At 61.4% G+C, this 112052-nt stretch carries 111 protein-coding genes and 1 pseudogene (1 of these 112 running past the window's edge); 54 read left to right on the forward strand and 58 right to left on the reverse strand.

Annotation, left to right across the window (positions count from 1 at the left end; translation table 11 throughout):
- Positions 1 to 71: 71 nt before the first annotated feature.
- The 5 genes from A3AY_RS0117130 to A3AY_RS0117150 all read right to left on the reverse strand — a co-directional run bounded on the left by A3AY_RS0117130 (position 72) and on the right by A3AY_RS0117150 (position 4287).
- The gene (locus tag A3AY_RS0117130) at positions 72 to 413 is read right to left on the reverse strand and encodes an ArsR/SmtB family transcription factor (protein WP_018326888.1); all 342 of its coding nucleotides are present in this window, start codon (positions 411 to 413) and stop codon (positions 72 to 74) included.
- A 119-nt stretch (positions 414 to 532) separates the two neighbouring features.
- On the reverse strand, positions 533 to 1276 hold the full coding sequence (locus tag A3AY_RS0117135) for a HugZ family pyridoxamine 5'-phosphate oxidase (RefSeq protein WP_018326889.1): 744 nt from the start codon (positions 1274 to 1276) through the stop codon (positions 533 to 535).
- An 86-nt stretch (positions 1277 to 1362) separates the two neighbouring features.
- Complete coding sequence (choV, locus tag A3AY_RS0117140; RefSeq protein WP_018326890.1) at positions 1363 to 2412, reverse strand: choline ABC transporter ATP-binding protein; 1050 nt, start codon at positions 2410 to 2412, stop codon at positions 1363 to 1365.
- A complete protein-coding gene (choW, locus tag A3AY_RS0117145; protein WP_018326891.1) occupies positions 2409 to 3263 on the reverse strand; it encodes a choline ABC transporter permease subunit in 855 nt (284 codons plus the stop codon). The genes choV and choW overlap by 4 nt, the downstream gene beginning before the upstream one ends.
- 73 nt (positions 3264 to 3336) lie before the next feature.
- Positions 3337 to 4287, reverse strand: a complete 951-nt coding sequence (locus A3AY_RS0117150; RefSeq protein ID WP_026203539.1) for a choline ABC transporter substrate-binding protein — start codon at positions 4285 to 4287, stop codon at positions 3337 to 3339.
- 243 nt (positions 4288 to 4530) lie between these two features.
- Between A3AY_RS0117150 and A3AY_RS0117155 the strand changes: the two genes are divergently transcribed.
- The 10 genes from A3AY_RS0117155 to A3AY_RS0117200 all read left to right on the forward strand — a co-directional run bounded on the left by A3AY_RS0117155 (position 4531) and on the right by A3AY_RS0117200 (position 15109).
- A complete protein-coding gene (locus tag A3AY_RS0117155; RefSeq protein ID WP_018326894.1) occupies positions 4531 to 5112 on the forward strand; it encodes a thymidine kinase in 582 nt (193 codons plus the stop codon).
- A 69-nt stretch (positions 5113 to 5181) separates the two neighbouring features.
- Complete coding sequence (locus tag A3AY_RS0117160; RefSeq protein ID WP_018326895.1) at positions 5182 to 5565, forward strand: c-type cytochrome; 384 nt, start codon at positions 5182 to 5184, stop codon at positions 5563 to 5565.
- Between the two features lie 161 nt (positions 5566 to 5726).
- The gene (locus A3AY_RS0117165; RefSeq protein WP_018326896.1) at positions 5727 to 6815 is read left to right on the forward strand and encodes a hypothetical protein; all 1089 of its coding nucleotides are present in this window, start codon (positions 5727 to 5729) and stop codon (positions 6813 to 6815) included.
- A 197-nt stretch (positions 6816 to 7012) separates the two neighbouring features.
- A complete protein-coding gene (locus A3AY_RS0117170; protein ID WP_018326897.1) occupies positions 7013 to 8161 on the forward strand; it encodes a hypothetical protein in 1149 nt (382 codons plus the stop codon).
- 4 nt (positions 8162 to 8165) lie between these two features.
- Entirely contained in the window at positions 8166 to 10076 is a 1911-nt protein-coding gene (locus A3AY_RS0117175) for an AAA family ATPase (protein WP_018326898.1), read from the forward strand.
- 61 nt (positions 10077 to 10137) lie between these two features.
- Positions 10138 to 10395: a type II toxin-antitoxin system RelE family toxin gene (locus A3AY_RS0117180; protein WP_018326899.1), complete on the forward strand. Its 258-nt coding sequence runs from the start codon at positions 10138 to 10140 to the stop codon at positions 10393 to 10395.
- Position 10396: 1 nt separating this feature from the next.
- Positions 10397 to 10813 carry a helix-turn-helix domain-containing protein gene (locus tag A3AY_RS0117185; RefSeq protein WP_026203540.1) on the forward strand — a complete coding sequence of 139 codons (417 nt, stop codon included), beginning with the start codon at positions 10397 to 10399 and terminating at the stop codon, positions 10811 to 10813.
- A 22-nt stretch (positions 10814 to 10835) separates the two neighbouring features.
- Complete coding sequence (locus A3AY_RS0117190) at positions 10836 to 12134, forward strand: DUF6638 family protein (protein ID WP_018326901.1); 1299 nt, start codon at positions 10836 to 10838, stop codon at positions 12132 to 12134.
- Complete coding sequence (locus A3AY_RS0117195; RefSeq protein ID WP_018326902.1) at positions 12127 to 13254, forward strand: DUF2333 family protein; 1128 nt, start codon at positions 12127 to 12129, stop codon at positions 13252 to 13254. The genes A3AY_RS0117190 and A3AY_RS0117195 overlap by 8 nt, the downstream gene beginning before the upstream one ends.
- 175 nt (positions 13255 to 13429) lie before the next feature.
- Positions 13430 to 15109 carry a formate--tetrahydrofolate ligase gene (locus A3AY_RS0117200; protein WP_018326903.1) on the forward strand — a complete coding sequence of 560 codons (1680 nt, stop codon included), beginning with the start codon at positions 13430 to 13432 and terminating at the stop codon, positions 15107 to 15109.
- Positions 15110 to 15165: 56 nt separating this feature from the next.
- On the opposite strand, the gene A3AY_RS0117205 is transcribed toward A3AY_RS0117200, so the two are convergent.
- Together A3AY_RS0117205 and A3AY_RS0117215 are read right to left on the reverse strand one after the other, a co-directional pair.
- Complete coding sequence (locus tag A3AY_RS0117205; RefSeq protein ID WP_026203541.1) at positions 15166 to 15675, reverse strand: DUF1993 domain-containing protein; 510 nt, start codon at positions 15673 to 15675, stop codon at positions 15166 to 15168.
- A 147-nt stretch (positions 15676 to 15822) separates the two neighbouring features.
- Positions 15823 to 16635 (reverse strand): extensin-like domain-containing protein, encoded by an 813-nt coding sequence (locus tag A3AY_RS0117215; protein ID WP_018326905.1) that lies wholly within the window; start codon positions 16633 to 16635, stop codon positions 15823 to 15825.
- Positions 16636 to 16930: 295 nt separating this feature from the next.
- Between A3AY_RS0117215 and A3AY_RS0117220 the strand changes: the two genes are divergently transcribed.
- From A3AY_RS0117220 to queF, 4 genes are all read left to right on the forward strand, one after another.
- Positions 16931 to 19147: a TonB-dependent hemoglobin/transferrin/lactoferrin family receptor gene (locus tag A3AY_RS0117220; protein ID WP_026203543.1), complete on the forward strand. Its 2217-nt coding sequence runs from the start codon at positions 16931 to 16933 to the stop codon at positions 19145 to 19147.
- A gap of 425 nt (positions 19148 to 19572) precedes the next feature.
- Positions 19573 to 21762 (forward strand): anthranilate synthase, encoded by a 2190-nt coding sequence (locus A3AY_RS0117230; RefSeq protein ID WP_018326908.1) that lies wholly within the window; start codon positions 19573 to 19575, stop codon positions 21760 to 21762.
- Between the two features lie 184 nt (positions 21763 to 21946).
- A complete protein-coding gene (locus tag A3AY_RS0117235) occupies positions 21947 to 22861 on the forward strand; it encodes a cation diffusion facilitator family transporter (RefSeq protein ID WP_018326909.1) in 915 nt (304 codons plus the stop codon).
- Positions 22858 to 23322 carry a preQ(1) synthase gene (gene queF, locus A3AY_RS0117240; RefSeq protein WP_018326910.1) on the forward strand — a complete coding sequence of 155 codons (465 nt, stop codon included), beginning with the start codon at positions 22858 to 22860 and terminating at the stop codon, positions 23320 to 23322. Before A3AY_RS0117235 ends, queF begins: the two co-directional genes overlap by 4 nt.
- A gap of 52 nt (positions 23323 to 23374) precedes the next feature.
- Here queF and A3AY_RS0117245 read toward each other — a convergent pair whose 3' ends face one another.
- Positions 23375 to 23953: a HupE/UreJ family protein gene (locus A3AY_RS0117245; protein ID WP_026203544.1), complete on the reverse strand. Its 579-nt coding sequence runs from the start codon at positions 23951 to 23953 to the stop codon at positions 23375 to 23377.
- Positions 23954 to 24201: 248 nt separating this feature from the next.
- On the opposite strand from A3AY_RS0117245, the gene A3AY_RS0117250 reads away from it, so the two are divergent.
- Positions 24202 to 24783 (forward strand): ATP-dependent Clp protease proteolytic subunit, encoded by a 582-nt coding sequence (locus A3AY_RS0117250; RefSeq protein ID WP_018326912.1) that lies wholly within the window; start codon positions 24202 to 24204, stop codon positions 24781 to 24783.
- Positions 24784 to 24834: 51 nt separating this feature from the next.
- On the opposite strand, the gene A3AY_RS0117255 is transcribed toward A3AY_RS0117250, so the two are convergent.
- Positions 24835 to 25227, reverse strand: a complete 393-nt coding sequence (locus A3AY_RS0117255; RefSeq protein ID WP_018326913.1) for a type II toxin-antitoxin system VapC family toxin — start codon at positions 25225 to 25227, stop codon at positions 24835 to 24837.
- Positions 25224 to 25502, reverse strand: coding sequence for a type II toxin-antitoxin system Phd/YefM family antitoxin (locus A3AY_RS0117260; RefSeq protein ID WP_018326914.1), 279 nt, complete (start codon positions 25500 to 25502; stop codon positions 25224 to 25226). Before A3AY_RS0117260 ends, A3AY_RS0117255 begins: the two co-directional genes overlap by 4 nt.
- Between A3AY_RS0117260 and A3AY_RS0117265 the strand changes: the two genes are divergently transcribed.
- Together A3AY_RS0117265 and leuA are read left to right on the forward strand one after the other, a co-directional pair.
- On the forward strand, positions 25501 to 25710 hold the full coding sequence (locus A3AY_RS0117265) for a hypothetical protein (protein WP_018326915.1): 210 nt from the start codon (positions 25501 to 25503) through the stop codon (positions 25708 to 25710). The genes A3AY_RS0117260 and A3AY_RS0117265 overlap by 2 nt on opposite strands.
- Before the next feature lie 159 nt (positions 25711 to 25869).
- Entirely contained in the window at positions 25870 to 27573 is a 1704-nt protein-coding gene (gene leuA / locus A3AY_RS0117270) for a 2-isopropylmalate synthase (RefSeq protein WP_018326916.1), read from the forward strand.
- Here leuA and A3AY_RS39205 read toward each other — a convergent pair.
- From A3AY_RS39205 to A3AY_RS0117305, 7 genes are all read right to left on the reverse strand, one after another.
- Entirely contained in the window at positions 27561 to 27731 is a 171-nt protein-coding gene (locus tag A3AY_RS39205) for a hypothetical protein (RefSeq protein WP_018326917.1), read from the reverse strand. The genes leuA and A3AY_RS39205 overlap by 13 nt on opposite strands.
- Positions 27732 to 27768: 37 nt before the next feature.
- On the reverse strand, positions 27769 to 28449 hold the full coding sequence (locus A3AY_RS0117280; RefSeq protein WP_018326918.1) for a redoxin domain-containing protein: 681 nt from the start codon (positions 28447 to 28449) through the stop codon (positions 27769 to 27771).
- A 15-nt stretch (positions 28450 to 28464) separates the two neighbouring features.
- Positions 28465 to 31743: an adenylate/guanylate cyclase domain-containing protein gene (locus A3AY_RS0117285; RefSeq protein ID WP_026203546.1), complete on the reverse strand. Its 3279-nt coding sequence runs from the start codon at positions 31741 to 31743 to the stop codon at positions 28465 to 28467.
- A gap of 170 nt (positions 31744 to 31913) precedes the next feature.
- The gene (locus A3AY_RS0117290; RefSeq protein ID WP_018326920.1) at positions 31914 to 32747 is read right to left on the reverse strand and encodes an anti-sigma factor family protein; all 834 of its coding nucleotides are present in this window, start codon (positions 32745 to 32747) and stop codon (positions 31914 to 31916) included.
- 3 nt (positions 32748 to 32750) lie between these two features.
- Entirely contained in the window at positions 32751 to 33269 is a 519-nt protein-coding gene (locus A3AY_RS0117295) for an RNA polymerase sigma factor (RefSeq protein WP_018326921.1), read from the reverse strand.
- Between the two features lie 194 nt (positions 33270 to 33463).
- Positions 33464 to 34015 carry a tetratricopeptide repeat protein gene (locus A3AY_RS0117300; RefSeq protein ID WP_112851718.1) on the reverse strand — a complete coding sequence of 184 codons (552 nt, stop codon included), beginning with the start codon at positions 34013 to 34015 and terminating at the stop codon, positions 33464 to 33466.
- A gap of 163 nt (positions 34016 to 34178) precedes the next feature.
- Entirely contained in the window at positions 34179 to 35081 is a 903-nt protein-coding gene (locus A3AY_RS0117305) for a metallophosphoesterase family protein (RefSeq protein ID WP_018326923.1), read from the reverse strand.
- An 89-nt stretch (positions 35082 to 35170) separates the two neighbouring features.
- Between A3AY_RS0117305 and A3AY_RS0117310 the strand changes: the two genes are divergently transcribed.
- On the forward strand, positions 35171 to 35659 hold the full coding sequence (locus A3AY_RS0117310) for an NUDIX domain-containing protein (protein ID WP_018326924.1): 489 nt from the start codon (positions 35171 to 35173) through the stop codon (positions 35657 to 35659).
- Positions 35660 to 35661: 2 nt separating this feature from the next.
- On the opposite strand, the gene A3AY_RS0117315 is transcribed toward A3AY_RS0117310, so the two are convergent.
- On the reverse strand, positions 35662 to 36645 hold the full coding sequence (locus A3AY_RS0117315) for a glutathione S-transferase family protein (RefSeq protein WP_018326925.1): 984 nt from the start codon (positions 36643 to 36645) through the stop codon (positions 35662 to 35664).
- 209 nt (positions 36646 to 36854) lie between these two features.
- Here A3AY_RS0117315 and A3AY_RS0117320 point away from each other — a divergent pair, with 209 nt between their 5' ends.
- Positions 36855 to 37424 carry a GNAT family N-acetyltransferase gene (locus tag A3AY_RS0117320; RefSeq protein ID WP_018326926.1) on the forward strand — a complete coding sequence of 190 codons (570 nt, stop codon included), beginning with the start codon at positions 36855 to 36857 and terminating at the stop codon, positions 37422 to 37424.
- A 101-nt stretch (positions 37425 to 37525) separates the two neighbouring features.
- Here the strand turns inward: A3AY_RS0117320 and A3AY_RS0117325 are convergent, their stop codons facing one another.
- The 4 genes from A3AY_RS0117325 to A3AY_RS0117340 are packed head-to-tail and all read right to left on the reverse strand — an operon-like array spanning position 37526 to position 44350.
- Positions 37526 to 39595, reverse strand: coding sequence for a membrane protein (locus tag A3AY_RS0117325; protein ID WP_018326927.1), 2070 nt, complete (start codon positions 39593 to 39595; stop codon positions 37526 to 37528).
- Positions 39596 to 39605: 10 nt separating this feature from the next.
- Positions 39606 to 42416: a DUF4159 domain-containing protein gene (locus A3AY_RS0117330; protein WP_018326928.1), complete on the reverse strand. Its 2811-nt coding sequence runs from the start codon at positions 42414 to 42416 to the stop codon at positions 39606 to 39608.
- Positions 42413 to 43333, reverse strand: coding sequence for a DUF58 domain-containing protein (locus tag A3AY_RS0117335; RefSeq protein ID WP_018326929.1), 921 nt, complete (start codon positions 43331 to 43333; stop codon positions 42413 to 42415). The genes A3AY_RS0117330 and A3AY_RS0117335 overlap by 4 nt, the downstream gene beginning before the upstream one ends.
- A gap of 3 nt (positions 43334 to 43336) precedes the next feature.
- A complete protein-coding gene (locus A3AY_RS0117340; protein WP_018326930.1) occupies positions 43337 to 44350 on the reverse strand; it encodes an AAA family ATPase in 1014 nt (337 codons plus the stop codon).
- 168 nt (positions 44351 to 44518) lie between these two features.
- Here A3AY_RS0117340 and A3AY_RS0117345 point away from each other — a divergent pair, with 168 nt between their 5' ends.
- From A3AY_RS0117345 to A3AY_RS0117355, 3 genes are read left to right on the forward strand one after another with little or no spacing between them, the layout of a single operon-like run.
- A complete protein-coding gene (locus tag A3AY_RS0117345; RefSeq protein ID WP_018326931.1) occupies positions 44519 to 45142 on the forward strand; it encodes a DUF1285 domain-containing protein in 624 nt (207 codons plus the stop codon).
- Positions 45139 to 45771, forward strand: a complete 633-nt coding sequence (locus tag A3AY_RS0117350) for a CoA pyrophosphatase (RefSeq protein ID WP_018326932.1) — start codon at positions 45139 to 45141, stop codon at positions 45769 to 45771. Before A3AY_RS0117345 ends, A3AY_RS0117350 begins: the two co-directional genes overlap by 4 nt.
- The gene (locus A3AY_RS0117355) at positions 45768 to 47018 is read left to right on the forward strand and encodes a CCA tRNA nucleotidyltransferase (protein WP_018326933.1); all 1251 of its coding nucleotides are present in this window, start codon (positions 45768 to 45770) and stop codon (positions 47016 to 47018) included. The genes A3AY_RS0117350 and A3AY_RS0117355 overlap by 4 nt, the downstream gene beginning before the upstream one ends.
- Before the next feature lie 2 nt (positions 47019 to 47020).
- On the opposite strand, the gene A3AY_RS0117360 is transcribed toward A3AY_RS0117355, so the two are convergent.
- Entirely contained in the window at positions 47021 to 47206 is a 186-nt protein-coding gene (locus A3AY_RS0117360; RefSeq protein WP_018326934.1) for a DUF1059 domain-containing protein, read from the reverse strand.
- 278 nt (positions 47207 to 47484) lie between these two features.
- Between A3AY_RS0117360 and A3AY_RS0117365 the strand changes: the two genes are divergently transcribed.
- Both A3AY_RS0117365 and A3AY_RS0117370 read left to right on the forward strand, forming a co-directional pair.
- Positions 47485 to 47895, forward strand: coding sequence for a DUF4168 domain-containing protein (locus tag A3AY_RS0117365; protein WP_018326935.1), 411 nt, complete (start codon positions 47485 to 47487; stop codon positions 47893 to 47895).
- A 166-nt stretch (positions 47896 to 48061) separates the two neighbouring features.
- Entirely contained in the window at positions 48062 to 48607 is a 546-nt protein-coding gene (locus A3AY_RS0117370) for an adenine phosphoribosyltransferase (RefSeq protein WP_026203549.1), read from the forward strand.
- A 9-nt stretch (positions 48608 to 48616) separates the two neighbouring features.
- Here A3AY_RS0117370 and A3AY_RS0117375 read toward each other — a convergent pair whose 3' ends face one another.
- From A3AY_RS0117375 to ychF, 4 genes are all read right to left on the reverse strand, one after another.
- Positions 48617 to 49084: a MaoC family dehydratase gene (locus A3AY_RS0117375; protein ID WP_018326937.1), complete on the reverse strand. Its 468-nt coding sequence runs from the start codon at positions 49082 to 49084 to the stop codon at positions 48617 to 48619.
- The gene (locus A3AY_RS0117380) at positions 49081 to 49536 is read right to left on the reverse strand and encodes a MaoC family dehydratase (protein WP_018326938.1); all 456 of its coding nucleotides are present in this window, start codon (positions 49534 to 49536) and stop codon (positions 49081 to 49083) included. Before A3AY_RS0117380 ends, A3AY_RS0117375 begins: the two co-directional genes overlap by 4 nt.
- A gap of 73 nt (positions 49537 to 49609) precedes the next feature.
- Positions 49610 to 51058, reverse strand: a complete 1449-nt coding sequence (locus A3AY_RS0117385; protein WP_018326939.1) for a hypothetical protein — start codon at positions 51056 to 51058, stop codon at positions 49610 to 49612.
- Between the two features lie 96 nt (positions 51059 to 51154).
- On the reverse strand, positions 51155 to 52258 hold the full coding sequence (gene ychF, locus A3AY_RS0117390; protein ID WP_018326940.1) for a redox-regulated ATPase YchF: 1104 nt from the start codon (positions 52256 to 52258) through the stop codon (positions 51155 to 51157).
- Positions 52259 to 52537: 279 nt separating this feature from the next.
- Here ychF and clpS point away from each other — a divergent pair, with 279 nt between their 5' ends.
- Positions 52538 to 52849 carry an ATP-dependent Clp protease adapter ClpS gene (gene clpS / locus A3AY_RS0117395; RefSeq protein ID WP_018326941.1) on the forward strand — a complete coding sequence of 104 codons (312 nt, stop codon included), beginning with the start codon at positions 52538 to 52540 and terminating at the stop codon, positions 52847 to 52849.
- Here the strand turns inward: clpS and A3AY_RS0117400 are convergent, their stop codons facing one another.
- The 6 genes from A3AY_RS0117400 to A3AY_RS0117425 form a co-directional block, all read right to left on the reverse strand.
- Positions 52850 to 53311 carry a GNAT family N-acetyltransferase gene (locus A3AY_RS0117400; protein WP_018326942.1) on the reverse strand — a complete coding sequence of 154 codons (462 nt, stop codon included), beginning with the start codon at positions 53309 to 53311 and terminating at the stop codon, positions 52850 to 52852. It abuts the gene before it with no gap.
- A gap of 3 nt (positions 53312 to 53314) precedes the next feature.
- The gene (gene pth, locus A3AY_RS0117405) at positions 53315 to 54028 is read right to left on the reverse strand and encodes an aminoacyl-tRNA hydrolase (protein ID WP_018326943.1); all 714 of its coding nucleotides are present in this window, start codon (positions 54026 to 54028) and stop codon (positions 53315 to 53317) included.
- 118 nt (positions 54029 to 54146) lie between these two features.
- Complete coding sequence (locus tag A3AY_RS0117410) at positions 54147 to 54863, reverse strand: substrate-binding periplasmic protein (RefSeq protein ID WP_018326944.1); 717 nt, start codon at positions 54861 to 54863, stop codon at positions 54147 to 54149.
- 22 nt (positions 54864 to 54885) lie between these two features.
- Complete coding sequence (locus tag A3AY_RS0117415) at positions 54886 to 57267, reverse strand: putative bifunctional diguanylate cyclase/phosphodiesterase (protein WP_026203550.1); 2382 nt, start codon at positions 57265 to 57267, stop codon at positions 54886 to 54888.
- A gap of 235 nt (positions 57268 to 57502) precedes the next feature.
- On the reverse strand, positions 57503 to 58114 hold the full coding sequence (locus tag A3AY_RS0117420; protein ID WP_018326946.1) for a 50S ribosomal protein L25/general stress protein Ctc: 612 nt from the start codon (positions 58112 to 58114) through the stop codon (positions 57503 to 57505).
- 209 nt (positions 58115 to 58323) lie between these two features.
- The gene (locus A3AY_RS0117425) at positions 58324 to 59511 is read right to left on the reverse strand and encodes a benzoate/H(+) symporter BenE family transporter (protein WP_018326947.1); all 1188 of its coding nucleotides are present in this window, start codon (positions 59509 to 59511) and stop codon (positions 58324 to 58326) included.
- Between the two features lie 197 nt (positions 59512 to 59708).
- Between A3AY_RS0117425 and A3AY_RS0117430 the strand changes: the two genes are divergently transcribed.
- The 5 genes from A3AY_RS0117430 (at position 59709) to A3AY_RS0117450 (ending at position 63840) form a co-directional block, all read left to right on the forward strand.
- A complete protein-coding gene (locus A3AY_RS0117430) occupies positions 59709 to 60656 on the forward strand; it encodes a helix-turn-helix domain-containing protein (protein WP_018326948.1) in 948 nt (315 codons plus the stop codon).
- A 179-nt stretch (positions 60657 to 60835) separates the two neighbouring features.
- Complete coding sequence (gene adh / locus A3AY_RS0117435; RefSeq protein WP_018326949.1) at positions 60836 to 62344, forward strand: aldehyde dehydrogenase; 1509 nt, start codon at positions 60836 to 60838, stop codon at positions 62342 to 62344.
- Between the two features lie 132 nt (positions 62345 to 62476).
- Positions 62477 to 62857, forward strand: coding sequence for a DUF779 domain-containing protein (locus A3AY_RS0117440; RefSeq protein WP_018326950.1), 381 nt, complete (start codon positions 62477 to 62479; stop codon positions 62855 to 62857).
- A 75-nt stretch (positions 62858 to 62932) separates the two neighbouring features.
- The gene (locus A3AY_RS0117445; RefSeq protein WP_026203551.1) at positions 62933 to 63280 is read left to right on the forward strand and encodes an ArsR/SmtB family transcription factor; all 348 of its coding nucleotides are present in this window, start codon (positions 62933 to 62935) and stop codon (positions 63278 to 63280) included.
- Positions 63277 to 63840 carry an SRPBCC family protein gene (locus A3AY_RS0117450; protein WP_018326952.1) on the forward strand — a complete coding sequence of 188 codons (564 nt, stop codon included), beginning with the start codon at positions 63277 to 63279 and terminating at the stop codon, positions 63838 to 63840. The genes A3AY_RS0117445 and A3AY_RS0117450 overlap by 4 nt, the downstream gene beginning before the upstream one ends.
- Here A3AY_RS0117450 and A3AY_RS0117455 read toward each other — a convergent pair whose 3' ends face one another.
- The 6 genes from A3AY_RS0117455 to lgt form a co-directional block, all read right to left on the reverse strand.
- Complete coding sequence (locus A3AY_RS0117455; protein WP_018326953.1) at positions 63841 to 64773, reverse strand: ribose-phosphate pyrophosphokinase; 933 nt, start codon at positions 64771 to 64773, stop codon at positions 63841 to 63843. It abuts the gene before it with no gap.
- 222 nt (positions 64774 to 64995) lie between these two features.
- Positions 64996 to 65868: a hypothetical protein gene (locus A3AY_RS0117460; RefSeq protein WP_018326954.1), complete on the reverse strand. Its 873-nt coding sequence runs from the start codon at positions 65866 to 65868 to the stop codon at positions 64996 to 64998.
- Positions 65869 to 65954: 86 nt separating this feature from the next.
- Positions 65955 to 67106, reverse strand: coding sequence for a M24 family metallopeptidase (locus tag A3AY_RS0117465; RefSeq protein ID WP_018326955.1), 1152 nt, complete (start codon positions 67104 to 67106; stop codon positions 65955 to 65957).
- Position 67107: 1 nt separating this feature from the next.
- Positions 67108 to 67902, reverse strand: a complete 795-nt coding sequence (pgeF, locus tag A3AY_RS0117470; protein WP_018326956.1) for a peptidoglycan editing factor PgeF — start codon at positions 67900 to 67902, stop codon at positions 67108 to 67110.
- 157 nt (positions 67903 to 68059) lie between these two features.
- Complete coding sequence (locus tag A3AY_RS0117475; RefSeq protein ID WP_018326957.1) at positions 68060 to 69154, reverse strand: class I SAM-dependent methyltransferase; 1095 nt, start codon at positions 69152 to 69154, stop codon at positions 68060 to 68062.
- 8 nt (positions 69155 to 69162) lie between these two features.
- Complete coding sequence (lgt, locus tag A3AY_RS0117480; protein ID WP_026203552.1) at positions 69163 to 70008, reverse strand: prolipoprotein diacylglyceryl transferase; 846 nt, start codon at positions 70006 to 70008, stop codon at positions 69163 to 69165.
- 189 nt (positions 70009 to 70197) lie between these two features.
- Between lgt and A3AY_RS0117485 the strand changes: the two genes are divergently transcribed.
- The 5 genes from A3AY_RS0117485 (at position 70198) to A3AY_RS0117505 (ending at position 73138) form a co-directional block, all read left to right on the forward strand.
- On the forward strand, positions 70198 to 70458 hold the full coding sequence (locus A3AY_RS0117485; RefSeq protein WP_018326959.1) for an accessory factor UbiK family protein: 261 nt from the start codon (positions 70198 to 70200) through the stop codon (positions 70456 to 70458).
- Between the two features lie 433 nt (positions 70459 to 70891).
- Positions 70892 to 71392 carry a type III secretion system chaperone family protein gene (locus A3AY_RS0117490; RefSeq protein ID WP_026203553.1) on the forward strand — a complete coding sequence of 167 codons (501 nt, stop codon included), beginning with the start codon at positions 70892 to 70894 and terminating at the stop codon, positions 71390 to 71392.
- A gap of 2 nt (positions 71393 to 71394) precedes the next feature.
- On the forward strand, positions 71395 to 72213 hold the full coding sequence (proC, locus tag A3AY_RS0117495) for a pyrroline-5-carboxylate reductase (protein ID WP_026203554.1): 819 nt from the start codon (positions 71395 to 71397) through the stop codon (positions 72211 to 72213).
- 14 nt (positions 72214 to 72227) lie between these two features.
- On the forward strand, positions 72228 to 72569 hold the full coding sequence (locus tag A3AY_RS0117500; protein WP_018326962.1) for a tRNA-binding protein: 342 nt from the start codon (positions 72228 to 72230) through the stop codon (positions 72567 to 72569).
- Positions 72570 to 72580: 11 nt separating this feature from the next.
- Complete coding sequence (locus tag A3AY_RS0117505; protein ID WP_018326963.1) at positions 72581 to 73138, forward strand: dual specificity protein phosphatase family protein; 558 nt, start codon at positions 72581 to 72583, stop codon at positions 73136 to 73138.
- On the opposite strand, the gene A3AY_RS0117510 is transcribed toward A3AY_RS0117505, so the two are convergent.
- From A3AY_RS0117510 to A3AY_RS0117520, 3 genes are read right to left on the reverse strand one after another with little or no spacing between them, the layout of a single operon-like run.
- The gene (locus A3AY_RS0117510) at positions 73139 to 74518 is read right to left on the reverse strand and encodes an ATP-binding protein (RefSeq protein WP_018326964.1); all 1380 of its coding nucleotides are present in this window, start codon (positions 74516 to 74518) and stop codon (positions 73139 to 73141) included.
- Positions 74519 to 74541: 23 nt separating this feature from the next.
- Positions 74542 to 75243: a response regulator gene (locus tag A3AY_RS0117515; RefSeq protein ID WP_018326965.1), complete on the reverse strand. Its 702-nt coding sequence runs from the start codon at positions 75241 to 75243 to the stop codon at positions 74542 to 74544.
- Positions 75244 to 75291: 48 nt separating this feature from the next.
- Positions 75292 to 75777, reverse strand: a complete 486-nt coding sequence (locus tag A3AY_RS0117520; RefSeq protein ID WP_018326966.1) for a MarR family winged helix-turn-helix transcriptional regulator — start codon at positions 75775 to 75777, stop codon at positions 75292 to 75294.
- Between the two features lie 272 nt (positions 75778 to 76049).
- Between A3AY_RS0117520 and A3AY_RS0117525 the strand changes: the two genes are divergently transcribed.
- The 4 genes from A3AY_RS0117525 (at position 76050) to A3AY_RS0117540 (ending at position 78994) form a co-directional block, all read left to right on the forward strand.
- Positions 76050 to 76940, forward strand: coding sequence for a branched-chain amino acid aminotransferase (locus A3AY_RS0117525; protein ID WP_018326967.1), 891 nt, complete (start codon positions 76050 to 76052; stop codon positions 76938 to 76940).
- A gap of 235 nt (positions 76941 to 77175) precedes the next feature.
- Positions 77176 to 77694 carry a GNAT family N-acetyltransferase gene (locus A3AY_RS0117530; RefSeq protein ID WP_276325117.1) on the forward strand — a complete coding sequence of 173 codons (519 nt, stop codon included), beginning with the start codon at positions 77176 to 77178 and terminating at the stop codon, positions 77692 to 77694.
- Between the two features lie 366 nt (positions 77695 to 78060).
- On the forward strand, positions 78061 to 78225 hold the full coding sequence (locus tag A3AY_RS39725) for a hypothetical protein (protein WP_018326969.1): 165 nt from the start codon (positions 78061 to 78063) through the stop codon (positions 78223 to 78225).
- Between the two features lie 127 nt (positions 78226 to 78352).
- On the forward strand, positions 78353 to 78994 hold the full coding sequence (locus tag A3AY_RS0117540; RefSeq protein ID WP_018326970.1) for an MBL fold metallo-hydrolase: 642 nt from the start codon (positions 78353 to 78355) through the stop codon (positions 78992 to 78994).
- Positions 78995 to 79132: 138 nt separating this feature from the next.
- On the opposite strand, the gene A3AY_RS0117545 is transcribed toward A3AY_RS0117540, so the two are convergent.
- The 5 genes from A3AY_RS0117545 to A3AY_RS0117565 all read right to left on the reverse strand — a co-directional run bounded on the left by A3AY_RS0117545 (position 79133) and on the right by A3AY_RS0117565 (position 84839).
- Entirely contained in the window at positions 79133 to 79543 is a 411-nt protein-coding gene (locus A3AY_RS0117545) for a BA14K family protein (protein ID WP_018326971.1), read from the reverse strand.
- A gap of 145 nt (positions 79544 to 79688) precedes the next feature.
- Positions 79689 to 79904 (reverse strand): cold-shock protein, encoded by a 216-nt coding sequence (locus A3AY_RS0117550; protein WP_018326972.1) that lies wholly within the window; start codon positions 79902 to 79904, stop codon positions 79689 to 79691.
- Between the two features lie 706 nt (positions 79905 to 80610).
- The gene (locus tag A3AY_RS0117555) at positions 80611 to 81723 is read right to left on the reverse strand and encodes a PQQ-dependent sugar dehydrogenase (protein WP_420830242.1); all 1113 of its coding nucleotides are present in this window, start codon (positions 81721 to 81723) and stop codon (positions 80611 to 80613) included.
- A gap of 103 nt (positions 81724 to 81826) precedes the next feature.
- Positions 81827 to 82453 (reverse strand): class GN sortase, encoded by a 627-nt coding sequence (locus tag A3AY_RS0117560; protein WP_083925990.1) that lies wholly within the window; start codon positions 82451 to 82453, stop codon positions 81827 to 81829.
- A gap of 43 nt (positions 82454 to 82496) precedes the next feature.
- The gene (locus A3AY_RS0117565; RefSeq protein WP_018326975.1) at positions 82497 to 84839 is read right to left on the reverse strand and encodes a marine proteobacterial sortase target protein; all 2343 of its coding nucleotides are present in this window, start codon (positions 84837 to 84839) and stop codon (positions 82497 to 82499) included.
- Positions 84840 to 85305: 466 nt separating this feature from the next.
- Between A3AY_RS0117565 and A3AY_RS0117570 the strand changes: the two genes are divergently transcribed.
- The 3 genes from A3AY_RS0117570 (at position 85306) to A3AY_RS0117580 (ending at position 88398) form a co-directional block, all read left to right on the forward strand.
- Entirely contained in the window at positions 85306 to 86508 is a 1203-nt protein-coding gene (locus A3AY_RS0117570; protein WP_018326977.1) for a pyridoxal phosphate-dependent aminotransferase, read from the forward strand.
- 211 nt (positions 86509 to 86719) lie between these two features.
- Positions 86720 to 87901, forward strand: coding sequence for an MFS transporter (locus tag A3AY_RS0117575; RefSeq protein WP_018326978.1), 1182 nt, complete (start codon positions 86720 to 86722; stop codon positions 87899 to 87901).
- Positions 87902 to 87990: 89 nt separating this feature from the next.
- On the forward strand, positions 87991 to 88398 hold the full coding sequence (locus A3AY_RS0117580; protein ID WP_018326979.1) for a GFA family protein: 408 nt from the start codon (positions 87991 to 87993) through the stop codon (positions 88396 to 88398).
- 100 nt (positions 88399 to 88498) lie between these two features.
- Here the strand turns inward: A3AY_RS0117580 and A3AY_RS0117585 are convergent, their stop codons facing one another.
- Positions 88499 to 89380 (reverse strand): lytic transglycosylase domain-containing protein, encoded by an 882-nt coding sequence (locus tag A3AY_RS0117585; protein WP_018326980.1) that lies wholly within the window; start codon positions 89378 to 89380, stop codon positions 88499 to 88501.
- A gap of 127 nt (positions 89381 to 89507) precedes the next feature.
- Here A3AY_RS0117585 and A3AY_RS41495 point away from each other — a divergent pair.
- Positions 89508 to 89579: pseudogene (locus A3AY_RS41495) on the forward strand (propionyl-coenzyme A carboxylase alpha polypeptide); the annotation flags it as partial.
- A 167-nt stretch (positions 89580 to 89746) separates the two neighbouring features.
- Here A3AY_RS41495 and A3AY_RS0117590 read toward each other — a convergent pair.
- The 5 genes from A3AY_RS0117590 to trxB form a co-directional block, all read right to left on the reverse strand.
- A complete protein-coding gene (locus tag A3AY_RS0117590; RefSeq protein WP_018326981.1) occupies positions 89747 to 90250 on the reverse strand; it encodes a GNAT family N-acetyltransferase in 504 nt (167 codons plus the stop codon).
- Between the two features lie 180 nt (positions 90251 to 90430).
- Positions 90431 to 91555 (reverse strand): alkene reductase, encoded by a 1125-nt coding sequence (locus A3AY_RS0117595; protein WP_018326982.1) that lies wholly within the window; start codon positions 91553 to 91555, stop codon positions 90431 to 90433.
- Between the two features lie 63 nt (positions 91556 to 91618).
- Positions 91619 to 91912: an ArsR/SmtB family transcription factor gene (locus A3AY_RS0117600; RefSeq protein ID WP_018326983.1), complete on the reverse strand. Its 294-nt coding sequence runs from the start codon at positions 91910 to 91912 to the stop codon at positions 91619 to 91621.
- Between the two features lie 633 nt (positions 91913 to 92545).
- Positions 92546 to 93442: a LysR family transcriptional regulator VtlR gene (locus A3AY_RS0117605; RefSeq protein WP_026203557.1), complete on the reverse strand. Its 897-nt coding sequence runs from the start codon at positions 93440 to 93442 to the stop codon at positions 92546 to 92548.
- A 113-nt stretch (positions 93443 to 93555) separates the two neighbouring features.
- Positions 93556 to 94530, reverse strand: coding sequence for a thioredoxin-disulfide reductase (gene trxB / locus A3AY_RS0117610; protein WP_018326985.1), 975 nt, complete (start codon positions 94528 to 94530; stop codon positions 93556 to 93558).
- A 395-nt stretch (positions 94531 to 94925) separates the two neighbouring features.
- On the opposite strand from trxB, the gene A3AY_RS35440 reads away from it, so the two are divergent.
- The 6 genes from A3AY_RS35440 to A3AY_RS0117640 are packed head-to-tail and all read left to right on the forward strand — an operon-like array spanning position 94926 to position 99524.
- Positions 94926 to 95849 carry a glycosyltransferase family 2 protein gene (locus tag A3AY_RS35440; protein WP_051108365.1) on the forward strand — a complete coding sequence of 308 codons (924 nt, stop codon included), beginning with the start codon at positions 94926 to 94928 and terminating at the stop codon, positions 95847 to 95849.
- A gap of 5 nt (positions 95850 to 95854) precedes the next feature.
- A complete protein-coding gene (locus A3AY_RS0117620; protein WP_338053444.1) occupies positions 95855 to 96388 on the forward strand; it encodes an acyltransferase in 534 nt (177 codons plus the stop codon).
- Between the two features lie 53 nt (positions 96389 to 96441).
- Positions 96442 to 96912, forward strand: coding sequence for an Lrp/AsnC family transcriptional regulator (locus tag A3AY_RS0117625; RefSeq protein ID WP_018326988.1), 471 nt, complete (start codon positions 96442 to 96444; stop codon positions 96910 to 96912).
- 42 nt (positions 96913 to 96954) lie between these two features.
- Complete coding sequence (locus A3AY_RS0117630; protein WP_018326989.1) at positions 96955 to 97656, forward strand: FkbM family methyltransferase; 702 nt, start codon at positions 96955 to 96957, stop codon at positions 97654 to 97656.
- A 13-nt stretch (positions 97657 to 97669) separates the two neighbouring features.
- The gene (locus tag A3AY_RS0117635; protein ID WP_018326990.1) at positions 97670 to 98494 is read left to right on the forward strand and encodes a glycosyltransferase family 2 protein; all 825 of its coding nucleotides are present in this window, start codon (positions 97670 to 97672) and stop codon (positions 98492 to 98494) included.
- A gap of 7 nt (positions 98495 to 98501) precedes the next feature.
- Positions 98502 to 99524, forward strand: a complete 1023-nt coding sequence (locus A3AY_RS0117640; RefSeq protein WP_018326991.1) for a glycosyltransferase — start codon at positions 98502 to 98504, stop codon at positions 99522 to 99524.
- 190 nt (positions 99525 to 99714) lie between these two features.
- On the opposite strand, the gene A3AY_RS0117645 is transcribed toward A3AY_RS0117640, so the two are convergent.
- The gene (locus A3AY_RS0117645; protein WP_018326992.1) at positions 99715 to 100785 is read right to left on the reverse strand and encodes a glycosyltransferase family 4 protein; all 1071 of its coding nucleotides are present in this window, start codon (positions 100783 to 100785) and stop codon (positions 99715 to 99717) included.
- Positions 100786 to 100868: 83 nt separating this feature from the next.
- Positions 100869 to 101345 carry a transcription elongation factor GreA gene (greA, locus tag A3AY_RS0117650; protein WP_018326993.1) on the reverse strand — a complete coding sequence of 159 codons (477 nt, stop codon included), beginning with the start codon at positions 101343 to 101345 and terminating at the stop codon, positions 100869 to 100871.
- A gap of 248 nt (positions 101346 to 101593) precedes the next feature.
- Between greA and A3AY_RS0117655 the strand changes: the two genes are divergently transcribed.
- From A3AY_RS0117655 to A3AY_RS0117670, 4 genes are all read left to right on the forward strand, one after another.
- Positions 101594 to 101890: a hypothetical protein gene (locus tag A3AY_RS0117655; protein WP_154663302.1), complete on the forward strand. Its 297-nt coding sequence runs from the start codon at positions 101594 to 101596 to the stop codon at positions 101888 to 101890.
- A 14-nt stretch (positions 101891 to 101904) separates the two neighbouring features.
- Positions 101905 to 102258 carry a hypothetical protein gene (locus A3AY_RS0117660; protein ID WP_018326995.1) on the forward strand — a complete coding sequence of 118 codons (354 nt, stop codon included), beginning with the start codon at positions 101905 to 101907 and terminating at the stop codon, positions 102256 to 102258.
- Positions 102259 to 102276: 18 nt separating this feature from the next.
- Positions 102277 to 103257 carry an SDR family oxidoreductase gene (locus A3AY_RS0117665; protein ID WP_018326996.1) on the forward strand — a complete coding sequence of 327 codons (981 nt, stop codon included), beginning with the start codon at positions 102277 to 102279 and terminating at the stop codon, positions 103255 to 103257.
- A gap of 105 nt (positions 103258 to 103362) precedes the next feature.
- The gene (locus A3AY_RS0117670) at positions 103363 to 104817 is read left to right on the forward strand and encodes an MFS transporter (RefSeq protein WP_018326997.1); all 1455 of its coding nucleotides are present in this window, start codon (positions 103363 to 103365) and stop codon (positions 104815 to 104817) included.
- Between the two features lie 43 nt (positions 104818 to 104860).
- Here the strand turns inward: A3AY_RS0117670 and carB are convergent, their stop codons facing one another.
- The 3 genes from carB to A3AY_RS0117690 all read right to left on the reverse strand — a co-directional run bounded on the left by carB (position 104861) and on the right by A3AY_RS0117690 (position 111231).
- Positions 104861 to 108355, reverse strand: a complete 3495-nt coding sequence (gene carB / locus A3AY_RS0117675) for a carbamoyl-phosphate synthase large subunit (protein ID WP_018326998.1) — start codon at positions 108353 to 108355, stop codon at positions 104861 to 104863.
- Between the two features lie 354 nt (positions 108356 to 108709).
- Positions 108710 to 110119: an adenylate/guanylate cyclase domain-containing protein gene (locus tag A3AY_RS0117680; RefSeq protein WP_018326999.1), complete on the reverse strand. Its 1410-nt coding sequence runs from the start codon at positions 110117 to 110119 to the stop codon at positions 108710 to 108712.
- An 89-nt stretch (positions 110120 to 110208) separates the two neighbouring features.
- Positions 110209 to 111231: a zinc-dependent alcohol dehydrogenase family protein gene (locus tag A3AY_RS0117690; RefSeq protein ID WP_018327000.1), complete on the reverse strand. Its 1023-nt coding sequence runs from the start codon at positions 111229 to 111231 to the stop codon at positions 110209 to 110211.
- A gap of 184 nt (positions 111232 to 111415) precedes the next feature.
- Between A3AY_RS0117690 and ypfJ the strand changes: the two genes are divergently transcribed.
- Positions 111416 to 112052 carry the 5' portion of a KPN_02809 family neutral zinc metallopeptidase gene (gene ypfJ / locus A3AY_RS0117695; protein WP_026203559.1) on the forward strand. Its footprint extends 293 nt past the window's final position, so the window shows 637 of its 930 coding nt (coding positions 1–637); its start codon is at positions 111416 to 111418; its stop codon lies off the right edge, out of view.

Genomic DNA, 112052 nt, shown 5'->3' on the forward strand with positions numbered 1-112052 from the left:
GGAGAAGAAATAGGCTTGGCGGACGCGGCTGGTGAAAACAGGGACCGGCGAGCGGCCGGCCCCCATTGGTGTCAGGCGGTACGGCGCTGCGCGACCTTTTCGGCCGGGGCGGCTTCTTCGCCATAGATTTCCGTCAGTGTTTTCAACACTTTCAGGACAGCGTCCGAGGAGCTTGAATAGTAGATAGTCTGCGCATCCCGCCGAGTAGTGACGAGATTTTGGGCACGCAGTTTCGAGAGATGTTGCGACAGGGCAGATTGGCTGAGGCCGACCTGGTTTGCCAACGCGCCGACTGCCATTTCCTGGTCCACCAGTGAACGCAGAATCAGCAGACGCTTCGGGTTTGCCATGGCCGACAGAAACTCCGCAGCTATTTCAGCCTTGCCGTGTTTCTGAGGAGAGATCGTTTGCATTCCGTACTCCGTGCGAGGTTCACATCACGCTTGGTTATGATTGTGAATAAGCGATAATTAGACGTGATGAATAAAAGCACAACCTCCTACTGTAAGAATTCGGGGTAGGTAGAGTAAATTTAACCGTAAAGTTTCACCAGCATCATGCGCAGTTCAGCCGCGGATTGCAATGGCGCATCGTATTCCAGTCTCTTTAATTGATCGCCAGAGGCGAGATCGACCCCGGCCGCATCGAGACCGCAGATTCGCCAGTCCGTTCCTTCTGCCTTGCAATAGAGCTGTGCATAACGGCTTGCCGCGTCGGAATGGTCGTTGTTCATGTGCTCGATCGCACGCTCTTCCGCCGCTGCCAAATCGTCGATTGCCGGCGAGCGAATGAGTAGGTCTTCGCCATCAAGCGCATAGGCCCGGCCAAAGCCGCCATTGAGGCTGGCCTTCAGCGGCCGCAGCCTGAAAAAGGCAAAGTCCGGAAAGTCGATATAAAGCTCCGATTTCGGATGGCGGCGGACGAAACGCGCGCGAATACGGGCATGGCCGTCGCCGTCGCGGTCGACTTTCTCTGCTTCGCACTGAACAGTCAGACGCGGGTGCGCGAGGGGGTCGCCCTTGCCGATCTCTCCGGCAAGCAGCGAGCAGCGACGATCAGCGGATAGCGCCTGGGTATGAGTCGACAGGGCAGAAACCAGAATGACCGGTGTTCCATCCGTATCGATGCCGAGAAGCACACGGCTGACGAAGGGAAAACCGTTGCTTTCCGGCTCGATGACGGCGAGAGCGGCACTCCGGGCGGAGCGCAGGAGGATGCGGGCAAGCTTGCGCGCTTCGTCGTCGGTTTCGCGCAGCACGGAGGGTTTCTCGGCCATCGGATTGCCTCATGTCTGGAATGCGAGACGCCCGGAAACTGTTGTCTCCCCGGGCGTCCTTTATACTGGCATTCGGGCTGATCCGGTCAACTTCTGTTGCGGTGCCGGGTCAAACCTTCCACGACGTTCTGGGCATTGATGGTGCCGACGACGGCGCCGTTGTCGACGACGCCGATGCTGCCCGGCTGGCGCGACATCGCGTCGAGGATGTCGATCAGCGGCGTTGTCGGCTTGGCGGTCGCCGTCACGCCAACTGCGCCGTCAGCGCGGTTGACGCCCTGTTGCATCACGTCCATCGCCGTCAGCATCGTAATCGGGTTCATGTGCTGGACGAAGTCGGCGACGTACTGGTTGGCCGGGCTCTTGACGATTTCCTGCGGCGTGCCGCACTGGATGATGCGACCGCCCTCCATGATGGCGATGCGGTTACCGATCCGGAAGGCTTCGTCGAGATCGTGGCTGACGAAGAGGATGGTCTTCTTCAACCGGCGCTGGAATTCCAGGAGTTCATCCTGCAGGCGGGTGCGGATCAGCGGATCGAGCGCCGAGAACGGTTCGTCCATCAGCAGGATGGGCGCGCCGGTGGCAAAGGCGCGGGCAAGACCGACGCGCTGCTGCATGCCGCCGGACAGTTCCTTGACCTGCCGACCGGCCCACTTCGTCAGGTTGACCAGTTCCAGCTGTTCACCAACACGCTTCTTGCGCTCGTTCTCCGGTACGCCGGCCAATTCCAGCCCGAAGCCGACATTGTCCTCCACAGTGCGCCATGGCAGCAAAGCGAACTGCTGGAACACCATCGAGACGTCGTGCATGCGGAAGTCACGCAGCGCTTTGGCGCTGGTTTTGTAGGGGTTGATCGTTCCGTGCCCGGTCTTCACCTGCACTTCGCCGCGCACCACCGGGGCAAGGCCGTTGACGGCGCGCAAAAGTGTCGACTTGCCCGATCCGGACAGCCCCATCAGCACCAGAATTTCGCCTTCGGTGATCGTCAGCGAGGCATTGGCAACACCGAGCACCAGACCGGTCGCGGCGCCGATCTCGTCGCGGGTCTTGCCCTGATCGACCATGGCGATGGCCGCTTCCGGCTTGTTGCCGAAGACGATATCGACATTCTTGAAAACGACGGCGTCGGTCATGCGCCTTCTCCTTCATCGGACGAGCGGAACAGGCGGTCGAGAACAATGGCGAGAATAACGATGCAAAGGCCTGCTTCAAAGCCCTTGGCGACATTGACCGTATTCAGGGCGCGCAGCACCGGTACGCCGAGGCCGTTGGCGCCAACCAGGGCCGCAATGACAACCATCGAGAGAGACAGCATGATCGTCTGGGTGAGGCCGGCCATGATCTGCGGCATGGCGAACGGGATTTCGATCTTGCGCAGCACCTGCGACGGCGTTGCGCCGAAGGAGACGGCTGCTTCCACCAGCGACGGCGGCGTCGAGATAATGCCGAGGCGGGTCAGACGGATGGGGGCGGGAATGGCGAAGATCACCGTTGCGATCAGGCCCGGTACCATACCGAGACCAAAGAGGATCAGCGCCGGGATGAGATAGACGAAGGTGGGGATGGTCTGCATCAGGTCGAGGATCGGGCGCAGAAAGGCATAGAACACCGGTCTGCGCGCTGCCACGATGCCGAGCGGAATGCCGACGGCCATGCTGACGAAGCTGGCGGCGAGCACCAGTGCCAGCGTCTCAGTGGTTTCTTTCCAATATCCCTGATTGATGATCAGCAGCAGCCCGAGGCAGGTAAACAGCGTAATGCCGATCGAGCGGCGCAGCCACCAGGATAGCGCCGTGACGATCGCGACGACGATCAGCGCATGCGGTGTCTGCAGAATGAACAGCAGAACTGCCACGACGCCGGACAGGAAATTTGCGAGCTGATCGAAGAACAATTCGAAATTGGTTGTGAGCCAATCGACGAAGGCCTTGGCCCCTGTCCCAATTGGAACACGATATTCGGTCAAAAAATCCACGGAAAACATCCCACGTCGGAAGAACGAAACGAAAAGCGGTTCAAAAAAGGCGGGGAAATCTTCCCCGCCTCATCGTCGCCGGTCAGAGACCGAGGGCTGTTTTCACGGCCGGCAATCCTTCGGCGCCGTCCTTGGTCGTGACGCCGGCAAGCCACGGTTCGATGGCGGCCGGATTGGCCTTGATCCATTCCTTTGCGGCTGCGTCCGGCTCCATGCCGTCGTTCAGGATCTTGCCCATGATCTCGTTTTCCATCGGAAGCGAGAACTTCAGATTGGTGATCAGCTTGCCGACATTCGGGCATTCTGTGGTGTAGCCTGCGCGCACGTTGGTGAACACGGTTGCGCCGCCGAAGTTCGGGCCAAAGATATCGTCGCCACCCGAAAGGTAGGTGAGCTTGAAATTGGCATTCATCGGATGCGGTTCCCAGCCGAGGAAGACGACCGGTGCGCCATCCTTTTCCGCACGGGCGACCTGCGCGAGCATGCCCTGTTCGGAGGATTCGACCACCTCGAAGCCCTTCAGGCCGAAAGTGTCCTTGTCGACCATGTCGATGATCAGGCGGTTGCCGTCATTGCCCGGCTCGATACCGTAGATCTTGCCGTCAAGCTCATCCTTGTGAGCTGCGATGTCCTTGAAATCCTTGATGCCGATTTCGGCGCCCTTGGCATTGGTCGCCAGCGTGTACTTGGCGCCCTCGAGATTCGGGCCGAAGGATTCGACCGATTTGTCGTCGAGGAACGGACGCACGTCGTTTTCCTGGGTCGGCATCCAGTTGCCGAGGAAGACGTCGATGTCCTTGTTCTTCAGCGACTGATAGGTAACCGGAACGGACAGAACCTTGATGTCGGTCTCGTAGCCGAGACCCTTCAGGACGGCGCTGACTGTTGCGGTCGTCGCGGTAATGTCGGTCCAGCCGACATCGGCGAAACGGACGGTCCCACAGCTTTCAGGCTCGGCGGCATGAGCCGACGTCAGCGCAGCTAGCGAAACGGCTGCAGTCAGCATGAATTTCAATGTCAGTCTGGTCATCATGGTCATTCCCCTGCGTCTTATGGTTGTAGCCAATCACCAAATGTTCGCCAATTCAAGCGCCCTCGGTGTTGCCCTTGAGTTTATTGGGACATTCGCCAGACAGCCCGCGTAAAACGACGTAAGATGTCGCATTGTTCGCGTTCTGCCGGGAAGTGTCGATTTTCTGTGGTTTCTGCGCTCGCGCTCTAGCCTTCCTCGCCCGGTCTGTTCATGAACGAGCGACAGCATACAGAAGAGGACGCCATGGCAAAACTGTATTTCAGCTACGCCACGATGAACGCCGGAAAATCGACCCTGCTGCTGCAGGCATCCTACAATTATCGCGAACGCGGCATGCGCACGGTCATCCTGATCGCAGCCTTTGATGATCGGGCAGGCACGGGGCGGGTGTCCTCCCGCATCGGTCTGAGCGATGAGGGCATTCCCTTCACCCATGAAGACGATCTCTATGCCTTGATCGAACGCCTGCATGGCGAAGAAACGGTTGCCTGCGTGTTCGTCGACGAGGCGCAGTTCCTCGGTGAGGATCAGGTCTGGCAACTGGCGCGCGTCGCCGATCGCATCGGCATTCCGGTGATGGCCTATGGGCTGCGCACGGACTTCCAAGGAAAGCTCTTTCCCGGCTCGATGGCGCTGCTCGCCATTGCCGACGAGCTGCGGGAAGTCCGCACGATCTGCCATTGCGGCCGCAAGGCGACCATGGTCGTTCGGATGGACGCCGATGGCAATGTTGTCCGCGAAGGAGCCCAGGTCGATGTCGGGGGCAACGAGAAATACGTCGTCTTTTGCCGGCGCCATTGGGAAGACGTCATGAAGGCAGACTGACGGGCTATCGCGCGACAGCCGCGCCGTGTCATGGTGGCGGCGTTCCGTTCGCTCTCCGGAGAACCGCCGATGCCGCTGCGTCTTTCTTTGATCAGTGCCTGTCTCTGTCTTTGGGCGGGCCTCGCCCATGCCGATGGCGACGCGGGAGCGGGCGCGCAGGTCTTCAGGAAATGCGGAGCCTGCCATGCCGCGTCCGAACCGGTCAACCGGGTCGGACCGAGCCTGTTGGGCGTCATAGGCCGCCCGGTTGCGACCTTTGCCGGTTACAGCTATTCCGCCGCCATGAAAGCCTTCGGCGAAGGCGGCAAGGTCTGGGACGAGACCCTGCTTGCCGAATATCTTCTCAGCCCGAAAGCCATGGTGCCGGGGACGAAAATGTCCTTTCCCGGATTGAAGAAGCCTCACGACATTGAAAACGTCATTGCCTATTTAAAGGCCACAGCTACGAAATAACGCGTTTTCGGCAGGCGAGTTGCCGACAACGGGATGCACAATCGAAAAACGGCCGCTGGGCACTTGTGCTTCAGATCGCTGCTCCCATTATATAAACGGATGTCACGACTGAATAATTGACCTGCGCGGCGCGTCTTGCACCGGAGCGAGAGGGGGAAACGATGGCGACACTTCAGAATTTTGAGAGCGAGATCGAGAAAACGCGCGGCATCGTCGAACAGATGCGCGGCAAGATGAACCAGTCCGCAGTGGTGCTCGACCAGTTCGCTAAAGCCGACACCAAACTGGGTGACGCAAATTTCGACATCGAGAACGCCCGTATCCAGGACGTCATCAACCAGCAGAAGGTGATGGAAGGCAACATCGCCGACCTCATCATCGGACTGGAAGATGCGACCAATGTTTTCGGCGCAGAATTCGAGAGCATGAAGAGCTACACGGGCTATGAGAAGTTCGTCAGCATCTTCTCCAAGCAGAGCGCCCAGCGCATGCGCACCGATCGCGTGCGCAACATGTCGCTTGCCGGCAATCTGCAGGAACTGCTCTCCAAATCCGACACCATCGTCGGCATTCTGAAAGAGCAGAAGAGCGTTCTCGAAGCCCGTTACAAGACATCCGAGGCCAGTCTCGTGCAGGTGATCGAGCGTCGCAAAGGCACGATGACGAACCTTCAGGCGACCCAGAAGCGGATCGAGGAACTGAACCCGCTGTTGATGGACATCGAAAACAAGATCGCCGCCTCGACCGATCAGATGACCCGCACCCAGCTCGAAGGCGAGCGCTCGGTTCTGGCCACCGAATACAACGAGAAGCAGGCCAAGGAGCAGGAACTGCTTGCCGAAAGCCAGACGCTCGAGCGCTACACCTCGATGTTCCAGACCTTCGTCGATTCGCTCAACAACCAGATTGCCGCACAGAACACGCTGATCAACAAGCTGACGATCGATACCGAACAGCGCATCGTGCTCTACAAGGCGCTGGAGGATTCGTTGAAGACGGCCGCGCAGCAGGATGTCGCCCACAAGATCAACACGCTTGGCAGCCAGGTCGATACCGCGGCCGAGGAAACCATGGCCGGCATCGGCTCGGCGGCGCAACGCCACATCGGCGATCTCCTGGAAATGCACGAGAAGAACATGCTCTCGACCCAGGACATCCAGCGCCGCAAGAAGCTCGCCGACGACGCGTTTGCGCGGCGGTTCCAGGCCGTGATGGACAAGCACAATTCGGCAAATTACGTGAAGCAGTGATTGTCATCCGCGATGATGCCGTTTGATCGAAAGTGGGATGGGTTGTTCCCTTTTAGCCGCATGGCGGCTTCCACCTCCCCCTTGAGGGGGGAGGTCGCGCGGAACGCGCGGGTGGGGGTGATCTTGGGGTGTCGCAAGAGGTCACCCCACCCCGGAGCTTCGCTCCGGCCCTCCCCCTCAAGGGGAGGGTGGACACCATGAACGCCGCAACCCAAGGTCCGGTCGGTCAGTATTTCGCCTCGATCCGGTCGGCGCTCGGCGGACTTGAAATCTTTCTCGGCGACCGCAACTCGCCGCTGTACCGTAATTCGGTGGTCGGCGAGGTGGTGGTGCCTTATCTTGCGCGGCTGAAGGCATCCTTCTCCTGCTGGGAGAACCGGATCGGGTTCATCGAGCAGTTCCGCATTTCCCGCGCCGAAAGCGGCTTTCCGGTGTTCCAGAACGTGCTGGAGCTGGAAAACGACCGGCAGTCGGCGGAAAAGCGGCTCTCGGGCATTCCGCAAGCCGATGCGTTGCGCCAGGAAATGGCCGACTTCATCCTGCGCCACAAGGCGTTTCCTGCCGAGCTGCAGTCGCGCATGGCCGAACGGCTCTATCTCGAGCAGATCGGCAAGGGCGACATCTTCTCGCCGTTCATCATGCCCGAGACGATCCGGGTCGCCGTCAACCCGAAGACGATGCGGCCCTACTATGTCGTCTGCTGGGGTGCCTTTGACGGATCAAGCACCCTGCCGATGGTCTACATGGCGACGATTGAGGATTCGTCGGAAAAGATCGTCGCGATGCTGGTGACGGACGACGGCAAGCTCAATCCGGAGGTGGATATTCCCCTGCCGATCGGCGGTCTTCTCAATCCGGAACTGGCCAGCCGCTTCGATGATTTCGCGTTGAAGAACAGCGCCTACTCGCTGACGCCCGTGACGATCGCCACCAATCTCGACAAGGATTTTCCCGAACTTCATCCGAAGCAACTGCGCCGCATCGTTCTCGGGCCGTTCTATTCGGCGGGGATCACCGAGAACAATGCCAAGATCAACCAGATACTCTCCAAGGTCCGCAAACAGGAAAATGCCTGGCTGCTGACCTGGACGGTGCAGGAGGTCTTTTCCAAGGCCGAGCGTCCGGCCCAGCGTGGCTTCTGGTCGTCGACGCCGGCTGCGGAAGAATTCCATATCGATACCGACAATCTCGAAGCGACGCGCATGGGGGTCAGTTCCTATGAGAAACATGCACTGGTGCCGCACGACGCCTATCAGGCGCTCTATGCCGCCGGCGATGCAGCGCAGATCTTCGGCGACTACAAGGTGCATGTGATTTCCGGAAACCAGGTCATCAGCGAGGTGTGAGACGATGTCACTGAACGCGGGCTTGACGACACTGCATGAGGACGACATCGCCCGGCATCAGGCGGTGGCCCAGGGCCTGGTGACCAAGGTCATCATCCTGGAAGCCGACGATCCGGCCTCGAAGACAGCACTTGCGGGAACCGGGCGCCGCTTCGTCTCCACCGTCTCGACCGGCGGCCAGCGCCGTACCCGGGAAGTGGAGCTGGCAAAGACGATCCAGGCGGTTCGCACAGGTGATCCGCTGATGTCTCCCGCCCAGCACGCGCTGCTCTATCGCTCGCGGCGCGGCCTGCAGGTGGCCTTGGCGGTTGCAGATGTCTTTGCCCGCCAGACCAATCTTGAAGGCCTGCAGTCGCGCAACGCCACGGCACCTCTCGCTGGCGACGATGCCGCCCAGTTCAAGGCGCTGTTGTCGGCATCGGCCTATGTCGCCGCGTTCACCTTCGCCGCCTATCTCGGCTCGACCTTGGCCGGGGAAGGGGAACCGGTGGAGGACGGCGCCGAGCCTGATTTCCTGTTCGATACGCCGCAGGATGCCTTGAAGAGCCTGGTCTCGGCTCTCGACAGGACGATCGCCGGAGCGCCGGACGATGTGGCCCTGACAAGCCGGGCTCGCGCGTTTGCCAGGGTGGCGATAGAGGGACTGATCAGCCGCAAGGCGCGGTTCATCGGGCTTTCAACCTTCGAAAACGTTCATATCCGGCTCGATCAGGACGATTTCACCCTGAACGGCTTCGACGTCGCGCCCGGCGCCAAGCGCAAGCCGCTGGTGATGACCTTCAAGAAGCCGGAAGAGATCATCGGCAACCACATTGCCAAGTATCAGGCGCTGAAGCTTGCCAAGATGCTGATGGCCTATGATTTCGACCGGCAGATGAACCCCTTCGTCGAACTCGGCGGCTTCCTCTTCACCTTCATCGGCGACGGCATGCCCGGCACGGGCAAGACGATCCTGATCCAGATGCTTGCCGGCATGCTCAGCGACTACTGCGAGATCGCCGGCTACGCCTTTCACTATGAGAATTTCGGCGTCGACCAGATCTCCTCCTATCAGGGCAAGTCCGGACAGAACTGCAAGGAATTCGTCAACAACGTCATCAATCCGCGCGCCATCGGCTTCGGCACCGTGGACGACGTCGATCAGGTCGCGGCAAAGCGCTCTGACGATCGCGCCTCGGCTGGCCAGCACGAGGTGACGGCGGTGCTGATGGAGAGTTTCGCCGGCGCCTCGACGGTGATCCGCGGCAATTGCACCTTCGGCATGTTTTCCAACTATCCCGAAAACGTCGACGACGCGTTGCGCCAGCGCGCCGGCGCCCGCTGGCTGGTCGACGGGCCGCAGTCGGAAGGTGACTACATCGACATTTTTGCGCTTTTGGTCGGCAAGAACCACCAGATACCGCTCGGAGAGCACCAGCTCTTCGCCGGGCAGGAAATTAAGAAGGCTGTTTCGCAATCCTACGAGGCCCATTCCCGGCCGAAGGAGGAGGACCTGCTTGCCGTCTGGGAACGGTTCGAGAGGGAAGAGGGCAAGATCGAGACGCTCGCGGATGTCGGTGCCTATCTGCACATGATCAAGGAGGCGGAACCGCGCTTCACCGGCCGGGCAATCAGGAACATTACAGATGCGATCAAGATGCGGGCGATGGATGTGGAATTGCCCGACGACTGGTTCGTTGCGCCGCAAGCCTTCATGCACAAGCCGTACGACGAGAAAAAAGCGATGATCGAGGAACTGCGCGGACCGATCACGCTTCCCATGGTCATCCAGGAGATCAACCGCTACGCGGACAGCGAATTCCGTTACACCGACAAATCCGACGATGCAGCCGTCGCCGACATCATCCGCCGTGAACGCCAGAGGGAAAAGGCGATCGCGCAGATCGAGGCAATGCGGAAGGACGGGCGGTGGTGAGGATAGGAATTTGCTGATAGCTAATTTTCCTTGCTGTCGGGTTTAAAAGGCCGTAGTTTTCATGAGGAAAATTGTTCTGAGCAAACAGGCGGCGACGGCATTGCATCGCATGCCCCAGGCCGACGCAAAGCGGATAACGAACAAACTGCAACAATACTCAGTCGATCCGGCATCAATGGCGAACAATGTGAAGAGACTGCAAGGCTCGGACTATCTGCGATTGAGAGTCGGCGATTGGCGCGTGATTTTCAGCGAGGCAGGTGTTGTTATCGATGTGGTGAAAATCGCCCCGCGCGGGGACGTTTATAGGGGTATGTAGCATGAACTCGGCTGTATCCTTCAAAACGCCAAATGGCGAAGAATTGGTATTGTTAAGCAAGCAGGACTATGAGGATCTTGTGAGGCAGGCCGAGTTGGCAGAAGACCTTGCAGACGCGGAAGCGGTTCGCGTTTTTCATGAGAAGCTTGCGCGCGGTGAGGAGGAATTGATCCCGTTGGAGATTGTCAGCCGGTTGATCGATGGTGAAAATCCCATCAGGGTCTGGCGCGAGCACCGAGGTCTGTCGGGGAAAAAGCTCGCGGAGATGGCCGGCATCAGCGCCGCGTATCTTTCAGAGTTGGAAACGGACAAGAAGGACGGAAGTTTGTCTGTTTTCAAAAGCATCGCGACAGCGCTTCGTCTCGACTTGGATGATCTTGTTCGCCACGAAACCAGCAACCCGACCGACCATCCATGATTTTGACTGAACGGCTGGCCACATGAAACGCCTCCTCGAAGCCGAACTCATCTATGGGCGTCTGCTCGAAATTTCCGAGCCGCATCTGATTGCGCGTTACAACAAGGCGCTGCAGGGCTTTGGCCTGCGCCCGACGGGGCTTTCCTCGTTCCGGATCGACATGACCGGCTTTTCGCCGGACATTGCCGATGAACTCGGCGACCGCGACTATCTCGATCCGAACCGGGTCAACCGCCGCTTCATCATCATGACGCCGGCGCAGGAGGAGCTTCCGGTCGTCCATACGAGCTTTTCCAATACGGCGGCGCTGATGCACGAGTTTTTCGCCGCCAATGCGCGCGCGATCAATGCGGTGACGATCAAGGATGCGCTCTACGGCGAGATCGAGGATTCGGTTTCGACCGTCAACGATATAGACGACCTGCTGTCGATCAACGAAGTGCATTTTCGCGTGCTGTCGGCCGAAGACATGCTCGGCAAGGCAGCCGAACTGAGGAGCCTGGTAGATCAACTGAAGACGGTACCGACCGCCTGGGCCGACGATGCGATGTTGAACCGGATGGTCGAGCTTGCGAAGGTCACCGGCGACATCCGTGAGAATGCACTGGTACCCGATCAACTGGTGTTTCGCCACGACGCCTTCTGGGCCAATCATTTCGGCGGCGTCTACGTCTTTCTCGATGAGAAGACGACGACGGTGATTTGTGATCCTTCCGTGCCCGGTTTCCGCCGCTCGCGGCCGTGGCAGGTCGGCTATATCAGCCTCTCGGATCACCAGCGCATCTACGAGTTCCTGGCATCTACCAACCGGCTGCAACTGCCGCAGGCCTCCTGGGTGGAAAGTTCCGGCCTCTACCAGCATCGTGCGGACATGATCCTGCGCGGGCTGGTCAACCAGGCAGATCCGACAGCCGACCTCGACACGGTCGACGCGATCTGGCTGCAGACCTGGATGCACCGCAATTCGGCGCTGGTATCGTCGGATGGAGGCTATCCGTTCCTGCAGGCTATGATCCGCACGGTATCCGCGTCAGGCACGATCAAGATGCAGGAGGTCGCACCTGAAAACCGTTTCCTGCTCGTGCGCGCCGCGCCCGAGCATCCGGACCAGTGGCTAACCAACCGGCTGATCGCACAGCTGAACCCGAGCGATTTCGTCTCCCGCTTCGTTTTTGACAAGCAGGGGTTTTATGCAGCCTATGAACATTACAGCGAAAAGTTCAGGGAATATGTTGTGGCGACGCTGACCGGAACATATCTCAGGGACAAAGTGGCATTCCGTAAACGTCTTTACGGGCTCAAGGAGGACAGTAATGCTTGATCCGATCGTCGCGTTTTTCCAGCGTGTGTTTTCCGCGATCGGCCGCGGCATTGGCCTGGTGATAGCCGGGATCCTTTTTCCCTTCATTGCCGCCGGCAATTGGTACCGGGGCCGCAGCTGGATCATCAAGGGGCCGATCGGCATCGGCCTTCTGGTGCTGATTGCGCTCTACGGATATTTCATCTGGCAGACGCAGGCCTGGACCAATTTTAATCCGGACTATGTCAACACATACAATTTTTCAGAACGCAAGAACGATGCCGGCCTTCCTGTAAAGGTTGCCGGCGGCCAGACGGCACCCGCCAATACCTGCGAGCGATCGGCCATCGTCGACGTAACGGCCGATCTGATCGACTACAATGTCAATCAGAATGCCTGGATTTCGTCGATGATCCTCTACAAGGCCGGCCTGTTCGGCATGGATTGGGACCACACCCCGTGGTTCGACAACAAGGCCTCCTTCCAGCGCGGTGTCAACGAGGCGGTGCGCCGCACGACGGTCGAACTTGTCGATTCCCTTGTCCGCATGCGTGGCACGTCCGGCATCAATCCGCTGCTGCAAAGCGTGCGCAGCAAGATGCAATACGAGGAAAGCAACTGGTATTTCGGCCTCTCGCCCTTCGGCCCGCTGACGCCGACGCCGTCGCAGTATCGCGCGGCGATGAAAGATCTTCGGACCTTCAACGACGAGCTCGTCAGATGCTCGGCGACGTTCGATGCTCGCGCCGACAATTTCCTGGAATTCATGGACAGGATCGCAAGCTCGATCGGCAGCACCTCGGCGATGCTGCGCGAGCGCTCGGAAAATTTCAACGGTGGCTGGTTCGATACACGGGCCGATGACCGCTTCTGGTTCGCCTATGGGCAGCTCTACGGCTATTACGGCGTCCTGACGGCGGCTGGCGCCGATTTCGACGGGATCATCACCCAGCGTGGCCTGGCGCCCATCTGGGCGGAGAGCATCAAGCAACTGCGGGCGTCCCTGCGCATCCAGCCCTTGATCATCTCGAACGGCAAGGAAGATGGCTGGATCATGCCGACCCATCTGGCAACGCTCGGCTTCTATGTCCTGCGCGTCCGCTCCAACCTCGTCGAAATGCGCGACATTCTGGCCCGATAAGCCGCGGCTGCCTGTGTTTCAGGCGGGTGAACTCCGGTTCGCCCGCCTTTTTGTTCGATTTGAACATTCCTTGTCGTTTTTGACCTATCCGGCGGCAAACCAGGGTGTGGCCAGAAGGCCCGCTTCGCGCTCTTATGCTTACAGACAAAAAAGGGTGGAAGGGGAGAGACACCATATGGCCGAGGTCAAGTCCGATATCGAAATAGCCCGCGCAGCCAACAAGAGGCCGATCCTGGAGATCGGCGCAAAGCTCGGAATTCCACCGGAAGATCTGCTTCCCTACGGCCATGACAAGGCAAAGATCGGCGCCGATTTCATATCCCGGCAAAAGGAGAGGAGAGACGGCCGGCTGATCCTCGTCACGGCAATCAACCCGACGCCTGCCGGTGAAGGCAAGACGACGACGACCGTGGGTCTCGGCGACGGGCTGAACCGGATCGGCAAGAAAGCCATCGTTTGCATTCGCGAGGCCTCCCTCGGCCCCTGTTTCGGCGTCAAGGGCGGAGCGGCCGGCGGCGGCTATGCGCAGGTCGTGCCGATGGAGGACATCAATCTCCATTTTACCGGAGATTTCCATGCCATCACTTCGGCCCATAACCTGTTGTCGGCTCTGATCGACAATCACATCTATTGGGGCAACGAGCAGAACATCGACATTCGCCGCATTGCCTGGCGCCGCGTCATGGATATGAACGACCGTGCCTTGCGCCATATCGTCGGCCCGCTCGGCGGCGTTGCCAATGGCTATCCGCGCGAGACCGGCTTCGACATCACCGTCGCATCGGAGGTCATGGCGATCCTGTGCCTTGCCACCGACCTCAAGGATCTCGAAGCGCGCCTCGGCAACATCATCATCGCTTACCGGCGTGACAAGACGCCGGTCTTTGCCCGCGATATCAAGGCGGACGGCGCCATGACCGTGCTGCTCAAAGATGCGATGCAGCCCAATCTCGTGCAGACGCTGGAAAACAATCCGGCCTTTGTTCATGGCGGCCCGTTTGCCAATATCGCCCATGGCTGCAATTCCGTGGTGGCGACGACGACGGCCCTGAAACTTGCCGATTACGTCGTCACCGAAGCCGGGTTCGGCGCCGATCTCGGGGCAGAGAAGTTCTTCGATATCAAGTGCCGCAAGGCCGGCCTCAAACCGGATGTCGCGGTGGTCGTCGCAACGGCCCGCGCCATGAAGATGAACGGCGGTGTGAAGAAAGAGGATCTCGGCCAGGAGAATGTCGACGCGGTCCGCAAAGGCTGCGCCAATCTCGGCCGCCACGTCCAGAACGTCAAGAAGTTCGGCGTTCCCGTGGTCGTCGCGATCAACCATTTCACGCTGGATACCGAAGCCGAAATAGAGGCGATCAAGAATTTCGTCGCCACGCTCGGCGCTGAGGCAATTCTGTGCAGGCACTGGGCGGAGGGCTCGGCCGGTATCGAGGATCTGGCCCGCAAAGTCGTACAACTGGCGGAAAATGGCCGCTCGCAGTTTTCGCCGCTCTATCCCGATGACATGTCGCTGTTCCACAAGATCGAGACCATCGCCAAGGATATCTACCACGCCGGCGAAGTGATCGCCGACAAGAGCGTGCGCGATCAACTGCATGCATGGGAAGCGCAGGGCTACCGCCATCTGCCGATCTGCATGGCGAAGACCCAATACTCTTTTTCGACCGATCCAAATCTGCGCGGCGCGCCGACGGGCCATACGGTGCCGATCCGAGAAGTCCGGCTATCGGCTGGCGCTGGCTTCATCGTCGTCATCACCGGCGAGATCATGACCATGCCGGGCCTTCCGAGGGCGCCGTCGTCGGAGAAGATCTTCCTCAATGAAGCGGGATACATCGAGGGACTGTTTTAGTCTCCGTCACTCGAGGATCCCGAACGAGGTGTGCGGGGCCCTTGATCGGCGACGCGCTAGTTATAGGTTCCGAGATAGTCAACCTTGCCGACGGCCACGCCCCGGTTGCGCAGGATGTCGTATGTCGTGGTGACGTGAAAGAAGAAGTTCGGCAGCGCGAATTTCAAAAGATAGTCGACACCGGTGAAGGTAAACTTCAGCTTGCCGAAGCTGATCGTCACCTCCCTGTCTTCGCTCTTCTCCAGGTCGGATGGCTTGACGGTCTCGAGATAGGCGATCGTCTTGGCGATGCGTTCGCGCAGCTCGGCAAAGTTCTTTTCTTCATCGGGAAAGCTTGGGGCGGGAACGCCGGTCAGACGGCCGATGGCGTTTTTCGACGTGTCGCTGACGCGCTGGATCTGGCCGGATAGGGGCAACATGTCCGGCGCAAGGCGTGCGTTGAACAGATCATCCAGCGGTACCTTCTTTTCGGCCGCATGGGCTTCGGCCTTGTCGAGCAGTCCGGCAAGGACGTTCAGCGCGCGGATGAAGACGGGAACCGAGATTTTGTACATGGAAACAGGCATGGGGCAATCCTTTGCAATGGGGAGCCAGCCCGGGTTCAAGGCCAGCGCTCTCAGCAGATGGTATCCGATCCTGCTGCTGGCAAGATGACGAGAGCACCCGTCACGCAACTATTCATGCCGGAGGCGCGCGAGACGGATCAATGGTCTTCAGCGGCAGTAGCGATAGCCGTTCTTGCGCTCGAGCACGTCGAAATGCAGATGGGTTTCATGAGCCGCGTCGCTGCCGGGATCAAGCACGGTCTTGAAATAGAGGCAGCCTGTCGCCGTCACCGCCCGCTGGAAGGCGCCGGCCAGGGTCGAGTCCTCGTCGCGCGGCCGGATTTCGATCGATTTGCCGCTTTTGAACGTGAAGGACGCGATGTCTATGGCGTTGCCGCGTGCATGTTCGGAGATTTTTCCGGTCGTGCCGTTGTTCCGCAACCGGCAGACATAGCTTGATGCCTGGTTGATTGTCGCCAGTGGTCCTTCGCTTGGCAGCGCCGCCTTGGCCGCCGGAATAACCGCTTCCTTCGTCCAGCGGGCGAGCTCCAGCGCCGTTTCGCAGCGCATCTTACCTTCGGGTTTCAGTGCGACGCCCGGAAGCACCATGTCGAGTGTCAGCGGCTTGTCGATGCCGCAGCCTTTGCCGTCATCGATCCGTTTCTCCTCCTTGAAGGTCGCACCAATCTGTTTCAGGGCGGCCAGGCAGGCGTCATACTCCTTGCTGTCCTCCGGCTCGATTGTCAGCACGGGTTCGGGCTCCGTTTCCGGTTTTTCCGTCAAGGGCTTGGCATGGTCCGGGATTGGAAGGGGTTTCTCGTCCCTGTCCGTCTTGGGAGCGTCCTTCTCGCTTTTTTCCTCCGCCGGCTTTGAAGTCTCCGCCTCTGTCGGCTTTTTCTCGGGGAGGGGACCTGTTTTCGGAAGGCTCGCGCCTGCGAGGAGGGTGACCGATAGAAGACAGGCGACGATTCGAAGGTGCATGAACGAGCTCCGGTCCTGCCAATGTGGCAGGGGCACGTCCACAACGCATTCGGGCGGGAATGGTTGCATTGCAGCCGCCGGACGCCGGATCGTTGCCAATTCGGCACGCGCCGGGATCGGGACGCCGGAGTTTACCAAAAGTATGATATTATTTGTTGACAGTTATACTCATGTTTTCTAACCGATGGCGAACGAGGGCAGTTCCAGCTGCCCATATTTCGTCGCCCGTACCTAGCCAGCCCTTTGAGCACAGCGTCTCAGCAGCCAGCCCGGTGAATTTGTCAAAGGACTGACTATGATTACCCGGCATCACTGCGCTGCCCTCTTGGCTTGTGCGGCGTTTTTCTCTGCCACTTTCCCTGCCTGTGTTTCCCTGGCGCAGGACGCCACGGCGACAGCGGCTGCCGACGATGAGAGCACGACAGTGCTGGAAAAGCTGTCGGTCAAGGCTAGTAAGAAGACCGGTGTTGCAGACACTCCGCTTGCGACGGAAACGACCGCCGAGGACATTCAGGACAATCAGGTTTCCTCGTTTAGCGATCTGGGCCGCACGCTGCAGCCCGGCGTTGGTTTCAATCGGGCCAATGGCAGCGTCAATATTCGCGGGTTGGATGGCGCGCGGGTCCAGACGACGATCGATGGCATCGTCATTCCTTATCTCGATGACGGCGCGCGTGATGCCGACGGAGGCATCGACAGCTTCGATTTCGACACACTTTCGGCAGCCGACATCGTCCGCGGCGCAGATTCGAGCCGCGCCGGCGATGGCGCTCTCGGTGGCGCCGTGGTGCTTCGCACGCTGCAGCCGGAGGACTTGATCGTCGACGGCAAGACCTGGGGTGGCATCTTCAAGTTCACCTATGACAGCACGGACGAAAGCTGGGGGACGTCAACGGCAGTGGCGGCCCAATACGGCAGCACCGCCGTCCTGTTTCAGGGTGGTTACAAGAGGGGCAACGAAACCGACAATGCCGGCACGTCCGACATCTATGGTGCGGGCCGCTCGGAGCCCAATCCCGCCGATTTCGACCAGAAGAACGTGCTGGTGAAGGTCAAGCAATATACCGATACCGGCCACACCTTCACGCTGACCGGCGAACGCTTCCACCGCGACGAGGACATCGACCTCAGAACCAAACAGAGCACCTTCGGCAACTATCGGCCGGGTGACCTGGACGGCAACGAGGATATCAAGCGCGATCGTGTTTCGCTGACTTACGAATTCGAAGCCGTAGACGACGATGCGCTGATAGATGCGGCCAACGCCGTCTTCTACTGGCAGGACCTGACCCGCGACAGCGGCGAGGCGGGATATCGCTCCAGGTCGGCCGTCGGCGATTATTGGCGCAACAGCGAGGTAAAAAACCGCTCTGTCGGCGCCGCCGGTTCGATGGAGAAGTCGTTCGACACCGGGCGGCTCAACCATACCGTTCGGCTTGGCGGTGATTTCTCGATCGGCCAGACGACGCAATATTCCTCCGGCGACGACAGCTGCGATACCACCCCCGCTCCGGCCTGCGATTTCCTGCACACCAACCAGGCGGACATGCCGGATGTCGACAGCCGGAAATTCGGCATCTATCTCGAAAACGAGGTTGCTATCGGCGACAGCGCTTTCTCGCTGACACCCGGCCTCCGTTACGACTGGTACGACCAGTCGCCCCAGGAAACGGCCGCCTACACTGCCAATCCAAATTATAACGGCCTGCCTGCCGGCCAAAGCGGCGACGCCGTTTCGCCGAAGCTGCTTGCCAAATACGAAGCAGTGCCTGATGTCGAATTCTTCGCCCAGTGGGCGATGGGGTTCCGCTCGCCGACGGCAAACGAGCTCTACCTCGATTACGGCGGTCCAGGCACTTATCTCAGGCTGGGAAATCCCAACCTGAAGCCGGAAACCAGCAATGGTTTCGAAATCGGCGCCAATCTCGGCGACGAGGATTTTGGCGGGCGCATCGCCGGTTTCTACAACCGCTACCGCAACTTCATCGATACCGATGCCGCACCCGTCCAGGATCCCGCCAACTACCCGAACGGGATCACCCAATACCTCAACCGCGATCGGGTGCGCATCTACGGCGTCGAGCTCTCTGCCCACAAGTCCTTCGCATCCGGCTTCCATATCAACGGTTCGCTCACCTATGCGAATGGTGAGGACCTCGAAACCGGCCTGAAACTCGGCTCCGTGGCACCGTTGAAGGGCGTCATCGGGGCAGGCTACGCAACGGAAACCTGGGGCGCCGATGTGACCTTCATCGCCGTGAAAGCAGTGTCCAGCAATTCGGACGCGACCTTCAAGGCGCCCGGATATGGCCTCGTCGACCTGACGGGCTGGTGGAAACCGGAAAAAGTCGAAGATCTGACGGTAAGGGCAGGCGTCTACAATATTTTCGACCAGGAATATTACGACGCCATCAGCGTGCGTGATGTGACCCTCTCCGCGGCATCACCGGATAGGGCCTATTATTCCGAGCCGGGGCGAACATTCAAGATCTCCCTGACCCAGCGCTTTTAAAGGCGGGCCCAGGATGAATAATAGGAAATGGAGCTGCTGCTGCTTTCCTTTCTCTCGCTCGTGACCCTGCCAACTATGGGCACCTACTCGGCCCCGAAGGCTGCCGGGCTTGCGGCCACGCGCTCGATCCGCTGAGTTGAAGGGGCGTCCAGGCACGGAAATAGACCACGCCGCCCGCTTGATGCGGGATCGGCGCGCGGCGGGAAATGCCCGATATTTTTCCGCCGTCGCCCGCTTGCGCAATCTTTCGTCTCACGCTAACACTTTCGCCATGACACAGGCACGCATCCTTTCGATCTGGTGGTGGGCTCGCTGAAGCGGCCTTGACCAGTCATGCGTGATTGAGACGATAAGCCGCCCGGAAGTTTCGAGGCGGCTTTTTTGTATTCGGGCCGCAGGAATGACGGGCCTGAACGGAGCGAAAAATGGCGACGACAATTCTTGAAGACGGTGCGGAAGCCTATACCACCAAGGGCGGCATTTCCGTCACCCGCCGGCGGCGCGAGGCGCCCTATGGCGAGGCGATCGCGAGCTATGTCGACCGGCTCGACGAACGCCGGGGTGCCGTGTTTTCCTCCAACTATGAATATCCGGGTCGCTATACCCGCTGGGACACGGCGGTCATCGATCCGCCGCTTGCCATATCCTCTTTCGGGCGTTCGCTCTGGATCGAAGCCTATAACGAGCGCGGCGAGGCGCTGCTGTCGATGATTTCGCAGCATCTCGCCGGGATCGGCGACATCACGCTTGGCACATCGACCGCCCGCCGTCTCGATCTGACGATCAACATGCCGGACCGGGTCTTTACCGAAGAAGAGCGCTCGAAGATCCCGACGGTGTTCACGGTTCTGCGTGCCGTCACCAATCTGTTCCATTCGCACGAAGATTCGAGCCTTGGGCTCTATGGCGCCTTCGGCTACGATCTCGCCTTCCAGTTCGACGCGATCGAACTGAAGCTGAAGCGCCCGGACGACCAGCGCGACATGGTGCTGTTCCTGCCGGACGAAATCCTCGTCGTCGACCACTATGCCGCCAAGGCCTGGATCGATCGCTATGATTTCGCCAAGGATGGCAAGACGACGGAGGGCAGGGCCGGCGATATCGCGCCCGAACCGTTCCGCGCGGTCGACAGCATCCCGCCGCATGGCGATCATCGCCCCGGTGAATATGCCGAGCTGGTTGTCAAGGCGAAGGAAAGCTTCCGCCGCGGCGACCTCTTTGAAGTCGTGCCGGGCCAGAAGTTCTTCGAGCGCTGTGAGAGCAAACCTTCGGAAATCTCCAATCGGCTGAAGGCGATCAACCCGTCGCCCTATTCCTTCTTCATCAACCTCGGAAACCAGGAATACCTCGTCGGCGCCTCTCCGGAAATGTTCGTGCGTGTCTCCGGCCGCCGCATCGAGACCTGCCCGATTTCCGGCACAATCAAGCGCGGCGATGACCCGATCGCCGACTCCGAACAGATCCTCAAGCTGCTCAATTCCAAGAAGGACGAGTCCGAACTGACCATGTGCTCGGACGTCGACCGCAACGACAAGTCCAGAGTTTGCGTGCCCGGTTCCGTCAAGGTCATCGGCCGCCGCCAGATCGAGATGTATTCGCGCCTGATCCACACGGTCGACCACATCGAAGGCCGGCTGCGCGACGACATGGATGCTTTCGACGGTTTCCTCAGCCACGCCTGGGCCGTTACCGTCACCGGTGCTCCGAAGCTGTGGGCGATGCGCTTCATCGAAGCCCATGAAAAGAGCCCGCGCGCCTGGTACGGCGGCGCCATCGGCATGGTCGGCTTCAACGGCGACATGAACACCGGCCTGACGCTGCGCACCATCCGCATCAAGGATGGCATTGCCGAGGTTCGTGCCGGCGCTACATTGCTCAACGACAGCAACCCGGAAGAAGAAGAAGTTGAAACCGAACTGAAGGCCTCCGCCATGATCGCAGCGATCCGCGACGCAAAATCCGCCAACACCCGCGGTGCGGGCCGCGACGTCGCCTCCGTCGGCACCGGTGTCAACATCCTGCTGGTCGATCACGAGGACAGTTTCGTCCACACGCTGGCAAACTATTTCCGCCAGACCGGCGCGACGGTCACGACCGTCCGCACCCCGGTCGCCGAGGAAATCTTCGACAGGGTGAAGCCGGATCTCGTCGTTCTGTCGCCCGGTCCCGGCATGCCGAAGGATTTCGACTGCAAGGCGACGATCAAGAAGGCGCGTGCGCGCGATCTGCCGATCTTCGGTGTCTGCCTCGGTCTGCAGGCGCTGGCGGAAGCCTATGGCGGCGATCTGCGCCAGCTTGCCATCCCGATGCACGGCAAGCCGTCGCGCATCCGCGTGCTCGAGCCCGGCATCGTCTTCTCTGGCCTCGGCAAGGAAGTAACGGTCGGCCGCTACCACTCGATCTTCGCCGATCCCTCGACGCTGCCGCGCGAGTTCATGATCACGGCCGAGAGCGACGACGGCACGATCATGGGCATCGAGCACATGAAGGAGCCGATCGCCGCCGTGCAGTTCCACCCGGAATCGATCATGACACTCGGCGGCGATGCCGGCATGCGGATGATCGAGAATGTGGTGGCGCATCTGGTCAAGCGGGCGAAGATCAAGGCTGCGTAACCCCGCGCACGCTCGCCCGGTTCGAGGCGACCATGCGCTTTTGCCAGCGGGGCTTTGACAAGTCGGTCGCTTTGAACCATATGCGCACTATCAGAAGCCGCTGAAGCGCTCGAACCGCTTCAGCGGTTTCGGCGTTCTAGAGAACTGGTTTTTGCAATTCGTTTGCATGTGCAAGGAGAAGACAATGCAGGAGGTGTCGGCCGCACAGCGCCTGGCGTTCTGGGGTATCCCGATCGCGGTTGCCGTGCTGGGGCTGAAGATGCTCGCCTGGTGGCTGACCGGCTCGGTGGCGTTGCTGTCCGACGGGCTGGAATCGATCGTCAACGTGGTGGCTGCGATCGTCGCTTACGTCGTGATCGGCTATGCCGCAAAGCCGGCAGACGCGAGCCATCCGTTCGGTCACCACAAGGCCGAATATTTCTCGGCGGTCATCGAGGGAGTGCTGATCGTTGTCGCCGCCCTGCTGATCGTTTCCGAAGCCATACCGGCAATTCTGTCGCCAAGGCTGCCGGAAACGCCCGCGCTCGGTCTGGCGATCAATTTGTTGGCCGCCATCATCAATGGGGTATGGGCCTATGCGCTGATGCGTGCCGGACGAGCCTGCCGCTCGCCCGCCTTGTCCGCGGACGGACATCATATCATGTCCGACGTCGTGACTTCGGCGGGTGTGCTGGTAGGTCTTGTGCTGGCTATCGTCAGCGGCTATGCGGTGCTCGATCCGCTGCTTGCCGTCCTCGTCGCCTGCAACATTCTCTATCAGGGCTGGAAGGTGATCGCGCGCTCGATCGACGGTCTGATGGACAGGGCGGTATCCGAGGAGGAAGAGGCCGCCATCAAGCACGTGATCGCGACCCATGCGGCCGGCTCGCTCGGGGTGCATGATCTGAAGACCCGGCAAGCCGGGCCGGCGATCTTCGTCGAATTTCACATGGTGGTTCCGGCCACGATGGCTGTCGGCGAGGCGCACGACATCTGCGATCGGCTGGAAGACACGATCCGCGAGGTCAATCGGGGCGCAAAGATCACCATTCATGTCGAGCCGGAAGGCGAAAAGGCCCATGGAATCAGGGTCAAGGTTGTTGAAGGAATGAAAAAATGACGAAAACCGATGTATCAGGCCTGTCGCAGCTTGGACAGAACGTTGCGGCGCCGCAAAGCCCGGAAGAGGCCGTGCTGGAGCGTGTGCCGAACGGCAATGCCGGCACGGGCTTCGTCGTGCGCTTCACCGCGCCGGAATTCACCTCGCTTTGCCCGATGACCGGGCAGCCGGATTTCGCTCACATCGTCATCGACTATCTGCCGGGCGATTGGCTGGTGGAATCGAAGTCGCTGAAACTTTTCCTGCACGCGTTCCGCAACCACGGCGCGTTCCACGAGGATTGCTCGATCTACATCGCCAAGCGGATCGTGGAACTGCTCGACCCGAAGTGGCTGAGAATTGGCGCCTACTGGTATCCGCGCGGCGGTATTCCGATCGATGTCTTCTGGCAGACGGGTGCGCCGCCGGAAGGCGTCTGGTTGCCGGATCAGGGCGTGCCGACCTATCGCGGTCGCGGCTGAAAATGAAAACGGCGGGCTTTGAGCCCGCCGTTTCTCTTTGAATGCGCGGCAATCAGTTGATGATCAGTGCCAGGCCGGCAAACGCGGTGAGGCCGCCAAGGAGCCGGGAAAAGATTCTGCCGGAAGGCAGGCGGCTGATGCCGAGACCAAGGCCGATGCCCGCCACGTGCAGAAGCGCCGTCGCCATGACGAAGCCGGTGCTGAAGGGCAGGGCGCCCGCCGCACCCAGCTCGCCGCCATGCGCGTAGCCATGGAAAAGCGCGAAGACGCCGACAATGGCAGCGCAGGTGGTCGCCTGCCAGCGGACGGCCATGGCGACCAGCAGGCCGAGCGCGACGACCGAAGCAAGGATTGCCGGCTCGACGAAGGGCAGGTGGATGCCCGTCACCGCCAGTCCGAAGCCAAGGGCCATGATGCCGACAAAGGCTGCCGGAACGCCCCAAAGAGCGCGGCCGCCGATCTGTGCTGACCAGAGGCCGACGGCGACCATCACCAGAATATGGTCGAGGCCCGATAGCGGATGGGTGAAGCCCGCCATCAGCGACCCGTGCTCGGTCGGATCGAGATGGGCGAAGGCGGGAGCGGTCGAAGCGGCGAAGGCCAATGCAGCAAGAAGAAGGTGTCTTTTCATTGTGGTCCCCACTGGAGGGCGGAGTGTGGGAGGCAGCCCCGCCGGATGCGAATTCGTGACATCGCATCTTATTTCGCAATGCTCTCCTGTCCATACGGCATTTGCCCTACCTCTCGTCTTTACCATAGCCGCAATGGGCTGCTGATTGCGCTTTCATACCCATCCGCTTTTGTTGCATTGTTTTCGCAGTCGAGTCGCCTTATCTGACTGCGGCAGGACAATTGATTTTATTTCGCGGGAGACAGCGGATGAACGAAGACGAAGACGACAAGAAGACGGAGCTGCCTTTGGGCAAAGAAACCGAGGCGAATCTGTTCAAGTCGCGCTCGATTTTCATCTATGGCCCGATCAATCAGGAACTGGCGCAGAAGGTCTGCTCGCAGCTCGTGGCGCTTGCCGCCGCAAGCGAAGAGGATATCCGCATCTACGTGAACTCGCCTGGCGGACACGTCGAATCCGGGGATTCGATCCACGACATGATCAAGTTCATCAAGCCGAAGGTCTGGATGATCGGTACGGGCTGGGTCGCTTCCGCCGGTGCGCTGATCTATGTCGCGGCTCCGAAGGAGCGTCGCATCTGCCTGCCGAACACGCGCTTCCTGCTGCACCAACCGTCCGGCGGCACCCGCGGCATGGCGTCCGACATCGAGATCCAGGCTCGTGAAATCCTCAAGATGAACGATCGCCTGAACCGAATCTTCTCGGAAGCCACCGGCCAGCCGATCGAAAAGATCGCCAAGGACACCGACCGTGACTACTGGCTCTCCGCCGAGGAGGCCAAGTCCTACGGCCTCGTCTCGCGGATCATCACGTCGCAGGCCGATATCTGAGCTTTTTCGGACTGACGTCTTTCGACCCCGCTGGTTTTCCGGCGGGGTTTTTCATGAACCGGAAGTGGCGGACAGCGGGTGACCGGCGAGCGCTGCATCGATCGTGACAAGTTTCATGTCTTCGACGGCGCACTGGGCGAGCAGGAGGCGGTCGAACGGATCGCGGGTTGGTGGCTCGGGGGTCAAATGGGCGACTGCATGATGTTCGTTGATCGGCAGAATCTCGATATCCCCGCGCTTGGCGGCATCCGGGAGATTTTCCAGCGTCGTCCCGAAATCCAGGTTGCCGAGGCGCCACTTTATGGCCATCTCCCAAAGTGTTGCGACACTCACATGCAGCGCGGCCGAATTGTCCGACAAAACACCGCGGATTTGGGACGGAAGCTGGTCCATCTGACTGTTCAGAAAAGCGATGAATATGTGGGTGTCGACCAGGAGTCTCATCGCTCGTTCTTGAACGGTGGAAGCGGCGTTATCAGGAAATCCTCTGGGAGCGGATCATCAAAATCCGGTGAGACATAAGTAACGAACTGCGTTATCCCGCGTTCCTTCTTGAAGGCCTCGAGACCCGCCCAGTTGATCCCCCCTTTCTTCTTCGCGGGCACAAGCTCCATCACCGGCTTGCCGTTGCGGGTGACCGTGATCGTCTCACCGGCCTCGACGCGGCGGGCGAGTTCGGCCAGCTTGTTCTTGGCTTCGCGGATCGATACCTGGGTCATGAGGATAAATGTAGCCGCAAGTGGCCACATTCTCAATGATCGCGATCGGGCGCTTGCCCTTCCGCTCGTCTCCGTTTATACAGCGCTGATGTCGAACACAGGCGCACAGATCATCGAGCAGGTTTCCCGCGGGCACATCGCCTTTGCGGACCGTTCGCGCGCCTCGCTTCTTCTTCTCGGCCTTACGCGCGGTTGCCGGGTTCTTTGAAGGAGCGCCCGGTGGCCGAAAGCCCACCGGCCCTAGCTCCTTGCCTTCCCTGAATAGCAGACGAAAAGAACCTCAAGAGCCAGCATTTGCCATCGCAATGCGATCCACGATCGGTTATTGCATGCGGGAAATGCGCCTCAGACATGAAGAGAAGCCGCAATGATCATGAAATCCCACACCGTCAAGCAGGGCATGCCCGAGGCTGCCATCAAGTATCAGCCCTATCCGCAGATCAATATTCCGGACCGCACCTGGCCGGGCAAGACCATCACAAAGGCGCCGATCTGGTGTTCGGTCGACCTGCGCGACGGCAACCAGTCGCTGGTCGATCCGATGGGCCACGACCGCAAGGCCCGGATGTTCCAGCTGTTGCTCGATATGGGCTTCAAGGAAATCGAGATCGGCTTTCCCTCCGCCTCGCAGACGGATTTCGATTTCGCCCGCTGGTGCGTCGAGGAAGGCAATGTGCCGGATGACGTGTCGCTGCAGGTGCTGGTGCAGTGCAGGCCCGAACTGATCACCCGCACGTTCGAATCGCTGCAGGGGGCCAACAAGCCGATCGTCCATTTCTACAATTCCACCAGCGAATTGCAGCGCCGCGTGGTGTTCGGCAAGGACGTCAAGGGCGTCAAGCAGATCGCCACCGATGCCGCAAAGATGATCACCGACATGGCGGCCAAGGCTGGGGGCGGTTTCCGCTTCGAATATTCGCCGGAGAGCTTTACCGGCACGGAATTGGAGGTCGCACTGGAAATCTGCAACGCGGTGACTGAGATCGTCCGGCCGACGGCAGAAAACAAGCTGATCCTGAACCTGCCTTCGACGGTCGAAATGGCGACGCCGAACATCTATGCCGACCAGATCGAGTGGATGTGCCGCAACCTCGACAATCGCGAGAACCTGATCATCTCGCTGCACCCGCACAACGACCGCGGCACCGGCATCGCGGCCACCGAGCTTGGCCTGATGGCCGGCGCCGACCGCGTCGAAGGCACGCTGTTCGGCAACGGCGAGCGCACCGGCAATGTCGACGTCGTGACACTGGCGTTGAACATGTTCACGCAGGGGATCGATCCGCAGCTGGATTGCTCGGATATCGAGCGGATCAAGGACGTCTATGAATACTCCAACCAGATGACGATTCCGGAGCGCCACCCTTATGTCGGCGAACTGGTCTACACGGCCTTTTCCGGCTCGCACCAGGATGCGATCAACAAGGGCATGAAGGCGATCAAGGTCGCCAACAAGCCGCTGTGGGAGGTGCCGTACCTGCCGATCGATCCGCAGGACGTCGGCCGCTCCTACGAGGCGATCATCCGCATCAACTCGCAATCGGGCAAGGGCGGCATCGCCTACATCCTGCAGGAGGATTACGGCATCAACCTGCCGCGCAATCTGCAGGTCGAATTCCGCGAGGATATCCAGCGGATCACCGACGAACACGGCAAGGAATTGCCGTCGAAGGCGATCCATGCGCGCTTCATCGAGCGTTACGTCGATCAGCCGAATGCCCGCATCCGCTTCGTTGACCACCACACCTATCCGGTCGGCGAGCACAAGAGCGTGCGCGTGGTGGCGGCTGAAATCACCGATAACGGCGAGACAAAGCGGATTGAAGGCAAGGGCACCGGCCCGATCGACGGCTTCATCAATGCGCTGTCGATCTATCTCGGTGTCGAAATGTCGGTCGCCGATTATTCCGAGCATTCGCTGCAGCACGGCTCGAACGCGGCGGCAATCGCCTATGTCGAAGTGGAGTATCCGGGCGGCAAACTCTTTGGCGTCGGCATCAATACCAACATCGTGGCGGCTTCCCTCGAAGCCATCGTTTCCGCGGCGAACCGGGTTCTTCAGGCAAGCTGAAATCCATTCCCTTGCATGAAAAAGGGCCGCACCCCATGGGCATGCGGCCCTTTTTTGCGTTGGTCCGGTTTTTCAGCATTCCTGCCAGGTGTCGGCAGGCTCGGCCGTTGCGGCAGCAGCGCGACCGCCGCCGAGGGCGATGCGACCTTGCGGATCATCGCGCTCCCGGCGACGGCCGTACGGCTGGCGGTGGCCTTATGCGGGAAGCTGGGCGGCCGCGGACATCAATTCCTGCCGGCTCGGGCTGGTGAACAGGTACCGCCCCTCGTCGGGGACTTCGGTGAAGCACCAGCGGACGATGCCGTCCCTGTCGAGCAGGAACTCCCCTGTCAGCTGGCCGTATCCATCGGCCTTCATCTGCCGGTCGTCATCTGTGACTTCGTATCCGTCCAGCTTGTCGAGAAATTCGGATGCGGCCACCGGGTTCATCGGCTCGGGCAGTTCGCCGGGTAGATCGACGCGCATGCTCATCATCGTGCCCATGCCGACCTTGTACGGCCATTTGTTCTCGTCCTCGGTGAATTCGAGATTGGGCAGGCCGAAGGCGCGATGCGACACCCGTTCTGGATCGGACGCGGCGAGCAGATTGGGTATCGGATGGTAGCGGAAATAGAGCCGCGCACGTTCGGTCGGGGTGTTGACAACCGTCAGGCTGTCGATGCCCTGGTCGCGCAGAGGCGTTTCCAGCTCCGCCATCGCCGCGATCTGGCGGCGGCAGAACGCGCAGTGCAGCCCGCGAAACAATCCGACAAGGACGGGTCTGCGGCCACGAAAGTCGTCGATGGCGATCTTGCCGCCATGGGTGATTGCGTCAAGCACCACATTAGGTGCGCGGTCGCCGGGCCGCAACGGGCCCTGGATGTTGTGCTGCTCCATTGCTGAATTCCTCCGCTAGTCAAGGAACGGCAGTATCACCAGTGTTTTGGGGTCGATATCGTGCCGCGCGCAGATGTCCTGCGCCAAATCGAAGTAGCGTTCCGCCTCTTGCATGTCGTTGGCGTCGAGGCTGAGCGTTGCCAGACCATCGTAGCACGGAAAGAGCAATTGCGCCTCACCGGAGTCGCGAGCGGCCTCGAGAGCCTCAAGATAATGGCGCCGGGCGAGATCCGGCTCGCCGTGGCACTGATAGATCTGCGCCAGCACCAGCAGCGGCACCGGCAGATGGTCCCGCTGGTCGAGTGCCCGGTCGATCGCCAGTGCAGTTTGCACTGCAGGCATTCCCTCGCGCGCGCAGCGGTCGGTGAAGGTGCAGTAGGCGACGGCGATGTTCGTCAGCAACCGTGCCTGGAAGCCGAAATCGCCGATCCGTTTCGCCATCTCGTAGCCGCGCTGGCAAATCTCGATGGCCAGCGCCGGATCGATGATCGTGTAAAGGACGCCGAGATTGGTATATCCGCGACAGGCCGCGTTGAGCTGGCCGCAGCGGAGCGCGGCCTCGACGCTGCGCTCGACCTCGGCGACGGCTTCCCTGGTTTTCCCGAGTCGCGCCAAGGCCGTTCCCTTGGTATTGAGCGCCTGCGCGATCGCCAGTGTCGCTTCGTTTGCTTCACTCTCGTCGTTTTTTTGTGGCGGCAGCCGCTCGGCGCAGCGCAATGCTTCGTCGGCCCATCTGACGGCGCCTGCATAGTCACCGCTGCGGAAAGCGAGGTGACCCTGTTCCTGTAGCAGATGCGCCTGTTCGATCGGGGCGTTCGTGTCCTGGAGCAGTGCTGCGGCCTCGGCGAAACGGGTGCGCGCGGCATCGCGATTGCCGGCATCGAAGAGCAGCCGGCCGAGCTTGCGCAGTATCCGCGCAGCCGCCAGGTGATCGTCGGCATCCTGGTGGGCTTTGAGGGCGTCCCTGTAAAATTCCATCGCCCTTTCGCGTTGACCTGCCGGTCCATAAAGGTCGGCAATCCGCTCGCATGGCACGAGCCACGCCCTATCTTGGCGATCGCCGAGTGCGTCAAACGCCTCGCGGTAGAAGCGCAGCGCGTCCTCATTGGCATAGGTCCGTCGAGCCTCGTCACCTGCAGCCGTCAGGTAGATGGCAGCCTTTGCCTTGTGCGCAGAGCGGCCGAAGTGGTAGCCGAGCAGGGCGAGATCCTCGAGCCGGGTCGGTTGCGTGCCATATCGCCGCTCCAGGGTCTCGGCGATAAGCCCATGCAGTTCGGTACGCCGTTTCAGAAGCAGGTTGTCGTAGATCACCTCATGCAGCATTGTCTGGCAGAAACCAAAGGAGTCTGACGCAACTCCGCCCGGTGACTCCTCGATGATTTCCGCGTCGCACAGATGGTCGAGACCCGTTTCTATTCCGGCCGGATCGCTGAAGACGGCTTCGAGGACCGATGTCTCGAAGCGCGTGCCGATGACCGCCGCCGTCTGGGCGAGCTTGCGTACCCGTGGTGGCAGCCGATCGATCCTGGCCAGCATCATTGCCTGGACACTGAGGGGAATGTCCGCAGCCGCCGTCGCCTTGTTCACTTCCCAGCGTGCGCCGTCGCGCCTCAACTCGCCGCTCTCGATCAGACGCCGCACGATCTCCTCGATGAAAAGCGGGTTTCCGCCGGCCCGCTCGACGATGCGGTTGCACAGTCGTGCCGGCAGCCCGCCCGCGCCGAACAGGGCCGAAAGCAGTTCGTGGCCTTCGGCGGAGGAAAGGGGAGGCAGACGCAGCATCGTCAGGCTGGCCTTGGCAGAATTCAGCCGGTCCGTTTCGAATGCGGGCCGATGGGTCGTCAGCAGCATCAGCCGGTTGCGCTCCAGCCGATCCATCGCAAACCGCAAGGTTTCCAGCGAGGCCGTATCGGCCCAATGCAGATCCTCGATTATCAGGAGCAGCGGCGCCCGTTGGAGCCGGCGCTCGAGAATGGTGCGGATGGCATAGAAAATCTGCCGCCGCAACTGCTCCGGCTCCACGTGTTTGAGCACTCCGTCGGGATCGCCAAAACCGAGAATACAAAGGAAAAGCGGTATCAGCCGCTCCCGCTCTGCGGTCGCCAGGTCGAGCGCGTCGAGGCCGCTGGTGAGCTGCCGGCGGGCGTCGTCCGGGCTGTCGTTTCCACCAATGTCATAGGCACAGCGCACGATGGCGGCGAGGGTGCCATAGGATGGTTCCCCGAAGGACGAGCAGGCCGCCTGTCGCACGACGACGTCGGCAAAGCGGGGTTCGTGCCGGACTTTTTCAAGGAATTCGTCCACGAGGCGCGTTTTGCCTGCGCCGGCTTCCCCCGTCAGGCGGACGAATTGCGTAACCCCCGAGCAGGCGGCATCGAGGCAGCGCAGCAGGCCAGCGAGCTCCGCATCGCGGCCGACCATTGGCGCCTGGAGGCCGAGGGCGGACAGGCCACGGGGATTGGCCGCCGCCTCGATGCGGCCGGTCAGCCGATGTACCAGCACGCCCTCGGCTTTGCCACGTAGTGGCAACGTGCCGAGCGAGCTGAAGGAAAAGGCATGCCGGGTGAGGCGATGGGTGACGGGCCCGACGAGGATGTCGCCGGGTTCCGCCATCGCCTGGAGGCGCTGTGCCGTGTTCACGGTATCGCCCGTCACCGAATAGGCCTTGCTACTGCTTGCACCCACGCCGCCGGCGACCACCGGTCCCGTGTTCACGCCGATATGCAGGGCAAGCGGCAGGCTGATGCGGGTATTCCAGCGTTCGGCGACGCCGGCCACCCGGCGGCGCATTTCGAGCGCGCTGTGCAATGCCCGTTCCGGGTCGTCCTCGTGCGCTTGCGGAGCGCCGAACAGGGCGAGCAGGGCATCGCCGATGAATTTGTCGACAAACCCGCCAAATGTTTGCACCGCTTCGGTCAGTTCCTCAAACAGCTCATTCTGCAATGTCTGGAGCAGTTCCGGATCGGTCTGCTCGCTGAGCGCAGTGAAATTGCAAAGATCGGCGAAGAGCACCGTAACCGTGCGCCGGTCGGCATCGGCAGACTGATCGGATCTTGCCGGCTCGGAGGAGGTTTCGGCAACCGCTATGGTGACAGGTGACGGCTGGGAGCGGGGCTGCTGTGGTTTCTGGGTTGCCGGCCCGGCGGAAATTTCTGTGCCGCATTGCGGGCAGAAGGCAAAGTCCGGCTGGCAGGGATAGCCGCATCCAGGGCAGGATTTCGGCTGCTTTGCTCCACAGCTCGGGCAAAAGGCAAATCCGGCTTGGATTTCACAACCGCATTGAACGCAGTTCATCACCGCTAGCCTCGTGAGCCATGCGCCCACCGGCTCCCTTGAGCGTGGCCGTGGCCCCTACAGCGACAGATAATGGACCCGATTCCAAGGGGTGGCAAGCGCGGAACACCGCCCGTCGTCGTCGTCCGAAGGGGCTCCGGTCCCTGCGCTGTGCTACGCCGGCAACGCGTTCAGATCGCGGTTGAAACAGTATCGGCCACCTGCTGCAGACTTGCGTCGGACGAGGGACCGACGACCACATAGGAGGCGCCGCCCTTCTGCCAGGAAATCATCGCGATGTCGTCGCGTATGCTTTCCGCCATGTTTCCATCTGATGTGCCCGGCTTGCTTTTCAGGAAACAGATGGCGAAGACGTCACCGTCCTCGTTCTTGTACATCAGCTGCGCCACCGGTTTTCCACCGGCGACGAGCAGCCGGGCTCCTTCGAAGGTGAGGCCGCGCGTGCTCAGGTCCGGCAGGGAAAAGTTTACGCCGACACTCGATGCAAGCCAGCTTTCGATCTTGGCGCCGCTCGAAGCCGGCACTTCGACGAGATGTTCTGCGGTCTGCCGCGAATAGATGCGATGATAATCAGCGATGTCGTCGAGCCAGGTGCGGGCCGCCGCCACGTTCACCGAGGGCGTACCGTCATTGCTGGTCCTGCCGATGATGTAGCCGGTTGAACTGCCAATCAGCAGCAAGGTGATCGAGGCGGCGAGCGCCCGCGGCCACAGCCGGACCTTCGTCTGGCGCGGTGCAGCGTTGACGACGCGCTCGGCCTTAGGATTGACGCCCGGGCCCTGCTTGATCCGCCGAACCAGCGACAACGGAACCGGATCGTGCAGAAATTCCTCGAAGGCCTTGTTGCCAAAGGCATTTCCAGCTTTCAGCATCTCGAGCAGCATTCGGGCCTCGTCGTCGCGCGCCACCAGCTGTTCCAGTTCCTTGCGTTCTGCTTCGCTGACTTCGCCGTCGAGATAGGCCGACAGGCGAACTTCGAGTGCGAGCCCTTTCGTGTTTTGCAACGTTCAGGCCCTCCTTTCCGTCGTCTCTGTAATCATTGCGGCCAGACGCATGCGTGCCGTCGAAAGCCTGCTCATCACCGTGCCGATCGGGATCTTCAGGATATCGGCGGCCTCGCGGTAGCTGTGTCCCTCGACATTCACCAGCACGAAGACGCTCGCCAGGCCCTCCGGCATGGAAAGAATCATCTTGTGCAACTGATTGGCGTAAACCGCCTTCTCGCCGGATGCCTCGACCGACAACTCGTCCTGCTCGGCGGCGTCCACCGTGCCGCCGCCAGTACGAACCTTGCGCTTCCTGATTTCGTCGATCCAGAGATTGCGGGTCATTGCGTATATCCAGCTTTCAAGCCGTCCTTCGCCGTTCCAGAGGTGATTGCGGGTGATTGCCCGCTCGCAGACCTCCTGAACCAGGTCATCGGCATCGGCGGCATTGCGCGTCAGTGTCATTGCGAAACGACGCAACTTGGGCAGAACGCTGACCAAGTCCCTTCTGAATTCGTTCGATTCGGCCGCTGGACGCATTGCTCTTCCAAAGAAACGTTCCGGAGCGAGGTTTTATTCGTCCGGGTCGAAATACACGCCGGTTGATATGAAACATTTGGCCCATGGTCTGCAAGTCGGCAGCCGGCAGGCAGCGCATATTTTGCCGCTTCAAAGGCATTTTCCCAATGCCATATGAAAGGCCGGTCGACCAGAGCCGCCCGGCCTGAGCATGATCAGTAGTGGCGAACGCCGCCAAGCGTTTCCAGGAGGGCGCGATATGCCCAGGTGTTCTCGCCGCCGCGATCGCGAATCTCGATCAATTGCGCCTTTGCTTCTTCGATCTGTCCCTGCTCAACCAGGGCCTGGCCCATATAAGAGCGGGCAAGAATGTAGTTTTCGTCGGTTTGCAGCGCCCGCTTGTAATAGCTCATGCCCAGTTCCATGCGCCCGGCCTTGCGGTTGGCATAACCGCGGTAATTCAGGATGCGGGCACTGTTCTGGTCCTTGACGGCGTCGAGCACCTTCAGCGAATTTTCGTATTGGCCGGCATAGGCAAGTTCGCGTGCCGCCTTGAAGAGGATGTCGTCGTCAAGGCCGCTCTTCTTGGCATTGACACACTCCTTCTCTTTCTCGTCCCAAACCTTTCCGTCCTTGCATTCCGTGGAGGTCTGGGTCTTTTTCGGCGGGGCCGTGGTGTCCTCACCGGCGGCCCAGGCGGTTTGCCCAAGCGTAAAGGTGTAAACCGCAGAAAAAAGGGCAAACAGTGCGGTCTTGCGATTGATCATGGTCATCTCCTGGTTTTGAAACTGCCCCCGGAAAACGGGATTGCCCGACGTCTTTGATGACGCCGGCGGTCCGGTCAGTTCCGTATGACGGATGACGAACGCCGAATATTTCCCAGCATAGCGCTTTTTGCCGTTTTGGCGAGTATCGATAACGATCAAGCGATCAGAAGCGCGTGGTTTCGACCAGCGTCACCGAACGGCCATCCATGGTGAGTTCGAATCGTTCGCGAACCAGGTTCCAATGGCCAGGGCTTCCGGAAATGAAAAACAGGTTGAACCCGGCCGGCGGTTTCCTGCCGCCGCGACCTTGCGAGGCCGAAGCGATGCCAACCACGGGCACCGGGCTGATCTGGCCCTTGAGGGAGTAGACCGTGTTCAGATGGGTGTGGCCATGCAGCACCAGTTCGGCGCCGCCGGCGGAAATCGTTGCGGCGAAACGGCGGATCCCGAGCATGCGCTTGTGCATGGAGGTTGCGCCGCGGATCGGCGGATGGTGGATCATGACGACGCGGAACAGACCGGCTTCACCGGCTGCGCGCAAGAGATTGACGGTCTCGCGCGCCTGGCGGCTGCCGAAATAGCCGCTGGCGGCGAAGGGAGGCGTGGCGACGGCGGTCGAGCAGCCGATCAATGCCACCTGGCCGCGGACGCGCAGATAGGGATAGCAGTGAAAATCCTCGTTCCACTCCGCCGGTCCGCGCTCGCCGCGCATATAGGGGTACCAGGCCTTGGTCGTTTTTTCATAGGCGCCCGGCACATAGGCATCGTGATTGCCGGGCACGATCGAAATGTTTTCCGGGTCGCCGGCTTCCTTCAGCCATGCGGTCATGATCTCGATTTCACGCGAAGAGGCGAGGTTGACCAGGTCACCGGTTATCGCCAGGTGATCCGGATCGGCGCGCTCGATCTCGTCCATCAAAAGGTTGAGCGTGTTGCCAACCAGGTGGTTGCGGCGGTTGCGGTGCCAGTTGACGAAGCCGGTGATGCGCTTCGAGGCGAGTTCACGGTACGAAAGATCGGGCAGGGGGCCGAGATGAATGTCGGAAATATGCGCGAGTTTGAACATAATTTGTACCTAGCGCATATTCCCGGAAAGGGGAATCATGCGATGCGCTTTATCCTCCGCATGACATTGATGAAAGGAACCGGATCGGCATGACGGAAGCGCCGCCGGAAATGCGCAGCTGGAAGACGCGGCTGGTTACCCGCCTGATGCACGGCTATTTCGCCTTCGCGCGAGGCATGACGATGGGCGTGCGCGCCGCCTGTTTCGACGACAAGGGGCGGATTTTCCTGGTCCGGCATTCCTACGTGCCTGGCTGGCATATGCCGGGCGGCGGGCTGGAGCGGCGCGAAACGGCCTTTGCGGCGCTGGTCAAGGAGCTGCGTGAGGAGGGCAATCTGGAACTGACTGATCCTCCCGAACTCTTCCATGTCTATTTCAACCGGCTGACGAGCAAGCGTGACCACGTGCTCTTCTATCGCTGCCGCAATGTCCGCCAGACTGTACCGCGCAAGCCGGACCTGGAGATTGTCGAGGCCGGATTTTTCGCGCTCGACGATCTGCCGAAGGACACGACGGCTGCCACGCACCGGCGGCTGGCGGAGCTTTCCGGCAACTTGCCGCCAGCCGATTTCTGGTAGGATCAAGCCGCGAGTTTCTCGCGCTCATGCGCCGTGTCGAGATCAAGCTCCGGGCCGGCCGGAACGACGCCCGTCGGGTTGATCATCGTGTGGCTGCGGTAATAATGCTCCTTGATGTGGCGCAGGTTGACCGTCTCGGCGACGCCGGCAACCTGATAAAGGTCCTGCAGGTAGCCCTGCAGGTTCTTGTAGTCGCCGATGCGGCGGATGTTGCACTTGAAGTGCCCGACATAGACCGGGTCGAAGCGCACCAGCGTCGTGAACAAACGCCAGTCGGCCTCGGTAATGCGTCCGCCGGTCAGGTAGCGCCGGGTCGCCAGACGCTCGTTCAGTTCATCCAGCACATCGAAGAGTATCGTGATGTTTTCCGCATAGGCTTCCTGCGTCGTGGCGAAGCCGGCCTTGTAGACGCCGTTGTTGACGGCGTCGTAGATGCGCGCATTCAGGCTGTCGATCTCGCTTCGCAGTTGCTCGGGATAGAAGTCGTCCTTCGATCCCGTCAGCCCGTCGAAGGCCGAATTGAACATGCGGATGATTTCCGAGGATTCGTTGGAGACGATCGTGTTTCGCTTCTTGTCCCAGAGGACGGGAACCGTGACCCGGCCGGAATAACGTGGATCGGCCTTCACATAGACCTGCCAGAGCGTTTTGGAACCGAACAGATGATCGACGGTGCCACCGATCTCGTTCTTGAACTCCCAGCCTTTCGACAGCATCAGCGGATCGACGATCGAGACGGTAATCAGGTCCTCAAGCTTTTTCAGTTTGCGGAAGATCAGCGTGCGGTGCGCCCAGGGGCAGGCAAGCGACACGTAGAGGTGATAGCGCCCGGCCTCCGCCTTGAAGCCGCCTTCGCCGGAGGGGCCGGCCGAACCGTCGGCGGTGACCCAGTTGCGGAACTGTGCGGCGGCCCGCTCGAAACGGCCCTTCGTTTCCTTGGTGTCGTACCAGACGTCGTGCCAGATACCCTCAACCAGCATGCCCATCATTGATCTCCTGCGGCGGGAGTGCCGCTGTTCGTGACTTGGTTGTCGAGTAGATAACGCGTCTTGGCCGCCCATATTAGCCAGCAAATGCTGAACAGTGCGTTTTGGGCTTTGACAGAGGCCGTTTTTCTGCTATCGGGCCTCCCAGACTTTTTCATGCAACCGGATTCATATTCGATGTTCTTTCCAGGAAACCCGCGACGACGCTGATGCTGAACACGCCCTTCGGGCGTAGCCATCACATTTATACGTCTCGCATGCAGGGTTTTCTGATGTTTATGAAAAAGCACGACCTCGTCTATCTGACCGAAGACGCGTCCCATGACGCCGCGATCGAAATCATCAATGAGGAAGCCTTCGGTCCCGGCCGGTTCGCCCGTGCCGCCGCGCGTATCCGCGAGCAGGGGCCGCACGATCTGTCGCTTTCCTTCGTCTGCGCTGACAATGGCGAAACCATCGCTTCGGTGCGGATGACCCCGGTGCTTGCCGGCTCCGTCAAAGGCCATCTGCTCGGTCCGCTTGCCGTTCGACCCTCGCACAAGAACCGTGGCATCGGCCGCGAGCTGGTGCGGATCGCCGTCGAGGCGGCACGGCGGAAGGGCTCGGAAGGCGTCATCCTGGTCGGCGATCCGCCCTACTATCAGCCGCTCGGCTTCGAGAAGGTTGCCTACGCGGCACTGGTCTTCCCCGGGCCGGTCGATCCGAACCGGGTTCTCGTCGTGCCGATGGGCGAGGACGTGCATGCGCGGCTGAAGGGCGAAATTCGCTGGCAGGGCTGATAGGCGGGGTGCGCGCTGTTCGGTTGCGACCTGAAGTTCCCGCTGCTCCTTTGCTTACACGTGGCGGGTAACCGTGATGTCTGGAACTGCTGCGCCAACGCTCACCGGCCCTCGCGGTGCCAGGTGGCGGAGAGCACGAACAGCAGGGCAGCAAGACCGAGGAAACCGGCAAACAGCGACAGCGAATTGATGCCCTTCAGCACCGTCTCGTCGGTCATGCGCAACGACATGCGCTGATCATCGGCGACTCGGACGGCGCCGCGCACCGGGAGGATCGGCGGCAGGTCCACCGGACCGTCGGCGTCGGCGAGACGACGCACCAGCCCCTTGGTCTTCTCCGCCCAGGGGGCGAGCAATTCCCGCGTCGAGATCGTTGCCTTGAACTCGGGCGCATCGACGCTGCCGATATGCACCAGTGTGGTAAGTTCGCCATTGTTCACTTCGAACAAGCCGGTTTCAGCCGTACGGACGCTTGCCTTGTAGAGACCCGGCTCGGCCTCCTTGAGCGCAACCTGTTCCGTCTTGCCCGAAGGGTAGGACAGCGTCGCCATACCCGGATCGCCTGCGATCGTCTGCCGGGCGATTTCCAGCGTTCGGCCGCTGGCATGCGCCGTCAGCGCTTCTTCCTCGAGCGCCGGTTCCTGCATCAGCCAGTGGGCCGTGCGGCGATAGAGCGAGACGCTCGGTCCGCCGCCTTCGAAGCCGCGTGCCCAGAGCCAGCCCTGGTCGGAGAGCAGCATGGCGACGCGGCCCTTGCCGACGCGGTTGAGCACCAGCAACGGCTTGCCGTCGGCTGCCTGCATGACCGTCTGCCCGAGTGGCCGGTCGACATCCACCGTGCGGAACCAGCGGCCCCAGTGCGGCGGTTCGCTGTCGGCGCCTTCCAGCCCGCGCGTCACCGGATGTTTCCTTCCTTCATCCGAGAGCCGTGGATAAAAGGCCTTCTCGTTGACGTAGCCGGTGGGGTTGGCCGGAAGCACGGCCGAGAGCGGGGTGGTTGCGATCGAATCGTCGCCCGCATGCTCCGGCCCGGCCGCGATCAGCAATGCGCCGCCGTTTTCCACATATTGGGCGATGTTGTCATAGTAGAGGATCGGCAGCACACCGCGATGCTGATAGCGGTCGAAGATGATCAGGTCGAACTCCTTGATCTTCTCGACGAAGAGCTCGCGAGTCGGAAAGGCGATCAGCGAGAGTTCGTTGATCGGCGTGCCATCTTGCTTTTCCGGCGGCCGTAGAATGGTGAAATGCACGAGATCGACGGCGGCATCGGACTTCAACAGATTGCGCCAGGCGCGCTCGCCGGCATGCGGCTCGCCCGAAACCAGAAGCACCCGCAGATTCTCGCGAATACCGTCGATGACATGAACGGCGCGGTTGTTGGTCTCCGTCACTTCGGCCGGGACCGCGGCGACGGCAAATTCGAGGATGTTGTTACCCCCGCGCGGCACGGTGAAGGTAAACGGCACATCGGTGCCGGGCTCGGCCATTTCCGTGGCGATCTTGTTGCCGTTGAGGCTGATGGTCACTTCCGCCGTGCCGCCCGGCGCCGTCCCGTCATCGGCGATACGGAACGTGACCTTCTGTTCTTCGCCGACAATGCCGAAGCGCGGGCCACTGACGACCTCGATGCGGCGGTCGAATTCGTCCGGCTTGCCGGTGATCAGGCCGTGGACCGGTGCGTCGAAGCCGAGTGGCTGGTTGATATCGGGTACGTCGTGGATCTGGCCGTCGGTGATGAAGATCGCGCCGCCGACGCGAGACGGCGGGACGTCGGCCAAGGCCGTCTGCAGTGCCGTGAAAAGCTTCGTCGACGGCGTTTCCGTATTCTCGTCATCGGCCGCCTCGACGATGCGAGGCTCGATCTGCGGGAATTTGGCAAGCCGCTGCTTCAGCGTCGCCAGGGCCGCATCGGTCATTTCGCGCCGGCCGGCATTGTCCTGGCTCTGGCTGCGGTCAACGACGACGCCGACGATCGTCGACAGCGGTTCACGCTCTTCCTGAAAGAAAACCGGATTGGCAACCGCAAGCACAAGCGCCGCAAGCGCCGCCGTGCGGAACGCCGCGCCGCGCACGCCACGCCAGAAGCCGAGAGCCGACAGGAGAACGGCGATCAGCGCAAGAACGGCGATGAAGGGCCAGGCAAGGAGCGGCGAGAAATCGAGTGTCATGTGCGCGCCCTCACTGGCCAAGCCGTTCGAGCAGAGCGGGAATGTGCACCTGGTCGGCCTTGTAGTTGCCGGTCAGCATATACATCATGATGTTGACGCCGGAGCGATAGGCATATTCGCGTTGCTGCTCGTCCGGCGGCACGGTCGGCAGAAGCGGCGCACCATTGGCATCGATCGCCCAGGCGCCGGCGAAGTCGTTGCCGGTGATCATGATCGGCGAAACGCCGTCGCCCGCGCGGGCGGGCCTGCCGGTCGGCTGCGAGCCGTTGTCAGGCTGTGCTTCGATCCATAGCGGGCTGCCGTTGTAGCGCCCCGGAAAATTCGACAGCAGATAGAACGATTTGGTCAGCACATTGTCGGTCGGGACAGGCTCCAGCGGCGGAATGTCGAGATCGCCGAGGATCGCCTGCAGCCGCTCCGAATTCGGGCTGGTGCTGCCGGAGCCCGTTCCAAGCGAAGAGAACTGGTCGCGCGTATCGAACAAAACCGTGCCGCCGGCGCGCATATAGGCATCGATGCGGCTGACCGCCTGCGGGCTCGGCATCGGCGCATTGGCGGAGATCGGCCAGTAGATCAGCGAGTAGAACGACAGTTCGTCCGAAGCGATGTCGAGGCCGACGGGCGGTCCTGGCTCCAGTGTGGTGCGGTAGGTCAGAAACTCCGTGAGGCCGGTAAGCCCGCGCTCGGAGAGCCGGTCGACCTCGGCCTCGCCGGTGATGACATACGCCAGATGGGTCTTGTCGAGCCGCGCCAGTATATTCTCGTCGCCGGGTTTGCCGTCGTCTGCAAGCGAATGGCCCGGCGCTGCGACAAGCGCGCCGGCGGCAAGGGCGATGACGAAGGCAGTCGTGGCCGGTATTCTCAATCGCGCGAAGGCGCCGCCCATGAAGAGAACGACGGCGGAGTCGACAAGCAGCAGGATGAGTGCGACGGCAAACAGTGACGGTTTCAAGGACCACGCCTCGGCGCCGATCAGCGCTTCGGATGTGTATGCCATGGGAAGGCCGGTCGCATCGATCGGCTTCAGCTGGGTGTCTCGGGGAAGGAGATTGAGAGCGCTGAAACCCTCTTCCGAGCCGTAAAGTCCGGGCGGGTTATCAGCGCTGGAGACCGGTGCCTTGCCGGCAGAAATTTCCAGCGGCCGGGCGCGGCCGGTTTCGCTGGTCAGCACCCCGTCGGCATTCAGAAGCCGGTAGGGCGCCAGCGTCTGTCCTGGCGTCGTACCTTCGCTCGCCACGCCGCCGCTGCGCGACAATTGCACGCTGCGGCGCAGCATCTCGACGAAATCGCCTGAAATCGGCAGGTTCGACCAGGTTGCTTCGGCGCTGACATGGAACAGGATGATACGGCCGGCACCTTGCGCCTTGGTGGTCACCAGCGGCGTGCCGTCGGCGAGGCTTGCCCAGGTGCGTGACGAGAGATCGGCTGTCGGTTCCGCGAGCACCTGGCGCTTGACGAGAATGTCCTGCGGGCGCGGCATGCCGGCAAACGGGCTGAGTGCCGGATAGTCGGCCAGCGGTTGCGGTTCCGACCAGGAGAGCGCGCCGCCAAGCGCGCGTTCACCTTGACGCAGCGTAACGGGCACCAGCGGATCGTCGGCGGGCGCGGCAGCAAGGCGAGGCCCGGCGAAGCGGATCAGCGTGCCGCCGTTTTCGATCCACTTGGTCACAGGCGCATAAGTTTCATCCGGCAGGCGGCCGATGTCGGCCATGATCAGCATGGAAGGCTTCTGGGCCAGGAGCTCGGGGATTGCGACGGCCAAATCGGCTTCGTTCGGCTGGACGAGATCGGCATACGGCGCCAGCGCCCGGTTGATGTAATAGAGCGGCGACAGAAGTGGCTGCGACTGGTCGCGGGCTTCGCCGCTCAAAAGCGCCACCCGGCGGCGGCGGAACCCGTCATCGAGCAGGAAGGTGCTGCCGGCAGTCGCCGTGCCGTCGATGGCGATGCGGGCAAAGTCGTTACGCAGTTCGAAGGGGGCTGCAAGCGTTCCCGTGGCCACGCCTTCGCCGGGGGCGAAAGCGACCGAGCCGTTGGCGATCGTGCGGCCGCGGGTGTCAAAGGCCGTGATCGGCAGCGACTGCGCAGCAGCGTTATCGAGGCGGCTGGCGGTGATCACCATGGAATCGGCGTCATTGGCCGAATTGGTGATGGCCACGGCCTGATCGCCGCTGCCTTCGATCAGCCGGAAGTTGGCGGGCGCAAGCGCGGCAAGCTCGGTCATCACCTTGTCGTCGCCGGCCTCGATGCCGTCCGAGAGAAAGGCGAGCGTGCCGGGCGCCGTTCCGTTGAGAGCGGTTTTCAGCGCATTGACGGCCGCGGCCCGATCAGGCTGTAACGGCTGCGGCGCAGCCGCAGCGAGCCGGTTGCGGGCGGCCGGCGCCGATCCCGGCACAGCATTGTGTTCGCTGTCGGCGGTGAAGACGATCGAAACCGGCAAATCCCTGTCTTCCGCGTCGCCGATCAGCGCTTCGGCGGTTTCCACCCGGCGTTCCCAATCCGCCGCCGTAGCCCACGAATTGTCGATCACCAGCGCCAGCGGGCCATCGGCAGACAGCGTGTTGGAGCGCGGATTGAAGACCGGATCGGCTATCGCGAAGATAATGGCGGCGGCCATCAGCATGCGCAGCAGCGTCAGCCACCACGGGCTTTTCGAGGGTGTCTCCTCGCGTTTCAGCACACCGGCAAGAATGCGCAGCGGCGGAAATATTTCCGTGACCGGCTTCGGCGGCGTCATGCGCAGCAGCCACCAGATCGCGGGGAGGGCGACCAACGCTGCAAGCATCATCGGATTGGCGAACATGAAGGGCAACAGGCTCACAGCTGGCCTCCATGGGTCGCACGTCCGGGCATGCCGGAGAGATACATGTGCACCGCGACAAGCGCCTCGGAGGCGAGGTGATCGGTGCGGTGCGGCGTGAAGGTCCAGCCGAGATGGCGCAGGATCTCGCCGAGACTGTCGCGCCGGGCGAAATAGGCGCGGCGATAGTCATCGCCGACGATCTCGGCGCGCCCGGCGGTCAGTTTCTCGCCGGTTTCAGGATCGGTGAATTCGGTGCGCCCGGCATAGGGAAACGCCTCTTCCGCCGGATCGGCGATCTCGACGATATGTCCGCGCATGCCGCGGCGGGCGAGCGGTGCAAGCCGCGCCATGATCGTGTCGACGGGATCGAGGAAGTCGCCGATCAGCACGAGATCGCTGACGGCGCGGATCATGCCGGTTTGCGGTAGTCCACCGGAAAGCGGCGTGTGCATCAGGGCCGATGCCAGCCGTTCGGCGGCGTTGCGGGCCGAGACGGGCTCCATGACGCCGGGACAGCCGATGCGCTCGCCGGAGCGGGCGAGAATTTCGGCGAGAGCCAGCATCAGCACCAACGCCCGGCTTTCCTTGGAGACATGGCCGAACTTCGACTTGTACATCATCGAGGGCGATAGGTCGGCCCAGAGCCAGATGGTGTGGGCGGCCTCCCATTCGCGGTCGCGCACATAGGTATGATCGTCGCGGGCCGAGCGGCGCCAGTCGATGCGCGACAGGCTTTCGCCGTCGCTATAGGGCCGGAACTGCCAGAAATTTTCGCCGATGCCGCGCTTGCGGCGTCCATGCCAGCCGGAAATCACCGTGTTGGCGATGCGCTTGGCCTCGACCATGCAGTCCGGAATCAGCCTGGCACGCATCTGCGCGCGGGAAAGGACCTCTCCGGATGGCGTTCGCTCGACGATGTGCCCTATGGCAGCCATTCATTATCCCCTGGCTTGCTTGACCAGGCCGGTGATGACGTCTCGCACCGACATGCCTTCCGCCCGCGCCGCGAATGTCAGCGCCATGCGGTGTTGCAGGACGGGTTCGGCAAGCGCCATGATGTCGTCGATGGAGGGTGCAAGCCTGCCGTCATAGAGTGCGCGGGCGCGGGCACACAGCATCAGCGACTGCCCGGCGCGCGGACCGGGGCCCCAGGCGACATTCTTGTCGGTCGCCGCATTGCCGTTGCCGGGGCGGGCAGAGCGAACCAGCGCGAGGATCGCGTCGACAACTTTCTCGCTGACGGGCATCTGACGGATCAGATGCTGGATGCCCTGAAGCTGCGCCGCATCGATGACGCCGCGGGCCTCGTTCTCGTAGACGCCGGTGGTTTCGAGCAGGATCTGCCGTTCGGCGGCGAGTTCCGGATAGCCGACATCCACCTGCATCAGGAAGCGGTCGAGCTGGGCTTCTGGCAGCGGATAGGTGCCTTCCTGCTCCAGCGGGTTCTGCGTCGCCAGCACGTGGAAAGGCTGCGGCAGGTCGTTGCGCCGGCCGGCGACGGTGACGTGATATTCCTGCATGGCCTGCAGCAGCGCCGACTGCGTGCGCGGGCTGGCGCGATTGATTTCGTCGGCCATCAGCAATTGCGTGAAGATCGGGCCGGGAACGAAGCGGAAGGACCGCCGGCCATTCTCGTCCTGGTCCATCACTTCGGAGCCGAGAATGTCGGAGGGCATCAGGTCGGGGGTGAACTGGATACGGCTGGAGTTCAATCCCAGCACCGTGCCGAGTGTCGAGACGAGCTTGGTCTTGGCAAGGCCAGGCACGCCCACCAGCAGCGTGTGGCCGCCGGAGAGGACGGCAAGCAGTGTCTGTTCGACGACGGTTTCCTGGCCGAAGATCACCTTGCCCACTTCCTTGCGGATCAGGGCGATTTCGCCGAGCGCCTTCTCTGCGGCGGCGATGATCGCCCTTTCGTCAACCGCGCCGTCTGTGGTCTTCATCACACCCATCGTCTGTCTCCAGTGGCCGGCAACGGTCTCGAATCGCCAAAAGCGCTCTTTCCGTCTCTGTTTTTCAATCTAAGCTCTGCTCGGTGGCTGACAAGGCGCCCACGAGGTACTATCTCATGAAATCAGTGGTCTATAAAACGCAAGAATAGGGCCAAACGGGACGGAACGATGGCGGAAGCCAAAATACATCAGAGCGGCGATGCGGCGGGCCTTGCGGCATTGATCTCGCGCGCCGCCGGGCAGACGGGCGAGCAAAGCAAGGGATTGCCGCCGGTCGACCGATGGAATCCGCCCTTCTGCGGTGATATCGACATGGAAATCCGCGCCGACGGGACCTGGTTCTACATGGGCACGCCGATCGGTCGCCAGCCGCTGGTGCGGCTGTTTTCCACGGTCCTGCGCAAGGACGAGGACGGCAAAACCTATCTTGTAACTCCTGTGGAAAAAGTGGGCATCCGCATCGTGGATGCAGCTTTCGTGGCCGTCGAGATGAGCAGGACAGAGCGCCAGGGCCAGCAGGTGCTGACCTTCCGCACCAATGTCGGCGACGTCGTTGAGGCGGGGCCGGAGCATGCGCTGCATTTCGTCATCCATGGCGAAAACAACGAGCTGAAACCCTATTTGCATGTACGCGGGCGGCTGGAGGCCTTGGTGTCGCGTCCCGTGATGTACGATCTGGTCGAACTCGGCGAGACCATGACGATCGATGGCGTCGAGATGTTTGCAGTGCGTTCCGCCGGGGCGGTCTTCACCGTGATGCCTGCGAAGGAACTGGAAGCGCTGTCGGTATGATGGATACTCTGTTTTCAGCCGGTGATTTTCGCCGCCGCGCGCGCAGCCAATCCGGCAGCCCGGTGGAGGACGCCTGGCGCGAGCATGGCGATTTCCTGCTCAATCCGGATGTCATACCCCATCTCGAAACGCTGAAGCTCAGGGATGCGGCGGTGCTGGTGCCGGTCATCGAAGACGGCGATGAAGCGCGCGTCATCTTCACCCAGCGCACGGCGACGATGCGCAAGCATTCCGGCCAGGTCGCCTTTCCCGGCGGTGCGATCGATCCGGAGGACGATACGCCGGAGCGCGCGGCGTTGCGGGAAACAGAAGAAGAGATCGGCCTTGATCGACGTTTCGTCGAGACGGTCGGCCGGTTGCCCCACTACATGGCGATGTCCGGTTTCCGGATCACGCCGGTCCTCGCCGTCGTGCAGCCGGGTTTTCAGCTTGTGCTCAACCCGGTTGAAGTCGATGCCGTGTTCGACGTGCCTTTGTCGTTCCTGATGGATCCGCGAAATCATGGGCGAGGTCGCGCGACCTGGCAGGGCGCCGAGCGGCATTTCTACCGCATGCCCTATGGCGACCGGAATATCTGGGGCATTACCGCCGGCATCGTCCGTATGTTGTACGAAAGGCTTTATGCATGACCTCCGTTGCCGCCGAACCCTGGTTTTCGGCGCCTGCGCTGACGCGCGTCTTCAATCTCCTCAATGCCGATGGCGGCGAGGCCCGTGTCGTCGGCGGTGCTGTGCGCAACAGCCTGATGGGGCTTCCAGTAGCTGATATCGACATGGCAACGACGCTTCTGCCGGACGAGGTTGTCGCCCGGGCAAAAAAAGCCGGCATCAAGTCGGTCCCGACGGGGATTGACCATGGCACGGTGACGCTGGTCATCGAGGGCGCGCCGTTCGAGGTGACGACATTGCGCCGCGACGTCGAGACGGACGGCCGGCGCGCCGAGGTCGCCTTCGGTTCGGACTGGAAGGTCGACGCCGAGCGACGGGATCTGACCATCAATGCACTCTATGCCAATGCCAAGGGCGAGGTGATCGACCTCGTCGGTGGGCTTCCCGACATCGAAAAACGCCATATTCGCTTCATCGGCAATGCGGCCGAGCGCGTGGCGGAGGACTATCTGAGGGTGCTGCGCTTCTTCCGCTTCTTCGCTCACTACGGTTCGGGACGGCCGGATGCGGATGGCCTTCGCGCTTGCGCCAAGGCTCGCTCCAAGCTGGGGACGCTTTCGGCCGAGCGGGTCTGGTCGGAGATGAAGAAGCTGCTGTCGGCCAGGGATCCCGGCCGGGCGCTGTTGTGGATGCGCCAGGCGGGCGTCTTGAGCGAAATTCTGCCCGAAAGCGAAAAATGGGGCATCGACGCCATCCCGGCCCTGGTCGCTGCCGAACAGGCATTCGGCTGGCAGCCCGAACCGCTGCTGCGGCTCGCAGCCATCGTGCCGCCGGATGTCGAGCGGCTGGAAGCGATGGCGAAACGGCTGCGCCTTTCAAAAACGGAGGCGGCCTTCTTTTCCGCATGGGCGAAAGCACCGCGTCTGCCGGCCGTGATCGCCGATACGGCTTTCGCGCGGCTGCTTTATCGGCATGGCTCAAACGGCCTCGATACCAGCTTGAGGCTCGCTCTCGCCGCGTCGCGGCAGAAATCGGAAAACGATCCGGCGCAGCTTGCCGAAACAGGACGCCTGTGGGGATTGCTCGGGAAGACGGAAAACTGGCAGAAGCCGGCATTCCCTCTCACCGGTGCTGATGTGCTTGCTGCCGGAATTGCCGCCGGACCGCGGGTAGGCGAGGTTCTGGCGATGCTTGAGGATCAGTGGGTGGAGGGTAACTTCAATGCCGACCGGGCAACGCTCGTTGCCCGGCTTCAGTCGATGGTCTGAAGTCAGGCTGCCTTCGTTTCGTCGACGATGCGGGCCTTGATATTGTCGACCATGTTTTCGCGGATCAGGGTTTCGCCGTGGGCCTGGCGCATGTGCTCGACGGCGCGGCGCACGATTTCGGCGTCACTGTCGGCCCGGGTATGCCAGTTGCAGCCGGGCACGAGGGTCCCGCATTCAAACAATCGCATGATGCTCCTCCTTGCTTTTTGAGCTTTTCCGCTGGGGCAGGTCCGGCAAGCGGAATACCGTCTACTATAACCGGAAAAGCGGTCGAATGGTTCCCCGATTGTAGATGCCTGGTCTTTCAATCGCGGCAGGCCGCGGGCGGTCCGGCCCAGACATGGCCTTGAACGTTCCTTTCCGAGGTCACATTGTCGCCCGATCCGTCCTTACCTTGGCTCAGGGGTATTCCCCTCCGGACAGGTGGCGATCGCCGCCTTGAGACTGACTAAGGAAAGGAAAGCATATGACCATCCGCCACATGCCCGTGGCAGCGTTGACCGCTGCCGCACTGAGCCTGATCGTCATCAACTCGCCGGCTTTTGCCCAGGGTGCTTCTCAGACACAAGCCACGCAGCCGATACAGGGCACCGCGCCCGCCGTCATCAGCGACAAGAAGATCGAAGCTTTTGCGGTCGCCTACCTGCAGGTTGACAAGGTGCGGCAGGACTATGCCGCCAAGATCGGCGCGGAGAAGGATGCGACGGCCAAACAGAAACTTCAGAACGAGGCCAACAAGCAGATGATCAACGCGGTCGAAAAGTCGCCCGACATGTCGCTGGAGGAATACAAGTCCATCATCACCGCGGCGCAGACCAATCCTGAAGTTGCCCAGAAGGTGCAGGAAAAGTTGAAGACGACGACGTCAGCGCAGTAGCGAGGCGACAGTCGGAGCAGGGCGGCAAATCCGATCCTGCTCCAGCGCTGCCGGCCGACAGACGGCGCATTCGCCGGCCGTCGACCAAGAAACCACTATAGAAATGCCCGGCTTTGATGCTATGCCTTCGTCTCCCTAAGACGTCCGCAAAGGCATGCCTTCCATCATGAGATCCTCTCTTCAGCAGGAATTGATCGCCTCCATCCGCAACATCGCGGATTACCCCAAGCCCGGCATCATGTTCCGCGACATCACCACGCTTCTCGGCAATCCGCGCGCGTTTCGCCGGGCGATCGACGAGCTGGTGCATCCCTTTGCCGGCACGAAGATCGACAAGGTCGCCGGCGTCGAGGCGCGCGGCTTCATCCTGGGCGGCGCGATGGCGCACCAGATGTCATCCGGCTTCGTGCCGATCCGCAAGAAGGGCAAGCTGCCGCATGATACGGTGCGCATCGCCTACAGTCTCGAATACGGCATCGACGAGATGGAGATGCACCGCGACGCCATCAAACCGGGCGACAAGGTCATCCTGGTCGATGACCTGATTGCCACCGGCGGCACTGCCGAGGGCGCGACCAAGCTGTTGCTGCAGATGGGCGCCGATATCGTCGCTGCCTGCTTCATCATCGACCTGCCGGAACTCGGCGGCCGCAGGAAGCTCGAGTCGCTGGGCGTCAAGGTGCTGACGCTGATCGAGTTTGAAGGCCACTGAGTTTACGCGTCAGGGAAACTCGATCACCTTGCTTTCGAACCGGATGACGGCCTCGCCGTTCTGGTTCTCGCCCTCGCACAGGATGGTGTTGATCCGCCATCCAGGACGCGATTCCAGATCCTTGGCCGTAACGAAGGTGACGAAATAGGTGATCACATCGCCGGCAAAGACCGGCCGCAGCCAGCGCATATCGCGAAAACCGGGCGATGGGCCGAGTTTCGGCGGCTCTATCCCCTCGGCCGCCAGTCGCTTCATTTCGCCCAGCCAATAGGGCACGAAACATTTCATCCAGCCCGCGCAGGTGTGCCAGCCGGAGGCGCAGAGGCCGCCGAAGAGCGATTGCTGCGCGGCTTCCGCATCCAGATGAAACGGTTGCGGGTCGAATTTTTCGGCGAAGCAGATGATGTCATCGGCGGTGAAGGCAACGCTGCCGGTCATCACCTTCGTGCCTTCGGGGTGAACCTCGGAGAGCCTCATGCGTCGCTTCCTGCCGGTTTGCAGCGGATCATGTTGGCGTAGTCACAGATAGCCACCGTTTCTCCCCTTTGATTGATGACCTCGCCACGCAGTTGCACAATGCCGATCTCGGGCCGGGAACGGGAAGTCCGCGCCTCGATGACCGTGCAGGTGCCCGACAGCGTATCGCCGGCAAGCACGGGCTTCTTCCACTCCATGCTGTTCACGCCCGGCGATCCTTCGGATGCCGTTTGGTGGATATAGCTGTCGCAAAGCATGCGCATCATGATGGCGCTCGTGTGCCAGCCGGAGGCCGCAAGGCCGCCGAGAATGCTCGCCTTGCCGGCTTCTTCCGACAGATGCATGGGCTGCGGATCGAATTCGGCGGCAAAGGCGACGATGTCCTCGGCCACGACCGTCACCGGCTTGAACGCGAACCGCGTGCCGGCAGGGAAATCCTCGAAATGAAGCATGGGTTGTCGTCCTCCTACCGGAGCGTCTTAGCATCCAGCCCTGGCGCTGGAAACTGGCGGCAGGGCACTGATATCAATGCGGGATCGCCAGTTCCTGGCCGTTGATCTTCATCTTGCCGCTCTCGTCCACCACGAGGTTCCACATCTGGCGGCCATCGGCTTCTATCTTGGCGAAGCCCTTCATCATGAGCAGCACGAACGCCGCTTGTCCGAACTGCGGAACGGTCTGGGCATTCTGCTGCAGATAGGAAATCGTCTTGTCGAAATCCCTTGCGTAGATCGTGACGTCGGTGCTTTGGCGCCCCTGCTGTTCCGGGTAGACGGTCGTCGTACCCGAAAGGCTGATATCGTAGACCGACGAGCGGGCGGAGACGTCCTCATATCTCAGCGTCAGCGCACCACCCGGCAGGAACAGGCGGCCAGCCGCGGTGGACTGCTCGTCCGTCAACGGTTTTTCGGCGTTGAAATCGGCATGGTCCAGGAAGTAGCCGATGCCGCTTGCAAGGTTGAGGTTTTCGAAAGCGGCGCCAAAACTAACCGTCTCCGGCAGTGCTGCGACGAAGGCGTCGGGTACGACGCCCGGTGGCACGGAGGGCCTGTCGATGACGATCCCGAAGCCGGCTTTTGCGCCATCTTTCAGGCCGTTCGAATTGACCGTATAGCGTAAGGTCTGCGCGCCGAAGGTGCCTGCGGGGGTGGCGACCTTGAGGTTCGCGACATCGATGGATTCCAGCAATGCGTCGAACATTGGCAGGTTCGCGCGCAGCACCTCCTTGAGGCGTGTCTGATCCTCGGGCGTCAGTTTATCGGCTTTCACCTTGTCCAGAACAAAGAAGATGATGTCGTGCAGCGGCTTGTAGGCGACACCGTTCATGGCGACATCTGCGGTCACGCTGTCGGCCGAAACATCGATCCGCACCTTGGCCGGATCGACGACGGTTTCAGTGAAGGCATTCATCGCCGTGTTGGAGCGAAGATCGATCGTGCCTGGGTTTCCCCGCTTGCTTTCGAGGATCGACTTCATCGTGCCGAAATGTGCTTCCACCGATTGCAGCGGGGAATGGGACGACATGAAGATGCCGTTGGCGGTCATTTCCGCGGATTTGGGATAGAGAATTTCGGGGTCGTAGACCCCGTCCATACGAAAGCCATCGATCTTGTAGCTGAAATCCGTCTTATCGCTTCCGGCGGTGAACTGCCCCTTGACATCGAGATCGGCGGACTGGGAAAAATTCCACGATCCGTCTTCCAAGGGGCGGATCAATGACAGAAGGGGCTTCAGTCCGGAAATGCTGAAGGTTTTTGGGTCGACATCCTTCAAGAGAACTGTCGGATCGAAAGTGACTTCGTAATCCGCGGTGCCAGGCCGGACCTTGATCAGGCCGGATTTCGCTACGCTGTCCGGCAGGTAGGATGTGAATTTCTGCTCGAGCTGCCGGGCGCCTTCATGGGTAATCTCCGCGGCCAGCGCCGGCTGGGTAACGAGCGCGGTGGAGAGCAGAAGTGCGGGGATCAGGCGCATCGAAGAAACTCCTTAAAATATGTCTTCAGGCAACATACAGCCGGCCATGGCGACGGCAAGCGTCGCTGATGGCCGGCGAAAGAGTTTTCTAAGAAATCAGGTATTGAAGCGGAAGTGGATCACGTCGCCGTCCTGGACGACATATTCCTTGCCTTCGTCACGCGCCTTTCCGGCTTCCTTGGCGCCTGTTTCACCGTTGAAGGCGATATAGTCGTCATAGGCAATGGTGTTGGCGCGAATGAAGCCGCGCTCGAAGTCCGAGTGGATGACGCCGGCCGCACCCGGTGCCTTGGTGCCGCGCTCGATCGTCCACGCCCGCGTTTCCTTCGGGCCGACGGTGAAATAGGTGATGAGGTCGAGCAGCTTGTAGCCGGCGCGGATCAGCCGGTCGAGACCCGCTTCATGAAGGCCGAGCGCCTCGAGGAATTCCTTGGCCTCCTCCTCCGGCAGCTGTGCAACTTCGGCTTCGATCGCAGCCGAAATAACCACGGTTTCGGCGCCCTGCGCCTTCGCCATTTCCTCGACCGCCCTGGTGTGGGCGTTGCCGGAGACCGCATCGCCCTCGGCGACGTTGCAGACGTAGAGCACTGGATGGGCGGTCAGCAGGTTCAGGCCCTGCAGGATTTTCTTTTCTTCGGCATCCAGCGTCGACAGCAACGTGCGGACCGGCTTGCCGTCCTGAAGCAGCTTCAGGGCTGCGTCCATGACCGGCAGCAGCGTCATCGATTCCTTGTCCTTGGAGGCGGCGCGCTTGCGGGTCTGCTCGGTGCGGCGCTCAAGGCTTTCGAGATCGGCGAGCATCAGCTCTGTCTCGATCGTCTCGGCATCGCCGACCGGGTTGATGCGGCCTTCCACATGGGTGACATCGTCATCCTCGAAGCAGCGCAGCACATGCACCGTCGCATCCACCTCGCGGATGTTGGCGAGAAACTTGTTACCGAGGCCTTCACCCTTCGAGGCGCCGCGCACGAGGCCGGCGATATCGACGAAGGAGATGCGGGTCGGGATCAGTTCCTTCGACTTGGCGACATCTGCAAGCGCGCGCATGCGCGGGTCCGGCACGGCCACTTCGCCGGTGTTCGGCTCGATGGTGCAGAACGGATAGTTCGCGGCTTGAGCCTGCGCCGTCTTGGTGAGCGCATTGAAGAGAGTGGACTTGCCGACATTCGGCAGTCCGACGATACCGCATTTGAAACCCATGGCACCTTGTCCATATCTTGAAGAACTTTGCCCTGCCTATGGGGGAAGGGGGTGATATGGTCAAGCCTTGCGGCGGTACGGCGGGCCTTTTTCCGGATTTGCCGCATGCGGCGCCGGGAAACTGCGCCCGGCATGGCCGGACGCAGCCATCTCACAGGCGCAGCACCCGTGTCATCGCTGCCACAGCGGCCCCACTTGAATGGCGTTTTCGGCGGTGCGAATATTGCCGGGTTGAAATCATCCTCCGCCGGCCCTCTTTGTTTTTGAGAGGATATCCAGATGAGTGAAAACGACACCACCATCAAACCGAAAACGAAGACTCGGCCGAAGCTGGCGAGGCCGAAGCTCTATAAGGTCATTCTTCTCAACGACGACTATACCCCGCGCGAATTCGTCATCCTGGTACTGAAGGCGGTGTTTCACATGAGCGAGGAGACCGGCTACCGGATGATGATGACGGCGCATAAGCTCGGCGTCTGCGTCGTCGTCGTCTGCGCCCGCGACATCGCCGAGACGAAGGCGAAGGAAGCGACCGATCTTGGCAAGCAGGCCGGATTTCCGCTGATGTTCACCACGGAGCCGGAGGAATGATCAGATTCCGGCCGGCCGCCTGATCTGGAAACCCGTCTTGTCCTGCACGAAGCCGCAGCCCTCATAGAATTTCAGCGTCGCCGGATCCTGCGAGCCGGTCAGGAGCATCACCTTGTAGCAGCCCTTCTGCCAGGCGTGCTCGAAGGCATGCCGGATCAGCGCCCCGGCATGGCCGCGCTTGCGAAACCGGGCGTCGGTCACGACGTTTTCAATCAGCGCATAGGGCTTGCCGCCGCGAGTGAGGTTTGGAAGGATGGTCAGCGCCACCGATGACGTGATCGTTTCTGCCGAAACGGAAACGAAGACCGTCATGCCGGGATGCGCCAGTATCTCGGCGAACCTTTCGGCGGCAAGACCGGAAGGGAGCGCCGGATCATCGGCATGGAGCTGCCGGTAGAGAGCGAGCAGCCCGGACAGGTCGCTCGCCTTCGCCGGCCGGATGGCCAAGTCGCCGGCCGTCACCGGCTATTCGTCCTTATTGCCGAACAGCTTCTTCAGCATGTCGGCCATCGGTCCGGTTGTCGGCAGCGTTTTCGGCTGGGCGCTATTGCGGGCCTGGCGGATATGCGACTTTCCGGCGGGTTTCGCTGGTGCCGGCTCCGGTTCCGGTTTGGCGCCGGTCGCGAGCGCCAGCTTGTTCAGGAGCTGCGAATCCTCGCCCTTGACCAGCATCGCCGCATTGTCGGCGAGCGCGTCGAGCAAAGGGTCCAGCCAGACACGGTCGGCCTTGGCGAAATCGCCGAGCACGTGGTTGTGTACCTGTTCCTTCGAGCCGGGATGGCCGATGCCGAGGCGCAGGCGCCGATAGTCCTTGCCGCAATGGGCGTCGAGCGATTTGATGCCGTTGTGGCCGCCATGGCCGCCCGCGGTCTTGATCCGGGCCTTGCCCTGGATGAGGTCGAGCTCGTCGTAGATCACCAGAATGTCCTTCGGCTCCAGCTTGTAGAAGCGCATGGCTTCGCCGACCGCCTCGCCCGACAGGTTCATGAAGGTCTGCGGCTTCATCAGGAGCACGCGCTCGCCGCCGATCTCGCCTTCCGAGATCAGCGCTTTGAATTTCTTGGACCAGGGCGAAAAACCGTGCCGCCGCTGGATTGCGTCTACGGCCATAAAACCGATATTGTGGCGGTTGCCTGCATATTGGGGGCCAGGATTGCCGAGCCCTGCGAAAATCAGCATGGATATATCTCTACCAGTCAAACAGCGCTGTCTTGCACCGCGCCGGAGCGCGCAAGTCAACTGTTTACCACAGACAACCCGTTATTTCCCATCTGGCGCGAATGCCGCCTGTGATCCGCTATTGGTTCGATCGCAGACCGTATTTGGCGAAAATGCGCTCCTGGGTGCCGTTGGCAATCAATGTGTCGAGTTCCGCCTGCATTTTTGCAATGAGTTCGTCCGACAGAGTGAGATTGCAGGCAAGACCATACAATTTCCCCTCCAGCAGGAGAGCGGATTCAAGCGGCTGGCCTTGATCGCGCATCGTCTCGAAGGTCTTTTCGGACGTCGTCATCAAGTCGATGCGGCCGTTCAGCAGCTTCTTCCGCGTTGTCTCCACGTCGGCGGCGAGATCGATCTTCGGAAACCCGTGCTTTTTGAGGTAATTGGCGGAAAAGTCATCGCGCTGTGTGCCGACGGTGAAGCGCTTGGCCTCCTCGATATTGGACGGATTGACGCCCGACCCCGCCTTGCGCACCATCACCATGCGGTCGGCGAGCAGCGGTTCGACCCATTTGAACCGCTCGTCGCGCTCCTCGTCATGGCCGGTGGTAAACAGGCAGGTCCAAGGCTGGTTCTCCGTCAGAGACAGCGCTCGCGCCCAGGGCAGGATTTCGAGCGAATATTCGGCATTCAGCGCCTTCATCATAAGTTCGGCCTGCTCGACCGACGCTCCCTTTACAGCGCCGTTCTCGCTGAAATTATAAGGCGGATATTCCTCGGTGAGCAAACGGAGGGTCTCGGCATGCGCCGTGCCCGAGAGGAGAAAAATGAGCGCGAAGGCGAATTGTTTCATATCTGCTCTTCTTCCATTTTCGTCATGCGCGGTTGGTAGCCTTCACTTCTGATTCCATTTCCAGCATGAGCAACATGTTTTCAATCGGCATCGGTCGGCTGAAAAGATAACCCTGGCCATAGTCAAGTCCGAGCTTGCGCAGAAGCTCCCACTGTTCCTTCGTCTCGATGCCCTCGGCAACGACGGTGCAGCCCATCTGGTGGGAGATGGTGCGGATGCCCTTGATCAGCATTCTGCTCTTGCGGCGAACATCGGCGGTTCCGGTGCTGAGCGAGCGGGTGAAGGACTGGTCGACCTTGACGATATCGACGGGGAAGCGGTTGAGGTAGCTGAGCGAGGAATAGCCCGTTCCGAAGTCGTCAAGCGCGATGCGGCAGCCGAATTCGCTGAGCTGCTTCAACACCGCATGAACGTCCGGATTGTCGAGCATCAGCACGGCCTCGGTGATCTCGATGACGATGCGGGTCGGCGAGATGTGGTGTTTCAGAAGCAGCGCCGCGAGTTTGTGCGGCAGGGTTTCCGTGAACTGAAGCGGTGAGAAGTTGATGGCGAGATAGGTCGTATCGGCGCCTTCGAGCTGGGTCAGGCGAGCGAGATGGCCGATTGCTTTCTCCAGCACGCGCTCACCAACGCGGGCGATCGATCCGTTCTCCTCGGCGATGCCGATAATTTTGGCAGGAGACAGAATGCCTTTTTCCGGATGGTTCAGGCGCATCAGCGCCTCGAACCCGGCAATACGGCCGTCTCCCAGACTGACGATCGGCTGCAGATAGGCCTCGAACCAGTCCTCCTTCAGGGCCGCATCGATATTCTGCTCCATTTCATGACGTTCGCGGGCGCTGTCGAGCATGCTGGTGTCGAAGACGAGCATGCCGTTCTTGCCGTCACGCTTGCGGGCGTACATCGCCATGTCGGATTTCAACAGCAATTCCGCTGCGTTGGCGGCGTGATCGGGGTAAAGCGCGATGCCGATGCTGGCGCTCACCGAAAGGTCCGCCCCCTCGACGAGGATCGGCTCACGCAGTATGGCACAGATGCGGTCGCCGATCTCGCTTGCCAGGGCTTCGACCTGCTCGGCATTGACGAGAATGGCGAATTCGTCGCCGCCGAGGCGGGACATCGTGTCTTCCAGGCGCAAAGTGGTACGGATGCGGGCAACCACCTGGCGCAGTACCTCGTCGCCGACGGCGTGGCCGAAATGGTCGTTGATCCACTTGAAGCGGTCGAGATCGATGAAGATGCAGGCCAGTTGCGTCGCCGTCTCGTCGGCGTTGCGAATGGCGTCGTCCAGCACTGCCTCAAAACCTTGGCGATTGAGAAGGCCGGTCAGGTGATCGGTAATCGCCTGAGCGTGGTTGCGGCTTTCGGCTTGCTTGAGTTCGGTGACGTCGGTCATGACCGAGAGCGAAAGACCGTAGTGCTCGTCGCCCGTGGCGCTCTTCATCTCGAGGATGAGAACCGTCATGGTCTCGCCGTCGGCCTTGATGAACGGCACGGTGACTTCACAGATATTGGCATGTGTGGCATTGCCGTTGCCGCGGCGCGCCCGATAGGTCTCATGCCAGTGGTCGTCGACGAAATCCGTGAAGGTACGCCCGATGACCTGGTGGCGGCTGTAACCGGTTGCAATCAGCCAATAGTCGCTGACCGCAGTGAGGCGGTTGTCGGCATCGAGCGAGAACAGCATAGACGGCGTCAGGTTGTAGATATCCGTCGCGCGGGCATGCGCGAGCTTCAGTTCCTTCTCCTCGCGCTCCAGATTGCTCTGCATCTCGTTGAAATTATGGGCAAGTGTGCCCATTTCGTCGTCCGACGTCCAGTCGACATGGTGGCGGGAGCCGAGCCGCCGTGTCGCTTCGATCGCGGCTGTGAGGCGCATCAAGGGCCGGATCACAGTGATACGGTTTCCGAGGATGGCGGAGGCGAAAACCACGCCGACAGCGACAACCAGAATGGCAAAGACGGTGAGTTCGTCCTTGCTGAAGCGCGACAACAGGCCGGGCGCTGCCACCCGGATTTCCGCGGTGCCGACCGACCTTTGGCCATCCTGCGAATTGTAGAGGATCTCCTTTGAGAGGCTCTTGTGCGGCACGTTCGGATCGACGGGAACAGGGGGGATGTGTACGGAGATGGTTCCGGAGCTGTCCCTGATGTGCACGCTGAGGACGTCGGCATTGGCGCTCAGGGATCTTGCGATCTGCTCGGCTCCGTCGCGATCGAAATCCCAAAGGGGCTTGCCAAGAGCCTGAGCACCCGCCTCCAGCAGGATCTGTGTGTTTTGCAGCCGTTCACGGGCGACGCGTTCCGATGACAGGGTCAGGAAAAGGACGATGAGAGGGGCGACGAACATAAGCATCGCGCCACAGACAATGGCAATAAAACGGTTCTCGACAGAATGCATCATCGGATGCACCCGATCGCGCTGCTAGTCTCGCGTCCCATTCGGATTCTCGTACATTGAAGCCGGAGCAATCCCCCGACGACAACACATCATGAAAGTCTTAAATGTTGCTGAAATCGCGGGGTAAAGAGTTTTAGTTGTCGTTGCGGGCTGCAAGCGATGCCGCTGGCGGCGAGCAACAAAAAACCCGCCCCATGTGAAATGGGACGGGTTGTCGATCAAGCTTTGAAAGCGCCGATTATTCGGACGCGGATTCTGCTTCTTCCGCTTCCGATACGCCGCCGGCCGGGGTGGCAATGGTGGCGATCGTGAAGTCGCGGTCGGCGATGACCGGGGTCACGCCCTTCGGCAGCTTGATGTTCGAGATGTGGATGCCGTCACCGACCTTCAGGCCGGAGAGGTCGGCTGTCAGGAATTCCGGAATGTCGTCGGCGGAAACCAACACTTCGACTTCGTGGCGAACGATGTTGAGAACGCCGCCGATCTTGAGGCCCGGGGACTTTTCTTCGTTGACGAAGTGAACCGGAACTTCGACGGTGACCTTCGAGTCCTTGGACACGCGCAGGAAGTCGACATGCATGGTGAAGTCACGGACCGGATCCAGCTGGTAGTCCTTCGGCAGGACGCGGATCTTCTCGCCGCCAACTTCGATCGTGGCGATCGTGGTCATGAAACCACCGGCGTGAATTTTCTGGGTGACTTCCTTCGAGGAAAGGGCGATGGAAATCGGAGCCTGCTTGTCGCCGTAGATGACAGCAGGAATAAGACCGTTGCGGCGAAGTTCACGGGAGGACCCCTTACCAACCCGTTCGCGCGTTTCGGCCTTGAGCTCGTAGGATGCGTGGCTCATGGCAGTACCTTTCTGGTGTTTTTGGAGAGCTCATCCGCTTGCTATGAAGACAGGGATGAACCGAGGCCTTTGACCGCCTCATCCGCGTTTGCCTCCAAGGGTGTCTGCGCGGACGCGCGTCCATAACCGAGAATGCCGTGAAATGCAAGCAAGTGCCGGTTCTGGCCGAAAAACTTGCCTGAAGCGCAGCCCGGGACCGAGCGATGCCGTCATCGGCGCCCTCGCGATCGGGTGAAGCGGGCGAGTGCGAGCATGAGACCGCCGGCCAGCAGCCCCCAGAATGCACCCGAAATTCCTGCAAAGCTGACCCCGGAGGCCGTCACCAGGAACGTGACGGCTGCGGCTTCGCGGCTATCCTGCTCCTTGAAGGCTGCCATGGCCGAGCCGGCAAAGGCGCTGATCAGGGCAAGACCGGCGACCGCCTGGATCAGGATCGGCGGCGCCAGGCTGACGAAGGCGGTAACGGCGGCGGCAAGGAGGCCGAAGACGATATATCCAGCGCCGGCGATGATTGCCGACCAGTAGCGCCGGGATGGGTCGTGATGCGCATCCTCGCCCGCGCACATGGCCGCCGTGATTGCGGCGAGATTGACCGCATGGCCACCGAAGGGCGCGCTCAGGATGGAAAAGATACCCGTCGTCGTGAAGAGCGGCCCGGGCTGCGGCTCGTAGCCGTTGACCTTGAGCACGGTGATGCCCGGAATGTTCTGCGAGGCCATGGTGACGATGAACAGCGGCAGCGCGATGCTGACCAGGCCGGCCAGGGTAAAGCTCGGGCTGACCCATTCGACATGCGGGATGAGCGTCGCCGATACCCGCGCCATGGCATCGGCCGGCATGTCAACACCGAAAGCGAGCACCAGAACGAAGGCGAGCAGGGCCGCAGGCACGGCAAACAGCCGGTTGGCGCTGCCGACGATGACCCAGGCGAGAACGATCGGAAGGCCGAACAGCGGATTGAAGGCGATCGCCTTGACCGGCGCGAAGCAGAGCCCGATCAGGACGCCCGCCAGCATGGCATTGGCGAGTGGCGTGGGAATTGCCGCCACCGCGCGGCCGAGCGGTTTCCACAGGCCGGCCAGAATGATGAGCACGCCGCAGATCAGGAAGCCGCCGACAGCCGTGCTGAAGCCGCCCGCCACCGTGCCGGAACTGGCAAGCAGCGCCGCCCCGGGCGTCGACCAGGCGATGCTGACCGGCAACCGCGTCGCGACACTGAGCACGATTGCACACAGCCCCATCGATACCGACAGCGCCATCAGTCCCGACGCTGCCTGCGCCTCCGTTGCCCCGACGCCGGTCAACCCGTGCAGCACGACGGCAAAGGAACTGGCAAAGCCGACAAAGGCGGTAAGCAGCCCCATGAAAAGGCTCTGGAGCGAAAATTCACGAAGCATCGTGCGGGGACCATGAAAGCTTGGAGGTAAACGGGGTAAACTGCCCTATCACATCGTCATGTTCATGCAAGAGCACGCCGCCGGCGAAGCGGCGCATGCGGTGCTGACCGGTTTTGCCTTTGGACCTTTGTCGAGGTGGACGTTTCGCCGAATATGCCTATAGTTGCGTCAGCGTCAGCCCTCAGGGAGGAGAGCCGATGAATCATTCGGATCACGTTCATTCCGTCGCACATCATGCGTCGGCAGCGGCCAGCTCGCCTGTCGCGGCATCCTGGCGCCGCTGCCTGACGGTGCATGGCCTTTCTCCGGAAGAGGCGCGCGCGCCGCAGCGCCTGTCCGAACGCGAGTTTCGCGCGGCGCGGGAGGCGTCCGGGCATCTGATCGAAGAAGCCCAGGGCGAACTTGACCGATTGTTTTCGACAGTCGGCAGAGCCGGGTGCTGCTTGCTTTTGACCGATAGCAATGGCGTTGCCCTCGAACGCCGCGGCGCTGCCGGCGACGACAAGGATTTTCGCGGGCTTGGCCTCTGGTCCGGCACCGTCTGGAGTGAAGCGAGCGTCGGCACCAACGGCATCGGAACAGCGATTGCCGACGAGCGCCCTGTCGTCATCCAGCGAGACCAGCATTTCCTCAGCTGCAATACCGGCCTTATCTGCTCGACCGCACCGATCCGCGACCATTGCGGCCGGGTTGCTGCCGCCATCGACATCTCGACCTGCCGGGAGGACGCCGGCGAAATGGCCATGCTGCTGATGTCGCAGGCTATCCGAGATGCCGCCGCCCGGATCGAGGCCAATCTCTTCCGCCGCGCCTTCAACGGCGCCCGCATCCTTCTGGTCCCTGCCGAGGGCAAGAGCAGTCCGGCGCTGCTTGCGATCGACCGCGATGACCTCGTACTCGGAGCGACACGGGCCGCGCGTCTCCGCCTCAATCTCGATGACCGGCGCATTGCCGCCGGCGTACCAGCCGCCGATGTGCTCGATGAGGTGCCGGCGGGGCAGGGCGAGGATCTTTTCGATGCCGAGCGTGCGGCGCTGCGCCGTGTCCTGTCGCGCAGCAGCGGCAATGTCTCGCAGGCGGCCGATACGCTCGGCATCAGTCGGGCAACGCTCTACCGGAAAATGAAGAAGCTCTCGATCAACTGATCGGCCGGACGCCTGCGCGGTCCCCGTACCGCGCTGCAGCATGCTTCGCGTTATTCAAGTGTCGCACATCTGAGACACTCGCCCGCCCCGGCACGTTTCGCCTCTCTATCCGCATGACCGGTTTCGGCGCACCTTCCTGGCAGCAGATTGTTGGAGTCTGTTTCAGGAGGAGAAATCAAATGTTGCATCAGAAAATCGTCGAGAATCCGTTCAAGCAGAAGTCTGGCAACTTTATCGGTGGTGAGTGGCGCGAGCCGGTTGACGGGCGCTATTTCGACAACACGACGCCGGTCACTGGCGGTGTTCTCTGCCAGATCGCCCGTAGCCAGGCCGCCGATGTCGAGCTGGCGCTCGACGCCGCCCACGCCGCCAAGGACAAGTGGGCCCGCACCTCGACCACTGAGCGCGCCAATATCCTCATGAAGATCGCGCAACGCATGGAAGACAATATCGAGCTCCTGGCGCGCGCCGAGACCTGGGACAACGGCAAGCCGCTGCGCGAAACCATGGCAGCCGACATGCCGCTTGCCATCGATCACTTCCGCTACTTCGCCTCCTGCGTCCGTGCCCAGGAAGGCTCGATCGGCGAGATCGACCACGACACCATCGCCTACCACTTCCATGAACCGCTTGGCGTCGTCGCCCAGATCATCCCGTGGAACTTCCCGATCCTGATGGCTGCGTGGAAGCTTGCGCCCGCGCTTGCCGCCGGCAACTGCGTCGTGCTGAAGCCCGCCGAGCAGACGCCCGCCTCGATCCTCGTCTGGATCGAACTGGTCGGCGACCTCTTGCCGCCGGGTGTGCTCAACATCGTCAACGGCTTCGGCCTCGAAGCCGGCAAGCCGCTCGCCACCAGCCCGCGCATCAACAAGGTGGCCTTTACCGGCGAAACCTCGACCGGCCGGCTCATCATGCAGTATGCCAGCCAGAACCTCATTCCGGTGACGCTGGAACTGGGCGGCAAGTCGCCGAACATCTTCTTCGAAGATGTGATGCGTGAGGACGACGACTATCTCGACAAGGCGCTGGAAGGGTTCGCGATGTTCGCGCTCAACCAGGGTGAGGTCTGCACATGCCCGAGCCGCGCGCTGGTGCACGAGAAGATTTACGACCGCTTCATGGAAAAGGCGATCAAACGCGTCGCGGCGATTAAGCAGGGCAACCCGCTCGACATGACAACGATGATCGGCGCCCAGGCCTCGAGCGAGCAGCTGGAAAAGATCCTGTCCTATCTGGATATCGGCCGCCAGGAAGGCGCCGAGGTGCTGATCGGGGGCGAGCGCAATACGCTCGAAGGCGAGCTCGCCGGCGGCTTCTACGTCAAGCCGACGGTGTTCAAGGGCCACAACAGAATGCGGATCTTCCAGGAGGAAATCTTCGGGCCGGTCGTGTCCGTGACCACCTTCAAGGATGATGCCGAAGCGCTCGAAATCGCCAATGACACGCTGTATGGCCTCGGCGCGGGTGTGTGGAGCCGCGACGCCAATCGCTGCTACAATTTCGGCCGCAACATCGAGGCCGGCCGTGTCTGGACCAATTGCTATCACGCCTATCCGGCCCATGCCGCCTTCGGCGGCTACAAGCAGTCCGGCATCGGCCGCGAAACCCACAAGATGATGCTCGATCACTACCAGCAGACCAAGAACATGCTGGTGAGCTACAGCCCGAAGGCCCTGGGCTTCTTCTGAGGTTTTGTCCTTCCTTCTCCCCGCTTGCGGGGAGAAGGTGCCCGAAGGGGCGGATGAGGGGCCGCTCTAATCTGCCCCTCACCCTAACCCTCTCCCCGCAGGCGGGGAGAGGGGACTGCCTTGGAGAAAGCAATGACCGACGTCACCAACGGCCAGCCCCGCGTTCTCGCGACCGACGCGGCACTCGCCTTCATCAGGGAAATCCGGTTGGACCATCCGCATATCCTGTTTCACCAGTCCGGCGGCTGTTGCGACGGCTCGTCGCCGATGTGTTATCCAACGGATGAGTACATCGTCGGCGACAATGACGTGAAGCTCGGCGAGATCGGCGGCGTGCCGGTCTATATCAGCGCCAGCCAGTTCGAAGTCTGGAAACACACCCAACTGATCGTCGATGTCGTGCCGGGCCGGGGCGGCATGTTCTCGCTCGACAATGGCCGCGAGCGGCGCTTCCTCACGCGTTCGCGCTTGTTTTCCGGCGGCGAGGCCTGCGCCATCCCCCTGCCGCGGTGAGCCTTCGCACAGCTGCATCAGTCGATATTAAACCATTCGGTTGACAATTGCTGGCGCCCTGCTATATTCAACTACATGGTTGAATATCTATCTCCACTCGATGCCGTCTTTCATGCTCTGTCGGATCCGACTCGCAGGGCTATGCTGAAACATTTGAGCGCTGGCGAGCAGAAGGTCGGCGATCTTGCCGCCCCCTTCGACATGTCGCTCGCGGCCGCCTCCAAGCACGTCAAGGTGCTGGAAGCAGCAGGGCTGCTGCGCCGGGAAGTGCGGGGCCGCGCTCATGTCTGCCGCCTCGATGTCGGGCCCATGCATGCTGGCCTTGAATGGATGCGTTACTACGAAAAGTTCTGGAATGCGCAGCTCGATACTCTCGAGGAAATTCTCAACATCGAAGATAGTGAAAAGGAGAAGAAGTCATGAGCCTGGTCGAATCCATTCCTGTCGCCGAGTTCGGCGTGATCAATCCGAAGGACACTGTACGCATCGAGCGCCTGCTGCCGGGCCCGATCGAACGGATATGGGCCTATCTGACGGAGGAGCAAAAACGCCGCCAGTGGATGGCGGCAGGCCCCATCGAATTGCGCGCGGGCGGAACTGTCCGCCATCTCTTCGACAATTCACGACTGACGGCGAGGGACGATCGGCCTCCGGCCAAATATGCCGCGCATGCCGGACCAATGGAATCGCACGGGACCGTCATCACCTGCGATCCGCCGCGGCTGCTTGTCTACACCTGGGCGGAGGAAACGGGCGAACCGTCGGAGGTTCGTTTCGATCTGGCGGAACAAGGCAGCAAGGTTCTCCTCACCGTCAGCCACAGCCGCATACTGTCGCGAGACGCGATGCTGAGCTTCGCCGCCGGTTGGCACACGCATCTCGATATTCTCGCCGACAGGCTGAACGATCGGGAGCCGTCCCTCTTCTGGCCGAAACATACGGCGCTGGAAGCGGAATATGGCAAGCGGGTTCCGGCTGCCTGATCAATCGAACAGGCTGGAAACCGATTCTTCCTGGCTGGTGCGGTTGATCGCTTCGCCGATCAGGCTGGCGGTCGAGATGACGCGGATGTTGTGGGCCGATTGCACCGCGGTCGTCGGCTGGATGGAATCGGTGATCACCAGTTCCTTCAGCTTCGACGAGGTGACGCGGGCAACCGCGCCGCCGGAAAGCACGCCGTGGGTGATATAGGCGGTGACGCTGGTCGCGCCGTTCTTCAGAAGTGCTTCGGCGGCATTGCAGAGCGTGCCGCCGGAATCGACGATGTCGTCGATCAGCAGACAGTCCTTGCCGGTAACGTCACCGATGACGTTCATGACTTCCGACTCGCCGGCGCGTTCGCGGCGCTTGTCGACGATCGCCAGTTGACAGTCGAGGCGCTTGGCGAGCGCCCGGGCACGCACGACGCCGCCGACATCCGGCGATACGACCATGACGTTCCTCAAATCGTAGTTTTCCTTCACGTCTCGCGCGAGGATCGGCACCGCGTAGAGGTTGTCCGTCGGGATGTCGAAGAAGCCCTGGATCTGGCCGGCATGCAGGTCGAGCGTCAGGACGCGGTCAGCGCCGGCCTCGGTGATCAGGTTGGCCACCAGCTTGGCCGAAATCGGCGTGCGCGGGCCGGGCTTGCGATCCTGGCGCGCATAGCCGAAATAGGGAATGACGGCGGTGATGCGGCGGGCTGAGGATCGGCGCATCGCGTCGATCATGATCAGCAGTTCCATGAGGTGGTCATTGGTCGGAAACGAGGTCGACTGGACGACGAAGACGTCCTCGCCGCGCACGTTTTCCTGAATTTCCACGAAGATTTCCTGGTCTGCAAACCGTCTGACGGTTGCTTTGCCCAGGGGCAGGTTGAGATAATTGCAGATCGCTTCGGCAAGGTGCCGGTTCGAGTTGCCTGCGAAAACCTTCATCGATGGTCCGCCTGTGCTGGCGCGGATTGCCTCCGCGCAAATTCCGTAAGCCAGCCGGGGCCTCGATCGTCCCAAGCCTATGCGCGCTTCATAACCTCCTTGACTTTGAATGCAAGAGGATTGCCGCGTTGCAGCGTGGTTTATCCTAAAAAGTTTTGCATTGGCGTGGTTTTGCGACGGGATTTGGCGCTGCAAGGCAGCGCACGGAGATGCCCGGCAACCTTAGCCGGCGTTTTTCGCCCGCCAGTTCAGGTACTCAGCGATGGTCCTGGTGGCGATCGCCTGCATCGTCTGCGGCGGCACGACCGACCAGAGATTGGCAGCAGTGGCATCGACCGTGTCCTGTCCCTGGATGCGATGCAGCCGGTTGCCGCCGCTGTCGAGCACGTCCCAGACATAGACGACCGTCGTCTTCTCACCGTCCTTCAGCGCCGAGAAATAGCCCTTCAGGATGTGCTGGCTGCTGGTATCGGATGCGCTCTTGATCGTCAGGCCGTGGGAACGCGCCTCGTTGCCGAGCTGTTTCGACAACGGCGTAACGGCCTCGACCGGGGCGCCGATGATCGGCAGGAAGCGGATCGTGCCCGGCGTCGCCGCCGGGGCGATCGCGGCGCTCTTCTGGGGTTTTTGGATCTCAGGGGTTTCTTCCGCGGCACGCAGCGGCGCCGCCGATTGCCGTGGTTCGTCTGATGCGCCCTCAACGGGTGTGGCTTCGGCCTCTTCGGCGATGACCTGGCGGCGCGCCAGCCGCTGCTGTGCCGGGACCTGTCCCTGCCGCAGGCGTCCTGCCTGTGCGTCCAGCGATCCGGCCGGATCGGTGTATTCACCGTCGCCCTGGGCGAGAACCGTGCCGGTCGCCCCCTCGACAAACCCCTCCTGTACGGGAGAGGCGAGCTGGGCACTCTCAACCGGTGTCGTCGACTGGGGAGGGACGGTCTGCTGCGACATTGCGTCGAGGTCGGACTGGTTGACGGGCGGGGAGCGGAAGGTACCGCCGCCGACATCGACCTGGGGGGTCAGATCGTCCATGCTGTTGCAGCCCGAAAGGGTCGCAGCAATTCCAAGGCCTGCAATGAGCATGATCGACTGGCGCATCGTTCTACCGTCCGGTTTCCTCGGGCGGCGGAGTGATCAGGCCCCCAGCTTTCTCCGCCTATCCCGCGAACGGTAGATCAATTTTCCTAAGCAGTTATGAAGTCCAGTCCGAAGCGCGACAGAGGTCTCGGCGCGCCGTCGGTGGTCAGGTACGTCTGGCCAAGCGTCATTGCCGTGCCGCTGTCTGAATCCATGATGATCATGTGCACGAAGAGCGACATATCCGGCTCGATCGCCTCCGGGTTGCCGATGTGGAACATCTGGTGCTCCATCCAGGAGGGCGAGAAGCGCGCGCCGAGCGAATAGCCGCAGGCGTTCAGCCGGTGGCGCGTAAGGCCACGCTCGTCCATGATTTTCGAATGCACGTCGAAGACGGTGCCGAAGGTGTTGCCGGGCCGCAGGACCATTTCGATCGCCTGGATCGTCTCGCGGCAGGCGCTGTAGAGTTCGCGGTGGCGATTGGTCGGCTCTCCAACGACCACGGTGCGCATCATCGCTGCGTGATAGTGGGCGCTGACGCCCGCCCATTCCAGGGTGAGCTGGTCCTGTGCGTCGAGCGCGCGGCGCCCGGCCTTGTAGCGGCACAGAAGCGCGTCCGCGCCGGAGCCGATAATGAATTCGTTGGCCGGGTAGTCGCCGCCGCCGGCAAACACCGCGCCTTGCATGGCCGCCAGGATATCGGCTTCGCTGCCGCCGGCGTGGATCAGGGGGAGGGCGGCGTCGAGCGCGTCGTCGGCAAGGCTTGCGGCCTTTTCGACGTGGAGGATTTCCGCCGGGCTCTTGATGAGGCGCAGGCGGCTGACGAGCAGCGACGCATCGATAATCTCGCCAAAGCTGGTCAACTGACGGTCGAGCAGGCGGGCGACGCGGCCGGTCATGCCGTGCGTGTCGTATTCGACGCCGATGCGCGTACCGAGCAGGTCGAGATCGCTCAGGAGGTTTTTCAGGTCCATCGTCGGATCGGCATTGACGCGGTCGACCCAGATCTCGATGCGTTCGATGTTCGAGGTATGTTTGGCCTGGCGCAGATCGGCGGAACGGGTCAAGAGCACCATCGAGCCGTCGGCCTTCACCACCAGCGTCTGGAAGAAGCAGTAGCCGAAGGTGTCGTAGCCGGTCAGCCAGTACATGCTTTCCTGTGCGAACAGGAGCATGGCGGCAAGTTTTTCCTCTTTCATCTTTGCCGTCAGCCGCTCAAGCCGGCTCGCGAATTCGTCCTGCGTGAAATGCAGTGCCATGTCATCTCTCCCGAATCGATATTGCAGAGATTTGCCGGCCATAGTCCGGCTCGCTGCGATGGGTGGTTCGGCGGTAAGAGAAGAAGCGCTCCTCGTCCGCATAGGTGCAAATGTCGAGATTTTCCGCCGTGACGTCCGCCTCTGCGAGCCGCTTGATCGTCAGTCCCGGCAGATCGAACATGGCGTGCCCCTCGCGCGGCGAAGGAGAAAAGAACATCTGATAAGAGGGGTCCTTTTCGAGGAACCGCTCGACGAATTCCGAACCGACCTCGTAGTTGCGGCGGCTGATCGAGGGGCCGAGACTGGCGATGATGCGTTCGCGGCGGGCGCCGAGCGAGATCATCGCGTCGATGGTGCTTTCGAGTACGCCCCCAAGCGCCCCCTTCCAGCCGGCATGGGCAGCACCGACAACGCCCGCTTCGGCATCGGCGAAAAGAACCGGGCCGCAATCGGCCGACAGCACGCCGATCACCAGCCCCGGCGTCGCCGTCACCAGCGCGTCGGCCGTTGCCCGCGTGCCGTCATAACTGCCGTCGACGATAACGGTGTCGGGCGAATGGACCTGATGCACCGTTGCCAGCTTTTGCGGCTCGGCGCCGAACCATGCGCTGACGCGGGCCCGATTCTCTTCCACCCGGGCGCGCTCGTCATTCGAGCCCAGCCCGACATTGAGGCCTCGATAGATGCCTTCGGAGACGCCGCCTGCGCGGGTGAAATAGCCATGTTTTACGGCGTTTCCCGCCTGTTCGGACAGAAGCGGGCTTTGTATGGGCAAGGGCAGGGCATCATCCTTCATCGGTGGTTTTGCCCTTTCGAAATGCTGCAATATGGCGGGTTTCCCGGAGCTGTCGGCATGGCGCCCCGGCCTGATTTGGCCGGATGTTGGCCTCAGGGGCGGCCTCTGTCAATCCGTCGAAACGACAGCCGGTGTCGTCACAGGCTGCTGCCGGCAGCTATTTCTGGAAGGGCAGGAGAGCCACATTCGGACTGCTGACGACGAGGACCTTGAACAGCTCGCCCATCTTTCCTTCGCCGGCTCCAGCCAGTCTTTCTGCATCTGCGCGAATGTTTTCCTGGGTCTCCGTGTCCTTGTCGCGGCCAAGCGCTGCGGCGCGTTCGGCAAGACCCAACGCAAGGAGAAAGTCGCCCTGATAGGTCAGCCCGTTGATCTGCAGCCCTTCCGTTACGGCTCTGCGGGCGAGCTGTTCGAAATCGACATGACTGGTGATATCGGCGTCGCCGGGATGTTTGAGCGGCGGATCGAATTGATGCTCGCGCACCGCCTGCAGGGTATCGCCAAGGCCCGTCGCCATGTGGCCGTAGTCGATGATCACAGCCGTCCCGCCACTGGCATTGATGCTCTCGCAAAGTGCCGCCATCACGGCGTCACGGGCGGGTGCGATCTCGAAAATCGTACCCGGCGCGGCGGTTGCGGCGGCCGGCGGCAAGAGAGCCGGATCGATGCTGGCGACGCCCGCGGCAAACGTCAGCTCACCATCTGCATCGAGGCCGACGAGCCTCTCTCTGAAACCCTGCGCCGTCTTGACGAACTGGCGGATCGGAATGGCATCGAAAAGCTCGTTGGCAACCAGAAGCAGAAAACCGTCCGGCAGCGTGTCGAAACTGTCATGCCAGGAAATCTTGAACTTGTGCGCGACGAGCGTCTGGCTCTGGACCTTCTGCAGCCGTTCGCTGGTCTCAACCAGGTGGACCGTTACTGCCTCGTAAAGCGCAGGTGAAAGCCTGGCGATGACGCGCAGGATGTCCGCCATCATCGTGCCGCGGCCCGGACCGATCTCGGCGATGTTGACCGGGGAGGGTTCGCCGTGCCGCTGCCAGGCCTGAACGAGGAAAATCCCCATCATCTCGCCGAACAGCTGGCTGATCTCCGGTGCGGTGATGAAGTCTCCGGACCGGCCGAAGGGTTCCCGCGTCTTGTAGTAGCCGTACTCCGGATCGGCCAGACAGAGCGAGAAATAGTCGGTCACGCTGATCGGGCCGTTGGCGAGAATGATGGCCTTGATCTTTTCTGCAAGAAGCGTCGTCATGCGGGCCCTTACACGGTTGCAGCACTTGCGCGGCGGGCGCGCGCGATCGCCCAGAGGCCGATGAAGACCATCGGCAACGACAGCAGCATGCCCATGGTCAGCCAGCCGCCGAGGAGGTAGCCGATCTGCGCATCCGGCTCGCGGAAGAATTCGACGACGATGCGGGCAAGCCCGTAACCGGCGACAAAGACGCCGCAGACCAGGCCCGGCGTCTTCAGCGCGTCGCCACGATAGATCATCACGGCAAGAACCGTGAGAAGGACGAGACCCTCGAGGGCAGCTTCATAGAGCTGGCTCGGATGGCGCGCAAAGGGACCGCCGGTCGGAAAGACCACCGCCCAGGGCATGGACGACAGCCGCCCCCAAAGCTCGCCGTTGATGAAGTTGGCGACGCGGCCGAAGAACAGGCCGATCGGCACAACGGCCGCAACGACATCGAAAAGACTCCAGACGGCAATCTTGTTGCGGTGGGCAAACAGGATCATGGCGATCATGGTGCCGATCAGACCGCCGTGGAAGGACATGCCGCCGTTCCAGATTTCCAGCGCCCGGATCGGATTTTGCAGCACACTGCCAAGATCGTAGAACAGGATGTAGCCGATGCGCCCGCCGCCGACGATGCCGGTCGCGACCCAGAGCAGGAAATCATCGAGCTGGGCTTCGGTGATGGCCGGTGACGCGTTGCGCCACAGCGACACATTGCGCGCCAGCCTGCGGGCATATTGCCAGCCGAGCAGAATGCCCGCCACATAGGCAAGGCCGTACCAGTGGATCTGCAAGGGGCCGATGGAAATCAGCACCGGATCGATGTCCGGGAACGGCATGATGGAGAAGAGTGTCGGTATCGTTTCCAAGGTACTGCTTCAATCCCGTCCGTTGTTTTGGCGGAACATGGGCTCCCGGGGAGGGTCGGTCAAGGCGCGTTTGGTGAGGGAAAGGCGGTCATCCCGGTATTTTTCCTTGCATCGGCAAGTCCGTCCTCCTACCTCCTCTGTCAAGCCTGCGATGGCAGGCAAAGGACGCAAGGATCGGAGACCGAGACGATGAGCACAGGCACAAGCCGCATTCTGGATGACTTCGCCAAGTTGATGACGGACGCTGCCGGCGCCGCCCAGGGCGTGCGGCGCGAGATGGAAACCGTGTTCCGCGCCCAGGGCGAACGCCTGCTGAATTCGATGGATATCGTCAAGCGCGAGGAGTTCGAGGCAGTCAGGGAGATGGCCCTGAAAGCGCGCGAGGAAAACGACGCGCTTCTGGCTCGGATCGCAGCGCTCGAGGCGCGTCTGGCCGAGGCTGGGAAATAAAGATTCGAAGCGGCGGGCTGATTGCGCTGCCGCTTTTTGCTCGCGTCAAGCGCGTGTGTTCCGGGCTGGCACGGCGCGCCTGTCTGCGAGTGCTGTCTCAACAGCATTTTTTATAAATTTTTCGCCCTGTGGACACTGCCAAAAAATGCTTACGGCAGAGTCGCTTATGAACCGGCGCTGAATCAATTTCACAGGGCCTATCCACAACCGCCGGCGCTATTTTTCGTGCAGGGGGCTGGCATGCAGACTCCCGCATTATACACTGATTTTAAATGATGATTCGAAACGGATCACGCAAGCTCCAGGCAGGGTACATAAGCCAGGATGATCGTGTTTCCGGCAATCATAAGTGTTCGTTTCTGGTGTTTGAGTTTGCGGCCTTCGTGTGTGAGCGCGATGACGCATGCCTGCACCGGGACTTTTGGGGTGATGCATGAGCCTGATGGAACTGGAACTTGAGCGCCAATCGAACCCGGTCGACATGATCGAGTTCGTCGCAGCCAACAATGATTGGAGTTTCGAGCGCTCAGGCGAAGACGAGATCGCCATGACGGTCGAGGGCAAGTGGACCGACTATCATGTCTCCTTCTCCTGGATGGAGGAATTCGAGGCGTTGCATCTCGCCTGTGCCTTCGACATCAAGGTTCCCGAACCCCGTGTCAATGAAGTGATCCGCCTGCTTTCCCATATCAACGGGCAGGTGCTGATGGGACATTTCGATCTCTGGCGCCAGGAAGATGTGGTAATCTTCCGTCAGTCGCTTCTTCTTGCCGGCGGCGCAGAGCCGACCAACCAGCAGGTCGAGGTGCTTTTGTCGAGCGCGCTTGAAGCCTGCGAATCCTATTTCCAGGCCTTTCAGTTCGTCGTCTGGTCCGGCATCGATGCGCAGAGTGCGGTCGAAGCGGTGATGTTCGAAACTGTCGGAGAGGCATGACCATGAGCGTGAATGCTGCCGGACCGATCGTCCTTGTCGGCGCGGGCAATATGGGCGGCGCGATGCTTGCCGGCTGGCTGAAAAGCGGCATTGCCGGCGCTGACGTGCTGGTCATCGATCCGGGGCCGTCGCCGGCCATGGCAAAGCTGATTGCCGACAACGGCGCACGCCATGAAACAACAGCGCCTGCGGGCCTGAAGGCCGGCGTTCTTTTCCTTGCGGTCAAGCCGCAAATGATGGCAACGGTGCTGCCGCCGCTGAAGGGGCTTGTCGGGTCCGAAACGGTCGTCGTTTCGGTTGCCGCCGGCACGACGCTCGGTTTCATGCAGTCTCACCTGGGCGACGCTGCCATGGTGCGCGCCATGCCGAATACGCCGGCGATGATCGGTCGCGGCGTCACCGGCGCCTTTGCCAACGGCGCGGTATCGTCTGCACAGCGCGATCTCGTGCACAATCTCCTCAAAGTCAGCGGCCCCGTTGAATGGGTCGAAACCGAAGCCGATATCGATGCCGTCACGGCCGTGTCCGGCAGTGGCCCGGCCTATGTCTTCTACCTCGTCGAGTGCATGGCGGAAGCCGGCCGCAAGGCCGGACTTCAGGCGGACCTCGCCATGCGGCTCGCGCGGGAAACCGTCGCGGGGGCTGGTGAACTTCTGCACCAGTCCCCCGATGACGCTTCGAAACTGCGCCAGAACGTGACGTCGCCGGGCGGGACGACGGCCGCCGCTCTCTCTATTCTCATGGCCGATGACGGCATGCAGCCGTTGTTCGACAAGGCGATCGCCGCAGCCCGCAAGCGGGCGGAAGAACTGGCCGGTTAAATCGGGATCCTGTCATGACCGAGACCATCGCCTATGCCGATTTCGAGCGCGTCGATATTCGCGCCGGCACCATCGTCGAGGCTTCTCCCTTTCCCGAAGCGCGCAAGCCGGCGTTCAAGATCGTCATCGATTTCGGTTCCGAGATCGGCCTCAAGAAATCCTCGGCGCAGATCACCGTTCACTATACGCTGGAAAGCCTTGTCGGCCGGCAGGTGCTTGGTGTCGTCAACTTCCCGCCGCGCCAGATCGGCCCGTTCCGCTCGGAAGTCTTGACGCTCGGTTTCGAGGACGAAAACGGCGACATTGTTCTCGCCGCCGTGGATAAGCCGGTGCCGAACGGCAAGAAGATGCTGTAGGAATTTCATCGATGGACATGAACGCTGTCCGCGAATTCATTCGCGTCACCTGTCTGCGCGATGCGGCTGTGGTTGCCGGTGATTGGTCGGCGACGCACGTCGTCTCGCTTCTCGATCCGGAACTGCCGGACGAGCATGTTCCGCGCATTTCCGGCGCAACGCACCATGTCGTGCGGTTGCGCGATCAGGAAAACGCGTTGGCCACCGGCCATTTTCCCGGAACGATCACGGCGTTCTTCGACCTCGTGCTTCCGGCCATCGAGCAGCGTGACAGCCGCATCCTCGTGCATTGCCATGCGGGCGTCAGCCGTTCCACTGCTTTCGCTTATGGCGTCATTGCCCACCGGTTCGGTGCCGGCCGCGAAGTCGAGGCTTTCGACGCGCTGATGTCGATCGTCAACAAACCCTGGCCAAACCGCCGCATCATCGAGATATTCGACGCGCACTGGCAGAGGGAAGGGCGGCTTCTCGCCCCGCTCGACGCCATGCGGGCACGCCATCCCAGGCGTATCGATGCATGGCATCGGTTCAATGCGCGGCGCGGAATGACCGGCGGCTATTCGCGGTAACTACGCCGGCACCCGCACCACCGCCCTTAGCCCGCCCAACGGACTATCCGACAGAATGACATTGCCGCCGTGGCTGCGGGCGATGTCGAGGGCGATGGCGAGGCCGAGGCCGGTTCCCGAGCTGTCGAGATTGCGCGCCTCGTCGAGCCGGAAGAACGGCTTGAAGACGTCGTCGCGGGACGCTTCCGGAATGCCGGGACCATCGTCGTCCACCGTGACGGTGATCCATTTCGTGCCGTGCCTGGCGTCGATATGGACGGTGTTGGCATAGCGATAGGCATTCGAGGCGAGGTTGGCGACCAGCCGGGTGAAGGCATTGGGGCGGACGCGCACGTTGTCGTCGCCCTCGACGGTGGTCGTCACGGTCTTGCCCTGCAGTTCGGCTTCCAGCGTCAGCCGGTTCATCAGATCGTGCAGTTTCAGTTCGCCGACATCCTCTTCCGCCTCGCCGCGCGCGAAAGACAGGTAGCCTTCGAGCATGCTCTGCATGTCCTCGACGTCCTGATTGAGATTGTCCAGATCGGCGTTGTCGCCAGCCAGCGCCAGTTGCAGCTTGAAACGGGTGAGGATCGTGCGCAGGTCGTGGCTGACGCCGGTCAGCATGGCGGTTCGCTGCTCGATCTGGCGTTCGATGCGCTCGCGCATCTGGATGAAGGCAAGGCCGGCGCGGCGGATTTCCTCGGCGCCGCGCGGCGAAAAATCGTCGATCTTCTGGCCCTTGCCGAAGCTCTCCGCCGCCTTGGCAAGCGCAAGGATCGGCCGGATCTGGCCACGCAGGAAGAGGATGGCAATGGTCAAAAGCACCAGCGAGGCGCCTACCATCCAGACGATGAAGATATGTGTATTCGAGGCGTAGGCCTGGCTGCGGCGAGCATAGACGCGAAGGATGCGCTCGCCGTCGAGCTTGACTCGAACTTCGACGAAATCGGAATCGCCGACCGTATCGATCCAGAAGGGACGGCGGATCTGGCGGGAGATCTCCTCGCTGAGAATCTGGTCGAGAATCTCGAAGAAAGGTTTCGGGCGTGGCGCGGGCAGTTCCCCATCGGTTTCGATGGCGATGTTGAGGTCCAGTTTTTCCCGGGCAATCCGCACGATCGTGGCATAGTCGCTTTCCGGCATTTCATCGATGAGGTCGATGACCGCGGCGATATCGCCGGTGACGGCGGCTGACAATCGCTGGGTGACGAGCTGCCAGTGTCGCTCCATGAACACGAAGGCGACCACCGACTGCAAGAGGACCATGGGAATGATGACGATCAGCAGCGAGCGGGCGTAAAGTCCCATCGGCAGTTGCCGCCGCAGCCAGCGCACGACGCGATTCCAGCTGCTGTCGCCCGTTTGCGTCCGATAGCGCCGCAGGATGTCAAAGCTTGCCATGGAAACTCAACCGGGTCATTTCGCTAGTCCACGCTTAGCCGATAGCCAATGCCACGCACCGTCTGCAGCCAGACCGGGTTTGACGGGTCGTCCTCGATCTTGCGGCGCAGCCGGTTGATCTGCACGTCGATGGTCCGCTCGCCGACCTCGGCATCGTCGCTTACCAGCTCATGGCGCGGAATGGTTTCGCCGGCACGCTGGGAGAACAGCATCATGATCTCCTGTTCCCGGTCTGTCAGGCGAATATGGTCGGCGCCCCGGCGCAATTCCTTGCGCACGACGGAGAAAGTAAACGGGCCGAAAATCACCTGTTCGATCTTCGGCGCCTTGGCGGGGGCGTTGCGCCTCAGGATGTTGTTGATGCGCAGCACCAGTTCGCGCGGGTCGAAGGGCTTGGGCAGATAGTCGTCGGCGCCGGCCTCCAGGCCCTCGATGCGGGCGTTCGATTCGGCGAGCGCGGTCAGCATGATCACCGGTACGGTCTTGATCTTGCGCAGGCTCTGGGTCAGCGAAATGCCGGTTTCGCCGGGCATCATCACGTCGACGATCAACAGGTCGTAATCGATGCCTTCGAGCTTGCGGCGAGCCTCGCCGGCGTCCGCAGCCGTCGTCACGCGAAAGCCCTTTTCCATCAGGTAGCGGTTCAGAAGATCGCGGATGCGGCGGTCGTCGTCGACTACCAGAAGATGGGCGGCATCGTCGTCGATCCTCGTCGTCTTTGTCATCTTTCGTATTGCCCTGTCTTGTCGCTGCCGGCCCCGACAGGCCAGCTGTTAGTTTTCCTCGGCGGTCTTCATGCCGGCAAGGAAGCGCTTGATCGTGTCGCGAGCGCCCGGGCCGGTTTTCGCCAGGGCTTCGGCTATGCGCCGCGACTGTGGCTCAGCCAAGGCCCTTGCCAGAGTCTTGCCTTCCTTTGTTGTATAGAGCTTACGCTGCCTGCGATCCTCCGGTCCGGCAACTTGGTGAATATACCCTGAATCGATGAGCTGCTTTAAGACACGGGCAAGGCTTTGCTTGGTGATCCTCAACGTGTCGAGCAGATCGGCGACGGTCATGCCGGGTTCGCGGTCGACGAAATGCAGGACGCGATGATGCGCCCGCCCGAAACCGCGTTTTTCGAGAATCACATCCGGGTCGGAGGTGAAATCCCGGTAGGCGAAAAAGAACAGTTCGATGATTTCAAAATCCACCGCGTCCGTGATGTCTGTCCCGGCCGGAGAGGTATCCGCATCGGCCTTCTTGTTCGCCTGTCCTGCCACGCCGTCATTTCCTTTCAATTGCAACGCACTCTGCGAAATTTTCGGAACAATATGTCAGCTATGTTGACATATTTTTTCGCCATTGATAAGCGTCTTCACCGTCGAAGGGCGAATATTCGACGCTGACCTGTCGTTGAAGATAGGCCGCGCCGCTCTGATCGCCAATCCAAAATCACCAAAACGGATTTTCCTCGCTCCAGTTTGACGGTAAAACTGGAGCAGGAAAGACAATCAACGCAAAGAATGGCGTTTACGCGCCGGAGGATGAGACGATGGCAGCAGTTCCCTTTGATCAGTTGGACGGTCAGATCTGGTTCAACGGTGAATTTGTCGATTGGAAGGACGCGAAGATCCATGTGCTCACGCACGGCCTGCATTATGCCAGCGCCGTTTTCGAAGGCGAGCGCGCCTATGGCGGCCGCGTCTTCAAACTGACAGAGCACAACGAGCGCCTGCACAAGTCGGCCGAAATCCTCGGCTTCAAAGTGCCCTACTCGGTCGAGGAGCTGGATGCGGCAACGATCGAGCTTCTGAAACGCCAGGGCTTCGCAGATGCTTATGTCCGGCCGATCGCCTGGCGCGGCTCAGAATCGATGGGTGTCTCGGCGCAGAACAACCGCATCAATGTCGCCATTGCCATCTGGCAGTGGGGCAGCTATTTCAATCCGGCAGAGAAGCTCAAGGGCATCCGCCTCGATATTGCCGAGTACCGCCGCCCCGACCCGAGGACTGCACCCTGCGCCTCCAAGGCCGCCGGTCTCTACATGATCTGCACCATCTCCAAGCATGCCGCCGAAGCCAAGGGTTATGCGGATGCGATGATGCTCGACTATCGCGGCCAGGTCGCCGAAGCGACGGGCGCCAACATCTTCTTCGTCAGGGACGGCGTAATCCACACGCCGACGCCGGACTGCTTCCTCAACGGCATCACCCGCCAGACGGTCATCGAACTCGCCAAGCGCCGCGGCTACGAAGTGGTGGAGCGGGCGATCATGCCGGAGGAACTCGCAGGTTTCAGCGAATGCTTCCTGACTGGTTCGGCCGCTGAAGTGACGCCGGTCTCGGAGATCGGGCCCCACACGTTCAAGCCGGCGACGATTTCCGAGACGCTGATGAACGACTATATGAAGGAAGTCTACCCGGTGGCCGCTGCCGCTGAGTGACCGCCAGGCACGGAATTGAAAGGCGGCCTTTGAGCCCAGCCACTTACTTAAATGTGGAATCCACGCAGGCGAAGGTGCCAAACACGCTCGCAGCGCGCACCTTGCGGGCGTCATCCTTGCCAAAAATGTTTCCGTGACACATTTTACACCCTCGATTGTCTCAGGACGCCCGCTGTCGTGATGTCCGCGAAAGCCAATCCAGCATTTGAGAGGCATCAGGTTGACAGGCTCATTTGTGATCAGACGTGCGTGCCAATCGGATGCAGAAGCGTTGTCCGACTTCGCCGCAAGAGTATTCCGCGCAACCTACAGCAGCGACACGGAAGCGGCCGATCTTGACGCCTATATCAATAAGAATTTCAGCACCGAACGTCAGGAGGCGGAGATCGCCGATCTCTCAGCCGCCGTTTTCCTCGCGACGGTCGATGATTTAATCATAGGATATGCACATGTAGTTGTGGGCTTGGCCGATAGCAGTTCGGCTCTTCTAAATCGGATTTACATAGATACCGAATGGAGAGGACGCGGATTGGCCAACGATCTTCTCGATGCGGTCTTGAGCGAGTCCAAACAGCGCGGCGTTACGCGCCTGGAGCTAACCGTGTTCGAGCGAAACGAGCGAGCCATAGCGTTCTACCAACGGGCCGGATTTGCGGCAACAGGGAACACGACGTTTGCAGTCGGTGAGGACTTGCAGACCGACCTCGTCATGGAAATGGACTTGGGCGAGCGGTTTAACAGCAGTAAAACCTAACCTGTTTCGCAAATCCTAACCTTCGCAGCAAAATCAGTCTCACTGATGTTTTCCACATTTAGGTAAGTGGCTGGGCCTTTGAGCCGCCTTTTCTGTTGTTGCCATCACTGCGAGCGCTGCCGCTGCGCGTGTCGACCAACCGTATTGCCAACCCGGCAGCGGTAGCTTCCCCAGGCGGTGTCGGAACGAAAATCGCTGCCAGCGCCGCGATGGCGCGCCATTCCACGCGTGACGTAATGGCGCATTCTTCCGGTGTTCCCCATGGAACTGCGACAATCAGGGCAATGCAAAATACTGGAATGGTTCCACTTTTGCCGGAACCATTTGCGCAATGGCGGGGTTAGTCGCCAACAGGAGGATTTGGATATGCAACAGGATACTGCCCAGGACGAGAATTCGACTGCCCGCCAGTTGCGTCCCGTCGTCATCACCGTCATCGCCGCCAAGCTTGCGGTTTTCGCCCTGCTGATGACCACCATCAACTTCCAGCCACCTCTGCAAAGCCCCATTGAAGTTGCCGCAGCACGCTGACGTGGATTGTTTTGCCCAGCGGCCGCCGCGCCGCCGATCGCGCAAACCGGCCCCGCGTCATTGACCGTTTTCATTGCGTCGCGTCCGTCCTATATGCTTTGCAACACAGTTTTCAAAGCGAGGCGGCATGCTACAGGCGGGCATCATTCCGGTTACCCATTTCCAGCAGAATTGCACGGTTCTGTTCGACACCGAAACCAAGGAGGGCGTGATCGTCGATCCGGGCGGTGACGTCGACCTCATCCTGCAGACGATCAAGGAAAACGGCATCACGCTGAAGGCGATCTGGCTGACCCACGGCCATATCGATCACGCCGGCGGTGCCAAGGAACTGAAGCAAGCCTTGAATATAGATATCATCGGTCCGCACAAGGACGACCAGCCGCTGCTCGAAAGGCTCGAAGCCCAGGCGGAAAAATACGGGCTGGCAATGAAGGTTGAGAACGTCCTGCCGGACCGGTGGCTGGAGGACGGCGATACGGTGTCCTTCGGCGATCACGTCTTCGAGGTGCTGCACTGCCCCGGCCACGCGCCCGGCCATGTCGTCTATTTCAACCGCAAACAGGGCTTCGCCCATGTCGGCGACGTGCTGTTTCACGGCTCGGTCGGCCGCACGGATCTTCCCGGCGGCAATCACCAGCAGCTTCTTGATTCGATTCGCGACAAGATCCTGCCGCTGGGCGATAGCGTCGGCTTCATCTGCGGCCACGGGCCGGGGGGCCAGATCGGCGAGGAGCGGCGCACCAATCCCTATCTGCGCGGCCTTTAAGGCGCCGCGCGTCAATCATGACGGGCACGGGACGCTGTACTGCAAGGGGCGAACGGCGCCGAGCCACCGAAGAGAAGACAACAAAAAAGGCACGTGCCGAATGGACACGTGCCTTGTTTCTGAAGTTATATTGCGGACTTAGCCGGCCCTGCAGAAATACTCTCTGCCGTCGTAACCGACGAAGGTCCCGGATTGCGGATCGAACGAGCGATAGCGCTGCGAGCAATAGCGGTACCAACCGCGGCTCCAGGGCTCAAGCGAACCGTAGCTTTCGACCACGACCGGGCGGGCGCGATAGACGCGACGCGGTTCGTAATATTCGGGTTCCGGATCGACATAGACCCGTTCCTGGTAGCGCGGCTGGCTGGCAACGGCGCCGCCGATGATCACGCCGGTGGCAAGGCCGAGAGCGCCAGCCGCAAGGGCATCACCGTCGTTGTGGTGATAATGGCGGCGGCCCCAGTCTTCAGCCTGCGCGGATGTTACCGTCGGGATCACGGTCGCCGCGGTGGCAAGGGCGAGAACGGCAGCTTTGATAAACTTGTTCATTGTATTTCGATCCTGTTTTGGGTCGGCTAGTTTCAGTCCTTTATGATGAAAACAGGATATTGTGGCGAAACTGAACGCAAGGTGAATGAAAAAACCCGGCGACGAGGCCGGGCTTCAACGTGTGAATCTGGCTGCAGCGCCCGGCTCAGCCGGAGATTTGCAGGTTGACCGCCTTGGGGCCTTTGCCGCGGCGATCCGGTTCCGTGTCGAAGCTGACCTTCTGATTTTCCGACAGTCCGTTCAGGCCTGAGGCCTGTACCGCGGAGATATGCACGAAGATGTCCGCGCCACCATTATCAGGCTTTATGAAGCCGAAGCCCTTGTCGGTGTTGAAGAATTTAACAATGCCAGTCTCGGCCATGCGTCAGGTCCTTTTTCCTCTGCCCGGATGCGGCGGGCAGCATTACAATGTTTGCCCAAGGGGCGTGCGGCAGGCAGTTCTCGACTGTGAGGAAAGGATCCCTGTAATTGCAGCCAGCCATCGAAAAACTCTGTCTTTGTCCGACTGCCCGGTCCATTTTGCGTGTCCGGCGCGCGTTATTTAAAGGTCTTCCCGTGTTCGCAAATTGCCCGAACCCGATAAGCTTGCTGTGTTTATTTTAAATTGGCAAGCAAAAGTTTTTTGAAACAAGTGCGCCGATTTGGTTTGTTCAAAAAGCAATCAACTGCTGAAAAATATGATTTTTTTACGGATATATTGCAAGCTATTGAAAACATTGAAATTTGCGAAATTCTGCTCGCTTTTTAAGCTGTTTGCGGCATGATATGTCGCAGAATGCCAAGGTAGCGTGGCCCGCTCAGGAAGTTTCGCCAAATATTAGCTGCTGGAAAACTGGTGGCTCTTCATAGGCCCGTGTTATCCGCGAGTGAAACCTGCGGCAACGTCATACGGCGGAAGCAACGGCCTTGGGCTTCGCCAATTCAGGTGGGACGCTCAGCATGGCGGCAAAAACGATCGCGCAGCCGAGGTCGCTGAGCGGAGCGACGTTTCTCTGTGTAGCATGGAGCCGATCAGGACGGCGAACAGGGCTTGGCTCGACAGGAGATCGCCGCCTGCGGCGCGGTCGTCAGCTTTTCTTGTCGGTCGCCGAGACCCGCAGCAGCGCGCCGCTGTCTCCGTCCGTGACCAACAGCACCGCGCCATCGGGTGCCACCTTGACGTCGCGGATGCGGCCGAATTCGCCTTCGAACAGGCGTTCCTCCGAGACGATCTTGCCGGTTTCATCGCGCTCCAGCCGCGCCAGCAGCTGGTATTTCAGCGCCGATACCAACAGATTGCCGTCCCACTGCGGGAACATCGCGCCGTGATAGACGTCGATCGCGCCCGGTGCGATGGAGGGGTCCCAGTAGTAGAGCGGCTGCTCGTAGCCCTCCGCCGCCTGGCCGACGCCGATCTCGGCGCCGGAATAGTCCTTGCCATAGGTGATGACCGGCCACCCGTAGTTCTTGCCCGGCTGCGGCGCGTTGATTTCATCGCCGCCGCGCGCGCCATGCTCGACGGTCAGCAACTGATGGTTCTTCGGGTCGATGACGATACCCTGCGGATTGCGGTGACCCTTCGACCAGACTTCCGGCAGCCCGTCCTTGCCGTCCTTGTACGGGTTGTCCGCAGGGATGCTGCCGTCGGGCTCTATATGCAGGATGGCGCCCGCGTGGTCGCGCATGTCCTGGGCGCGGTCCCGCTCGCCGCGATCACCGATGCCGAAGAACAGGCTGCCGTCGGAGGCAATCGAGATACGCGATCCGAAATGCTGGCCTTTGCCGGTGAACTTGTTCATCCGGAAGAGTTCCTTGACGCCGGTCAGTTTCTTTCCATCCGCGGAAAGCTCGCCGCGCACGAGTGCCGTACCATAACGGCTGCCATTCGCCACGGCCATGGACAGGAACAGCGTCCGGCTGGTTTCGAAATCCGGGGAGAGCGCCACATCGAGGAGGCCGCCTTGCCCTTGACGCGCCACCTTCGGAACGCCGGCGATCGGCGCGGAGGTCTTGCCGTCGCGAATGATGCGCAGGCTGCCGCCAAGCTCGGTGATGATGAAGGCGCCATCCGGCATCACTTCGACCGACCAGGGATTGTCGAGCCCCGAGGCAAGCGTTTCGACCTGGACGGATACCTTCTCGGTCGAGAATTGCGCAGGTTCCTGCGCGCAGGCGAGGGAGGGGCTTGCCAAAAGGATCATCGCCAGGCCGGCGGGTCTATACAGCTTTTCAAGCGTCGTCGTCATTTCACCCTCCACTCGCTCGCTGGATAGCTGGGGTCGGGCACGAAAGGATCAAGGCCGATCAAAAGGATGTGACCGGGACGGGGTGAGGAAGTGCCGAAAGCTTCGATTGCGGCGCATCGGAAACGAGTTCCGCTTGGACGATATAGCGCAGCGGGCCTTGCTCGGTCGCATCGAAGGGCCAGCAGGTGGCGAGCGCCAGATTGCGCCCGGGCGCGTCTGCGTTGATGCCGCTCTCGTCCCAGCGGGCGATCCGGCTTGAGCCGGCGCGGAATGTCAGGTTCGTTCCGTCCTTGCGGGTGACCACCAGAAGATCGCCGGGCTTGACGTCCTTCAGCCAGCGGAAATGCGTGTCGCGATGGGCGGCAATGACGGAGGTGCCGAGTTCACCCGGCGCCGGCGTGTTGGCCAGTCGCGCCGGGCCAAAGGCGAGCGCCTCGCCGCTGGCGCCCGACAGCACGATCGCAGTCTTGCCGATGCGTGGCGCGGTAATCTCCGCTTCGGTCGAAAAGTCGGCCCAGGGCCATGGTTTGACATTGGGCGCGCCATGCAGCTGCGCCTCGAAGCTTCGCTTCAGCAACACCTGCGAAACCTCGGCCTTCGCCTTCATGTAGAAGCCTTTACCGACCAGCATCAGGCCGGCGATCGCCACCAGCGAAATGCCCGCGAGCACCAGCGTCTCCAGCATGTTGAGGCGCGCCAGAAAGCCATCGCGCCCGTCGAGCGTCTGTTTATTGGACACGGCTGCGTGCCTCCAGGATCAGGCCGCGCATCTGCCAGCGCCATAGGCCGAAGGTTGATGTTGCCATTACCGCGACGGCGAGCAGCATCAGGCCGATCAGGATATACCGGTCGGCCAGCGTCGCGGTCTGGGGCAGGTTGACCTGATTGCCCGCTTGCGCGATCAGGCTGGCGGCTCGTGCCGTGGGCGCAGCGGCCATCCGGTCGGCGACCAGCATTGCCTGTTCCTCGGCCTGGTCGAGCGAGGCCTTGCGCTGGCCTTCCGGAAGCAGCTTCTCGCCGAACACCTTCTCGAAATCCCATCCCTCCGGCAGGTTGAGCGGCACGTCGGTGCTGGCAACGGGCTCGCCCGCCGGGCGCGACGGCGTCACGTCGACGGCAACCAGGCTGGTGACCCGCGAAACGAGGTGATGGGCAAGCGCCACGGTCTCGATCTGCTTGTCGAGCGCTGAGCCGTCGTTCACGGCATAGGCGTTTGCCTCGAGATCGTCGATCTTGCGCCGCGCCCAGAGCTTGGCAATGCCGTTGCCTCGCGACGCCTTGGCGACATCCAGCTCGACACGCCAGGGCTGGTCGCCGGTCTTGCCGGTGATCTGCAGCTTGCCTGCCGGTGAGGTGCCATCAAGCTGAGCCGTCAGCACCACCGGCTCGCCGCGATAGAGGTCAGGCATCGGGTTGGGCGTGATATCCTGCGCATTCGCTCCGTCGAAGATCACCGCGATGTCGGTCATCGCCGGGTTTTCCAGCTTGTCGAAGAGCTCGCCCATGCGGGCGGCCACCTGGTCTTCCGAGCCGATCAGCGTAAACGTGCCCCGGCCGAGTTCGGCAGCCTTGGTCATGAAGTGGGTGTTGGGCGCCGAGCCGATCCCGACGGTGAAGACGCGGGCATCGCCGCGGTTCTTCGATATCTCGTCGAACAATTGCGCCTCGTTGCCGATCGCTCCATCTGTCAGAAACACCACCTGCCGCAACGCACCGGGCTCGATCGGCCCCTGGGTGCGAAGGGCTGCCTCCAGCGCCGGCAGCATCTCCGTGCCGCCATCGGCCGTCAAACTGCGGACAAAAGCGATCGCATCTTCGCGCTTGTCCGGCGTCGCCGGCACGAGGGAGGGGAAATGCACGCTCATCGTGTCGTCGAAGCGGATGACGTTGAACCGGTCTTCCGGTCGCAGCCTGGAGATGGCAAGCGCCAGGCTGTCGCGTGCCTGCTCGATCGATTTGCCGGCCATCGAGCCGGAATTGTCGATGACGAAGACGACTTCGCGCTTTGGTGTCGTTTCCGTCGCGGCCGCATCGGCCGGAGGCGTCACGAAGCCAAGCAGGTAGGTCTTGCCGTCGACCGTCTCGCGGAAGAGACCTGCATGCGGCGCCTTGCCGGCGGCCGCGTTCCAGCTCAGTTCGAAATCCTTGTGGGCCGGCACGCTACCGCTTTTCAAGCTAATCACGCGGGCCATGTCATCGACCGTCCGGACGTCGGTTTCATGGAACGGCGAGGTGAGGGCGCCGATCGGGAAACCGGCATTGAGATTGACCGTCAGCGTCACCGGATTGATCTTTACATTTTCCGCAGGATTGAGCACCGGCGCGGTGATCTTGTCGCGGTCCGGCACCGGATCGCTGACGGCGTAACCGGAACTGGGATCGAGATCGACCGTCTGGACGATCGGATCGGGATTGTAGCGGGGGGCCACGACCATGGGGAAGCGCAGCGAGAACGCGCCGCCCGACTGATGTACGCTGCCCTGATATTCGATCTGTACGATGATGGTTTCGCCGGGACCGATATTGGCGACCTGGTTGGTGAAGATGTTGGGGCGCTGCTGTTCGAGAAGCGCCGTCTTCTTGCCGGCTGCCTTGGCTTCCTCATAGACCTTGCGCGCTTCCTCGCGGGCTTTGACCTGACCCTCGATGAAGCGGTCGCCGATCTGCATCTTCAACGTATCGACAGCGGCGTTTTCCGGCAGCGGGAAGACGTAGGTGCCCTCGACCCAACCCTTGCTCGGATTGCGGAACCGCTGCGTCACGCGGGTGCGCAGGATCGGGCCGTTGACGTCGATCCGGACATCGGTTGCCAGCCGCGGTGCCTCGACGAAGGCGCCCGGTTCCTTGGATGGGAAGAGCAGGGCACCGGTGCCCACGTCGTTGGGGTGCACATAGCCTACGAAATGCTGCGGTCGGCCCTGTCCGGTTTCGGCCGAGGCCTCCGAGAAAAAGCCCATCACGAAAAACAGCACGATCGTCACAGCCACAAGCGCCGCGACCAGCAGATATTCGACATAGGGCGTGTACTGGCGGCGCGGCGTCGCGGCGCCGATTTCCGTATCGACAAACATTGCGTGGCCCCTGGGTGCGGATGGATTCGGTAGGTCCTCAGAAAAGGCTCCGAAATCGACTGTACGAGGACGGAATTGCGGCAGCCCGCGGCATTTGTTGTGACCAAATCAAGGCGTTGCGAAAATGTCGCAAACCTCCTGTTTTTGAAGAATAAATTCCAACCGTGAGACGTTGTTGTCCCTCGGGCTCGAACGCCTTGCCGCTGGCTTAAGCTTTGCTGCAGCGGGCATGAAAAATCGGAGTCGATTCAAGCATCTGCGCGGCGCTGTCGAGAAAGTGATTCATCCCAAGCGCTGATGGGACTGATGAAACATTGTCATGGTCACGCATTTTGCCGGTTCTGCGGGCTCTTTGCGCTTGAAACTGGGCCTGTCTTTCGACATACACCTAACCGCTACGGAGCCCGGCAAAGACCGCTCCCGCTGGCGCGCATGCTGTTTCAACCTGATCAGGATAAACCACATCATGGCCTTTCTTGCCGACGCCCTTTCCCGTGTGAAGCCATCCGCCACCATCGCCGTTTCCCAGAAAGCCCGGGAACTGAAAGCCAAGGGGCGCGATGTGATCGGGCTCGGTGCCGGTGAGCCGGATTTCGATACGCCGGACAACATCAAGAAGGCAGCCATCGACGCGATCAACCGCGGCGAGACGAAGTACACGCCGGTTTCGGGCATCCCGGAACTGCGCGAGGCGATCGCCAAGAAGTTCAAGCGCGAGAACAATCTCGACTACACCGCCGCCCAGACGATCGTCGGCACCGGCGGAAAGCAGATTCTTTTCAACGCCTTCATGGCGACGATGAATCCAGGCGATGAAGTCGTTATCCCGGCGCCTTACTGGGTGTCCTATCCGGAAATGGTGGCGCTTTGCGGCGGAACGCCGGTGTTCGTCGCCGCGACACAGGAAAACAATTTCAAGCTGACGCCGGCTGACCTGGAAAAGGCGATCACGCCGAAGACCAAGTGGTTCGTCTTCAACTCGCCGTCCAACCCGTCGGGCGCCGCCTATACCCATGCGGAACTCAAGGGCCTGACGGATGTGCTGCTGAAGCATCCGCATGTCTGGATCCTGACGGACGACATGTATGAGCACCTGACCTATGGCGACTTCAAGTTCGCCACTCCGGTCGAGGTCGAGCCCAAGCTCTACGACCGCACTTTGACGATGAACGGCGTCTCCAAGGCCTATGCCATGACCGGCTGGCGCATCGGTTATGCCGCTGGCCCGCTCGCCCTCATCAAGGCCATGGACATGATCCAGGGCCAGCAGACGTCCGGCGCCTGCTCGATCGCCCAGTGGGCCGCCGTCGAGGCGCTGAACGGCACACAGGACTTCATCCCGGAAAACAAGAAGATCTTCGAAGGCCGCCGCGACCTCGTCGTCTCCATGCTCAACCAGGCCAAGGGTATCGAGTGCCCTTCTCCTGAGGGCGCCTTCTACGTCTACCCGTCCTGCAAGGGCCTGATCGGCAAGACCGCACCTTCGGGCAAGGTCATCGAAACCGACGAGGACTTCGTCTCCGAACTTCTCGAATCCGAGGGCGTCGCCGTCGTCCACGGTTCCGCCTTCGGCCTCGGCCCCAACTTCCGCATCTCCTACGCGACTTCGGAAGAACTGCTGGAAGAAGCCTGCAAGCGCATCCAGCGCTTCTGCGCGGCCTGCAAGTAAGGCAAGGATGTTACTGACAACGAGCCCGCCGGAAACGGCGGGTTTTTTGTTGGCCGGATTGCCGGACCGACCCTGGTCAGCCACACTCCGGCTCGCCTTCCCACGTAGCAATATCTGGCCTAACCGCTGCAAATTCCCGTCCCGGACACGCCATGCGGGTTCCGCTCCTATCTGTTTGCCGTTAAAGCCTCGCCAGTAGAGGAGATGGGTCATGAACATCGCGCCGCATCATCGCATCTATACCTGTTTCTTCCTGTTCGCCGTCTCGCTGGGTGCGCTGCTTGCGCGCATGCCGGATCTGCAGGTTGCCCTTGGCGTCAACAAGTCGGAACTCGGACTGACGCTGATCGGCATGGCGATCGGCGCGCTGATCTCGCTGACGCTGTCCTCGCCGCTGATTGCCCATCTCGGCGCCCGGACCACCGCCTTCGTTACCGTTCTGGGCACCGCCGGCGCCTTCGCCCTCGTGCCCTGGGTCGGAGCAGCCCCCTTGGTGTTCGCCATTCTGTTTTGCGCCGGTCTTCTGGCTGGCGCGCTCGAGATCAACCTCAACGTCGAGATCGACCGCATCGAGGCGCAACTCGGTCGCGGTGTCATGAACCGCGCGCACGGATTCTGGAGCCTCGGATTCTTCGTTACCGCACTGATCGCCTCGGTCGTTCGACAGGCCGAGATTTCGATGCAGCTTCATCTGGCGGTGACGCTCGCGGTTGTGCTGGTTATCGGCACCGTCGCGATCTCCGGCATCCGCAATGCGCCGGCGCGTGCGCTTTCCTATCACGCCAAGGCGCCGCTTCTGGCGCTACCAACGCTTGGTCTGCTGCCGTTGTGCATGATCGGCATTGCCGCCTTCCTGGTAGAGGGCTCGGGTATCGACTGGTCGGCGATCTACATGCGCGATGTCTTTGCTGTCGAGCCCTTCCTCGGCGGCTTGGGCCTCACACTGTTCACATTCTTCATGGCGATGGCCCGCCTCTTCATCGATCCGATCGTCGATCGTTTTGGCGCACGGGCGGTCGCCACGGTCCTGCTGGTGCTGTCGGGCATGGGCCTTGCTGCGGTCTGGCTTGCGCCGCATCCCTATGTCGCGCTGTTCGGGTTCGCGTTGATGGGGGCGGGGTGCAGCGCCGTCTATCCGCTGGCGGTCTCGGCGGCTGCGCAGCGTACCGATCGGCTCGCGCAGGTGAATCTCGCCGCCCTCGGGCAGGTAACCTTCATCGTCTTCTTCCTCGCCCCGCCGCTCCTCGGCTTCGTCGCCGAGCATTGGGGTATGCGGACCTCCTACCTGATCTGCCTGCCGCTCGTCGTCTATGCGCTGTTTTCGGTGAAGGCGTTGGCGCCGCGCCGCGGCAATGATGCTGCTGCCCTGGCGCCCTCGGCCGCACAGAGGTGAAAGACCCCATCACGCCACGGTCCCCCATTTTCATCGCCGCCGCCTTCCAATAATCTCGCCTGCAGGCGCCGGGTGCAGGGGGAAGTTTCATGCTGAAAACCTATCGTGGAAGCTGCCATTGCGCCGCTGTTCGCTTCGAGGCGGATTTCGATCTCGGGCTTGGCACGGGCAAATGCAACTGCTCGGTCTGCTGGAAAATTCGTCTTTGGACCGTCAAGGTCCCGCCCGAGGCATTCCGGCTGATGGCCGGCGAGGCGGACCTCGTCGACTATCGGTTCAATTCCGGCGTCGCGCATCACCTCTTCTGCCGTTACTGCGGCACCCGGCCATTCGAGTGGGTAGACGTTCCCAACATGACGGGCGCCAAATACTACAACATCAACATCGCCTGTCTCGATGGGCTCGACATCGATGAACTGATGGCTGCGCCGATCGCCTATTATGATGGCCGCAATGACGACTGGCACGCAGTGCCGGCGGAGGTCCGGCACCTTTAGCGGCACGTTCCCCGCATAGGCCGTCGTGCCCTCGACAAGGGCGTCCCATCCCTTGCGGCGTTCCATGCAGGTCGAGATGGCGGCGGTGTGCGTGGATACCTCAGTTCTTGAAGACGATGCAGGCGCCGCCGCCCTTGCGGATCTCGCCGCAGACCGCCTCGGCCTCGCGCCTCGTCTCGCGGCCGATGCGGGCGGTGTAGCGCAGCCTGTTGCCGAAGGCGCGGTTGCGCTCCCGCTGGATCAGCGGTTTTTCCGCATTGAGCGGCGAGGGCATGCGCTTGATGGTGGCGAGGAACAGCCGCTGCGCAACGGATTTCTGGAAATGCGCCGAGAGTTGCGCGCCCCAGGGCGCCCAGTTGCCCTCTTCCTCGAACACCACGTCCTTCAGGCGTCGCTTGTCGGCAAGGGCGGTACAGGCATCGTAGAACGGCTTGTCCTGGTCGAGCCGCAGATCGAGCGTCTCCGGCGGATTGTCCTTCCATTCCTCCACCGGATGGGCGGTGATGGCAAGCACATAGGCGCGTGTCTCTTGAGGTAGGTTGCCGGTGCGCAGAAATGCCTCCACCCCGCCTTCACCGGCATTGTAGGCGGCGGCCGCAAGGCCGAGATTGCCAAAGCGGTCACGCAGGTCATCGAGATATTCAGCCGATTTCCCCAAAGCTTCCAGCGCATCGAAGCTGTTGGAAAGGCCGCGCAGCTTCGCCGTCGAGGGGATGAACTGCGCGATCCCCTCGGCCCCCTTGGGGCTGACGGCGTTCGGCCGGAACAGGCTTTCCTTCCAGATCAGTCGTGCGAAGAAATCGGGCGGCAGCGCGTTGGTCTTGGCGAAATGGCCAAGGGCGGTGCAGATGTCGCGGCTGTAGCTGTGGGCGCGAACGCAGAGCGTCGTCTGCGTCGTGCTGGCGGAATAGATGCAGGGCGGCGCACGCCATTCCGATTGGGCGTGGACAGTGATGGGGCTTAGGAACGTGATGGCTATCAAGGCTAAAATTATGCGCCGGATCAAAGCATTACAGCGGCCTTTGCGCTTCTGAACACCGTATAAGACAGCATCGAAAATACCCCCCTCTGTCACTTCGTGACATCTCCCCCTCAAGGGGGGAGATTGGGAGCAAGAGGTCCGCCCCAAGCCAATCTCCCCCCTTGAGGGGGAGATGCCCGGCAGGGCAGAGGGGGGTGAGACAGCCACCATCGAGTACGCTAGCGCCTGAAAGACGCGCGGCGCTGTTATAGGTGCCGCGAACCACGCCCGATGATGCCATAGTCTTTCACGTCTCATCCGCTCAGCCATCCGCCAAACATCTCGACGGTCCTTGATAGCACCGATGCGGCGGAATCGGGAGACCGACTATCGGTGCTCCGGCAGGATGAGTTGCATGAAGGTCAGATCCAGCCAGCGCCCGAACTTAGTGCCGACCTCCTTCATCTGCCCGGTGATCTCGAAGCCGAGTTTCTCGTGCAGCCGGATCGAGGCTTCGTTGTTCGCCTCGATGCCAGCGACCATCACATGTTTGCCGAGGGCCGCCGCTCGCTCGATCAGGGCCAGCATCAGCATCCTGCCGATGCCGCCGCCGCGCTGGTTCTTCTCGACGTAGACCGAATGCTCGACGGTATGGCGATAGCCGTCGAAAGCCCGCCAGTCGCCGAAGGAGGCATAGCCGGCGATCGTGCCGTCATCGGCGACCGCCACCAGCACCGGATAGCTGAGGCGCCGGCGCTCGGCGAGCCACGTCGCACGATTTTCGAGGTCCACCTGCGTGTCGTTCCAGATCGCCGTCGTGTTGACGACGGCGTCGTTGTAGATGTCGCGAATTGCGGGCAGGTCGGCCTCTTCGGCGTCGCGCAGGTGCATCAAATCTCTCCGGCAGTTTGCCGATGCTCTAGGCTGGGACGCGGATGTTGTACAGCCCGATAAATCATGCCGAATTGCGGGGCGCTCAGGCATGGCGCGCAAATTCCGCCTCAGGGGCTTCAGGTTCCCGCTCATAAAAATCCCGCCCAATGAAGGGCGGGATCCAGATTTTTAGAATTGTTAGGCGACCTGCTTTTCCAGCACCGGATAGTCGGTATAACCCTTGGCGCCGCCACCGTAGAAGGTCGCCTGGTCCGGCGTGTTGAGTGGTGCGTTGTCCTTGAGGCGCTGCACGAGGTCCGGATTGGCGATGAACGGCTTGCCGAAGGCGACGAGGTCGGTCTTGCCCTGTTCCACGGCCTCGATGGCAAGTTCGCGGTCGTAACCGTTGTTGGTCATCCATGCGGCCTTGCCGCCGGCCTGTTCATAGGCCTCGCGAAGCGCCTTGTAGTCGAACGGCTTTTCGCCCTGCTGGAAGTCGCGCGGGCCGCCGGTCGCACCCTCGACGACGTGTATATAGGCGAGCTTGTACTTGGCCAGCCCTTCGACGACGTGGGTGAATAGGGCCTGCGCGTCGGGATCGGAGGAGTCATTGGCAGGCGTCACTGGCGAAATGCGTATGCCGGTGCGGCCTTCGCCGATTTCCCTGGTGATCGCATCGACGACCTCCAACAGGAAGCGGGCACGGTTTTCGATCGGCCCGCCATATTCGTCGGTGCGGACGTTCGAGCCGGAGCGCAGGAACTGATCGATCAGGTAGCCGTTGGCGGAATGGATCTCGACGCCGTCGAATCCGGCGTCGATCGCTGCCCGCGCGGCCTTGCGGTAATCCTCGAGGATGCCCGGAATTTCGGAGAGTTCGAGCGCGCGGGGCTCGGAGGTCTCGGCGAAGGTGCCAGTGCCGTCTTCATTGACCAGATAGGTCTTCGACTTTGCCTGGATGGCCGAAGCCGACACCGGCTTGCCGCCGTTCGGCTGCAGCGAGGTGTGCGAAATCCGGCCGACATGCCACATCTGCACCACGATCTTGCCACCGGCCTTGTGCACGGCTGTGGTCACTTGCTTCCAGCCATTCAGCGCTTCCTTTGTGTAGAGGCCGGGAACATCGGCATAGCCCTGGCCCTGGTGGGTGATCGCGGTCGCCTCGGTGATCAGGAGGCCGGCGGTGGCGCGCTGCTCGTAATAGGTCACGTTCAGCGCGTTGGGCACGGCGCCCGGCGAGCGGTTGCGGGTCAGTGGCGCCATGACGACGCGGTTGGCAAGCTCGATATCGCCGATCTTGATGGGGTCAAAGAGGGAAGCCATGGGAAGTCCTTTTTGGTTCGTTGCGGGGGGAGGGAGGATAGAGGTTGGCGGGCCGGTTTCCCGTCAGAGCGTGTCGCCGATGTCTTTCAGGAACGCCCGGATTGTCTCCTCGTTGCGTTTGTAGAAAATCCATTGGCCGACGCGTTGCGTGGTCACGAGGCCTGCACGCTGCAGGATCGAAAGATGGCTGGAGACGGTCGATTGCGACAGGCCGCAGCGCTCGAACTGACTGGCGCAGATGCCCATCTCGAAGGGGTGATGCTGGCTGGAAAAATGCGCGTCCGGTTCTTTCATCCAGCCCAGCATCTCGATGCGTTTGGGGTGTGCCAACGCCTTGAGGATTTCGTCTTTGTCCATCTGTCGCCTATGTATCGATAAAACTCGATATATCGATACATAGATCGTGAATTACCGATATTCAAGTCACAACTTCTTGAAGGACCGCCGTAGGGATCTGGGCAAAAAAAAAGGGCCACGGGAAAAGCCGGGCCCTTTAGGTGTGAAGGTATAAACCTCCAGAGGGGAACAGCTGCTGCGGTGGCACTGGGAGGAAAAAGACCACCATCTGCATCAGCTAAAACCGATATGGGAAAGCGGCGCGAAGATTTCAATGCTGAGTGCCAGGAAAAATTGCAACCGCAAGGATGTGCTTGAATTCAGGGCAAAAAAAGAGGGCCACAAGAAAACTTGGGCCCTTTATAGTTATGAAGGTAATTAACCTCCAGAGGGGAACAGCTGCTGCGGTGGCACTGGGAGGAAAAAAGCCACCAAAATGCATCAGCTGCAGTCGGTATGATGGTTTTTTGGGCGAACCGCAATCATTTAATCTGCATGACAGCCATGTGCCGGACGCAGCTCTGCACACTTTTCAAGCGATTTAAATCGATTATTCGAGGCGGATGATTTAGGTTCAGGGAAAAAAGCAGTTAAAACAGCAGTTTGTCTAGGAGAACTATAGAGAACATTTTTTGTGCAACTGCGAAGGCGACCTCAGAAGCTCCAGTTGCGTGCCTTTGCGACGATGAAATCGCGGAAGACCTTCAGCTTGGCGGCGTTCTTCATCTCGTCCGGATAGCAGAAATAGGTGTCGAATGACGGAATGTCGGCACCGATCGGCAGTTGAATCAGGCCGGGATCGCGTCCGACGATGTAGTCGGGCATCATGGCGATGCCGATGCCGAGCAGGCAGGCGCGCTTGATCGAGGTCTGGCTGTTGATCTGCAGATGCGAGGGCCGGGGATTGTCCGAATCGCGCCCGGCAATCTCCAGCCAGTTGACGTCGAGCAGGTAGTTGGGCGCCGGCTCGCCGAAGGTGATGATGCGATGGTTGTCCAGATCTTCAACCGACTGCGGCTCGCCGTATTTGTTGATGTAGGACGGCGCAGCATAAAGATGCATGTGTACGGTGAAGAGCTTGCGCTGGATCAGGTCTGATTGCTGCGGCTGGCGCAGCCGGATGGCGCAGTCGGCGTGGCGCATGTTGACGTCCAGCTCCTCGTTGTCGAGGATCAGCTGAACCTGCATTTCAGGATAGAGCGACAGGAACTCCTGCACCTTGTCGGTCAGCCAGCCCTGGCCGAGACCGACGGTGGTGGTGATGCGCAGCTTGCCGCTCGGCTTGTCGGTGGTCTCGGTGAGCTGGACCCTGACGCTTTCGAGCTTCATCAGCACTTCGTGGGCGGTGCGATAGAGAATCTCGCCCTGTTCGGTGAGGATCAGGCCACGGGCATGGCGATGAAACAGCTTAATGCCGACGTCCTGCTCGAGCGAACTCACCTGGCGGCTGATGGCCGATTGCGAGAGGTGCAGCTTGTCGGCCGCATGGGTAAAGGATCCCGCTTCCGCCGCCGCATGGAAAATGCGCAGTTTGTCCCAGTCTAGCGGCATGAAGCCCCCCATAGGCGCTTATGGCGGAAAACGGCCTCGTTGTTTCCCACCATAGAGCTGATTGTCTGTTCCCACTCAGGAGCGGGGATTCCCGCTCCAATTGTTCGCGGCTTCTATTCGGCCGCAATTGCGACGGGCATATGGCCCGCCAGATATTTTTCCGCTTCGAGTGCTGCCATGCAGCCCATTCCGGCCGCGGTGATCGCCTGGCGATAGACATCGTCGGTAACGTCGCCGGCCGCGTAAACACCCGGCACGTCCGTTGCCGTTGAGTCAGGGGCAGTCCAGAGATAGCCGTTCGGCTTCAGGCGCAGCTTGTCCTTGAAAAGTTCGACCGCGGGCGCATGGCCGATCGCCACGAAGACGCCATCGATCGGCATCTCGCTTAGCTCGCCCGTGCGGGTATTGCGCAGCTTGACGCCGTTGACAGATGCCGGCATCGGCGGCTTGGCCGGCGTGCCGAGATATTCGACCACCTCGTGATCCCAGATCACCCTGATGTTTTCCTTGGCGAACAGCCGCTCCTGCAGGATCTTTTCCGAGCGGAAGCTGTCGCGGCGGTGGATGACGGTCACGGTCTTTGCAAGGTTGGACAGATAGAGCGCTTCCTCGACGGCCGAATTGCCGCCGCCGACGACGATCACGTCCTTGTTGCGGTAGAAGAAGCCGTCGCAGGTGGCGCAAGCCGAGACGCCGAAGCCCTGGAAGGTCGCCTCGCTCTCGATGCCGAGCCACTTGGCCTTGGCACCGGTGGCGATGATCAGCACGTCGGCCGTCCAGTCGGTGCCGCTGTCGGTGGTGAGCCTGAACGGCCGCACCGAGAGATCGACGCTGGTGACGAGATCATTGACGATCTCGGCGCCGACATGTTGGGCCTGCTTGAGCATCTGCTCCATCATCCAGGGACCCTGGACCGGATCGGCATAGCCCGGATAGTTTTCGACGTCGGTCGTGATCATCAACTGGCCGCCCTGTTCCATCCCGGCGATCAGCACCGGATTGAGCATGGCACGCGCCGAATAGATGGCGGCGGTGTAGCCAGCCGGGCCGGAGCCGATGATGAGAACTTTGGTGTGTCGGGCAGTCATGAGCCGGGTCCTTCGATCGCCTGAACGGTATAACATCGTCCGGCTTCGTCATATGATGAGAAATTGTCCCCTAGTCTAGGGATTCCAGCAGCCTTGTTTCAAGGGCGACCCCGTTGATACACACAGATGTGTTGCGCGATTGCCCCGGTTTCGCGAGGTTTTTGTGCATGGCGCACAAAGACGCTCTCGTTTTTTCATCCTAATACGTGTTACCGACAAAACTTGTGACAATCGCCGATCGGACAGAAGTGGCAGTGAACAAGCGGCAATCCCCATACCCGTTTCGCAATCCCGGCGACTTCGATTACGGCCGCACGCTTTTTCACCGGTTCGGCACCTGGCTCGACAGCCGCCGCGTTTCGTCCCGCCGCAAGAGCAGGACCGAAACGGTGCCATTGTCGCAGTTGTCGCCGGCAACCTTCCGGCCGTTGCGGAGCGCGGATGTTCCGCTGCTTTTCCTGGCGCATGACGATCTCAAATTCATGCGGTCGCTGCTATTGCATTACCGCCGGCTTGGCGTGACGCGCTTCATCTGCGTCGACGATCAGTCCGAAGACGGCACGCGCGCGTTTCTTTGCGCGCAGCCGGACGTCGACGTCTGGACCTCTGGCGTGCGCTATCGCGAGGCAAGGCGCGGCAAGCTATGGCGCGAAGCCTTGTTTACCCGCTATGGCAAGAACCGCTGGTATCTGAATATCGACGCGGACGAATATCTCGTCTACGACCGATGCTTCGAAAGACCGCTGCCGCAACTGATCGCCCATCTCGAAAGTCTCGGCGTGCGCCGGCTCGCAGCACCGATGATCGACATGTATCCCGGGGGCGAGGTGAGCGCGTTTGCCTTCGACGGTTCGACGGATGCCATGCCCTGGGAGATTGCCGACTGCATCGACGGTAGCGGCTACGTCATCGAGAAGACCAAGCGCTTCCTCAGCCTTGCGGGCGGGCCGCGGCGGCGCAAGTTCGCGGCCGAAGCGGAGATGATGAAGTACCCGCTGATGTATTGGGACGACGAGTGCAGTTTCGGGATCAGCATTCATCAGCCGTTGCCTTTCGATCGCAATTTCTCGCCGATCTGCGGCGTGCTCCTGCATTTCAAGTTCTTTGCCGATTATCACGAGAAAACCCGTCAGGCGGTTGAGGACAAGCAGTACTTCGGCGGCGCGCGGGAGTATCAGCGCATTCTCGACACGGTGGCGGCCAGCGGCGAGCTCGATTTCGTCTATGAAGACACGCTGAAATATTCCTCGCCGGAACAATTGATCGAGCACGGCTTCATGCGCTCGGTCTGGTCTGCCGACCGGCCCGCGGAGGATTGACGGCCGTGCGCATCGGATCGCTTTCGCATTATTACTGTCTCCTTCGCGGGCTTGTGCTGCGGGGATATTTGCGCGTCGGCCGCAAGGCCCGGATCAAGCAGGGCGCGTTCATCGACGCCTACCGCGGGCGCGTGGTGATCGGCGATCGGTTCAAGATTCATCGAGGCGGTTTCATCGACGCGCAGAAGGGCACGATCGAGATCGGCTCGAACGTGTCGATCAATCCCTACAGCATCCTTTATGGTCTCGGCGGGATCAGGATCGGCAACGACGTACGGATCGCCGCCCACGTCGTCATAGTCTCGTTCGACCATCGTTACGACGACGTCTCCAAAGCCATCACGATGCAGGGCGTCGTCGCCAAGCCCATCGTGATCGAGGACGATGTCTGGATCGGCGCCGGCGCGAAGATCCTGGGCGGCTCGCATATCGCCAAAGGCTGCGTCATCGGCGCAAATGCCGTGGTCAAAGGCAAGACGGAACCCTACGGAATTTATGTTGGCAGCCCGGCGCGGCTTTTGAAGTATCGCGGGCAATAACAAATACGGTCCGCAACATGCGGGATCGACAGGAAAAAACGGGAAGCTCAACCATGGTGATGCGCGTCGACCTTGATGCAATCGATATGAAGATTCTGCGCGAGCTTCAGAATGACGGTCGGATGACCAATGTCGAGCTGGCCGAACGGGTGGGTATCTCGGCGCCGCCCTGTTTGAGGCGCGTGCGCAAGCTGGAGGAGGCCGGCATCATCCGCGGCTATCGGGCGCTGCTCAACGCACCGGCGCTCGGCTATGACCTGGTTGCCTTCTGCATGGTGGGCCTCAAGCACCAGTCGGATGCCAATCTCAAGGCCTTTGCCAAGCAGACGGCCAATTGGCCGCTGGTGCGCGAAGCCTGGATGGTCTCGGGCGAATCCGACTTTCTCCTGCAGTGCGTGGCCGAAAACCTTGCAGCGTTTCAGGATTTCGTTATTGAGGAACTCACGGCCACGGAGAACGTGGATACCGTGCGCACGATGCTGACTATCCGGCAGGTCAAGGATGTTGCTCTGATAGAGATCTAGGTCGCTTCCGCGTCTCCGTTTATCACGATAGGATCAGGTGTTTTGAAAAGACTGCTGCGATCGCTGCGCAAGAGCTTCCGGTACATGTTCAACGTCCCTACTGTCCGGCTGGGCGGCATTGCGATCGACACGACCGCCGGCCATATTCCTGAAAACGTTCGGGAACTGATCTTTCGCGAAATCTACGAAGACACCGAACGCGACCTGATCGGCAAGATTCTGCGACCCGGCATGCGCACGCTCGAAATCGGCACCGGCATTGGTTTCGTCAGCCTGGTTGCCGCCCGCATCTGCGGCGAAGGCAATGTCTTCTGCTATGAGGCCAATCCGGAGTTGGAGCAAACGATCCGGCGGAATTTCGCGCTGAACGGCATGAAGCCCAATCTGACCATGCGCGCGGTCACTGTCGACGGGACGCCCATCACTTTCTTCAAGAGCGACAACATCATCTCCTCCAGCCTCTACGACCGCAAGCGTGACGATAAGCCGATCATGGTCGAAAGCGAGGCGCTCTCCGACGTGCTTGCAAAGCACGATCCTGCTGCATTGATCATGGACGTCGAGGGCGCCGAAATCCAGCTGCTCGCCGTCGACCTGAAAAACGTCGCCGACATCATCGTCGAACTACACCCGCACATTGTCGGCGAGGATGCGATCGCGGCGCTGGTTTCCAACTTGAAGAGCCGCGGTTACGTCATGGTGAGCAACAACCGCAAGACCTCCCATTTCGCCCGCGTGGCCTGAAGGGCACTCCTCAATGCTACCGAAGCTTCCGGTTTCCGCATACATCATCTGCCTGAACGAGGAAGCCTATCTCGGCAATTGCATCGAAAGCCTGGGAGCCTGCGCGGAAATCGTCATCGTCGATTCCGGCTCCACGGATGGCACGGCGGCGCTGGTGCAGTCCTATATCGACAAGGGCTGGCCGATCCGTTTCCTGTTCGAACCCTGGCGCGGTTATGCCGGCCAGAAGCAGTTCGCACTGGAACAGTGCAGAGAGCCCTGGTGCCTGAATATCGATGCCGACGAGCGGCTGGACGAACCCTTGCAGGCGCTGCTGCCGTCACTGATTGCGGCGCCGGCTGAGACCGTCGGCTGGCGCGTCGCCCGCCGGCCCTATCTGATCGGCTACGGCTATACGCCGGAAAAGGTGCGCGAACGCAAGAACCTCAGGCTGATCCGCAAGGGCAGGGGCGCTTACGACCTTGCGCAGAAGGTGCATGAGGGCATCGTTCCGGACGGTAAGGTCGAGGCGGCGGCGACGGGAAGCCTCTTGCATTACCGGCCGCTTGTTATCGACGAGCAGATCCTCAAGGAAAACAAATATTCGACGCTGAAGGCGGACCAGCAGTTTGCGGCCGGCAAGCCGCCGCGCCCCTACAAGGTGATCTTCAGCCCGCCGCTCTATTTCCTGCGGCTCTATTTCCGCAACGGCCTCTGGCGCTGCGGCCTTCCGGGCTTTATCGAGGCGGCAACCGGCGGCGTCTATGCCTTTCTGACAGCGGCAAAGATCTATCAGCGGCATGCGCTCAAGCGCAGGCCGAATTTCGACGACATGGAGCGCGCGCGGCGTGGCAAATGAGGACTGCATGAAGGTTATGCACTATCACTTCGGCAAGGACGGCGGCGCCGAGCGCTTCTTCGTCCACCTCGTCAATGCGCTTGCCCGGCGCGGCGTCGAGCAGACCGCCGTCATCCGTCCGAACCGCCTGTGGCGCAAGGACATCGAGCCGCATGCCCGGCTGATCGAAAGCAATTTCCGCAACCTGTCGCCGGATCGCATCCTGCTGCCATTGAAGGTCAAGCACCTGGCGCGCCGCGAACGGCCGGATGCACTGTTTTCCTGGGCAACCCGGGCAAGCCGGCTGATGCCGAACTACAAGGGCTGCATCAAGATTTCGCGGCTCGGCGACTACCCGACCAATCTCAGCTATTTCAAGAACACAGACGTGCTCGTCTGCAACACGCCGGGGATCGGCGAACATGTGCGCAGGATCGGCTGGAAGCGCGGCGTCGAGGTGATATCCAATTTCACCAATACCGAGCGCGTCACGCCGATCGACCGCAAAAGCGTCGACACGCCGGAAGATGCGCCCGTCGTCATGTCGATGGGCCGCTTCGTGCCGCGCAAGGGCTTTGCGCTGCTGACGGAAGCGGTGGCAAAGCTGCCGGGCGTCTATCTCTGGCTTGCCGGCGACGGCGAGGAGATGGGGAACGTCCGCAAGCTCGCGGCCGATCTCGGCGTCGCCGACCGTGTGCGGTTCCTCGGATGGCAGAAGGATACGCGTCCTTACGTGGCCGCAGCCGACATCTTCGTCATGCCGTCGAGCCACGAGCCCCTCGGCAACGTCATTCTCGAGGCCTGGGCACAGCAGAAGCCGGTCGTCTCCAGCCGTTCCGAGGGGCCGACCTGGTTCATGCGGGACGGCGAAAACGGCCTGCTCGTCGATATCGGCGATACCGATGGTTTCACGAGGGCGATCGAGCGGTTGATCAACGACAGGCAGCTTGCCGATCACGTCGCCTTCGGCGGCCACGAGACCCTGATGGGTCAGTTTTCCGAGGAGGCGGTCGCCAACGCCTATATCGAACTGTTCAGGCGTAAGCCTTGAAATTTCGTAGTCTTTGGTCGAATGGCCGCGTTTTGCTGGAGCCAGTGCCCCTCACCCTGACGCGCTCCCCTTTTGACGGGGACAGCGGATTTGCTCAGCGTTCGCCGCATGTCCCTTCTCCCCGTCAAAACGGGGAGAAGGTGCCCGGCAGGGCGGATGAGGGGCTGCAGCAGCAGCGTGTTTGAGACGCTCAACCGGAAACCGTACCAGACAGAAGCTTCTCGTAGATCGCACCAATCCTCGATGCTTCCCCCTGGATACTGAACGTTGCGGTCGCGCGGGCGAGCCCGCGTTCGCCCGCGCGTCCTGCGCGCTCCGCGTCGTCCATGAAGCGAGCCGCGGCGTCAGCCATAGCTGCCAGTTCGTTCGCCGGTATCAGGATGCCGGTTTCATCCTGCCCCGTCACCAGCAATTCCGGGAAGGCGCCGACATCGGTCGCCACCACCGGCACCTGCGTTGCCATCGCCTCGAGCGGCGTCAGCCCGAAACCTTCCCAGCGCTGCGGCGCGACGAACAGGTCGAGTGCCCGATACCAGTCCGGAATGTTGGTATGCTCGCCGACGAACAGGATGCGATCGGAAAGACCGGCCCGGTTGACCTTTTCCTTCAGCTCGTTTTCGAAGGAGACATGCGCCGCCGTGGCGCGACCGGCGACAATGGCGATCCAGTCGGGCCGTTGCGGCAGCAGGCCGATCATGCTGTCGACGAAGAGATCCGTGCCCTTCTGATGGCGCACCCGGCCGAAACAGCCGGCAATCTTCCTGTCGGCCGGGAGCCCGAGCGCCGCCTTGGCCGCGGCCTTGTCAGGCGCGGGGAAAAAACGCTGCGTGTCGATCCCGTGCATGATGGTCGTGCTCGGCACGTCGAGATAGGCGGCGGTCCGGTTGCTGGTGGCGATCACCGCGTCCATGCGCTTGATCAGGAATTTGGTCCAGCCCGAATGCTTGCGCTGGGAAGCCGAGGTGAAGACGACCTTGAGCTTCATCCGCAGGACATCGCGCAGCACGATCGCCGGCAGCATCTCGACGTTGCGCCTGGCATGCCAGACCCGCAGCGACCGGCCCTTCGGGCGTCCCCACAGCCGAAGCAACGCGCAATAACCGATGCGCGGCAAACCCGTCGGCAGGCCCGGGCCCAGCGTCGCGACCTTCTGGCCGAGCGCGCGCTGCACCGGAACGAGCTGGATGATGGTGGAGGTGACGCCGGAAAGGCGGCGCTTGAAGTTCGGCGCGATGACCTCGACGTCGCTGATGTCTTCCACGCTGGCGTACCCTTGTTCGTAACAGAAAAAGCCCGGCGGCAGCTTTACGCGCCGTCCGGGCTTTCAGTGCAATATGCCGGGGATCAGCCCCAGTTGATCGCGAGGATTTCGTAGGCCTTCGAGCCGCCGGGCGCGACGACCTCGATCGAATCGCCGACTTCCTTGCCGATCAGCGCGCGGGCGATCGGCGAGGAGATCGAGATGCGGCCCTGCTTCACGTCGGCTTCCTGGTCGCCGACGATCTGGTAGGTCTTGTTCTCTTCGGTGTCCTCGTCGATGAGCTTCACGGTCGCGCCGAACTTGATCTTCGAGCCCGACATTTTCGACAGATCGATCACCTCGGCGCGGGCCACGAAATCCTCGAGCTCGCCGATGCGGCCTTCGTTGTGGCTCTGGGCTTCCTTGGCCGCATGGTATTCCGCATTTTCCGAAAGGTCGCCATGGGCGCGCGCTTCGGAAATGGCTTCGATGATCCGCGGGCGCTCTTCCTGCTGACGCCAACGCAGTTCTTCCTGCAGCTTGACGAATCCGCTCTGAGTCATCGGCACTTTATCGACCATTTCACTGTCCTTCATAGTCCGCACCGAGCCCTTGAAAGGCGGGTTCGGCGCAAAAGAAAACGGTCGCCGGAGCGTTAACTCCGGAACCGTCCGAAACATTTGAACGACGCTTATAGCAGAAAGCGGCGTGCAAAAGCCAGATTATTCGCAGCAGGTCCAAATGCGCAAAAGCGCATCCGGCGTTGAAACGACGCAATTGGAACAATCTCGATGCATGATCGTTGGTCCTGCAAGACGAGGATCAACTCATGCCGAACCCATCACCGGAACACCTGGAAGGCAGGCTCAACGCCCATCGCAAGCTCTTCATCGCGCTCACCGCTTTTATCGCCGAAAGCGCCGAGGGCCGGGCGTTCCTGGAGCGCCTCGGCCGCGACAGCGAAACCCTGTCCGATCACGAGGAGGACCCGGGTATCGAGCCCGACGATGGTTTCGCGATGCAGCATATCGCCGACGACGAGATGCAATCGATCGTCAAGGCGGCACTGTCGCGGGTGACGGCTGCGGAAAGCGAGGCGCAGCGGCGCAAGGACGTCGTGCCTTGAAATGAGGACACAACATGCAGAACGGTATCCTTCCCAAACACCGATTGAAGTTTTATCGGCTGGTTCCCGTCGCAGCCGCCAGTGATCCAAACTGGGGCAACGCAGACTATCAGGGTGAGGTCGTCGTTCGTGCCTTTTCGCCCGCCGACGCCCGCGTCGTCGCCGCGCAAGCCGAACTCGATTTTACCGAGATCGATGCAGCGCCGGCCGAAGGCAATTCCACCCGCGATGCCAGCGCATTCCGCAACGAGCGGCTCTATACTGTGATCGAGATGCCCGAGCCGCAGGGGCTTGCGGCAGATGGGCCGCGCGGCGTGGTCGATGGTGTCGTTTCCGTCGGCACGATCAAGCCGACACAGGTTTCGTGAGACAGAAGGAGTAAGACCATGGCCGCACCGGCAAGCCAGGCTGCCCGCACGGCGGAAAAGCAGCGCGATATTCAACAACAGGTCGCGAAGGCCGATACCAAGGACAAGGGGCGGAAATCGTCAAAACCGAAGGCGATGCAGGCGGGCGCGCGGCTCTATCCGGTGCCGCCGTTTCCCAAACAGCATCAGCCGAAGCCCGGCGCCGAATACAGGCTTGATCCCGCTCCCCTCTACGACGCGCCGTTCTATAAGGGCTCCGGCAAACTCGAAGGCAAGGTGGCAATGATTACCGGTGGCGACAGCGGCATCGGCCGCGCGGTCGCTGTACTCTTTGCGCGCGAAGGCGCCGACGTGGCAATCCTGCATCTCGCAGAAGGCCGGGATGCCGAAGACACCGTGAAGGCGATCGAGGCGGAGGGACGCAGGGCCATGGCCATTCCCGGCGACGTCAAGGACCGGATCTTCTGCCATAAGGCCGTGGCAGCGGTGGTGGAGGCGTTCGGAAGGCTCGACGTGCTGGTCAACAATGCCGCCTTCCAGGTCCATACCGCCGATGTGCTCGACCTGACGGAAGAACATTTCGACGAAACGCTAAAGACCAATCTCTATGGCTATTTCTTCATGGCGCAGGCGGCCGTGCCGCACATGAAGGAAGGAAGCGCCATCATCAACACGGGCTCGATCACCGGCATCGAGGGCAGCGAGGCACTGCTGGACTATTCGATGACCAAGGGCGGCATCCACGCCTTTACGCGAGCGCTCGCCGGCCAACTGGTCTCTAAGGGCATTCGCGTCAACGCGGTTGCTCCCGGCCCGGTCTGGACGCCGCTCAACCCGTCGGACAAGCAGGCGGAAGACGTTTCCCAATTTGGCTCGCAGACCCCGATGAAACGCCCGGCCCAACCCGAAGAAATCGCCCCGGCCTACGTCTTCCTCGCCTCGCCGCAATGCTCGAGCTACATCACCGGCGAGATATTGCCGATTATCGGCGGATATTGATCGGCCGTCTGCAAGCGGAGAAAACTGCCGACGCCTGCAAAATAGGGCTTTACCTCAACTGCACTTGAGGTTGTAACAGTCGTGCTTCCTCAGTGGAGAAGAAGCATGACGACTGACAATATCCCTTACAGCGAAGAGCAAATGGCTGCTCCGCCCAATGAACTATCCGCCGGATGGGCCGACCTAATGCGGCCGCGCTATCTGGTGTCGACGATCACGCTTTGCCTCGGCGTGGCCCTCTTCGCCTTCAACGAATTCTTCATTTCGACGGCGCTGCCGACGGCGGTCGACGATCTCGGTGGCGCCGCGCTTCTATCCTGGGCCTTCACCCTCTACCTCGTCTTCGCCATCGTTGGCGGCATGGTGGCCGCCAATCTGAAACAGCGGTTCGGAGCGCGAAACACGCTTCTGGCGTCCGCGACCATCTTCATCATCGGCACCGTGACCGCGACCTTGGCCGCCGACATGATCCAGGTCCTTGCCGGGCGCCTCCTGCAGGGGGCGGGCGAGGGCGTTGTCGCAGCACTCTGCTATGCGCTCATCCCCGAGCTCTTTCCATCGCGGCTGGTGCCGAAAGTGTTCGGCGCCGAGGCGATCGTCTGGGCGCTGGCCGCGTTTTCGGGACCGCTGGTCGCCGGTGGCCTGACGGAACATTTTTCCTGGCGCGCCGCCTTTTTCGTCAGCATTCCGGTGGCTGCCATCTTCATCCTGCTGGTGCTGTTCATCGTTCCGCGCGGTGTCGCAGTTCTGCAGAAGGCACCGTCCATCCCGTTCGCCAGGCTGGTCGCGGCCGGCTTCGGCATCCTGATGATCTCGCTTTCCGGCGCGGTTGGCGATACCGCGCCGATGGCTTTGCTGCTGGCCGGTGCCACAGTGGTGCTCACGGCCGTCGTCCATCTCGACCACCGCTCGGCGAACCCCGTGCTGCCGGAGGCGGCGTTCACCGCCCGCAAGGCGATTGGAACGGGCCTGTGGGTCATCCTGCTGATGCCGCTTGCCCAGGCTGCCGGGTCGGTCTTCCTCGTCTACAGCCTGCAGCGCCTGTGGCAACTCGGACCGACGGCGGCCGGTGCTTTGAGCGCCGTCATGGCAATCTCATGGAGCCTCACCGCCATCGCCGTCGCCAGCCTGGGGTCGCTTACCCTGCGCAATCGGATGATGCCGGCTGGGCCGGTGCTGCTTCTCGCAGGTCTGGCAGCGGTCATGGCTGCGATCGGGTCGGGAACGCTCTGGCTGGTCCTTGCGGGACAGGTGATGATCGGCGCGGGGTTCGGCGTGTCATGGGGCACGCTCAGTCAGTTGATGATGGACGTGTCCTCGAACGCCGAGCGCGACAGAACCTCAGCGATGCTGCCGACGCTGCAATCGGCTGGCTACGCCATCGGCGCGGCGTTTTTCGGTCTAATCGCCAATGTCACGGGTTTTGGCGAAGGCGTGTCCACGGAGACCCTCCGCCATGCGATGCTTGTGGTATTCGCCACCGGATGCCTGATTGCGGCGGCTTCGGTCTGCTTCGGACTGAGGACGGGAGCGCTTGCGCGCAGGCAAGCCAAGTTCTGAAAGGCGGATAGGGAGGCGGCGCCCGCAGGCGCCGCTCAAACACTCAATCCTGGAAATAGCTCTGCAGCGTCCTGACTTCGAGGCTTCCGGCCTTCAGCGCCTTGATCGCACGGGCGGCGGCTTCGGCGCCGGCCATGGTGGTGTAGTAGGGCACCTTCTGCATCAGCGTCGCGCGGCGCAGCGACTTCGAATCCGAGATCGCCTTGTTGCCGTCCGTCGTGTTGATCACGAGGTGAACCTGGCGGTTGCGGATGGCGTCCTCGATATGCGGACGGCCTTCCTGGACCTTGTTGATCTTGGTCGCGAAAATGCCCTTTTCCGCGAGGAAGCGGGCGGTGCCGCCGGTTGCGAGTACCTTGAAGCCGATGTCGGTGAGGTGGCGGATGGCGGGCAGGACCCGTTCCTTGTCTTCGTCGCGCACGGAGACGAACACGGTGCCCTCGCGCGGCAGGTCGACGCCGGCGCCGAGCTGGGCCTTGGCGAAGGCCAGCGCGAAGTCGGTGTCGAGACCGATGACTTCACCGGTCGAGCGCATTTCGGGACCGAGCAGGATGTCGACGCCGGGGAAGCGGGCAAACGGGAAGACGGCTTCCTTGACGGCGATATGCTTAAGGTTGCGCGGGTCCGGCTTCTTGCCATAGGCGGCGATCGCGTCATCGAGCTTTTCGCCGGCCATGATGCGCGCGGCGATCTTGGCGATCGGCGCACCGATCGTCTTGGCCACGAACGGCACGGTGCGCGAGGCGCGCGGGTTGACTTCGAGAACGTAGATCGTGCCGTCCTTGATGGCGTATTGCACGTTCATCAGGCCGCCGACATTGAGGGCCTTCGCCATCGCCTTGGTCTGGCGCTCGAGTTCGTCGACGATCTCGTCGGACAGCGAATAGACCGGCAGCGAGCAGGCACTGTCGCCCGAATGGATGCCGGCTTCCTCGATATGCTCCATGATGCCGGAGACGAAAACCGTCTCGCCGTCCGAAAGCGCATCGACGTCCACCTCGACCGCGTTGGTCAGGTAGCTGTCGAACAAAAGCGGGTTCTTGCCGAGCAGCGTGTTGATCTGGCCGGTCTTGTCGTTCGGATAGCGCTGCTTGATGTCTTCCGGCACCAGTTCCGGCACGGTGTCGAGCAGGTAGGTCTGCAGCATCGATTCCGAATGGATGATCTGCATCGCCCGGCCGCCGAGCACATAGGAGGGGCGCACGACGAGCGGGAAGCCGATCTCGGCGGCGACCAGGCGGGCCTGCTCGACCGAATAGGCGATGCCGTTGTTCGGCTGGTTGAGGTCAAGCTTCTGCAGGAGCTTCTGGAAACGGTCGCGGTCTTCGGCCAGGTCGATCATGTCGGGCGCGGTGCCGAGGATCGGGATGCCGTTCTTTTCCAGTGCTTCGGCGAGCTTCAGCGGCGTCTGGCCGCCGAACTGGACGATGACGCCGACGAGGGTTCCGTTTTCCTGCTCGGCGCGCATGATCTCGATCACGTCTTCGGCCGTCAGCGGCTCGAAATAGAGCCGGTCGGAAGTGTCGTAGTCGGTCGAGACGGTTTCGGGGTTGCAGTTGACCATGATGGCTTCATAGCCGGCATCCTTCAGCGCGAAGGCGGCATGGCAGCAGCAATAGTCGAACTCGATGCCCTGGCCGATGCGGTTCGGACCGCCGCCGAGGATGACGACTTTCTTGCGATCGGAGATCTGCGCTTCGGAACGGGCAGCACCGTTGAAGGGCGTTTCGTAGGTCGAATACATATAGGCCGTCGGCGAGGCGAATTCGGCGGCGCAGGTGTCGATGCGCTTGTAGACCGGGCGCACGTTCAGCTTGTTGCGAAGTTCGGCAACTTCCTTCGGCCGCTTGGCCGACAGCGTCGCCAGCCGCGCGTCGGAAAAGCCCATGGCCTTCAGCATGCGCAGGTTTTCGGCGTCTTCCGGCAGGCCGTGCTCGCGCACCCGCGCTTCCATGTCGATGATCGCCTTGAACTGGGCGATGAACCACGGATCGATCTTGGATCCGTCATGCACGTCGGCTTCGCTCATGCCCAGGCGCAGCGCCTGGGCGACCATGCGCAGCCGGTCCGGCGTTGGCGTGCCGATCGCAGCCCGGATGGCGTTGTGGTTGTCGCCATTGCCCTCTTCGAGGCCGGGGATCTCGATTTCGTCGAGGCCGGTCAGTCCGGTCTCCAGGCCACGCAGCGCCTTCTGCAGCGATTCGGCAAAGGTGCGGCCGATCGCCATGACCTCGCCGACCGATTTCATCGCCGTCGTCAGCGTCGTGCCGGCGCCCGGGAATTTCTCGAAGGCAAAACGGGGGATCTTGGTGACGACGTAGTCGATCGATGGCTCGAACGAAGCGGGCGTCGCGCCGCCGGTGATGTCGTTGTCGAGTTCGTCGAGCGTATAGCCGACGGCCAGCTTGGCGGCGACCTTGGCGATCGGGAAGCCGGTCGCCTTTGAGGCAAGCGCCGACGAGCGCGACACGCGCGGGTTCATCTCGATGACGACGAGGCGGCCGTTCTCGGGGTTGACGGCGAACTGCACGTTCGAGCCGCCGGTCTCGACGCCGATCTCGCGCAGCACCGCGATCGAGGCGTTGCGCATGATCTGGTATTCTTTGTCGGTCAGCGTCAGCGCCGGGGCGACGGTGATCGAATCGCCGGTATGCACGCCCATCGGATCGATGTTCTCGATCGAGCAGATGATGATGCAGTTGTCCGCAGTGTCGCGGACCACTTCCATCTCGTATTCCTTCCAGCCGAGCACCGATTCCTCGATCAGCACCTCGGTTGTCGGCGAGGCATCGAGGCCGGAATTGACGATCTCGAAGAATTCCGAGCGGTTATAGGCGATGCCGCCGCCGGTGCCGCCCATGGTGAAGGAGGGGCGGATGATCGTCGGCAGGCCGATCTCGTCGAGCGCCTGCGCGGCCACCGCCATGGCATGGCTCATGTAGCGCTGCTTGCGGTCGGTCTCGCCGAGGTTCCACTGGTTCTCCAGCTCGTCCAGCGCCTTGTCGAGTTCGGCGCCGGTCAGCTGCGCCTTGACCCTGGCGCGTTCGGCCTCATGAACCTTGCGGTCGTGATCCTTGATATCGGTGGCGTTGGCGAGCATCGATTTCGGCGTCTCGAGCCCGATGCGCTGCATCGCCTCGCGAAACAGCGCCCGGTCCTCGGCCATGTCGATCGCCGCCGGCTTGGCGCCGATCATCTCGACATTGTAGCGGTCGAGAACGCCCATTCGCTTCAAGGAGAGGGCGGTGTTCAGCGCCGTCTGGCCGCCCATGGTCGGCAGGAGCGCATCTGGCCGCTCCTTGGCGATGATCTTGGCGACCACCTCCGGCGTGATCGGCTCGACATAGGTAGCATCGGCCAGGTTCGGATCGGTCATGATCGTCGCCGGGTTGGAGTTGACCAGGATCACCCGGTAACCTTCTTCCTTCAGCGCCTTGCACGCCTGCGTTCCGGAATAGTCGAATTCGCATGCCTGCCCGATGACGATCGGACCCGCGCCGATGATGAGGATCGATTTGATGTCTTGGCGCTTTGGCATGGTCTCTATCCGCTTTTCAGCTTGCGCGAAAAACCGGCCAGGGTGGGAGATCACCGGCCGGGGCGCGCATGCTTGGTCTTTTCAGGCTAGAAGCGGCTTATAGGGAAATGTGCGGGCAAGCGGAACCCCGAAAATGCGAGAATGGACAGGAAAGTTCGGGTGCGGTTACCGAGGGATAAGAAGTCCTCTCTGCGAAGCAGGACGGAGCACATAGTACCCGCTGCGGCGAAACGCTTGTTCCGCGTTATGATCGTGGCGCCGTGCTCCAACGCAAGAACGAGATGGACGGCATCGCCGGCACGCTCAAGGCAGCGACAATGATCGACGTGTCGACATCAGTACCGATCATCATATTCACGGAATCAAGAAAATGTTGATCTGGTCGGTGATGCCGCGCAGCGCCACATTGTGCGATGTCGGCGTCACGCCCGCCTCCGTCAGGATGTGGAAGGCACGGGGATCTTCCAGCACGGAGCCCGTGGCGAAGATCTCGCGGGATGTGGCGAGATGCTGCACGCGCGAGGCAATGTTCACGGTCTGGCCGAAATAATCCTGCCGCTCGTTCAGGCTGACCGCGATGCACGGCCCTTCATGGATGCCGATTTTCAGAAGCAGGTCCTCGCCGCCGCGTTCTTCGTTGAGCCGGCGCATCGCCTCGCGCATCCGCATGGCGGCCGCGACTGCCCGGTCCGGCGTCGGGAAGGTGGCCATCACGGCATCGCCGATCGTCTTCACGACGGCCCCAGCCTCGGCCCTGACAATCTCGTGCAGGATGCTGAAATGCGTCTTCACCAGATCGAAGGCGGCGAGATCACCGACCCGCTCGTAGAGTTCGGTCGAGCCGCGCAGATCGGTGAAGAGGAAGGTGAGGCTGGTGATCTTCAGCCGCTGGTCCACATCGATCGTGTCGGTGCGGTAGATGTCGCGGAACGTCTGGTTGGAGAGCAGACGTTTGGCGGTCAGGAAGGGGCGGCGGCGGCCGAGCATGTCGTGCAGCGCGTCGTTCGCCAGGCACACCGACGGCAAGGTGCGAACGTCCGTATGGTTTTCCACCTGGATGCGCACCGGGCCCGGCCGTAGCTGCAAAGTGTCGCTGTGCCGGAACCCGCGATCGAAGACCAGCGAGAGGGTCTGCCGCTCCTTGGTCGGTTCGCCCTTCACGTCGACGAACTGCGCTGCATGTGTCACCGGTTCGAAGACGATCACGAACGCCTCCGGCAATTGCAGCGAGATGACGGCCTTTTCTCCGGCCGGCAGTTCGAGCACCTCGAGGACGAATTCCTCGACCTTTGCCTGGTAATTCTCGTCGGGCAGGTCGATGCCGGAACCCCAATAGATCTGGCGGAAATATTCAAGCGGCGGCAGTTCGTGCGGATTATGGGCTTCGATGTGGCGCACGCGCGGATTGACCGTGAACGTCACCTCGACCATCTCGTCGAGTGTCGGCTCGTAGCCGGCGGCGCAGAGCGCGCAGTGGTAGACATCGTTTTGCACCGTCTTCAGCGAGGTATTGGCGTCGAGCACTCCGCCGCAACCGGGGCAAAGAATGTTCCACGACATTTCGAACAGGCCGAGCCGGGACGCGTGCAGGAACCCGTTGATCGCCTGCTCCTCGTCGAGCCCTTCGCTTGCGGCAAACGCCAGCGCGTTGACACGACCAAGCTTGCGGTCGGGTGCGTCATGGACGAGCCGCTCGAGAGCATCGACAATGTCAGGCTTTGCCGATTGGCGCAGCGTTGCGAATAAAGGCTGGGCTTCACTCATTTGCACAGTCTACACCAAATCCGGCTCGCTGACAGCGGATTGCTGCTTTCCCCTGCGCTCCTGCACGGTTGCTGCGAGGCCAGCTTGGATCATCGGGCAACCACCAGAACCTTTACTTCTCCCGCAGCGGGTGGATTGCGGATCACCTCCGGCGCTTCCTTGAGCGTGATTGTCCGCGAGATCAGCTTTTCCACGTTGATGACGCCGGACGCCACGAGGTCGGCGGCGCGGCGATGGGTAAAGGGGTTGATGAAGGAGCCGAGCACCCGGAGTTCGCGGAAGAGAATGTCGAACGGCTCGATCCGGACGGTCTCGCCCTGCGCCATCACGCCGAGGATGACGACGGTGCCGCCGGCGCGGGTGAGGCGCGTCGACTGCTCGACGGTCTCGGCAACGCCGGCGCATTCGATCACCACGTCCACGCCGCCGGGCACGAGGCCGCCGGGGCCGGTGATCTCCCCGATGATATCGCCGGCGGAGGGGTCGACGCTGGCGGTGGCGCCGAGCTCCTCGGCCAGTTTGCGCTTCGCTTCCTGGCGTGTGGAGAGAATGACCGTCGTTGCGCCGGCAAGCAGTGCAAGCTGTACCGTCAACAGCCCGATGACACCGCCGCCGAGTACCACGACGGAGGACCCGGCCTTGATCTCTGCCAGGTCGACGCCATGCAGGCAGCAGGCGAGCGGCTCGCAGAAGGCGCCGTGCGTCGCGGGCAGGTCGAGCGGGATTTCGAAGGCCTGTTTCTGCGGCACCACGACATAATCGGCAAAACCGCCGTCGCGGCTGATGCCAATGGCCTTCAGGTTGCGGCAGAGATTGACCCGGCCTGCGTGGCATTGCGGGCAGCGGCCGCAGGCGATGTTCGGATCGCCGGTGATGCGGCCGCCGAGCCTGAAGCCTTTGACGTCCTCGCCCATCGCCTCGATGATGCCGCAGAATTCGTGGCCGAGCGTTACGGGTGGCGTCGACGGAAATTCGCCGTGCAGCAGGTGGCGGTCGGTGCCGCAGATGCCGCAGGCCTCGACGCGGACCAGCAGGTCGTCGGGGCCGGGAACGGGCTTCTCGATCTCACGCACGACCAGATTGCCGATCGATTCCAGCCGCATGGCCTTCATGTCGTCGCTCCTCCCAAAACGTGATCGCATACTGGCACGGCAAAGCCGGTGCTGCCAGCGGCATCGCAGGATTTGACCACGTGCAACTTTATCGTTTTGATCTTGCACAAAATTGCGTCTCGCGCGTTATATGGTTGCCAACAAAGGCTTGATAGCCGCCAAGCAGAGACTGGGAGATCGCATCATGGAGTGGAGAGGCCGCCGCCAATCGGGCAATGTTGAGGACGTTCGCGGATCCAGCCCTTCTCGTGGCGGCTTGGGCGGCAGCCCCTTCGGGCGGGGCGGCGGCTTTCGCATTCCGACCGGTGGCGGCCGCGGCGGCGGCATGAGCATCGGCACGATCATCTTCCTCGTCGTCATCTATTTCGTCCTGAAGATGATGGGCATCGACCTCCTGCAGGTGATGGAGAGCGGGCAGGTGGGATCGCCCGGCGTCGAGCAGACCGAAACGCAGTCACCGCGGGGCTCCGCGCAGGAGGAAGAAGCCAAGGCCTTCGTCGCGACGGTGCTGGCCGAGACCGAGGACACCTGGAACGGCATCTTCCAGGCGAATGGCGAAACCTATCAGGAGCCGAAACTCGTTCTCTTCCGCGACGGCATCAATTCCGCCTGCGGCATGGCGTCGTCCGCCAGCGGCCCGTTCTATTGCCCCGGCGACCACAAGGTCTATCTGGACATGGCCTTCTTCGACGAACTGGCGCAGCGCTTCGATGCCTCGGGCGATTTCGCCGAGGCCTATGTGATTGCCCATGAGGTCGGCCATCACGTGCAGAACCTGCTCGGCATCCTGCCGAAGGTGAACGCCCAGCGCCAGCGGATGA

The sequence above is a fragment of the Rhizobium giardinii bv. giardinii H152 genome (assembly GCF_000379605.1).
Taxonomy (GTDB): Bacteria; Pseudomonadota; Alphaproteobacteria; order Rhizobiales; family Rhizobiaceae; genus Pararhizobium; species Pararhizobium giardinii.

Bases quoted from the DNA above. Each gene is read 5' to 3' on its own strand.
- A3AY_RS0117130 (WP_018326888.1), bottom strand. From the start codon at position 413: ATGCAAACGATCTCTCCTCAGAAACACGGCAAGGCTGAAATAGCTGCG.
- A3AY_RS0117135 (WP_018326889.1), bottom strand. From the start codon at position 1,276: ATGGCCGAGAAACCCTCCGTGCTGCGCGAAACCGACGACGAAGCGCGC.
- choV (WP_018326890.1), bottom strand. From the start codon at position 2,412: ATGACCGACGCCGTCGTTTTCAAGAATGTCGATATCGTCTTCGGCAAC.
- choW (WP_018326891.1), bottom strand. From the start codon at position 3,263: ATGTTTTCCGTGGATTTTTTGACCGAATATCGTGTTCCAATTGGGACA.
- A3AY_RS0117150 (WP_026203539.1), bottom strand. From the start codon at position 4,287: ATGATGACCAGACTGACATTGAAATTCATGCTGACTGCAGCCGTTTCG.
- A3AY_RS0117155 (WP_018326894.1), top strand. From the start codon at position 4,531: ATGGCAAAACTGTATTTCAGCTACGCCACGATGAACGCCGGAAAATCG.
- A3AY_RS0117160 (WP_018326895.1), top strand. From the start codon at position 5,182: ATGCCGCTGCGTCTTTCTTTGATCAGTGCCTGTCTCTGTCTTTGGGCG.
- A3AY_RS0117165 (WP_018326896.1), top strand. From the start codon at position 5,727: ATGGCGACACTTCAGAATTTTGAGAGCGAGATCGAGAAAACGCGCGGC.
- A3AY_RS0117170 (WP_018326897.1), top strand. From the start codon at position 7,013: ATGAACGCCGCAACCCAAGGTCCGGTCGGTCAGTATTTCGCCTCGATC.
- A3AY_RS0117175 (WP_018326898.1), top strand. From the start codon at position 8,166: ATGTCACTGAACGCGGGCTTGACGACACTGCATGAGGACGACATCGCC.
- A3AY_RS0117180 (WP_018326899.1), top strand. From the start codon at position 10,138: ATGAGGAAAATTGTTCTGAGCAAACAGGCGGCGACGGCATTGCATCGC.
- A3AY_RS0117185 (WP_026203540.1), top strand. From the start codon at position 10,397: ATGAACTCGGCTGTATCCTTCAAAACGCCAAATGGCGAAGAATTGGTA.
- A3AY_RS0117190 (WP_018326901.1), top strand. From the start codon at position 10,836: ATGAAACGCCTCCTCGAAGCCGAACTCATCTATGGGCGTCTGCTCGAA.
- A3AY_RS0117195 (WP_018326902.1), top strand. From the start codon at position 12,127: ATGCTTGATCCGATCGTCGCGTTTTTCCAGCGTGTGTTTTCCGCGATC.
- A3AY_RS0117200 (WP_018326903.1), top strand. From the start codon at position 13,430: ATGGCCGAGGTCAAGTCCGATATCGAAATAGCCCGCGCAGCCAACAAG.
- A3AY_RS0117205 (WP_026203541.1), bottom strand. From the start codon at position 15,675: ATGCCTGTTTCCATGTACAAAATCTCGGTTCCCGTCTTCATCCGCGCG.
- A3AY_RS0117215 (WP_018326905.1), bottom strand. From the start codon at position 16,635: ATGCACCTTCGAATCGTCGCCTGTCTTCTATCGGTCACCCTCCTCGCA.
- A3AY_RS0117220 (WP_026203543.1), top strand. From the start codon at position 16,931: ATGATTACCCGGCATCACTGCGCTGCCCTCTTGGCTTGTGCGGCGTTT.
- A3AY_RS0117230 (WP_018326908.1), top strand. From the start codon at position 19,573: ATGGCGACGACAATTCTTGAAGACGGTGCGGAAGCCTATACCACCAAG.
- A3AY_RS0117235 (WP_018326909.1), top strand. From the start codon at position 21,947: ATGCAGGAGGTGTCGGCCGCACAGCGCCTGGCGTTCTGGGGTATCCCG.
- queF (WP_018326910.1), top strand. From the start codon at position 22,858: ATGACGAAAACCGATGTATCAGGCCTGTCGCAGCTTGGACAGAACGTT.
- A3AY_RS0117245 (WP_026203544.1), bottom strand. From the start codon at position 23,953: ATGAAAAGACACCTTCTTCTTGCTGCATTGGCCTTCGCCGCTTCGACC.
- A3AY_RS0117250 (WP_018326912.1), top strand. From the start codon at position 24,202: ATGAACGAAGACGAAGACGACAAGAAGACGGAGCTGCCTTTGGGCAAA.
- A3AY_RS0117255 (WP_018326913.1), bottom strand. From the start codon at position 25,227: ATGAGACTCCTGGTCGACACCCACATATTCATCGCTTTTCTGAACAGT.
- A3AY_RS0117265 (WP_018326915.1), top strand. From the start codon at position 25,501: ATGAGGATAAATGTAGCCGCAAGTGGCCACATTCTCAATGATCGCGAT.
- A3AY_RS0117260 (WP_018326914.1), bottom strand. From the start codon at position 25,502: ATGACCCAGGTATCGATCCGCGAAGCCAAGAACAAGCTGGCCGAACTC.
- leuA (WP_018326916.1), top strand. From the start codon at position 25,870: ATGATCATGAAATCCCACACCGTCAAGCAGGGCATGCCCGAGGCTGCC.
- A3AY_RS39205 (WP_018326917.1), bottom strand. From the start codon at position 27,731: ATGATCCGCAAGGTCGCATCGCCCTCGGCGGCGGTCGCGCTGCTGCCG.
- A3AY_RS0117280 (WP_018326918.1), bottom strand. From the start codon at position 28,449: ATGGAGCAGCACAACATCCAGGGCCCGTTGCGGCCCGGCGACCGCGCA.
- A3AY_RS0117285 (WP_026203546.1), bottom strand. From the start codon at position 31,743: ATGAACTGCGTTCAATGCGGTTGTGAAATCCAAGCCGGATTTGCCTTT.
- A3AY_RS0117295 (WP_018326921.1), bottom strand. From the start codon at position 33,269: ATGCGTCCAGCGGCCGAATCGAACGAATTCAGAAGGGACTTGGTCAGC.
- A3AY_RS0117300 (WP_112851718.1), bottom strand. From the start codon at position 34,015: ATGATCAATCGCAAGACCGCACTGTTTGCCCTTTTTTCTGCGGTTTAC.
- A3AY_RS0117305 (WP_018326923.1), bottom strand. From the start codon at position 35,081: ATGTTCAAACTCGCGCATATTTCCGACATTCATCTCGGCCCCCTGCCC.
- A3AY_RS0117310 (WP_018326924.1), top strand. From the start codon at position 35,171: ATGACGGAAGCGCCGCCGGAAATGCGCAGCTGGAAGACGCGGCTGGTT.
- A3AY_RS0117315 (WP_018326925.1), bottom strand. From the start codon at position 36,645: ATGGGCATGCTGGTTGAGGGTATCTGGCACGACGTCTGGTACGACACC.
- A3AY_RS0117320 (WP_018326926.1), top strand. From the start codon at position 36,855: ATGCTGAACACGCCCTTCGGGCGTAGCCATCACATTTATACGTCTCGC.
- A3AY_RS0117325 (WP_018326927.1), bottom strand. From the start codon at position 39,595: ATGACACTCGATTTCTCGCCGCTCCTTGCCTGGCCCTTCATCGCCGTT.
- A3AY_RS0117335 (WP_018326929.1), bottom strand. From the start codon at position 43,333: ATGGCTGCCATAGGGCACATCGTCGAGCGAACGCCATCCGGAGAGGTC.
- A3AY_RS0117340 (WP_018326930.1), bottom strand. From the start codon at position 44,350: ATGGGTGTGATGAAGACCACAGACGGCGCGGTTGACGAAAGGGCGATC.
- A3AY_RS0117345 (WP_018326931.1), top strand. From the start codon at position 44,519: ATGGCGGAAGCCAAAATACATCAGAGCGGCGATGCGGCGGGCCTTGCG.
- A3AY_RS0117350 (WP_018326932.1), top strand. From the start codon at position 45,139: ATGATGGATACTCTGTTTTCAGCCGGTGATTTTCGCCGCCGCGCGCGC.
- A3AY_RS0117355 (WP_018326933.1), top strand. From the start codon at position 45,768: ATGACCTCCGTTGCCGCCGAACCCTGGTTTTCGGCGCCTGCGCTGACG.
- A3AY_RS0117360 (WP_018326934.1), bottom strand. From the start codon at position 47,206: ATGCGATTGTTTGAATGCGGGACCCTCGTGCCCGGCTGCAACTGGCAT.
- A3AY_RS0117365 (WP_018326935.1), top strand. From the start codon at position 47,485: ATGACCATCCGCCACATGCCCGTGGCAGCGTTGACCGCTGCCGCACTG.
- A3AY_RS0117370 (WP_026203549.1), top strand. From the start codon at position 48,062: ATGAGATCCTCTCTTCAGCAGGAATTGATCGCCTCCATCCGCAACATC.
- A3AY_RS0117375 (WP_018326937.1), bottom strand. From the start codon at position 49,084: ATGAGGCTCTCCGAGGTTCACCCCGAAGGCACGAAGGTGATGACCGGC.
- A3AY_RS0117380 (WP_018326938.1), bottom strand. From the start codon at position 49,536: ATGCTTCATTTCGAGGATTTCCCTGCCGGCACGCGGTTCGCGTTCAAG.
- A3AY_RS0117385 (WP_018326939.1), bottom strand. From the start codon at position 51,058: ATGCGCCTGATCCCCGCACTTCTGCTCTCCACCGCGCTCGTTACCCAG.
- ychF (WP_018326940.1), bottom strand. From the start codon at position 52,258: ATGGGTTTCAAATGCGGTATCGTCGGACTGCCGAATGTCGGCAAGTCC.
- clpS (WP_018326941.1), top strand. From the start codon at position 52,538: ATGAGTGAAAACGACACCACCATCAAACCGAAAACGAAGACTCGGCCG.
- pth (WP_018326943.1), bottom strand. From the start codon at position 54,028: ATGCTGATTTTCGCAGGGCTCGGCAATCCTGGCCCCCAATATGCAGGC.
- A3AY_RS0117410 (WP_018326944.1), bottom strand. From the start codon at position 54,863: ATGAAACAATTCGCCTTCGCGCTCATTTTTCTCCTCTCGGGCACGGCG.
- A3AY_RS0117415 (WP_026203550.1), bottom strand. From the start codon at position 57,267: ATGATGCATTCTGTCGAGAACCGTTTTATTGCCATTGTCTGTGGCGCG.
- A3AY_RS0117420 (WP_018326946.1), bottom strand. From the start codon at position 58,114: ATGAGCCACGCATCCTACGAGCTCAAGGCCGAAACGCGCGAACGGGTT.
- A3AY_RS0117425 (WP_018326947.1), bottom strand. From the start codon at position 59,511: ATGCTTCGTGAATTTTCGCTCCAGAGCCTTTTCATGGGGCTGCTTACC.
- A3AY_RS0117430 (WP_018326948.1), top strand. From the start codon at position 59,709: ATGAATCATTCGGATCACGTTCATTCCGTCGCACATCATGCGTCGGCA.
- adh (WP_018326949.1), top strand. From the start codon at position 60,836: ATGTTGCATCAGAAAATCGTCGAGAATCCGTTCAAGCAGAAGTCTGGC.
- A3AY_RS0117440 (WP_018326950.1), top strand. From the start codon at position 62,477: ATGACCGACGTCACCAACGGCCAGCCCCGCGTTCTCGCGACCGACGCG.
- A3AY_RS0117445 (WP_026203551.1), top strand. From the start codon at position 62,933: ATGGTTGAATATCTATCTCCACTCGATGCCGTCTTTCATGCTCTGTCG.
- A3AY_RS0117450 (WP_018326952.1), top strand. From the start codon at position 63,277: ATGAGCCTGGTCGAATCCATTCCTGTCGCCGAGTTCGGCGTGATCAAT.
- A3AY_RS0117455 (WP_018326953.1), bottom strand. From the start codon at position 64,773: ATGAAGGTTTTCGCAGGCAACTCGAACCGGCACCTTGCCGAAGCGATC.
- A3AY_RS0117460 (WP_018326954.1), bottom strand. From the start codon at position 65,868: ATGCGCCAGTCGATCATGCTCATTGCAGGCCTTGGAATTGCTGCGACC.
- A3AY_RS0117465 (WP_018326955.1), bottom strand. From the start codon at position 67,106: ATGGCACTGCATTTCACGCAGGACGAATTCGCGAGCCGGCTTGAGCGG.
- pgeF (WP_018326956.1), bottom strand. From the start codon at position 67,902: ATGAAGGATGATGCCCTGCCCTTGCCCATACAAAGCCCGCTTCTGTCC.
- A3AY_RS0117475 (WP_018326957.1), bottom strand. From the start codon at position 69,154: ATGACGACGCTTCTTGCAGAAAAGATCAAGGCCATCATTCTCGCCAAC.
- A3AY_RS0117485 (WP_018326959.1), top strand. From the start codon at position 70,198: ATGAGCACAGGCACAAGCCGCATTCTGGATGACTTCGCCAAGTTGATG.
- A3AY_RS0117490 (WP_026203553.1), top strand. From the start codon at position 70,892: ATGAGCCTGATGGAACTGGAACTTGAGCGCCAATCGAACCCGGTCGAC.
- proC (WP_026203554.1), top strand. From the start codon at position 71,395: ATGAGCGTGAATGCTGCCGGACCGATCGTCCTTGTCGGCGCGGGCAAT.
- A3AY_RS0117500 (WP_018326962.1), top strand. From the start codon at position 72,228: ATGACCGAGACCATCGCCTATGCCGATTTCGAGCGCGTCGATATTCGC.
- A3AY_RS0117505 (WP_018326963.1), top strand. From the start codon at position 72,581: ATGGACATGAACGCTGTCCGCGAATTCATTCGCGTCACCTGTCTGCGC.
- A3AY_RS0117510 (WP_018326964.1), bottom strand. From the start codon at position 74,518: ATGGCAAGCTTTGACATCCTGCGGCGCTATCGGACGCAAACGGGCGAC.
- A3AY_RS0117515 (WP_018326965.1), bottom strand. From the start codon at position 75,243: ATGACAAAGACGACGAGGATCGACGACGATGCCGCCCATCTTCTGGTA.
- A3AY_RS0117525 (WP_018326967.1), top strand. From the start codon at position 76,050: ATGGCAGCAGTTCCCTTTGATCAGTTGGACGGTCAGATCTGGTTCAAC.
- A3AY_RS39725 (WP_018326969.1), top strand. From the start codon at position 78,061: ATGCAACAGGATACTGCCCAGGACGAGAATTCGACTGCCCGCCAGTTG.
- A3AY_RS0117540 (WP_018326970.1), top strand. From the start codon at position 78,353: ATGCTACAGGCGGGCATCATTCCGGTTACCCATTTCCAGCAGAATTGC.
- A3AY_RS0117545 (WP_018326971.1), bottom strand. From the start codon at position 79,543: ATGAACAAGTTTATCAAAGCTGCCGTTCTCGCCCTTGCCACCGCGGCG.
- A3AY_RS0117550 (WP_018326972.1), bottom strand. From the start codon at position 79,904: ATGGCCGAGACTGGCATTGTTAAATTCTTCAACACCGACAAGGGCTTC.
- A3AY_RS0117555 (WP_420830242.1), bottom strand. From the start codon at position 81,723: ATGATCCTTTTGGCAAGCCCCTCCCTCGCCTGCGCGCAGGAACCTGCG.
- A3AY_RS0117560 (WP_083925990.1), bottom strand. From the start codon at position 82,453: ATGCTGGAGACGCTGGTGCTCGCGGGCATTTCGCTGGTGGCGATCGCC.
- A3AY_RS0117565 (WP_018326975.1), bottom strand. From the start codon at position 84,839: ATGTTTGTCGATACGGAAATCGGCGCCGCGACGCCGCGCCGCCAGTAC.
- A3AY_RS0117570 (WP_018326977.1), top strand. From the start codon at position 85,306: ATGGCCTTTCTTGCCGACGCCCTTTCCCGTGTGAAGCCATCCGCCACC.
- A3AY_RS0117575 (WP_018326978.1), top strand. From the start codon at position 86,720: ATGAACATCGCGCCGCATCATCGCATCTATACCTGTTTCTTCCTGTTC.
- A3AY_RS0117580 (WP_018326979.1), top strand. From the start codon at position 87,991: ATGCTGAAAACCTATCGTGGAAGCTGCCATTGCGCCGCTGTTCGCTTC.
- A3AY_RS0117590 (WP_018326981.1), bottom strand. From the start codon at position 90,250: ATGCACCTGCGCGACGCCGAAGAGGCCGACCTGCCCGCAATTCGCGAC.
- A3AY_RS0117595 (WP_018326982.1), bottom strand. From the start codon at position 91,555: ATGGCTTCCCTCTTTGACCCCATCAAGATCGGCGATATCGAGCTTGCC.
- A3AY_RS0117600 (WP_018326983.1), bottom strand. From the start codon at position 91,912: ATGGACAAAGACGAAATCCTCAAGGCGTTGGCACACCCCAAACGCATC.
- A3AY_RS0117605 (WP_026203557.1), bottom strand. From the start codon at position 93,442: ATGCCGCTAGACTGGGACAAACTGCGCATTTTCCATGCGGCGGCGGAA.
- trxB (WP_018326985.1), bottom strand. From the start codon at position 94,530: ATGACTGCCCGACACACCAAAGTTCTCATCATCGGCTCCGGCCCGGCT.
- A3AY_RS0117625 (WP_018326988.1), top strand. From the start codon at position 96,442: ATGGTGATGCGCGTCGACCTTGATGCAATCGATATGAAGATTCTGCGC.
- A3AY_RS0117635 (WP_018326990.1), top strand. From the start codon at position 97,670: ATGCTACCGAAGCTTCCGGTTTCCGCATACATCATCTGCCTGAACGAG.
- A3AY_RS0117640 (WP_018326991.1), top strand. From the start codon at position 98,502: ATGAAGGTTATGCACTATCACTTCGGCAAGGACGGCGGCGCCGAGCGC.
- greA (WP_018326993.1), bottom strand. From the start codon at position 101,345: ATGGTCGATAAAGTGCCGATGACTCAGAGCGGATTCGTCAAGCTGCAG.
- A3AY_RS0117655 (WP_154663302.1), top strand. From the start codon at position 101,594: ATGCCGAACCCATCACCGGAACACCTGGAAGGCAGGCTCAACGCCCAT.
- A3AY_RS0117660 (WP_018326995.1), top strand. From the start codon at position 101,905: ATGCAGAACGGTATCCTTCCCAAACACCGATTGAAGTTTTATCGGCTG.
- A3AY_RS0117665 (WP_018326996.1), top strand. From the start codon at position 102,277: ATGGCCGCACCGGCAAGCCAGGCTGCCCGCACGGCGGAAAAGCAGCGC.
- A3AY_RS0117670 (WP_018326997.1), top strand. From the start codon at position 103,363: ATGACGACTGACAATATCCCTTACAGCGAAGAGCAAATGGCTGCTCCG.
- carB (WP_018326998.1), bottom strand. From the start codon at position 108,355: ATGCCAAAGCGCCAAGACATCAAATCGATCCTCATCATCGGCGCGGGT.
- A3AY_RS0117680 (WP_018326999.1), bottom strand. From the start codon at position 110,119: ATGAGTGAAGCCCAGCCTTTATTCGCAACGCTGCGCCAATCGGCAAAG.
- A3AY_RS0117690 (WP_018327000.1), bottom strand. From the start codon at position 111,231: ATGAAGGCCATGCGGCTGGAATCGATCGGCAATCTGGTCGTGCGTGAG.